The following is a 114,279-nucleotide window of genomic DNA, read 5'->3' as shown; positions in this document are numbered from 1 at the left end:
GAAGTCGTGGCACTGGGGGCGGCAGGTCTGAAGGTATTCATGACTTATGACGCGTTTCATCTCGCAGATGATCAGGTTCTGCAGGTGCTCTCTGCCGCACTTCCGCACGATATGATCGTCTCCCTTCACTGCGAAAATTATGAGGCGATACGGTTTCTGGTGTCCCGGCATCTGGCTGAGGGTAAGATCCACGCGCACAGCCACGTAACATCACGGCCAGTGAGTGTCGAACGCGAGGCCACATCCCGAGCCATCGCCCTAAGCGAAGTTACCGGCCAGCCTATACAGATATTCCATGTCTCGAGCCCGGAGGTGGCGGCCGAGATTGCCCGTGCACGCGATCGCGGCGTGCAGGTAACTGCAGAGACATGCACGCATTATTTGACCTTGACCGAAGATGAACTCAAGCGCGAAGGCTTCGAGGGGGCGAAATTCATATGCAGCCCTCCCTTGCGGAGCGTCGCGGAGCGCGAGGGCATGTGGCGGGCCTTGCTTGACGGCACGATCTCGGTCGTCTCTTCTGATCACTGCGGCTACACTTATGAAGCTCGTCAGGCAAGGCGCGCTACGGGCGGGATGCCGATTTTTCGAAGATACCGAACGGCATGCCGGGGCTGGGGACGCGCCTGCCTGTTCTGTTCGATGCGGCCATAACCAGAGATCGGATCGATCTGACAGATTTCATCCGCGTTACTGCCACAAATCCTGCGAAACGCTACGGATTATACCCTAGAAAAGGAACGATCGCGCCGGGCTCAGACGCGGACCTGGTTTTATGGGATCCTGCCATTCGCAAAATGATCTCACCGGAGCTGTTTGAGAGTGCCATCGATTACACGCCCTATGACGGCAGAGAGGTGACAGGGTGGCCGGTCGCCACCTATCTCCGCGGACGCTGGCCATGGGGAATGGTGTGCTCCATTCCATTCCAGGAGACGGACTGTATCTAGCGCGTGCTGGAAGATCACATGCGTGATCGAGACAGGCACGAGCGAGGTGTGATACCCCATCCCGATAAAGGCAATCTTGGGGACGCCCTCACCTACGTCCATTGCTCGGCTTCTTTGAATGCTGCCCGAGCAACAAGCTCGGAAGCCGGAGCGAGCGATATCACGCTCTCCAATGAGCCGGGGGTGGTCAAATTTGAAATCTCTCTCAGCCTGCTCGAGAGCGAATTGAAACGTCTCGGTCTCGACATTCAGTCACGGATCCACGTCATGGTCGAGATTGTAAGTTCGGACGAGGGATGCGCCACGAAGCTTCGTAAGCGGTCTCGTCTAGCTTGGCTGGCAGAAGAGCAGGAGACTTATATCGACCCTTATGTCACCACACGATGAGAACGACCTCATGTCGTCTTCACTTGTCTGCCGGCACTTTCCTTCTGCGGGATTTTCTATGAGATTTTTTTTGCAACGGTTCGAACCCATCTGGGCCATGCGCCGAACCTGTGCAATTTTATCAAGCGCCGTGCAGAGGGTCATTATATGTGATCATCAATGATTTTGCCTCCCTCCCGACTTTCGATCTCAGAGAGAACGTCTCAGCATTTCCACCGGCGACGTCGCATCAATCGTGGCGTGGTGGGTGCGAGCGATGAGAACGCCCCCTGATCAGTTACAAACGGCACCTATTTTCTTACGAGCAGATCACCTTCGATAGCCGAGCTCTGGATCGTTTCTTGCGACAGCAGTTGCACGACAAGCTGCTGAGTGGCGTTGGCGTCCAGATGTTGCATAGAGCCAATGAAGACAACCGAGCCCTTTAAGGGTCACTTTTCAGCGTCTTACAAACGAGCCCTATCGAATTGGAAACATGTCCAGTCCTGAAGTCGCCAGTTCCAACGCATGATCGATATCCCTACCGCTTATCGATCACCGTAAGCGTATTTTGTGATTTATAGAGGAGCCATCAATCGCTCATGCAACTCGAGATCACATGTGAGATCGGTACAATGATTCACCCGACCATCACGACCACATTACAAGCCACGAGCACCTTCGAAATCAGCTCTTGCCTTCCCGGATTGTTTGTCCAAGAATGGGAATAGAAAGAAACAGGAAGAAGCGCGTAGACAGCGAGACATCGAAAATCATTGGAAATACTGATGTGAACTACCCAGAGTATTTAGGCTCGAGTACCATAGTCCACATCATATAACACATTGAAATGATTGTGTTTTTTAGGCCACCGCAACCTGAGATCGGTGTTTTTCTACATTCAGGCGCCCCATCATAGCCTTGCAATGCTGGTTCGACGCCCTGCCGAATATGCCTTCAGACCAATCGTGAAACACTCCCCGGCATTCGACGTGCAGGAGAAGATGTCTGCCATCCTCGGCCACTTCAGCAATATCGAAACCTGGACCAAGCCGAAGGAACCAGACAAAAGCCCTCTGTTCTCCGAGGCCAGCGAAGCCTTCATTCTCGCCTCCTCACAGAAATGGAAGGACGCCGACTTCAGAGGTTATCGCAATGTCGTCAGGCGCTTTCTGGAAGTCTGCGGAGACAAGGAAATACGCCTGTATACCGGCGCCGATGCCGGACGGTTCAAGGAGGTCATGGAGAAGCTCCCGGAATACCACGGCAGAAAAAAGAACGACAAAAGGACCGCACTCGAACTCGCAGAGGAATCGACCCGGCTCAAACTCCGAACAGTCTCGGGCAAGGCTGTCAAAAACAACTTCTCCCGCCTGTCTGCCATCTGGCGCTATTATCTCCTGCGTGACCTCGTGGACAGAAACCTGTTCACAGGCTGGTCATTCGACACAAAGAAAAAACTCCAGCGCATCCGCTGGAGCGACGAGCATCTTGCCCGACTGGCAGAAGCCCCTTTCGAGATTGCCACATCCATTTCAAAGGAGACGTTTGGCTTCATCGTGGGTGTCGGCGCCTATACGGGTATGCGGGTGGAGGAAATCTGTCGCCTCCGAAATCAGGACATCATGACCCTCAGGGGCATCCCCTGCATCGTCATTCAGGAGCATGAAGCTACAGAGGGAGAACCTTGCACTTTCCTTTCCCAAATTTCATGGTCCGGATAAGGTCCTCCTGCCAAGATATTCATTATGAGGCGCGAGGGTTGGTGACCAGTCTCAGGTGGAGATAGAGCACTGCATATCCGCTTGTCCATCTTCTGCCTTTTGACTCTCGTGGATGCCAGCCGCCAAGCCCGTCTTTCGACAAATGAGCGTCCAGAAAGAAAGCTCGCGTATTAACATCGAGCATCATCGTGCCCACTAACACGCCCAACTGACGTCGGTCGTCGACATAAGGGCCAATACTTTCACAGGGACGGCTATGGCGGGACACGATATATAGTCTGCTTTGTCGCTCCGGAATTTGAAAGGTGACGATCGCCCCCCTTGTCGTGACAGGCCAAATTTTCGTTCCATCTTCAGTTTCGAGATGGAGAGCAGCGTCACCCGTGATTGATGGAACGCTCGCTGAGCTTGAAAAGCCGAGCTTCTGCGACCGGTTGTTCAACTCCGTAAAGATTGGTTCCACGAACTCTCGGTCAACGCAAAGAGGCACTGCTGAATTTTCGTTCCAGCATTTTTGAGGGGCAGCACGTTGGTTGGATCTCGCTGCATTCTTCCCAAACCGTTCCTTGTTTCCTGTATCTAGATAGCTTTCGCTCCATACTCGATCCGCTAGAATGACGGCATAGTTGGCCGTCTCAATATGATAATAGTCATAAGAGTGGAACGACTTATCATAAGAAATAGATCCACCATTCACGAGCATACGAACAGGAATGAATTTTCCATCAAAAAATAGACTATGTTCTGACGTAATCAGCATATCCTTGCTCGGCACGCCCGGGCCGATTGCGTCTGCCCGTATTCTGACGGGATACCCAGAGAGATCATCCGGGAGAAGAGGATCAACGACATGCGTCGCCTTGCCAACCCAGACGACCTGAGTCGTCACGATTTTTCCATTCTCCAAGGAAAGGATCTCATCTCCCGGACGGATATCCTGAACAAGGCGATAACCTGTTCCCGTGCCTATTTGCCTATTCGAAAGATAGCAAACGGGCACACCCGGCTGGAAGTTAGAAGAACTAGTAGATTTGCTATAGAGGTCGTAAAAGCCAACTCCCCATGAGCTGTCATCGTTATATCCGCTTCCATCCCCGAACGTTACAAACTTTTCCGAGTAACTGGATGGCGTTTTCGTGGATATATACCAGAAATTTCCATTCGTATCTTTCATGATGAATGAATTGCCACTCGTACTGCATCCATATATTGTCGTGTATGTTATTTTTCTGGCTGGATATGGTTTTCTAGCAGGAACAACCACGAATCCTGCTCCGAACTGCACTGAACCAGTGCCATTATTCGAAGTATAGTCCAGATTCGTCCATGCTTGCTTCGACCCGGTCGGAAAGCCTGCCCCCCCGATGGCAAAACCTGGAATCGCACTAAATTAGAGATTATAGTTTCCTGACGTAGGGATCGCCATTTTCTATTTTTCCATCAATCCGTCATTTGACACCAATAATAGTTTTATTATTTGAAGGGGGGGGGACATAACCCCGAGCCTTTATATCGGCTTCAGTGAAGTCCCCCACCAATCACGAGGATTTCTCCACTAATCCAGCTCGCTGCTTCCGAAGCCAAAAACGCGATTGCCGGCGCTATATCCTGCGGGATGCCAGTCCGTCCAAGGGGCGTAACAGTCTCGATAGAGGCGCGAAACTTATCATCCGAAAAACCCGTCGCCGACAGCCTTCAGTCAATATGAGACCTGGATTGACCGAGTTGACCCTGATTTTACGACCACCAAGCTCCTTCGAAAGGGTCCTGGTTATTGCATCGACAGCACCTTTAGAGGCCGTGTAAACAACGGAGTTCGGCGGCGTAAACGAGGTAACAGAAGACCCAATATTGATGATCGAGCCACCCTTATCGTCAAAAAGCCCTAAAGCCTCGCGACAGCAAAAAAGAGTTCCAAATACGTTCAGATCAAAATGCCAGTTGAAGGTACTTTTCTGCAAATCGGACAACGCCCCGGTGCCATAGACCCCTGCATTATTGACCAAAACATCCAGACGCCCGTATTTTCGCCGTATCTCAGCGAAAATAGCTGTCACACTTCGTTCGTCAGAGACATCGCCTTTGACAATTACGGCCTCACCTCCGGCCTTCTCAATCTCGCCAACAACACACTGCGCAGAAATCAGATCCCGAGAATAATTGACAAAGACGACAAATCCTTTTTTCGCGAGTTCCTTCGCAATTTCAGCACCAATGCCTTTGGAAGAGCCTGTTACAAGCGCAATTTTCTTATCGGACATCCGAGAACCCCAGTTTTCGACCACAACTCAATAAACAGGTGACATCTATCAAAAGGGAGGAAGGCGGATATTCGTGAGAGCACTGATAAGATGATCGATAATCCAGTTATGCTTTCAAAGCATGACAACGGCGTTGCACAACTCTGATAGGATAGGACAGGATAGATACGCGCCTCGCCTCGACTTTAACGGTGAGTTTGCAATTCTCAACAAGACAACAGGTGCAAAGTTACCGACACCGCCCGACCTGACTTCGCCCCGCAATATGACGATCATTCGATGTGACTCATCTATGAAACGCCAGCACTGGATGCCAAGGTCGGCAAGCCTTTCGGAGAGGGGCGCCTTCCGTTCATCCGCCGATTAGAGGCGGCGTGCTGCCCACGACTACCTGGCCCGACGCTCACGATATGACCGGGGAGAGATACCCAAGTTTCTTCTGAACGCGGTACTGAACGCGCTTTCTGACGCATAACCGTATCGATAGGCGATCTCAGAAATAGCCTCGGCAGTAGTTGTCAGCGATGAACATGCCAGCGCCATGCGCCACTGCGTCAGATATTCGATCGGACCGATCCCGACCAGGAGGCGAAACCGCGCAGCGAAGTTTGAACGTGACATGCCAGCCGCAAGAGCAAGATTTTCGACTGTCCAGGCTTTACCGGGTAAGTCATGAATTGCGTGAACTGCTTTTCCGATACGCCTATCACTTAGACCCGATAGTATATTTCCTGCGTGATTACCCCCTTTTTCGAGCTGGAAACGTATAATCTCCAGCACCATCATTCTGGCGAGGTTATGTATTGCGGCGGTGCGTCCGGGCCGCGCATTGCGAACCTCCAGAACAAACCGATCAATGAGCGGCTTTAGAAGCGATGCACCCGTTTCTTCTGCACGCAAGCATATGAATCTCGGAAGAAGATCGCGTAGTATTGCGTCATGTATATCGGAAAAAAAGAAGCGCCCCCCCTGCAAATGCACGTCGCTCCCCCCGTTCGTGTAAAATGCCTCCGTTTCGGACAGGTCTTGTTTAAGGATGGATGGGTTCGCACATGCGGCCTTGGCCGAACTTAACGTTGAAAATGGCGATCCCTGGGTCATCAAGATGCAGTCACCGGGGTTGAGGTAAATCGTCTCACCCGTATCTCCCAATTTCATGCAACAGTGCCCTTTTGAAAGCACAGTGAATTTGATCCCTCCTATTTCGTCAAATTTCAGCCCCCAAGTTCCGGAAAAATCGAGCGTAGCCAGATAGAACCTGTCTATCACCGCGGCAGAAATTATATCCGAAACAGGATCCTGCTCCATATTCATCACAGTTCGTTCCTCACTGCCAGATGCCGTAATAGCGACGCTCAATCATGAAAACTCGCCTGAACTACAAGAACACTTTCATGACGACCAGATGTGGCTCCCCGTACCTCGCCATCAGAATATGGGGTCGATGATCCGTGACCTGCATTTTGCAAAAATACGAATAAGACAACACCGAGCATGCGTTCGTGACAGCAGCCCCTTGCGGTTCGCCGACAAGACTACAAATGCCTTATTTCAACGCCTGTCTGACAAGACCTTTATCGGAAACAGCTTGATCGCCGCACGAAGTAACATGTGGTGTACGTACTTAAGGCCTCGCTATCGGTCAATCCATCACCCGCGGCAGCATGATTGAGCAATCATTTGTCTATATTAGCCGACGCTAGCCAAAATATGTCTTGAAAACCGGATCATGACGAAGAAGTTTCGGACTTGAAAACATAACCGATAATACGCTCAACTATATCTTCGATATAAAGATCATATCGAGAGTATTATAAATGAAAAAAATCACACTCACTTCAACCATACAATGGATGAACTGTGCCGTTGCAGTTGGAGACGAGGTCAGAGTCCTTGCGACCGGAACCTCCGGCTATCTTTCAAACACCGACTATCCCGCATCGCCGCGAGGGAACCTTCAAATAGATGGCTCATTGATCGCCGACAAAACTGTTCCGGGAACGGTACTGATTGTTGGTGGTCTTTATGTTTCGACAACCATATCAAAACAAGGATCACTCACGATAGACGGGAATGGAACTTACGACCAACGGAATTACGTCGGTTTTGCGAATACCACAACGAATAACGGCACAATAAATATATCAAACAGCACTGTATGGGGAAGGAACAACGGCACATTAACAGGGACGGGGGTACTAAATCTCAAAAACGTTAAACTCCCGACGACCGTAAACTCTGTGAAAAGTCAGTCATCTTTCGCATACATAACCGGCGGTCAGACTGTTAATATGGAAAATTCAGTGCTATCCGTTTCTACATCGATGTCCGACGTAACCATCAATATGATTGGTGGCAATAACCTCTTCGCATTTACGACAACGAATACATTATCGAACGTCAACATAAGAGGGTTTGGCGCAGGAGATACAATCGATTATCAGCTCGGGTCAGGGGTTGAAACCTTTACCTATGATGCGCGGACGGGCGATCTCGTTTTCAACTCAGGCGCTTACCGAAAAGTCGTCAATATCGGCCTGGGGTATGACCCGAGCCTTCTGGCTTTGGTTCCAAATCCGAAATCTCCTGGTCTGAAAGTCTTGTCCTACGCAGGGCCCACTCCCTGCTTTCTGGCGGGAACTAAAATTCTCACCAGCGCTGGCTGGACCCTTATCGAAAATCTGAAAATTGGGGATAAGATCGCCACCTTTACGAACGGAGAAAATGCCTTTTCGTCAGCCGAATGGGTCGGAAAAGGAGAAACACATTGTAATTCGTGGCTCCCGGACGACCTTTCCGGCTTTCCTGTCGTCATCATGAAAGATGCACTCGGGGATAATGTCCCTCACGAAGATATACGGCTAACGCCAGAGCATTGCATTTTTATGGACGGAGTATTGATTCCGTGCCGAATGTTGGTGAATGGAATGAGCATATACTACGATAAATCGTATCTTCATTATTCATACTATCATATAAAACTGCAAAACCACTCGATCATCAATGCCAATGGCATGTTGACGGAAAGCCTTGCCGATACGAATCATTTCTCTCGTAATTCAGATAATGAAAGCTCTCAAGACGCTGCCGATCTCGCCGCGCCTCTGGGCGTCGATCCGGACATTGCCGAAGCATTGCATTACAGAATCTCGAGACGCGCTACAATAAGCGGCGTTACCCCAAAATCCATACCCAGTCTCGCCGCGCATAAACCGGAAGTTCATCTATATGCCGATGATAAGATCGTCCATCCCATCCGGATTTCAGGAAACAGGCACGTTTTCATGCTTCCCAGGAACATAGGCGGCGTTTCCATTATCTCTTCAACTACGCGCCCATGTGATAGCGTCGGCCCTTTTATCAACGATCGCCGCGCATTGGGCGTTCTGATAGGGAAAATAGATATTTTTGACAGTTTTGGTCATAAAAATTTGGATATTCACACGCACACAAAGTATTTGAGCGGCTGGCACTGCCTCGAAAACGAACAATCTCGCTGGACAAACGGAAATGCCTACCTCCCCCTCGGTGAACGAAGCACCGACAATTCCATTTCCATACTTTCCCTGGAAGTCTTGACTACGTTTCAAACGCCGCGACAGTTTGAACACTGCTCGGGTCCAGTGGCGGAAGAAGTTGTGTCTTACTCACAGGTCGCGCCAAAATAATCTTGCAGCGTTCAACTTTATTCCCACGCGTATCCCAACAGCCAAGAGCGTTGTCGGAATGTATCGAAATAGTAAATCACCTTTGAATAAGCGGTTCGTCATCATCGTTTTTTTTCACGCCATCGTTATTTCGACTGAAGGTGCAGCTCGGACGTATCAAAGTCCATGCCCTCTTTTGGTCGGAATATCTTCATGCCTCGAGTCCGCCTCAGCAATGCGGTTGTGCTGCCTGGATCGAGAAATCTCGCCTGAGTCTATTGCACTATTGTCTGCGGTTGTTTCCACAAACAATTGACGGTGTCCGTGGTTATGATAAATCACAAACGGTTCACCTTCATTCTTGATTCGGAACAACACCATGAGCCGCCGATCGTCCAAAGGTACTGCCCGTTACGCGTTGTTTCTACAGAGGAAAGGGTGGATAGCCGCGTTAGCCGTCCTCGTTGCTGGCGGTATCGTCATGGCGCCCACCCCGTCAGCGAGGGCGGAGTCTCAGCGCCTCCTCAACGTCTCCTACGATCCCACCCGCGAGCCTATGATCTGCACTGCCCCGGAGAGGTCTCTTTTCTACAGCAGCGCAACAGAACGCTTCAGATCACAGGCACCATACCGTGCTTGCGCGCCACCATCAGCGCAGCCCCCTATACCGTCGATAAATTACGACGACGCTTGCTGCAGAATTATCGACTTACCTTCATCGACAAGAGACTGAACGGTGCCCGTATGGTCGATTTTCCATGGTTGAACTGGGCCAGGCGGTCGAGTTGGGCCACCGGAAGCCAGAGCCTGCCTTCTGCTGTAAGGGTGGGCGCGTCAGCCCAATGCAGACGGGGATCGGAAAGAAGCGCCACGATCCGTCCATCCGGCTCGCGCCGATAAACGGTATTATCCTTCAGCGCGGTAAAATAGAGCCTGCCTGCATGATCCATCGTGCTGCCCCCGATCGGTGGCAGATCGGCCCAGGGAGTCACTCGTGCAGCCAATGCTTCTGAGGGTAGCGACGCATCATCGAGTGCCTCTGTCGGCACCTGCGACCACGGCCCTTCCAGCGGACCGAAATACAGGGTCTTCCCGTCCGGGCTGACTTCGAGCGGATCGACATTGATCCGAAGTGCCGTGCCCCTGTCATCACGCAAAGTTTTGCCGTCCATGATGATAGGACGGTCTGCCCGCGCCATGACCGCAGGGTGGCCCACCAGAACACGACGCAGTCTCCGCTCGCGACATCGAGCACCAGTAACGCACCGGTACCGGCATCGGTCAGATAGGCATGCGCGCCATTGAAGCGGATGTCGTCGATATAACTCCCTGCAGGCGCCAGCCCGGAGCCTAAAGGATAGACCCGAAGTAACGCTCCCGTTCGCGCATCGAAACGGATCAGCTTCGCGCCACCCTTAACGGGAGGGCCACCGAATTGCGGTGTCCCTGTATCTACCACCCATAATTTGCCTTCACCATCGACATGCAGGGCATTGACGTTGACGAATTTCCGTCGTGCATCGAGACCCGGTCTCCAGTCATTCCACGCTCGATCGGGGAAAGCGCGAAGTCTGTTTCCCGGCTCCAGCAAAGCTACCGACGGACCGGGAAATCCGGTCCAGCGAGGCCCGCTCACAAAGATCCGTCCCGCTGCCTGAGCCACCGCGTTCCAGTCGAGTGTCGTGCTCGTTGCTTCCACGCGAAGCGGGGCCGCTTCTGCGCCCTCTGCAGACCCGATTGAAGAGCCGAAGCTCAGCAGAATGCCAAAGACGAGCGACGCAAGAGGAACGCGGCGGCCCCGCGAGTGGAGGGAAAGAGGCTCGATTGCGTTCATTCGATCAGATCCTTTTGCGGGATTACATTTCAGCCACCCGGACCATGGCAACAGCAAGACCAGGCGCCTAACGGTCGGACAGACGCTCCGGTTGACCGGCATCCGACATGAATGCGCATTTGTCACGCCTGGCCGAGCCCGATCACGCCTATGACGCAACGCCGCACCATCTGCATCTCCACCAGATGTGCAGAGGTCATCTGGCTCCAGCCCTTACTCAGACTTTGGCGCAGGAGCGAACCCTTCGAGAACCAGCTTGCCACGCGCCTTGCCGCTTTCGATCAAGGCGTGGGCACGATGAAGATTCGCGGCCGTAATCGGCCCGAAATGCGCGCCCAGCGTCGTGCGCAACCGCCCGTTATCGATGAGAGCGGCTACCTCGCTCAGAATACGGCCCTGCCGGCCCATGTCAGATGTCGCAAATGTCGAACGGGTAAACATGGACTCCCAATGCAGCGAGAGGCTCTTGCGCTTCAACGGCGCGGCATCGAGCGTCGCCGGGTCGTCGATCAGGCCGAAATGCCCCTGTGGAGCGAGCAGTGCTACAATATCGGCCATATGCTCGGCTGTCTGGGTCGTGGCGAACACGAAACCCGGGGCACCTGACGGCAGCGCGGCCACTTGCGGCGCCAGATTCTGACGGTGATCGATCACGTGATGCGCGCCAAGTTCTTTCACCCATTCCTGCGTTTCAGGACGCGAAGCGGTTGCGATAACGGTCATCTCCGTCAGCGCGCGTGCAAGCTGGATGGCGATGGACCCGACACCGCCTGCCCCGCCAATGATGAGCAGCGTCCCTTGCGTTCCCGGCACCGCGCGTGATATCGAGCCGATCGAACAACATCTCCCACGCTGTCAGGGCGGTCAGCGGCAGAGCTGCCGCCTGCGCCCAGTCGAGCGTTTCGGGCTTGCGACCGACGAGCCGCTCATCCACCAGATGAAATTCGGCGTTGGTGCCGGAGCGCTGCAATGCTCCGGCGTAGAAAACGGCGTCACCGACGGCAAAATCCTGCACATCCGGGCCGACCGCCGTGACGGTTCCGGCGGCATCCCAGCCGAGCACACGCCACTGACCCGGCTCGGGAGGCGTGCTGGCACGAATTTTCGTATCTACAGGATTAACCGACACGGCACGTATTTCAACGAGAAGGTCACGTCCCGTCGGAACCGGAGTTGGGAGTTCCAGATCGCTCAGTCCGTTCACGTCGTCGATCGCGTGAGGAATTTTATAGCCGATGGCACGCATGTTGTTTGCTCCATGGTTGAATGAAGCAGAGATGGAACCTTATGATCGTTCTGCGCAAGAACGCACATATTCTGTCCATAGTATCGGAAATGATACCGTCATGCCTCGTATCCGGCACAAAAGTCTCGATTGCAGCCCAGGCTGCGCAGTGGAAGCCACGCTTGAACTGATCGATGGAAAATGGAAGGGCGTCATCCTGTTCCATCTTTTTCACGGCACGTTGCGCTTCAACGCCTTGCGCAAGATCCTGCCGAACGTGACGCAGCGTATGCTGACAATGCAGCTTCGTGAACTGGAGGAAGACGGTTTCATTCATCGCGAAGTGTATCCGCAAATTCCTCCCAAGGTGGAATACAGCCTGACCGATTTCGGCCGCACCCTTGAGCCGGTCGTGATGGCGCTCAAAAGCTGGGGAGATGAGCATACGAAATTCGGGGCAAAAAAAGTGCGTAATCAGCAGGGATGACGCAAGCTGGTACGTCTTTCAGATGTCTCCATCGGAGGGACGTTTCAGAACACCATCAGGCAAGACCTGAAAAGACAAGCATCTGTCCCGCTCCCTCCATCTACCCGGAGCGAGCCCGGCCGGATCGGGCTTCAGGGCTGCCTTGCCGGGCCTGGACTGCCGTCAAAGCCCAAGACGGTCCTTGATCCGGCCTCTCATGATTCCGGCGACGACCCCTGCTTTCCAGGCGAAATGGAGCGGGATGGGCTTGATCGGTGTGTCTGGAAAAAGAGCAGCGCCGCCCTGCGCCATTTCAGCAAAATTTTGCCCCATCAGAGTCGCCATCGCGACACCGCGTCCATTATAGCCCAGACATGCCGTCAACCCCGGTTCGGGTCGGTGCAGATGGGGATAATGATCGAGCGTCAAAGCGAGCTGACCATTCCACCCGGCTTCCCATTCCAGTGTCTCAAGCTCGGGCCAAAGACTGCGCGCGCGGGCGATCAGATAGGGAAAAGCCTCAGCCCCTTCCAGATCGCGCGATGCCGAGCGCCCTCCCATAAGCAGGCGCCCTTCGGCATCGACGCGATAATACGTGGTGATTTCACCAAGTTCGTAGAGCGACTCCCGCTGTGGGAGAATTTTCGCGCGCAGATGCGGCGGCAGCGGCGCACTGGCAACGATGGCACTATAGACGGGCACGATCGACCGGCGGAGCTCATCAAGCAGCGGGCCGGAATAGGCGTTGGTCGCGAGAATGATCTGCTGCGCCCGCACCGTTCCGCCCGGCGTGAGAACACGCCACCCCTCACCACTCCGCCTGATAGAAGACACGACCGAGCGATCATGCAGCCGCGCCCCGACGCTCATGGCGGCTCGCGCCAGACCACGCGTATAAGCCAGCGGATCGAGCTGGCCGCCACGACGATCGATCATGCCCCCATGATAGAGGCTTGTGCCACTGCGTTGCGCGATCTCCTCTTTCGTCAGGCATTCAGCCTGATTGCCGAGCGCCACACATTGTCGCGCAAGCGCCTCGAGCGGCGCCATGTGCCCCGATGCTGTGGCCGCCCTGATCGTTCCGCCGCGCACCGCATCGCAGGCAATCGCGTGACGGGCAACCAGATCGAAAACGAGGTCGGGTGCTGCCCAGGCGCGCTGCGCCAACACCGCCCCACGCTCGGGACCGAAATCCTGCATGACCTGCTCGGGTGTGGTCTTGAGGCCAGGGTTGATCTGCCCGCCATTACGCCCAGAAGCTCCCCAGCCCGGCTCATGCGCGTCAAGCACGACCACGTCATGCCCGGCCTCCGACAAATGGAGCGCAGCAGAAAGTCCGGTCAGACCGCGCCGATAACGACAATCTGGGCCCGTGCTTCCCCGGACAGGGAAGTGAGCCCGAGAGACGCCTTTCTACGTGCGTAAAGACTGGGATTCATGCAGCCCTCCCCTGCGCGAAACGCCTCAGCCGCCGTAACCGATCAGGGCGCGTATTTCGAGAAAATCATGCAAACCCCATTTGGAGCATTCACGGCCATTGCCTGACTGGCCGAACCCGCCAAAGGGCGCGGCCACGGTCCAGTCTGCCCCGTTGATATTCACATTGCCCGCTCGCAGACGCCGTGCCACCGCACGCGCATGAACCAGATCGCCCGACTGCACATAGGCGGCAAGGCCATAAGGCGTATCATTGGCGATACGGATCGCCTCTTCTTCGTCATCATAAGCGATGATCGAGAGCACAGGGCCAAAGATCTCTTCGCGCGCAATGGTCATGTCGGTGGTGACATGACCGAAAATCGTCGGCTGGACGTAATAGCCGGTCTCCAGCCCCCTGGGCTTGCCAGTTCCTCCCGTGACCAGCGTTGCCCCCTCTTTGATCCCTTTGAGAATGAGCGTCTGAATGCGGCCATATTGTACGTCACTCACCACCGGGCCGAGCTGGGTTTCCTCATCTGCGGGGTTGCCTAGGCGCAAGGTGGCGACGGTCTGGCCCGCGAGTGCCATGGCCTCTTCCATGCGCGCGCGCGGCACGAGCATGCGGGTCGGTGCGTCACAGGACTGCCCGGAATTGCTCAGGCAGCCCCGCACGCCACGTTGCACGGCCTCGGCAAAATCAGCATCGGGCAGGATGATATTGGCCGATTTTCCACCCAGCTCCTGATGCACACGCTTGACCGTATCGGCAGCAAGCTTCGCAACGGCCGCACCGGCTCTGGTCGATCCGGTAATGGAAATCATCGCGATATCGGGGTGTGACGCCAAAGTGGCACCCACGCCAAATCCGTCGCCATTGACCAGATTGAACACGCCAGCCGGTACGCCTGCCTCATGCAGGATCTCGGCAAAAACCAGCGCACTGAGGGGGGCCACCTCACTCGGCTTGAGAACCATGGTGCAGCCTGCCGCCAGAGCCGGGGCGATCTTGCACATGATCTGGTTCATCGGCCAGTTCCACGGCGTAATCAGCCACAGACGCCGACAGCCTCGCGGGTGATGTAGACATCGCCCTCAGGCCCCTCGAAAGAAAAACCGCGCAGAACCGCGATCATCTCTTCCAGATGCGCGAGACCTGCCCAGCTCTGACTGTCGCGCGCGCGGGCTATGGGAGAACCCATTTCGAGCGAGATAGCCTGCGCCATATCCTCGCTGCGACGTTTGTAGACGGCGAGCATACGCTCCAGCACGGCAAGACGCTCTTCACGCGTCGAAACGGACCAGGCGGGAAAAGCAGCTTTCGCGGCGGCGACGGCGCGCTCGACATCGACCGCGTCACCAAGGGCGATCTGCGCGCAGGGCTGCTCGGTTGCCGGGTTGATCACGTCGATCTGCGTCGCGCCATGCGGCTTGACCCACTGACCGTTGATATAGAATTCGAGAGCATGGGACATGAGAAGGAGAGATCCTGAGAGCGGGAAAAGCCTGAGATCGAAAAGGAGAGATTACTGCCCCGGTCGGGGCAGCGAACAGACGCGTCTTGGCGCCTTGCCGATGAGCTGGCGCAGCAATGCCACGCCTCCCATCAGCATCATCGTAACCGTGCTGAGGGCGAGCTCGTGGCGCGTATGGGCGACGAGCGCCATCGCCACCAGCGCCCCCATCAGCAGAATAAGTGTGAGAACGGGGGTAAAACCCATGCCGCAAAGACGGATGCGCGTCAGCACGATCAGCGCATTGTGGAAAATGATCAGCGCGCCGGTTGCACTGAGCAGAAACGCAAAGACGGCATTGGGAGAAATGATCGCTACGGCCGAGATGGCGAGAGCGGCGGCGGCGCTGAACAGCACGGCGATGCGCGGCGCCTGTGTACGCGGGTCGAGACGCATAAAATGGCGCGGCGCGTCATCGACATCAGCCAGTTCGAACAGCACGCGTGACGTGGCGTAGAGCCCCGAATTGAGCGTCGAGAGCATGGCTAAAACGATCACGACTTCCATCGCCGCACTGGCAAACGGCACATGCAGCCGGTTCAGCACCATGAGAAAGGGCGACTCACCCGGCACGACCTGCGACCACGGCACCAGACAGAGTATGAGCGCGACCGAGCAGAGGTAAAAACCGACCACACGCAGCGCAACCGCGCGGGTGGCCCTGGCGATGTTCCGGTCGGGTGCGTCGGATTCGAGCGCTGCAATTGTCACGACCTCGCTGCCCGACATCGAGAAGATGATGGCCGGAATGACAGCCAGCAACGCCATCCAGCCATGCGGCACGAAACCACCGGTCAGAGCCTCCTGATGCAACACCCCGTTTCCATGCAGAAGGGCACCCAGACCGATCAGGATGAACACGGCGATCGCTGCGATCTTGAGCATGGCAAACCAGTATTCCAGCTCGCCGTAAGCCTGCACCGCCAACAGATTGGCCGCCGTCATGGTGCCTAGAATAAGCACCTCCACCAGACCGAAGGGCAGATGCGCAAGCGGCGCCAGCAGGGCTGCGGCGGCCATGATTTCGATGGCCAACGTCGTGACCCAGACGAGCCAGTAGGTCCAGCCGGTCATGAACCCGGCATGACCGCCGAGCGCGTGACGGATCTGATTGACGAAAGACCCGTGACCCGGCGCCCGCAAGGCAATATCGCGCAGCATCAGATTGACCAGAAAGGTCATGAGCCTGCCAAAGCATATGAGAGCAACGCACCCGGCCCCGCCACGGAAATCGGCGTGGAGGCTCCTATGAAGAACCCCGCCCCGACCACGCCACCGATTGAAATCATGGCGATATGGCGCGGGCGAAGACTGCGGGCGAGCGCGTTTTCTGTCATGCACGATCCTATGATCTGGCCTCTGAGGCGGCCTTGTGACTGGAACGTTCCGAAATCGATCAGGATTCCGCAGGCAAAGGTAGCTCGCCGGTCAGAAACTGGGCACGACCATGACCGAACGACCAATGGGCATCACCATTCTCGACGACGGAAATCATGACATCGGAAGGGAGAATGCCACAATCCCTTTCAAGATAATTCGTGAGCAATCGGTAAAACTCCGAAACGGAATCAGCGCCGCGCGGACGACTGAACATCTGCAGCAACACCATGGATTGCGTGCGCGGAATATCGAGCCCGGTATCCTCCATGATCATATGGCTGGGCTTATGCTCCGTTACAATTTGATAACGATCTCTGCACGGAACCTGAAAGGCTTCGAGCATGGCCTCATGGGCCGAATCCAGAATGCCCCTGATCTGCTCGGGGGTTCGACCTTCAAGGATGTGAAAATGCAGTAAAGGCATGAAATAAATCCTGATAGAAAAAAAGGAAAATCAGTGTGTGACGGTTTCGATAAGCCGCCCGAGCGTGCCCGCCATGTCGCGCAATTCCTGCGGTGTCGCGACAAAAGGCGGGGCAAGCGACACCGTATCGCCGGTGCAGCGCAACAACAGCCCATGCTTGAGACCAAGCTCGAACAGCGCCAGCCCCCGCGCACCGGGAGCTGCCGGATCGGGTTCGAGATCGATTGCCGCCGCAAGACCGATATTGCGGATGTCGCGTATGCCCGGCGCATGATCGAGATGGTGAACCGCTTCCTGCAGCACGGGTTCGAGAGCACGAACACGTTCGAAAACGCCTTCCTCCTCCATGATATCCAGAACGGCATTACCCACCGCTGCCGCCAGAGGATGGCCGGAATAGGTATAGCCATGCGCGAATTCGATGGCGTTCTCGGGGCCGGTCATGAACGTCTCATAGATATCGCGACGCACGAGCACACCGCCCATCGGGACCACGCCATTCGTGACCGCCTTGGCAAAGGTGATCATGTCGGGAACAACATCGAAACGCTGGGCGGCAAAAGGGACACCAAGACGGCCGAAGCCGGTGATGACCTCATCGAAAATCAGCAAAATGCCATGTTTCGTGCAGAGGTCGCGCAAACGGCGCAGATAGCCGATCGGGGGCACGATCACCCCCGTCGAGCCCTGAACGGGCTCGACGATCACGGCCGCGATCGTGCCAGCATCATGAAGGTCGACCAGCCGCTCCAGATCATCTGCCAGTTCAGCGCCGACTGCGGGCTGACCATGCGAGAATGCCGTCTTTGCCGGCTCATGGGTGTGACGCAGATGATCAACACCGTTGAGCATGCCCGCAGCAAACATCTTGCGGTTGGGTACAATACCCCCCACCGAGAGACCGCCAAAGCCGACACCATGATAGCCGCGCTCGCGTCCTATCATGCGGAACCGGCCGCCTTCGCCACGCAGTCCATGATAACCGAGCGCCATCTTCAGCGCCGTATCGGCCGCCTCCGAGCCCGAATTGGTAAAGAACACATGCTCGATCCCGTCAGGCGCCATGCCGACAATCCGATCGGCGAGCCGGATTGTAGCGGGGTTCGTCAACTGGAAGCCCGTGCAGTAATCGAGCGTTTCGGCCTGGGTCTTGAGCGCTTCGACGATGCGCGGGTGGCCATGACCGAGCGGCGTGCACCACAGGCCCGACAGCGTGTCGAACAGCGCGGCCCCACCCGGCGTTCGATAATAGCATCCCTTAGCCGAGGCGATCAGACGCGAAGCCGGGTCCTGCCTGACACGCCTGTTGGCCGTGAACGGCATCCAGTATGTGCCTGCGGCGAGGCTGCGAACAGGATCGAAATCGGAAGGCGACGATGCCATCGGGGCGGCTCTCTTGTTTCTCGGTCGAGGCATAGCTGAAGCCCGCCTCTCACGGACGACGCTCGCAACGGCGTCACTATTCCAATTTCGAAATGACCCTGTCTATATACAGTCAGACTGCCTCGCCCTGTATCTGTGTCGGTCTGTATAGCGGTACAGCCGCATACCGCTATGCGGGTAGAGGCTTTTTCGTCGTCAGACTTTCCTGTTTTTTATTGGAGCGCCCTCGATCATGATCAAACTCAACCATGGCGCCTCTACCCCTCTGGTTGCGCAGATCGTCGACGCCATACGCACGCGCATCGTCTCGGGCACCTGGCTGGATGGCATGAAGCTTGCCTCCATCAGGAAACTCGCCGAAGAATGCGGCGTCAGCCCCCTTACGGTTTCGAATGCCTATAATCGGCTGGTGGCAGAAGGCTTTCTTCAGGCCAGACGAGCGAGCGGCTATTTCGTCACCCATGAGTCAAAACCTGTTTCCGGACAGATCGAGACGGTCGGTCTCCAGCCTCGGTCGACTCTTTGTGGCTGCTGCAACGCGCCTATGAAGGCGATTCCCGGCTGATTCAGGCCGGGTGCGGCTGGCTTCCCGAAAACTGCCTCTATGGCAGCGGAATCCGCCAGGCGCTCAACAGCCTCGGGCGTCGGCCTGACATGCAGGGTCTCGGCTATGGCAACCCTTACGGGCATGACGGCCTGCGCGAGCAGATCGCACTCAGTCTGGCGCGTCAGGGCATTGCCTGTCAGCGCAGCGGGATCATTCTTACTCATGGCGCCAGTCAGGCTCTGGAATTATCCATACGCTGCCTCACGCGACCGGGTGACACGATTCTGGTGGAAGACCCAGGCTACTGCAATCTTTTCCCCGCGCTGCATGCACTCGGGCTCAGCCTGTGCGGCGTGCCCCGGCTCAAGGAGGGGCCCTGCCCCGAGATTTTCGCAAAACTGGCGCGCGAGAAGCGCCCCAAGGCCTTCATCGTCAATACACGCCTGCACAACCCTACCGGCACCTCCTGCTCTGCGCCCGTTCTGCACAAGCTGCTGCGCATTGCCGAAGCGCATGACATCATGCTGATCGAAGATGATATTTTCGGCGATCTCGCCCCTGAAGCGAGCCCAACTCTGGCCTATCTGGGTCAGCTGGATCAGGTGATCCGCATCAGCAGCTTTTCCAAAACCATCTCGCCGGGATTGCGCGTGGGGTATGTTGCCTCCAACACGACCCTGGCACGGGCAATTCTCAAGCTGAAAATGGCAAGCAGCCTGACCAGCACCTCGATTTCGGAAGCCATCGTGTATCACTGCCTCGCCGATGGGCGCTATCGCCTTCATCTGGCTAGATTGCGCGAAAAACTGGTCCATCTTCAGGAAAAAGCGCTCAGACGCTTTGCCAAAACCGGGCTCGTCCCTTTCTGCAAACCTGAGGGCGGCATGTTTCTCTGGATGCGATTCGCGCAGGAGCTTGATGTGCTGCAACTCACTCACGACGCCGCCCGGGCCAATTTTCTGCTGGCACCGGGCGGCTATTTCTCACCCGATGGCGCAGTGTCGCCCTGGCTGCGCTTCAATATCACCCAATGCGACAGACCGGAGATTTTCTCCTTTCTCAGCCAATGGAGGGCCGCAAACCGGGACGCGCATCGCATTGAAACGGGTCGCTCCACGCCCTGTTGAAACAGCCCGCTATTATTTCCACAAAAACGTTGCGCGTTCGATTTTATGCACATAGAGTTTGACAAAGGATGACGGCACGGCCCGACCCATGCATCCGGCATGGAATCAGGGGGTGCACGCATCTTCAAGAAAATCGTGCTCTGACAGTGCACAGCCCTCCGACTTACCCGTTCGGGGACTGAGACGAGCGGCTTCGCTCAAATTGTTACGAACGCCAAACGAGATGGAACGGATATGATCAAATTCACCCGCCCCACCCGGTTTGACCCACGATGTCGCGTCCAGCCCCTCTCTTTTCGCGCCCTGCTCTGCGCTTCGGCACTTTTCATCGTTCTTCCTCACCCCGGTCAGGCTGCCCCCAAAGCCGAAAACTATCGCAAATCGGGCGCCCCGTCTTCCCGCATGGCGACCGCAGCGGCACACGCCCCTCAGAAAAAACGCTCCACGGCACATGTTGCCCGTACGGGTGGCAACGAGACGATGACGATCAGTGCCAGTCGCGTCGCATCGCGCGGCGCCGATAACGTCGTCTCCAAAGCCGTCATGGCGCAGTTTACGCCCGGCACAAGCGTGCTGAAAGCCGTCGATCGCCTGCCGGGTGTAAGCTTCAGCTCCACCGACCCGCTCGGCATCGATACCTGGGGGTCGAGCATCTATGTGCGCGGCTTTTTCATGGATCAGCTCGGCGTTACACTCGATGGTATTCCGCTGAACGACCAGACCTATGAAAGCAATAACGGCCTCAACGTCATTCAGGCCTCGATTTCAGACGATATCGAGCGCTCGGTGCTTTCCGAAGGCCCAGGCGGTGTGGGTGTGCCTTCGACCTCCACCCTCGGGGGCACGCTGGAATTCGAAACCAGCGACCCGAAGGACAAGACGGGAGGCAAGATCTCTCAGGGTTTTGGCACATACAGCTCATACCGCACCTATCTGCGCGGTGATTCAGGTATTCTGAACCCGAGCGGTACCAAGGCCTTCGTCGCCTATTCGCGCAGCGAGGAAGGGATGTGGATGGGAGCTGGCAAGCAGTTCCAGCAGCAGGTCGATGCGAAAATCGTGCAGCCCGTCGGCCATGACAGTGTGATCAAGGCCTTCTTCAACTGGAGCGATCTTCAGGAATGGGGCTATCAGGACACGTCTCTGGCCATGATCGATGCCCTTGGCTGGCGCGTGCCGCATCTCTACCCCAATTATGCTCTCGCCACGGCCTATGCCTCGGGTGCCGTATCCCTGCCGACATCGGCGGCCATCCAGGCCAATGGCGATGAGCCCTACCTCTACGATGGCGGTCAGGCGGAAGTGGATTATACCGGTGGCCTGAACATGGATCTGGCGCTGACGGATCGTCTGCGCTGGAAGTCCACTCTCTACGGCACCAGCCAGACTGGCTATTATACCTATACCGACTACGGCACGCCTTCAGCCGGTACCGGAGCACCTTTCTCCGAAGAGGTCTGGCAGACGCGGCAGGAACGTTACGGCTTCACCTCGGCGCTGAATTACCATATCGCGCATCACACTATCGATACGGGTGTCTGGTTTGAAAACAACAATCAACAGGCCGATCTGTTCTGGTATAATGAGCCGCTTCTTGGCACCGGCGCCCCACTCAAGACCGTCGGACCCTATGACACCTACGGCCCCGCGTTCCTGCAGGGCTACGGTTTTGTCTGGCACACCAATACCTTCACCTATCATCTTGAGGATAACTGGCGCCCGCTGGATAATCTCCGCCTGACGGCAGGATTCAAATCCATGCTCTCCACAACAGCGGGCGGCGCCAATTACAACAATCCCGATTACACCGGCGCCGACGCCCTGCCCAATGGCAGCATGACCGCCTCATCGGCCTTTCTGCCTCATGTCGGCGGAAGCTGGCATTTTCTGCCGCATCATGAAGTCTATTTCGATCTGGCCGAAAACATGCGCAGCTATCAGGTGCTGCCCAATGGCGTAGGCAATGCGCTCTGGTCGGTGCAGGATCAGGCGACGTTCAACCAGCTGCGCCAGACGGTCAAACCTGAGCGCGACTGGGTTTATGCGGTCGGTTATCGCTATACAGACAAATATCTGCAGGCGAGCCTCGCTGGCTATCATGCTGACGCCAATCACAGGTTACAGGCTGCAACAGAAGGCACCATTACCAACCCCGTTTCGAGCGTGACGCAGACCAGTGTTCACACCAATGGCGTCGATGCTGCCCTCACCCTGACACCGATCAAGGGTCTCTCACTGTATAACAGTGTAAGCTATAATCACTCGACCTATGGTGGTAATATCACGACGGCTGACGGCGTGTACTACACCAAGGGAAAGAAAGTCGTGAACTACCCTCAGTTCATGTACAAGGCCAATCTCTCTTATCGATGGAAGGGACTCGAAACGCATTTCGACGTCCATTACTATTCGAAACGCTTTTTCAGCTATACCAACGACACTTCCGTTCCGGGTTACTGGCTGACGAGCGCAGGTGCACGATACAACGTCGGCAATTACGGATTCGCCAAGAACATTACCATCGACTTCAACGTCTATAATCTGCTCAATTCGAAATATATCTCGATGATGGGCGAGAACGGCAACCCCATGTCGGGCGACTACCAATCCCTCGAACGTGGTTCTCCCCGACAGTTTTTCGGCACGGTCAGCACCGAATTCTGACCTGAAAATCCGCTATCAAGGCTTCACCCGTTTCACGTCGCCTTCCTGCACCGCCGCTCTTTCCGTTCTTGTCACAAGATCACCGCAACTCCTCACCGCTCCCTCCGCAAGGACCTGACCCCAATGCGTTTCCTCCCCCGAAAACTGGCTGGCATGACAGCGCTTCTGCTCGCTGGTGCGGCCCTGACACCCTGCGGCATGGCTCTTGCGGATGAACCCGTTCTGCAGACTGAAGAGAGCGATATCATCAAGCTCTCGCCTGTCACACCGCATCGCATTCTCGTTCAGGACCCCGTAGGGCATCACGCCAAGGACGGGCGCGTCTATGTGGTCGACGCCGATCAGGGCAAGCTGCTCGGCATGGTGCAGGCAGCCTATAACGGCAATGTCGTACAAGACCCCAGGGGAGGCGCCTTTTATGTAGGCGAGACTGTCTGGTCACGCGGCAATCGTGGCGACCGCGCCGATCTGCTTGCCACCTACGACCCGCAAACGCTTGAAATAACGAATGATGAGGTTCTGCCAGGCCGTGCGCTGGTCACGCCCAAGAAGAACGACCTGACCATCAGCCATGATGGCAGCCGCGTCTATGTTTACGACATGGTGCCGACAAACGCCGTGCATGTGGTCGATACGGCCACTCACAAGATCGCCATGAATGTTGGACTTCCCGGCTGTGCCCTGACCTATCCTTGGGGCAATGCGGGTTTCACCTCGATCTGCGCCGATGGCAGCCTGGCCAATGTGAGCATCGGCGCCGAGAAAGCCGAGATCACCCATACCAAGCCGTTTTTCGACCCGGAAAAAAGACGCTGTCTTCGAGCACAGCCCGTCGCATAGCGCCGATGGCAAGACGTTCTTCATTTCCTATAGCGGTCTCGTCTATCCTGCGACCCTCTCGGCAAAGACGACCATCGACAGGCCCTGGTCGATTCAGGAAGCGGCTGGCATGAAGGCCGCGACCAATGCCGACAGCCCCTTCACGGTCACCTGGCGCCCCGGAGGCTGGCAACTCGCGGCCCTGCATTATGCGACCGGCCATCTTTATGTGGCGATGCACCAGGGCACGTTCTGGACGCATAAGGTGGCGGGCACGGAAATCTGGGAACTCGATACAGCCACGCACAAGCTGCTACGCCGCATCAAACTGCCCAAGCCAAGCTCGATGGTCGGCGTGACGCAGGATGCCAACCGCTGCTTTTCACCGATGACGAGGCCGGGGATTTCTTCATCTGGGATCTGAAATCGGGCAAGATCGTGCATACGATGAAGCATCTCGGCGATGATCTCTATTTCACGGTCGCTCTGGGGGAATGATGGGCGCGCTCGCTCTGCAACTGGCCAGTGCGATCAGTGCCGATGCAATCGGGGCGCTGTTTCTCGGTACAGGCATAACGAAAATGCTCGATCAGCCCGGCTTTGCCTCGGTCATCGCGTCCTATCGTCTCCTGCCTCTCGATGCGGCTTTTCCCGCAGCACGGTTTCTGACAGGTGCCCAGATCGCGATCGGCTGCTGGCTCTGCTCGGGGTTCCTCCCGGGTGCGGCATGCTTTGCCGCCATGTTGCTGCTCGCCCTCTTCGCATTCGCTATGGGGCTCAATGTCGCTCGTGGCCGCACAGGACTCTCCTGCGGGTGTCTGCCCGGTCATGACACGGTGCTCTCGGGTCGATCGGTCCTGCGCACGCTGCTGCTCGCCCTGCTCATGCTTGGCGCTGCCATAATCGGACGCCCTCCTGGTGCGGTGCTCGGCACGGTCGCCTGATGGGCGGGGTGTCGCTTATGTTGCTGGCACTGGCCTCCCTTCAGCTCAGCACCGCAGGAGACGCGGCATGATTGTTTTTCTGCTCGCCTCCACCCTGCTTCTGGCAGCTCTGTGCTGCTTCCTCACCCTCGCTGTGCTGGTTCTGGCCCGACAGATCGGCGTGCTGCATGAGCGCATTGCCCCTATTGGCCAGCAACCAGTCCTGTCGGGGCTTCAGGCCGGTCAGGCCCTGCCACGCCTTACGGCAAAGCGGCTTGATGACTCACTCTTCATCATGGGCGGTCAGCATGAGACCGGGCGTTCGAGCCTGATCCTGTTCGTCTCGCCCGATTGCCCGGTCTGCAAACGCGTTCTGCCGATCGTGCAGGCACAGGCCAGCATCCATGATCTCGATCTCGTCCTCGCAGGCGAGGGCGATGTCGTGGCACTGCGCGCCATGGCTTCCGGCATCAGGCTTGGTGCGACGCCCTTCGTGACCAGCCAGGAACTGCTGCTTCTGCTCCAGATCGGCAGACTGCCCACGCTCGTGACCCTCGACCCACGCGGCGTGATCACAGCGCGTGACGTCGCCAATACCAGACAACAGGTTGAGGCGCTGATCGCGACCCTGCCTGCTTCCTCTTCCCCCTCGCTTGAGACCAAGGAGTTCCTCCATGACGCAGTCTGAACTGATTTCGGGCCGCGCGATCCAGGACGGTACCTCGTCCAGCCCGCTCGACCGGATAACGGAACGCCTGATCCGGCGCGTTGCCGGCCATAGCTCGCGACGCAGCGTGCTCGGTCGCCTCGGCGCCTGGGCCACATTCGGCGCCATCGTACCGCTTCTGCCGGTTGAACGCGCTTCTGCTGCCACCCCGGCAAAAAAAGACGAGAAGGCGGTCGCAAAAGCGCCCTCTCCATTTGCCGCCAAGGCGCAGACCACCGATCCGACGGCCTGCGATTACTGGCGCTATTGCGCGATTGACGGGTTTCTCTGCGCCTCCTGCGGCGGCGGCGTACATAGCTGCCCGCCCGGCACACGCCCCTCGCCCACCTCATGGATCGGCACCTGCTTCAATCCGCGCGACGGCCAGTCCTATCTCGTGGCTTATCGCGATTGCTGCGGACAGGATGCGTGCAGCCAGCCGCCCTGCCTCGGTACGGATGGCGATCAGCCCAGCTATCGCCCCCAGGCCAATAACGACATCATCTGGTGCTTTGGCACCGGTGCGCTTGTCTATAACTGCTCAACATCCGTCATCGTCGGAAACGCTTCATGACCAGACGTCTCCTTCCTCTCGCAAGCCTGCTTGCCCTGCCGCTTTTCACGGGGGGCATCGCCCATGCCGAAGACGGCCTGGCCGTCTACAACGCCAATTGCAGCGTCTGCCATCAGGCAGGAGGGGCGGGGTCGCCGGGTCAGTTTCCCCCTCTGGCCGGACGTATCGGCAAGATCGCCGCAACCGCCGGAGGCAAGGCCTATATTGCTGACGTTCTGCTCAACGGTGTTCACGGCACGATCGAGGCAGGCGGAGCCAGCTATATGGGCTTCATGCCCTCTTTCAAGGCCCTGACCGACGACCAGCTTGCTGTAGTGCTGACCTATATCAGCTCTCTCGACACACCAGGCGCCCCAATTTTCACCGCCGACGAGGTCAAAGCCCTGCGCGCCGCACCCAAAAAGGCCAAGGAAATTCTCGCCGAAAGAAAGGCTCTGAATGACGCGCATCCGCTTCCCTGATTTTCTGATTGTTTGCAGCATCGTCCTGCTCGGCCTCGCAGGCACGAGCGGGGCGAGGGCCGCGATCCAGACCCATACGGTGACGAATTATCTGACCCATTGCGGCGGATGCCACGGCATCGAGGGCATTTCAGGCAAGACCTTCGTACCCACCTGCGCGATCAGGTCGGATGGTTTGCCTGCTCGCCAGAAGGTCGGGATTACCTGGTGCGCGTTCCGGGAATCTCGATGTCGCTGATACGCGACGACGGGGAGCTGGCCGATGTGCTCAACTTCGTGCTCTTCCGTCTTGGCGGCGCCAGCACCCCGACAGGCACCCGGCCGTTTACCGCCGCGGAAGTGCACAAGCTGCGCGCTCAACCCTTGCAGACAGACGACCTCATGGCCCTGCGTGCGGAAGTACTTAGCCGGGCACGCGCCGCCTGCCCGCATTAGCATCGCTCTTTATCGAAGAGCGCTTCAGCACTCTGGGTCATGCCCGGAAGCTGAGTCGTGCGACGGTCGAGACTAAAGCGTAGGCTCGATAGAGATCGACAGCGCCGTGAGATCAAAACGGGACAGACCGGGGCCATGACGGCTTGCCCTCGTGTCCCGATGAAATCAACGCTTCACTGACCAAAAGAGCGCGGGGACGCCGCTATGTCAGAGTGTCTCGGCAAGGCCCGAGACAAATGGGGCGCCTAAAAAAGACCTTCCCGAAATCGTTCGGAAAACAAGGCGTTGGGATAGCCCACCGCCCGTTTTCACACATCCTGCCTTTCCCTTTATCGGCACCGCATCGCTTGCGAAGGCTCGACAAATACGCACCGCGCCCTCACTCGACTAACCGACCGACCGGGGCATCAGACAGACAGCGCAGATCCGCAGCAGAAAAATCGCTTATTCAGCCTGTCAGCGCCTGCGGGTTTGCCGTCATGAAGCCCTGCAAAGAGCGATATCCTGTTTCCTGCACGCCGAGCAGGCTTTCCAGATGCTCCAGATTATTCACCAGCGCGTGCCTGAACTGCGCCCATGGGGTCGAGCAGCACGGCAAAAGGCACACGATCCACGCCGAGCAGACGACCGATCGCAGAATCATTGACGAAAATGTTGTCGGAAAGACCAAGCGTGGCGATTGTACGTCTCTGCGCCTCATCGCTTTCATCACCGCAATACAGCAGCGACAGGCCCTCACGCCGAGCGAAATCATTGATGATCGGTACCATCTTGCGCGAAACGGGGCAGGAGCCGGAAACGAAAACCAGAAGCTGCGGCCGCCCGTCTTCCCGACTCCCCCCTGCCGTCACCTCACCGCCCGAAAGGCTGCGCAAGTGTGTCGTCGGCAGATGCTCAATGGTCGCCACTGTTGGCGCCAGAGCCCCAAGGGGCGCGATACGGCGATAAAAGCCTCTCACGCGTCTGAACATCAGCGCGATCACCGCACAAAGGCCGAAAATGACCAACCAGATGACGGATTGCGCGTAAAGCAGCGTTGTCGTGTCGCTCATTGACGGGTCTCCTTGACGCGCTTCCAGACGCGACGCTTGAGCAGGGCCAGAAGAGTGGTAAGCCCCGCCAGATAGATCAGAACAGCCAGGCCGGTATGCGTGCGCGCTACGCGATGCGGATGCGCCACCCAATCGAGAAACGTCCCTACATCCTGCGCCATCTGAGGGATCGTGGCTTTCGTTCCATCGGCATAGATCAGCTGCCCGTCATGAAGCGGTGGCGGCATGCCGATATGGTTCTGGGCGAAAGCGGTATTGTAATAGGAGCCCGGCCCGAGAACGACGTCGGCAGGCTTGGCGCGTAGGAGCGCAGGATCGTCTCGATCCGTTTGGCGCCCCCTTCTTCGGTCATGGCCAGGCGCGAGAAATCGGGCGGCACGTCGCCATGATTGGCCAGACGCGCCATGGCCTCGTTCGGATAGGGTGAGCCGATGGGGTCTGAAAGATGCGCCGCGCGCGTCTTGGGGTCGCCATCGTCATCCAGACCATCGGGCACCTGACGAGACGCCGCATAGGCCTTGATATCGGGAACGGCGAGGCCGATGCCGGAAAGATCGGCAAAACGCACCTGGTTGAGGCTGTGGCAGGTGGCACAGACCTGACGATAGACCTGAAAGCCACGTTGCTCGGGCGTTGAAGCCTGCGCCGTCAAAGGCAGCACCATGAGCGCGACAAGAAGATACCGCTTCATACGCTCTCTCCCCGCAAGGAAGCAGGCAAGGGCCGTGTGACCTCTATTCTGGGCAGAAACGGGAGCAGGACCAGGAAATACGCGTAGTAATACGTCACGCTGACGCGGCTGATGGCGAGCCAGAGCCCGGTCGGCTTGTGCATTCCCGCGACACCGAGCGCGATGAAGGCCAGAAACAGACCCAGAAGCGCCCAGCGGAGCACCGGGCGATAACGCGCCGATTTTACGGGAGAGCGATCGAGCCAGGGAACGGCAAACAGCACGGCCAGACTGCCCGCAGACAGAACGAGCCCGCCCAGCTTGGACGGAACAGCACGCAAAATGGCGTAGAAAGGGGCGAAATACCATTCCGGCGTGATGTCACCCGGTGTCACCAGCGGATTGGCCATGGCGTAGTTATTGGCGAGCGTCAGGAGATCAGGCGCGAAGAAAATCAACGCTGCATAGACCATCAGAAACAGGCACAGACCGAGACCGTCCTTGGTGGTGTAGTAAGGATGAAAAGGCACCACATCGTCAGATACTTTCGCTCAACGCCGGTCGGGTTGTTGGACCCCACCACGTGCAGCGCGGCCACATGCAGCACAATGACCCCAACAATCGAAAAACCTGTCACGAAATGCAGGACATAGATCCGATGCAAGGCAACAGAGCCCAGCCCTTCACCCCCCAGCAGCCATGAGGCCAGAGCAGCCGATCAGAGGCACGGCGTTCATGGCATTGATGACGACCGTCGCGCCCCAATAGGACATCTGACCCCAGGGCAGGATATACCCCGCAAAAGCCGCGATCATGACCAGAATGAACAGACCGAGCCCCGTGAGCCAGAGCAATTCGCGTGGCGCCTTGTAGGAGCCGTAATAAAGGCTGCGCGCCATATGCACATAAAGCGCCACAAAAAGCATCGACACACCACCCATATGAATGGCGCGCACGAGCCAGCCCGATGACACGTGACGATCGATCATCTCGATGCTGTTAAAGCTTCGGCGACGCTCGGCGTGTAATTGAGCGCGAGAAAAATCCCGCTCACGATCAGAAGGGCGAGCGCAATTGTCGCGAATGCCCCGAAATTCCAGAGATAGGTCAGATTGCGCGGCATGGCGAAATCGACATATTCGCGCCGGAAGGCCGAGACGATGGCAGGCGCGTTTCGAGCCAGCCGCTTGGCGTGATGTCAGGTTTACTCATGGTCGCCGCTCAGATCTGCTGGATGGAGGCGATTGAAAATGCCGGATCGCCCTTGCTCTGCCCGATACGCACTTGCGTGGCAGAAAGCATGGTGACAGGCGGCACGGGAAGATTATAGGGCGCGGGGGCCTCTTTATACACACGACCCGCCGCATCGAATTGCGAGCCATGGCACGGGCAGGAATATTTTGCCGCTTTATCGTTGGCAGAAGGTGTGGCGTAGGAGGGCACACAACCCAGATGGGTGCAGATACCTATCAGCACGCCGATTTCCGGCACGACAGAGCGATGCCAGTTCGTGGCATCTTTCGGCTGTTGCAGAATTTTCGAGTCGGGGTCGCGCAAATGCTGCACGATCTCAGTCGCTTTCAACGACGCCAGCATCTCCGGCGTGCGCCTCTGTATAAATACAGGCCAGCCGCGCCATGTCACGACAAGCTGCTGGCCAGGACGAAGCGCGGCAATATCGATATCGATCGAATCATCTTCGCCAAGAGTCGTATTTTTCGTGCCGTTCAGACTGTCTAGAAAAGGATAGGCCAAAGCGCAGGCGCCAACACAGCCAGCCCCGACAATCACGGTCGACAGCACATCGCGGCGCCTCGTCCCTCCCCCGGGTAGCGGACAGGAGGAAGAGGAAGTGGGGCGGTCTGCGTCCTGAGTCATGAAGTCCTGCTTAAATAGGATGAAATGATCATCCGGGGGCCACAAAAACGTGTCAACATCAAAACAACTTCCGGAGCCCAAATAGAAGAGCAGACTTGCAATCCGTCGCGACACTGGCGATCCTCCGTAAAGGACGGCGCCAGAAAAAACTGAAGGATCACAACGACATGAGAACGATTCTTATTAACGGGGAGTCGCATGACGTGGATGTTCCGGATGACATGCCCCTTTTATGGGTGCTGCGTGACATTCTGGGACTGACCGGCACGAAATATGGCTGCGGCATCGCGCAATGCGGCGCCTGTACCGTGCATGTGGCAGGGCAACCTGCGCGCGCCTGTCAGCTGCCGGTTTCTCTCATCGGCGACCGGCCTGTCACCACCATTGAGGCCATAGGGCAGACCGCGCTCGGACAGCGCGTGCAGGAAGCCTGGCTGCACGAGCAGGTCATCCAGTGCGGCTATTGCCAATCGGGCCAGATCATGGCGGCGACCGCCCTGCTTCAGACCACGCCCGCACCGAACGATGACGATATTGACGACGCCATGTCGGGCAATATCTGCCGGTGCGGCACCTATGTGCGCATACGCGCCGCCATTCATAAGGCCGCCAGTAATGCGTAAACCCCACCAGATCGGCCCTGTGCTCAACAGACGTGCCATTTTGCGCGCGGCCCTCGCTACGGGTGGCGGGCTGATGCTGTCAGGCCTTATCCCCGGCCTGCCCGCGCGCGTGCGGAGGCCAGTGGTGTCTTTACGCCGAACGCGTTCATCCGCATCGATCGCGAAGGCGCCATTACCTTCATCATGCGCCACGCCGAAATGGGTCAGGGCATTTATACCGGCATCGCCATGCTGATCGCCGAAGAGCTTGAAGTCCCGCTCGACAAGATCGCCCTGAAGGCGGCACCCGCCGATGCGCGGTTTATCGACAAGGCTGCCGGTGAAGAGGTGACGGGCGGCTCGGCTTCAACCCGCGATAGCTGGATTCCGCTGCGTCAGGCGGGTGCCGCGGCACGGATCATGCTTCTGCGCGCCGCAGCCGCGCGCTGGTCGGTGCCAGCCGAAAGCTGTGTCGCAAAAGATGGCATGGTGTCTCACGCCGCATCGGGACGCAGCCTGTCTTACGGCGCCCTTGCCGAAGACGCCGCCCGACAGCCCGTCCCTGATCCCATCCCGTTGAAAGACCCTGCCCAGTTCCGTCTGATCGGCACCAGCCCGCAACGCATGGACACCCATGCCAAAAGCAATGGCAGTGCTGTCTTCGGCATGGATGTGCTTCTCGACGGCATGAAAATCGGGCGGATCATGGCCTGCCCGGTCAAGGGGGGCAAGCTGAAAGGCTTCGACCGTAAGGCTGCGCTGAAAATTCCTGGTGTGATCGATATCGTCACCCTGCCCGATGCGCTGGCCGTTATCGGCGCGCATAGCTGGGCCGCCATCTCGGGAATGAAGGCAGCCAACCCGCAATGGGATCTCGGCCCCCATGCCGGAATGTCGAGCGCTTCACTACTTGAGGCGCTGAAAAAGGCTTCGGAAACGACCGGACTCGTGGCGAAGAAGACCGGCGATGTCGATTCTGCTCTCGTCAGCGCCTCTAGCCGCATTGAGGCGGTGTACGAATTGCCGTTTCTGGCCCATGCCGCGCTGGAGCCCATCAACACCACGCTGCATATCCGCCCTGACTCCGCCGATGTCTGGGTTGGCACGCAAGTGCCCTGCGTGCCCGTCAGGAAGTGGCCGACGCCACCGGCCTGCCGCCAGAACGTATCACCGTGCATAACCACCTGATCGGCGGAGGCTTTGGGCGCAGGCTTGATTCGAACTCCATCGGTCAGGCCGCCCGTCTGGCGAAGCAGGTGCCCTATCCGGTCAAACTGTTCTGGACGCGTGAGGAAGATATCCGTCAGGACCAGTTCCGCCCCTTCTATTACGATCGCATCACAGCCGGGCTCGACGACAAGGGCATGATCAAAGCCTGGCATCATCGCACGACCGGGTCGTTCGTTCTGGCACGCTGGGCGCCCGAAGGACTGCAGAACGGCCTCGATTCGGACGCTGTCGAAGGCGCTACCGAAACACCCTATGCCATTCCCGCACAACGCAACGAGGCGGTACAATGCGAGCCCGAGGGGCTGGTAACCTTGTGGTGGCGTGGCGTCGGCCCGACCCATAATGTTTTTGTCGTCGAAGGCATGATCGACGAACTTGCCCATGCCGCCGGAGCCGATCCGCTCGCTTTCCGTCGCAAGCATCTGGGGGCCTCACCAAGAGGGCTCAAGGTTCTCGATGAAGCCGCCAAACAGGCCGGCTGGGGGCGTCAGCTTCCCAAGGGGCACGGGCTCGGTATCGCCCTGCATTATTCCTTCCAGAGCTGGGCCGCGACCGTGCTGGAAGTCAGGGTGGAAGAAAACGGCCAGATCCATCTCGTGCGGGCCGATACCGCCGTGGATTGCGGGCCTGTCGTGTTTCCCGACGCGGTGCGTGCGCAGATCCAGGGCGGGCTGATTTTCGGCCTGACCATGGCGCTTTATAATGAAATCACCTTCCTCGACGGTCAGGCAGAGCAGAGCAATTTTCATGATTATCGCATGATGCGCCTCAATGAAGCGCCCGATATCCGTGTGCATCTCGTCTGCGACCCGACAGCAGAAATAGGGGGTATCGGCGAGGTCGGCACCGTGGCAGCCGCCCCTGCCCTGGCCAATGCCATTTTCGCGGCAAGTGGAAAGCGCCTGAGACGCATTCCCTTCGTGCCGCAGATGAGCGCCGCAGCAAACGGGGAGAAACGCGCATGAAACGCGCCCTCGCCTTCTCCGCCACGGCCCTCATGACGCTGGCCTGTGCGTTTTACGGTAATTCGGCATCCGCTCAGGAAGCCCCGATGCAACAGACAGCACTCCCCAACGGTGAAGCCACTCAGGTCACACGCGGCCGGGCCCTTTTCGTCGCGGCAGATTGCGCGGCCTGCCATCTCTCTCAGGACGGTCGCGCCCTGACAGGTGGACGCGTATTCACCCTGCCTTTCGGCACGATCCATGCGGTCAATATCACGCCCGACCGCGAAACGGGCATCGGTGCCTATACCGACGCGGCCTGGTTGAAAATGCTGCGCAAAGGCGTCGGTCTGGGGGGCAAGCACCTCTATCCGGTCATGCCATACACCTCCTACACCCTGCTCAGCGATGACGATGCGCTGGCCATCAAGGCCTATCTGTTCACCCTGCCCGCCATTCGCGCCGAAGCCCCGAAGAACGGCCTCTCTTTTCCGTTCAACCAGCGCTGGACCATGATTTTCTGGAACTGGTTCAACAATCCCAACCGACGCATGGCCCCTGATACGGCACGTTCTGCGGAGTGGAATCGCGGCGCCTATCTCACCGAGGCGCTGGGCCATTGCGGCCAGTGCCATACGCCACGCAACTTCATGTTCGGCCTCAGCAGCCGCGCCTACGCAGGCGCGGTGCAGGTGGGGTGGACCGCCTATAATCTGACCCCGGACAAGGCGCACGGTCTGGGCGCCTGGAGCGATGCGGACCTCTTCAGCTATCTCGCGACAGGTCACGCCAAAGGCCACGGCCCGGCCTCCGGCCCCATGGCAGAAGCCATAGAGCACAGTCTGAGCCAGCTACCAGCCAATGATATCCGCGCGATGGTCGTCTATCTGCGCAGCGTTCCGGCGCAGCCCGATGGCCCGCCGCGCAATTCTGGACTGATTGCAAAAAATGACGGTCCTTCTGCGGGCAGACATGTGTTTCAACAGGCCTGTGCCGGGTGTCATCTGGAAGACGGATCGGGCCGTCAATTGGACTGGGCCGCTCTGGGCGGCAGCCATTCACTGAACGACCCGTCGGCCACCAATCTGGTCGCCGTGCTCAGGGAGGGTACCTCCTTGCAGACAGTCCACGGCACGATGACGATGCAGAAATTCACCTCAGCCTATACGTCGGAAGAACTCGCGGCGCTCTCTTCGTGGATGCTGCATCATTTCGGTGGGGTAAATGCATCGGTCGATCCGAAGAAATTCAAACCCTGAGCTTCCGCGTCTGAGCCTGGGCTTCGGGAAATTCCGCGAGCCGCGCTCAGGCCCGATCGTTTACGACAGCAATCCTTTGCACCGCTCGCCAGAGAGGTAGAGGCGCAAAGGATGCGCATAGAGCGATAACGCTCTTTTCTACACGCGTCCCTTGAGCCTTGCCTGCATGACCGCCGCCCTGAAGCAGGCACTCAAACCACTCAGGGCGTATCGACATTCGCCCAGACGACGCGCGTAACCTGCTGCGAGCCATTGCTATAGCGATGCGGTGTCTCGCTCGGGAAAGAGAAGGAATCTCCCTCGCGTAAAATGCAGTCCTGACCGCCCACCTGCAAATGCAGGCAGCCCTGCAGGACGAGACCAGACTCAAAACCGCTATGGGTCAGGATTTTGGAACCCGAATGGCCGTTCGGCTCAATGATCATGAGATAGGTACGCAGCAGATCGGGGCTCTGCGAATTGAGCATCACCTTGGTGATCCCCTCGCCGAAGCTGAGGAGACCATGATCTTCGATGCGCGTGTAAAAGGCTGGATTATCGAGGGACTGACCTCTTATCGAGCCGAAGAAAGTCGACATATCGAGTTCGAGAACATCCGAAATCTTCATCAGATCGCGGATGCTCGGCGATGACGCGCCGCGCTCGATCTGGCTCAGATGACTGAGCGAGATTCCGACGCGCGAGGCCACATCCTTGAGCAGATACCCGTTCTGCTTTCTTCTCTCGCGTATGGTGTTGCCCAGGGTACGATCGATGTTCGACGTCATAACGACAGATTCGTTCAAGGACATTTCGCGTAAACCAGATCCCGGAGAAAGTATCAGTTAAGTCGGAGCACCTGAATCAACCGGTCGTTCTGATGAGGGCCTTTGGCGAGCTCCATCCCTTTGGGAACGGGATAGACCAGAGTGGCAACAAAAATGCTTTTATTCAACCAGTCATATTTACCCTTGGGCGCGATGAACTCCGGGCTCAGGCGATATTTGTAATCCTTGCCCCCATCGACAGGGTAAGCGAGGCCCTTGTTGTGAATGACTATAATCTGACCGTCATCGGTCTTGAGGCGGTAGAACGCATCAACCACCTCAACGCCATCGGGGCGCGAAACGGGCAGATCGGCACCGCCAGCCTCTACCGTGCCATGGATGCCCGGCCCGTCGAAGCGCCCGCCGATAATCGGCCAGATTTCGGTGCGTTCGCCATCCTTGCTGGCACCTTCAGGGCCAGGTCTTACTGGGTCAGTGCAGGTCACGACGAGATTGAGAACCAGCTCGGTCTTGACCGGATCATAAACCTTGCCGTTGAAGGGCGCCTCCGTTGCGGCATGGGCCGCGCCCGATGCCACGAGGCAGGAAAGCGCAAAAAGAGTGTTTTTCAGGGTCTTCATGTCAGATCACCTTGAAGGAAAAAACGATGGTCACTGCAACGGATCGCGCCGACAGGGCTGCATGAGCACGTCATTGCACGGCGCAAGTGTTTTGGGGATGGCAGAGACCGCCAGACCGTCGCGGCCCTTTTCTGGCACGGTGCGAGAATCAGACGGGACACATGGCCTGCATCATGCCAGAGACGATTTGTGGCGGGCAGAAGCCAGGGCGAAAACCCGTAGCCACCGAAATTACCCGGTGCATCGATCCACAGGCGCAGACGCGAACCCGCGCGAAAGACATGCCCCATCTTGCTCAGCTCAACACGCGCCAGAACGGGCTCGTCAGGGGCAAGGCTCTGCGTGGTCTCGATATGATCGAGCGGAAACGGCCGCAGTGCAGTCGATCTCGCAGGGTCCTGTGCCCGGTCGGAAAGACGAAGCCAGCCACGCTCGACGAACATCTCCTGATTGTCCGGGCGCAACTCCGTCAGTGTCACCTCGACATCCGTATCCGGCATGTCGGATGACAGCCAGAGATCGACGCTGGCGGGCCCATAGGCCACCAGGGTTGTGCCGAGCGGCGCCGAGGTATAGGCGAGACTGCCCTCGCGCCAATGCTCCGGCAGCGCACCCCAGCCGTAATGATCGGCATCGACATCCACATCCGGCCCGCGCACCGGATAAGCATAGCTGTCCGATCCGGTCGAGGAAGTCATACCGTCCTCAAGCACGCCCTTACTGGCGAGCGTGAACACATGGGGGGTAGCGGCAATCGGATAGGTCGCCCCGCTCAGGGTCACACGCGGCGCCATCTGCTCGACCTTTTCATGCCCCTCGCCATGAGATCCGCTTTCCAGCCAGACGCGCACATGAGGCGGATCGCTGAAAGCGGCTCGATGGCCCTTGAGGAAACGATCGAAAAACCCGAGCAGCAGCGCGCGGTATTTCAGGGATTCATAGGCGTCGTGCTGGCCATTGGTCTGGACCAGCCAGGTTTTTTCCGGCGCCAGCGTATCCTGATAATAGCCCTCACGCGAGGTCACGGCCTCGTCCTGAAACGCTTCCATGGATAGAACCGGCACGGCGATCTGACTGGTTCTGGCCGCCAGATTACGCTTCTCGATTTCAGCATCGCGCAGCGGATGGCGCAAAATGAGATCGCGCAGATTATCCCTGCGATTTGCCTCCGTATTGATCGCGAGCCTGTCCAGACAGCGCTGGTCATGCTCTGTCTGTGCGCCTTCTTTTAAAGCGTCCCAGCGCGACTGCAGATAAAGCAGCCAACCGGACGGAAACTGCATATTCGGCACACCGCCGGGTGCCCAGCTATCGAGACGTGCATCGCCCAGCACCATGCCCGGCGCGATGGCCTTCAGGTGCGGCGGACGTGTCGAGGCCGTGGCGATTTGCGACATACCCGCCCAGGACCAGTTGGCCATGCCGACATGTCCGTCGGACCAGGGCTGTGAGGCGGCAAACTCGACAATATCGTAGCCATCCTGGCCATAGCTGGGCGTCAGAAAGGTGAATTGCCCCTCCGAACACCCGGTTCCACGGGCATTGACCCCGAACACCGCATAGCCATGTGCAACCAGATCGCGGTCGAGGCTGACCGACATAGCCGTGTCACCCTTGAGATAGGCCGAGCTGCCTACGCCGCCGGGATCGTAGCCGCTATAATTGATCACGACGGGAAACGACCCCTTGCCCCTCGGCAGAAGCACGCTGTAGCGCAGCGGCGTATGGTCGCGTGTCGGCAGATAGCCCACGAGACGCCGCCCCCAGAAGGGCGCCGTCTTGACCAGTTCGGGATTATAACCCGACACGGCGGCAATCACGCTGCCCCCCGATCGCGCTTCCTGCGCCCTCCCCGAACCGGGAAAGGCCATAAACGAAACACCGAGGCAGAGAACTGCCATGGAGGAGCGTGCTGCCGTCATGAGGGCGGTCAGTGGCGCTGGCAGGTATTGGAGGGCACATTGCCCGCCAGAACCGATTTCAGCCACGCAATCTGCGTATCCATCGACTCAACCATGGCGGCGCCATGCTCGGCATTGGGCACGACCATGTATTTCACATCCGATCCCGCATGGCAGGCATCCTTGGCGTAGGATTCCAGCGTATGAATGGGAATGGTCGTGTCACCTCCCCCTGCGATTAGCAGGATCGGGCCCTTGGCCTTTTCATAACCGACTGTCTGCTCGGCGAAGAACTTCTTGACGTATTTGTTCTTGTCCCAATCCGGACGCACCAGCTCCTTCGCCGAATAAGGGTAATAGAGCGCATTGCCCGTCAGCCAGCAGGCCTTGCCGGTGGCTTCCGGATATTGCGAGAGACCGGTCTTGGAGAGCAGGTCCTCGGGCTTGAATTCCGGGTATTGCGCGTGAATGGCATAGGCGAGCCACGACATGTAAGGGCCACCAGCCTTTTTCACGGCAGAGATATTGGCGTTGATCATGCCGACGCGTGCAGCCGGGGCGATCGAAATGGCACCGAGATAGCCGGGATCGTTATCCTTGGCTTCTGCTTCGGCGGTAGCGAGTGCAGCATAGGCGCCCTGCGAATGACCGACCACGAACCATTTCCGAGAAAGATCGGGCATCAGCGCGTGGGCCGCAGGCACTGCGTTGCGGATATCGGCTACCTGGGCGAATTTATTCATATATTGATGCGGGCTGTCGGTCCCGAGACCGTGATAATCGGTCATGACCAGAACGAATCCGGCAGAGGCCAGATCGAACACGCGCAGGCCGCCATAATAGACGTCTTTCATGAGCGACGGCGCGCAGGACTGAGCGGTGCCGCTGGTGCCGTGCGCCCAGACGATCACCGGCCAGCCGCCTTCGGGCGCCTTGCCCGGCGGCACGACGACCACGCCCGACGTCGCAACCGGCTTGCCGTGAGAGTCAGTCGAACGATAGAGAATACGCGTGGCTGTAAAGCCCTTGGGCAGGCTGTATTCAGGTGCTTTTTCCTGACGCAGCAGCGCACCCGGCGCCGAAGCAGCGATATCGGCCGGGGTGCTGTAGAAAGCCGTGCGCGGCAGGGCGTCCTGCGCTTCGAGCGAACGGGTGACGGCCGGATCGGTCGGCAAGGGTGGCTCTCCGGCATGAGCAAGCCCGCTCAGCCCGGTGGAGAGCACGAGCATGGCAAGCAGATTGGCTTTGAGAGACAGTTTCTTGGTCATATTCCACCTGAAAAGAGAGAAAAACCTGTTCTGAAACCGGGTGCGGTCAGAAATCATACCCGATCTGGAAGCGATAACTGGCGGGCATTCCATAGATCTGCTGGAAATCGCTCACGCCATCTGTCTGGCCCACCGTGCGATAATGCACGTTCGTCACGTTGAACCCCATAAGCGCCAGATTCCAGTGCTGCTTGTGGGAGAGCAGATCGAGACGCACATCCAGCAGGCCGTAACCCGGAATATTATTGATCCAGGCTCCGACGCCGCGTGTGGCATTGAGCGTGGTGCGGAAGCTGTAATTCATCTGCACCCCGGCGGTGTAAGCCCCGTTGAACATCTCGTGCTCATAACGGGCCGACGGCGTCAGGCTCCAGCGCGGGGCGTACGGCAGACGCTGCCCCTGCCAGGCGATCAGATTACCCGCGTAGTCGAGCTGATATTGCGAGGATTTGACGATTTTTGCATCATTATACGCCGCACCGAGATTGAACGTGAGAGTCGGCACCGGCTTCCAGACAATGTTGCCCTCGAGGCCCTGATTCACCGCCGTACCGATATTCGTAAGCGTCGACGTAATGGTCTTGCTGACCGCTGAATATTCGGTGGTGAAATTCTGATAATTATACGTGCGATAATAGAAGGCCGCGCCATCGACGATCAGCTTGCGATCGCGTGTCTGGGCCTTGAACCCGGCTTCGACCGCCCAGACCTGCTCTTCACGATAAGGATCGATCTGCGCCGTACTGGCGATGGGGAAGCCGCCATAAAAGCCGCCCGATTTATACCCGCGCGCCACAGAGGCATAGACCATGTTCAGCGGGTCGAACTGATACCGCAGCACGGCTTTACCGGTCACATGATCTTTCAGCTGATACTGACGCGTAACGTCAGATGAGACATAATAACCGGGCGATTGCTGGAAGGCACCGTTATAGGTCTTGTATTCCCAGGTGCTGCGCGCGCCGAAATCGAGCGAGAGCTTGGGCAGGATATGATAGGTGATCTGCCCGTAACCGCTATAGGATTGCGTCTTTTGCGTATAGCTCAGAATGCCTTCATTCGCGGCACCCGAAAGGCCGGTATAAAGCGTCTGAAGCGCGTTATCGAAAAGCTGGAACTGCTTGTTTTCTTCCAGATCCTCATAAGACACATCGACACCCAGCAGCCAGTCCAGACGCTTGGGCTTGCCTGAGCTGAGGCGCAGATTTTCCTGTGCCATGCGCATGGGCGTATGCTCGAGCTGGGTGGCATAGACCGGACCGGTGGCGGCGTAGTTGTAGTTGAGCCCATAATCGAAATAATCGAGCGAGGTGATGGAGGTTAGCTCCATTCCACCCAGATCGCCGACGGCGCTGAACTGGGCGCCACCCGCTTTATTGTCGAGCTGGTTGGTCGGCGCAGAAAGCACTTTCGTGCCATCCTGCGTCTGGCGCGAGGCGGCCTGGCTCGCATCGCCGAAAGCCTGCGGCAATGTGAGACAGTTCTGCTGATCGGCATAGCCTGCGATCATGGCAGAGCAGAAACCGCCTGTCGTGTTATAAACACCCAACGCCGTTGCCAGAGCGAGCTGTGACTTGTCACGGCTGCCATGCAGATCGAAATTCAGCGTCCAGTTATCGAGCTTTGCCGCGACTTCCAGGCGCACCGCGTCACGGTTCTTGCGGCCCCATTTTGCGCCATTCTGAAGCGAGGTCTGCCAGCCGCTCCAGCCATGATCAGAGGTTTCGGCAATACGAAATGCCAGATTACGCGTAATCGGCGCGCCATAGGCGGCATTGACGTGCCCGTCGCCCCAACGCCCATAGGAGACGGCAACCGACCCGCTCGCCTTGTCGAAATTGGGCTTGTTGGTCAGCACGCGCACCGCGCCACCAATCGTGTTGCGTCCATAGAGACCGCTTTGTGGTCCCTTGAGCACCTCGACACGAGAGATATCGAAAAGACTGCCCGTACCCATGACCGTGCTCGGCTGATACGCATCATTCAGAAATATCGGCGCAGCAGGCGTTGAATTGGGATTGAAATCGGCCAGGCTAACGCCGCGAATGACCCAGGTCGGCATGGCGCCGCCATAAAAATCGAGATTTTGGGCATTGGTCGTGTATTTGATCAGATCAGGCAGTGCCTGCACGCCCAGACGATTGAGCTCCTTTCCCGTAAAGATTTGCACGGTTTCAGGGATCTGCTGCGCCGTCTCCTTGCGCCGACGGGACGTGACCATCACCTCTTCGACGCCGCTGCTTTGAGCCACAGATGGCCTGACAGGCTTTTTATTAGTTGCGATACCGGAACGTTTATGATGCGTCTCTGTTTTTGTTACGCTCTGGGCGTTTGCCGCGACAGGCAGAATGCAGAGCGAGCAGGAAAGCCAGAAACGCAGCGACAGCGCACCGCGTTTTCTGAAGGGGCTAAACGCCCCTGCCGCCGCAAAGGGGCCAGAAGAGTCTGGTTCGGTATCGAAACGACTAGACGTGCGATATCGGCTCTGCTCATGGCGACACATTGACGGCCTCAAATTGTTCGGGTGCGTGTTTGCGAAGGGAGTTTTCAAATCGATCCGAATACGAAACATCAGATCATGAGCGGAAAATCCGGTCAACAATTTTCTTGAAGAAATAATGACAGTTACAATTCTCTATGGAAAAATCTCCACATCACCGCGGGACAATGCCCGCACTGAAGGCTAGTCTGGCCTCTAAAGCCATCTCGGAACGGGAAACCATGCAAGACCGGACCAGTGTGACGACCGCCCAAGTCAGGGCCGTCTGCGCCCTACCCAGCGACCATCCGGACGATGTTGTGCGCTTTCTTGTCTCAAGTCACCAGGCAGGCCATGGCTGCGTTCTGGCAATTCTGACCGATATTGTTGAGGGCGCCTCACGTCCCCTGGGCACCCTGATGGCCATACGCGATGACGGTTACTATGTCGGCATGGTGTCGGGTGGCTGCATCGAGGCCAGTGTTGTCAGTGAAGCCTGCCATGCCATGGCACAGGGGCGTGACCGCTTTTGTCGTTACGGAAAGGGATCTCCCTGGTTCGATATCGTCCTGCCATGCCGTGGCGGCATTGGGCTGCACCTGCATGTCATCCGTGACCCCAGCGTTTTGACCGGGTTTCTGGAACTGCGTGCGTCGAGAAGAACTGTCCTGCTGCATTACGACAGTGCAAGCGAGACCCTGAACACTGAAAAGGGCAATACCCCCGTTGGATGGCAGGGTTCTCGTTTCACCGCCAGATTTTTCCCCGACCCTCAAATACTGCTTTTTGGCGAGGGTCTTGAGAGGCATTTTCTTACGTCGCTTGCCGCCGCTGCCGGGCTGACCCTGATAAGGGGCGACCTGGCTCTCGTGACAGAACATGCACAAGACAGTGAGACTGCGCTCGTATTGCTGCACCACGATCTCGACAGGGAATTGCCGATACTGCAAGCCGCGCTGCAAACCAGCGCCTTCTTCATCGGCTGTCTGGGAAGCCGCAAGACACAGGCGCGTCGCCTCGCCGTCCTGCGTCAGGCTGGCCACGACAAAGCGGCTCTGGAGCGGATCCGTGGACCGATCGGACTGTTCGGCCCATCGCGCGAAGCCCGCTCCCTGGCTGTTTCGGTTCTGGCAGAGTTGTTTGCCTCATCGAGGCCCGCAGAGCAGAACAAACGCCATGAGCACGCAATCCTGCGTTCTGCTTGTTCTTGGCGCCGGTCTGAGCCGCCGCTTCGGCGAGGATGACAAGCTCGCCGCATTACTGGACGACCGTCACCTCGCTCAGCACGTTTTACATATTGTGAAGACTCTCCCGTGGCAGCAGAAGCGCGTTGTCTCCCGCCTCAAGCGCCTGGCATGAGGCATACGATCAAGCGGGATTTCAGCGCTTAATCAACCCAAGCCCGGAACGTGGATTAGGCTCGTCACTCGCGTTAGGAATCACGGGGCTCCCACCGCAAGCCCGGGTCCTTATCTGCCTCGCCGATATGCCTTTCATCACGCCCGCCCATCTGATGGGGCTATGCGCCGCAAGCGAAGCGGAACCGCATCTGGTTTTCGCAACATCTGCCCCCTCATATCGGGGACCGCCTGCCGTGTTTCCCGTGGATAGCCTTCTAAAGCTCTCACCCGAGGGAGAGATGGGCGCTCGCTCCCTGATCCGCACGGCACAGCTTTTATCCTGCCCTACCCACGAAACCATTGATATCGATGACGCCGCCAACCTTAAAGCCGCCATACAAGCCATACGAAAGTAGCCCGATCCTTCGCCACTGTTCAAGAATGCCTCAGCTTGCAGCATAGCACCCTATTCGGCGGACGAGCTTGACGTTTGCATCGAAATCGAAACGACCATAACGTTGCAGATCCTCGCCCATGGCGCTGCTCTTCCGAAAGCCGGAATGCGCCTCATCACGTAGCGAAAGCGGCTTTTCATGCACCCTTCCGAGCCGTCACGGCAGAAAGCCCATCCGGCCGGACTCTATTTCATCGCGGCTGCGCAAGGTGCGTGGTATTTTTCCCGCTACAGTACCCAGGCTATCCTGGTGCTCTATCTCGCGCATGTGGTCTACGCGGCGCCGCACAACACCGCCTTTCCTGGTGTCGCCCCCCTGCGTCACCTCCTTTCCTGGGAAGCACAGACCAGTAATCCACAAGCCCTGGCTTCCACCACGATCGGCCTGCTCGCCCTGTGCATGATCCCGACCCAGATTATTGGTGGCTTTCTGTCTGACCGGTTTCTGGGGCGACGACGCGGCGCCCTGCTCGGACTAGTCTTTCTGACACTGGCGCCCCTGTTCTGGGCCTTCGATACCAGCTTCATTCTGGCACTGCCGTGCTTCGTGATCGGCCTCTCTCTGGCGGTCAATCTGTTTGCTCAGGTGGGTGACCTCTACAGCGATACAGACCCGCGCCGTGCGGATGCCTATCAGCTTATGTCGCTGGTGCAGGAAGCTGCTGTCATTATCGGCCCGACCTTCTGCGGCTGGCTGGCCGCGCGCTATGGCTGGCATGAAGGTTTTGCAGCCGCAGGGATCGTCATGCTGGCGGGCACGCTCGCCTATTTTCTGGCTGGCGCCATCTTCCCGCCCCAGCCGTCCACGGCCGGCCCCGTGATGCAGGCGCTACACCGGCGCTGTTGGTGAAGACAGGAGGGCGTATCGCGCTTCTGATACCGATACTCGCCATGATCTTCCTCTGCAACGAGCAGATTTATGACACCTATCTGATATGGGGCGAGCAGCATTATGATCGCCACCTGTCAGGCTGGGTGTTCCCCGCAAGCTGGCTCATGTCGCTCGATGCCGGGGTCAGCTTTGTGACCCAGATCATGGCCATCGCGTTCTGGCGCTATTACACGCGCCATCGTGGCGCCCCCAGCGAATGGGGGCAGATCACGAGCTTCGGTGTTCTGGGCGCTCTGGCGCCCCTCGTTCTGGTCTATGCGTCAGCCTGTAGCGCCGACCCGAGCCAGATCAACATGATCTGGGGTCTGATTTTCCATTTCATCAACGATCTCGCCATGGCGACCATCATGCCCATCAGCCTTGCCCTGTTCATCAGACTGGCCCCCGACAATGCCAAGAGCATGGCAGCCGCCGCCTATGCTCTGGTAGGCCGCCTGGCCGATATCATGGCGGGTCAGATAGGGCAGAACCTGCCATTCTGGGGCTCGATCCGTTTCTGGTTGCTGCACACCGGTATAATCTGTATCGGCGTCGCTCTGCTTCTGGCTTCAAAGCGGCTCTGCACACAGCGAAGCACTGATCCTTACCAGTCGTAGCGCGACAAGAGGGCATGAAAAGCGCCTGACCATGCCGGGCGTGCCAGCCCCCCAGACGAGGGCCTTCGGGGCAAAAATGTGCGCAACATACGCGACCTTAAACTTTCCCAATCTCGGCACTTATTCATGTTTATGATAATCATTTGCATGTAGTGACACCGCAAATTGACGCATCGGCCTTCCCACAACCCTGCGCGCATGACGCGTGGAAGCCGCTACGCGTCGCATGCGGAGTGTCATGAGAAAATACTGTTTCCCCCTGTTGTGCCTGGGTGCAACGCCGTTTGCGGCGGTCGCTGCACCGCTCTCGCAAGAGTCTTCCGACGCGATAAAAGCCAGAACTGCGCATGCAGCTGCGGCTGTCCCTGCGGTTTCTGCTCCGCCAGTTGTTGCTCAGTCAAAACAGAAACCGAGTGAGTTGATCACTGTTACCGGGCGCGCGACACCGCCGCCTGAAATTACCGATACGCGCTATCAGCCGACGCCCGACGCCTCGACCCTGCGCACGACCACGTCGGTTCTGAATATCCCACAAGTGGTCAATATCGTGTCGCAGCAGGTCATCCGCGATCAGGAGCCGCGCAATCTGGACGATGCGCTGATCAATGTCAGCGGCATCACCCAGGGCAATACGCTGGCCGGGACGCAGGACACGATCATGAAGCGTGGCTTTGGCGGCAATCGCGACGGCTCGATCATGCATAACGGCATGCCGCTGGTTCAGGGGCGCGGCTTCAATGCAGCGGCGAACAGTGTCGAAGTGCTCAAGGGCCCGTCCTCCCTGCTTTACGGCATTATGGATCCGGGCGGGGTCATCAATATCGTCAGCAAGAAGCCGCGCCTTCAGGCCAGGACCATCGCCTCCGTCATGGGCTCGACCTATGGACGGGGCAAGAACGGTTTCGAAGGAATGCTCGATTCAACCGGGCCGATCGGCAAGGGCAAGCTTGCCTATCGTCTGGTGCTTGACCGCATCGCCGAAGATTACTGGCGCAATTTCGGCATGCATCAGGAGACGCTCATCGCGCCATCGATCGCCTGGCTCGGCAAAAAAACGCAGATTACCGCCTGGTATGAGTTCCGCGATTTCCTCTACCCCTTTGATCGCGGCACCGCGCTTGATCCGCGCACCGGGCGTCCGCTTGCTATTCCGGCAACGCGCCGTCTGGACGAGAACTTCAATCGCATGACCGGGCAGAGCCATCTGGGCCAGGTGTCGCTCGATCATCGCTTCGGCGCCGGTTGGTCGGCCCATGTCAATTTCAGCTATAATCAGGAAACCTATGACGCCAATCAGCTGCGCGTTACAGGCATCAATGTCACCAAAGGCACGTTGAGCCGCAGCAACGACGCCACCCATGGCGCGTTCAGCTCGGATACGTATGGCACGGCCTATCTCGATGGCCCGATCAGGATAGGCAATTTCAAACAGGCAATCCAGATCGGCATGGATGGCGAATACAGACTGATCTACCGCAAGGATCTGCTGCGTCAGTCCAGCAAATATACATTCAGTTATCTCAACCCGGTTTACGGACTCGAAAACCCCTCCTCTACCGTTTCGGCAAGCGATAGCGACCAGACCGATAATCTGCACGATTATTCCGGCTTCTTGCGCGACACGTTCAAACTTGGCGACCGCTGGGTCGTGGTCGGCGGTGTGCGCTATCTCAGCTATCGTCAGATTGCCGGGCGCGGGCGCCCTTCAAGGCCAATACCGATATCGGCGACGGTGCCTTTCTGCCTCAGGCAGGGCTGGTCTATCGCCTTGCGCCTGCGTGGTCGCTCTATGCCAGCTATACGCAGTCGCTCAAACCGGCCTCGACCATCGCACCGCTTTCGAGCGGGCTCGTATTGAGTTCCGGCTTTCAGCCGGAGAAGGGCCGTTCTTACGAGTTCGGCGCCAAAATGGCGCTGCATGATCGCCTGACCGGTACACTTGCCTTCTACGACATCCACAAACGCAACGTGCTCGTTTCCCAATACAACACAACGACCAACCAGACAGATTACCGCACTGCGGGTGCTGCGCGCTCGCGCGGCATAGAACTCGATCTTGCGGGCAGGGTCACGAAGCGCCTGAGCATGATCGGCAGCTATGCCTATCTCGACGGCGCCACAACCAAGGACCCGCTTTATGCGGGCAAGCAGCTCTGGAATGCCGCTCGTCATACCGCCTCTCTCGGTCTGGCTTATGATCTCGGCTCGGTGTTTGGTGACGACAAGCTGCGCTTTGGCGGCGATGCGCACTACGTCGGGCGCCGTGCAGGCGACTCAGCCAACAGCTTTTTCCTGCCCGATTATGTCACTGGCGATCTGTTCGCTACCTATGACAGGGTGATTGCGCGGCACACTGTGAATTTCCAGTTCAACATCAAGAATATCTCAAATGCCGTCTATTATCCGTCAGGCGTGAACAGCTATTTCGTCTCTCTCGGTGAAGCGCGCCGCTTCTCCCTGCGCACCATGGTGGCCTTCTGATGAAAAACCGGGCTCTTTTCCCCCTCGCCAGCTGCCTTTTCCTGCTTGCAGCGCTCCCGGCAGCGCCCGCCTGTGCCGAAGCGACACACAGTATTGCCTATCTGTGCAAGACCGAGGGGCCCAACCGTGCCATCGACGATGCGGCCATGACCCATATCGCGAGCCTTGGCTTTACGGTCCATGCCGTGGACGAAGCAACGAACCCCGATGAGGTGAAAGACGATCTGGTCATTCTGTCTTCTACCGTTTCTGGCAAGAATGTCAGTCCCGCATGGCGGCAATCCGGCAAGCCTCTCCTGACATGGGAGAATGACAGCCTCGACGATCTCGCCATGACGGGCAAGCGCCACGACACCGATTTCGGCGAAGCCGAAAAGGAACGCTATCTCTGGCTGGTCAATGCCCCCCACCCCATGAGTGGCGGCCTGAAAGCAGGGCTAGTGAATGTCTATACGCGGCAAAGCCCCATGAGCTGGGGCAAGCCCGGCCTCGGTGCGACCCTGATTGCCACGATTTATGGCCAGCCGGAAAAGGCGGCCATTTTCGGCTATGAAAAAGGGGCGACGATGGATTATGAAACGCTCGCTCCGGCAAGACGCGTCATGCTTTTTCTGAATAATGCGACCTTTACCCTTCTCTCGCCGCAGGGGCTGTGCCTGTTCGACTCAGCTTTTCTGGACGAGTGGCCGACAGGGTCCCGCTTCGTCATGCCTCTCATCGACGCCGCACACGAATGCCCATCCCTAGGCATTCTCCTGTCGTAGCTGCCCGGTCTCCGGGACATGTCGACCGGGATCTGACACCGTAGCGTTCTGCGTTGCCTACCGGGAACGTCTGCGGCATGAAAACCATCTCTCGTGAGACGAAAGCCCTGAACCGGGGCGTTATATCGCCCGAAGAGAAAAATGGCCCTACCGTCAGAGCACTACATGATCCCGGATGGTCGGCAGAAATTCTGTCCTGCGGGACAGTTTAAATTAAGCTTTCCCAATCTTCCCCCTATTCGTTTGCCCTGCAAGAAAAAGACACATAGCAACTGCGACGCGTTCTCATTTCGAAGGTTGCCATGTCGTCTCTTCCTCACTCTTTCTCCCTCACGGCACGCTCTTTTGGCGCGCTTTGCCTGATCGGTACGGCGCTCTCTACGCCTGTTCGCGCGGCTACGGCTGAGATCGACGCAAAAACGAAACAGACGGCTACGCAACCGGCGAAGCAACCCCAAGGAACAGAACAAAAAGCGCGGGCAGCCAATTATGCCGCGGGCAAGGAAAAGGCTGGTCGTGAAGATCTGACGGTTATCGGTAAATCGCATCCCCTTCTCACCGGCTCTCACCCAATCGCAAATTCACCGCTTCTCTTCTCGACACGCCCCGCTCAGTTTCGGTGGTGACGAAAGAACAGATGAAGCTGGTCAATGCGACGTCTTTTGAAGACGCCATGCGTACCGTGCCAGGGGTCAGCTTTCGCGGCGGTGATGCCTATGCCATTCCGGGCGGGAATTATCCCGTCATTCGCGGCTTCGGCTCTTACAGCAACATGTTCATCGACGGGCTGCGCGACAGCGGAGTGAGCCAGCGCGAAGTTTTCGATGTTGAAGAAATGGAAGTGCTCAAAGGGCCGGGCTCGGTCTATGGCGGCCGCGGCGGTCTTGGCGGGCAGATCAACATCACCAGCAAGAAAGCCCAGCTCGGCAATCTGACATCCGGGCAGATTGGCTTCGGCACTGCCGCCTACAAGCGCGGCACGATCGATATCAACCGCCAGATCGGCTCGTCGACAGCGTTTCGTCTCAACGCCATGGGTGCCGATGGCGACACAGCGGGCCGCGCTCCGATTGGCGGTCACAAATGGGGGGTCTCCCCCTCGCTCGCCTTCGGTCTGGGCACCAAGACGCGCCTGACGCTTGGCTATTACCATCTCTATTCTTTCGATATGCCCGATTATTCGGCGCCTTACAGCAAGGTCACGCATGAGCCGCTGAAAATTCCCCGTAGCACGGTGCTCGGCCTGGAAGATCGCGATTTCGAGCGCAGCACAACCGATCTCGGTCAGATCATCCTTGAGCGCGACCTGTTCAAGGACTTCATGTTCAGGAACACGTTGCAATGGACCAGCACGCAATACGACTATATTGCTACCAATCCCCAATGGCAGAGTACGGCCGTCAATAATCAGACCATCCTGCTCGAAGCCAAATCGGGCAAGTTCCATACGGATAATTTCCAGGAACAGGCGATGGCCTCAGGCACCTTCGACACGGGGCTGATTCATCACGCGATCAATACAGGCATCGAAGTCTCGCGCGAGCGCCTGACGCGCAACGAATATTACGTGGTCGATTCAGGCGGCCATAATCTGCGTAATGGCGGCCCATGCACCATCGCCTATAACTGCATCTCGGCCACCAATCTAGGCAGCTGGAGCGCCCATAATTCCTGGCTTGGCTCCTATACGCTGGGCGAACCGGGTATTGCGCCGCTCAATACCAATGTCACCACAGGCTCGGCCTATGCGTTCGACACTATGAGCATGTTGCGCGATCATCTGCTGATCAATGGCGGCGTGCGTTTCGACCGCTTCATGACCTCTGCAGTTCAGGCAATGTCGGGCTCAGCAACAACCAGAGTTTCATCAACTATCAGGCGGGCGCGGTCTATAAGCCGATCAAACCCGTCAGCCTCTATTTCTCCTACGCCACCGCGTCCAATCCGGTCGGTGTCGATGCCGGCGCGGATGGACAGATCGCGCTCTCGACCGCGAATACAAAACTCAACCCTCAGAACGGCAAGAATATTGAAGTCGGTGCCAAGGCCGATCTGTTCAACGGGCGCTTTTCCATCACAGGCTCGCTTTTCGACGGCAAAATGACCAAGGCCCAGGTTTCGGACGGCTATGGCAACCAGATCAATGCTGGAACGCAGCGCGTCCGCGGGGCGGAGATCAACGTTGCAGGCAGCATCACGCCGAAATGGGAGATGTTTGGCGGCTGGACCTATCTCGACAGTACCGTCATCAATGGTGGACCGACCAAGGCCAATGTCGGCAAGCGCTTTCCTTATACGCCGGGCAATTCGATTGCTCTCTGGAGCACCTACAAGATCCTGCCGCGCGTCAAGGCAGGGGGCGGCCTGACCTATATGAGCAAGCGCTATACCAATGTGAACAACCAGACCTGGGTGCCTGGTTATGTCCGGCTCGATATGGTGGCGGATTATCAGATCACACGCACGCTCGATTTGCAGGCCAATCTGCAGAACCTGACCAACAAACGCTATTACGACCGTGTCTATGTGAATTATTCGCGTATCGCAGCCGGTCGCGCCGTTACCTTCCAACTGACCCTCAAGATGTAACGCTCAAGGGCAAATGAAGCGCGCAACGCAGGCCGGGAGCATTATCATCCAGTTCTATCCTGCCGCCATGGAGCTGGGCCACGGCACGCACAAGACTCAGGCCGATCCCGGTGCCGGGCACATGCCGACTGCTATCGAGGCGCAGCATCTTTTCGAAGACGCGCTCACGATCGTCCGGCGCAATGCCCGACCCCGTGTCATCGACGAAAATCACAGCCTCACCGCCTTCATGCACAGATGAAAGCGTAATGCTCGCACCCTCAGGGGCGTGAAGCATGGCGTTTTCCAGCAGGTTGGAGACCATCTGCGTCAGTAGCACCCTGTTACCCTGCACGACCAATGGTCGACCGGCGGCCACATGGCGCCAGATCTGACCGTTCTGCTCTATCGTCGGGCCATAGAGCGCGGCGAGCATGTACAGAACCTGCTCCAGATCGACCGGCTGAACATCCGGGATCTGCCGGTAGGCTTCAAGCTGCGCCAGTTTGAGCAGCGAGGCGAAAATCTCCAGAGCCTCATTGAGGCTGGCGCGAGCCTGATCGAGTGCTCCCGCGGCTTCCGGCGCTGTTACCGCTGCCTGCGCCACGTCGAGATGGCGCCCCAGATGCGCCAGAGGGCGGCGCATGTCATGAGCGATATCGTCCGTCACCTGCCTAACGCGTGCCAGAAGCACCTCGTTGCGGTCAAGCATCGCATTGAGGCTTGAGGACAGGTGATTGAATTCGTCATCCATCTCAGTCAGCGGAAGCCGACGCGAAAGATCGCCCTGCATGATCTCGCGGGCGGTATGGCTGATCAGGTCGATCCGTCGCAGCAATAGCCGGCTCATCGCGAAACCGCCCGCCACGCCGATGATGAGAAACCCGGTGGCACACCAGAGCAGCGTCATGAAAAAACCGTGGCGCAGGGTCTGGAGCGGTGTCCCGCCCATACCAACGAACAGATAGCCGCCATCATCAAGCACGGTGCCGTAGCCAAGCACAGGGCGGTAATCGGGAGGCGAAGTGCGATGGGTCCAGGAGAGCATACGCCACCCCGGGCGTGGCCGCAGATGGAACATGTTGCCCACCACCACAGCCTGTTTCGCATCCTGCAAAAGGTAATAGAACCCGGGCTCGCTCTGCACGAATTCGCGCATCACTGGCGCCAGATGCGGCACATCCTGATGTTTGGCGTCGGCCAGCGCCTCATTGCGCTCGTTCATGACCGTCTCACGCATCTGCCGCTCGAGCTGGCTGATACCGCGCGTCCCCGACCAGATGACTCCGGCCAGCCCACAAATCACGAGGCACCCGGCGAAGGATGCGATGATACGAAAGGATGAGCTTTTAAGAACCGAAAGCGGCCTTTGCGCCGGTTCGGCCTGTCGGGGTTCAGCCATGATCGCGCAGAACATAGCCCTGCCCCTTGACCGTATGGAGCAGCGCAGGCGCGTCGCGCCCCAAACGTTCACGCAGTCGACTGATATGAGTCTCGACGAGATTGGTGTGTACCGGAAAATCGATTCCCCACACCTGCTGCAACAGCATGGCACGGGAAATGACGATCAGCGGATACCGCATGAAGTACTCCAGAAGCCGCAATTCCTGTGACTGGATGTAGAGCTTCACACCGCGACGGAAGACCTCGCGCCCGACAAGATCCAGCTCAAGATCGGCAAAAACGAGCCTGGCCGTATTGAGCGGCTGTTCCGCCCGACGCAGCAGGGTCTCGATGCGCGCTTTGAGTTCGGGCAAGGCGAAGGGCTTGACGAGATAGTCATCGGCACCGCTGCGCAACCCCTCGACCCTGTCCCTCACACCATCCATGGTGGTGAGAAACAGAACCGGACAATCAATCCCCGAGAGCCTGATCTCTTTCAGAATGGAAAGACCGTCAATTCCGGGTAGGCGTCGATCGAGAACGATACAATCCCACCCGCCCTCAAGCGCCAGCGCCTTGCCTGCAAGCCCCTCTTCAGCACAGGTTACCTGCAACCCCCAGCCTGCCATCGCCTCGCTCGCATAAGCACAGAGTGCCCAGTCGTCCTCTGCAAAGAGGACACGCCTCGCAGAAAGGGCGCTTTCGGCGGTCGGTGCAGAGGGGGGCTGTGACAATGCTTCACTCTCTCGATAGCGACACGCCACCAGTCTGAAACACAACTCCATGAAGGCGGCGGCGCTATCCTAACGCCTATTCGAGCCCCACACCTAGCGGTCATGACGGGCAGCGATGAAGTGTTACCTCGCCGTTACCCTCCTTCACCTCGGGATCAGCCGGGAGATGGCAGCTTGCCCGCGCGCATCGCAGCGATGACCCCGCCATCGATCAGGAGGTCGCTGCCAGTAATGAACCCCGCATCCGGCCCCAGAAGAAAGCTGGCTGCTACGGCGATTTCATCCGGTGGCGCCATGCGCCCCGAGGGAGACGCGGCGACCATCGCATGATAGATATCACCCGTAGGAGATTCGAGTTCATGCGCCGCCAACGGTGTCACAACAATTCCCGGACTGATGGCATTCACGCGGGCACCGCGCGCCCCCCAGTGAACCGCCTCGGCCTGTACACGTAGGATATTGGCGCGCTTGGAAACCATATAGGCCACCAACGGGTTGGCAATAACGGCTTTTTGCAGACAGGGCAGCGCGAGAAGCGCATCTGCCGGTAACATGGCCAATTGACGCTCATCCTCTTCAGGCAGGGGGCGCATCATATGACCGGCCATGCTGGACACGATCAGACCGGAACCACCTCGCGCGATGACATGACGAAACACCTCGAACACGACCGCAGAACCGTACAGATCGATTTCAAGAATTGTCTCGACCGGAGCCATGTTGGGTGACACGCCAGCCGTATTGACCAGTTGCATGACCGGCCCCAAAGCAAGAGCCGCCTCGGCCAGAACATGAACCGACGAACGCGAGCCGACATCGACATGGCGCGTCTCGACCAAATAACTGGCAGCTCGCATGCTTTCCGCCGCCGCATTCAGCGTCTTCTCGTTATAATCGGCCAGAAGAACGGTCTTGCCGATCCCCTGACGTCGCGCGATCGCGTGGCCGATCCCTCCGGCGCCGATCACGACGATTACCTCTCTGGTCATGACAATATTCTCTCTGCGTTTTCAGATCGCGGGCTCAAAATGCCCGTGCGACTAGTTTACGAGAGGTCATTCAGTTGCATTAGAGAGATAATCGAGAATGAGCTCATATCTCATTATCATGAATCGGCTATGGCTCGGGACGGCACGCGCGCTTTCAGCTCGTTGCGCGGTCAAAGCACTTAGAGCCACCAGGATGGGACATGCCTCAGGCAACAATCCTGCGAAAACGGATAAGGCTGCGGGTCAATTTCTCAGGCGCCCAGTTGGGCATATGACGCCAGGGGGTTGTGACATTGGCGATATTGTCGGTGAGAGAAACGAAACGCTTCTGCTCTGATCCTACCCATTCTGGCACCCAGGCCGTTTCAATCTGGGTAATCCAGGCATTTCCCTCGATACGAAAGCGCCCGATATAGGAAACAAGTGTCTGGAGCAGAGCCGCGCGATCAGCATCATTGCGGGCAGGCGTTCTGCCCTCGCCCTCGAGGTTGAAAGCCACCCAGCCATCCGCAGTGAAGATGACGCGGCCACGTGGGGCCTCACCCATCGCCGGGACAAGACAGGCCGTATCACGTTCCTCAACGCTGTAGGCGATAAGCTCCCATGTGCCGATGAGAGCCTGACGCAGCGAGTCCCCCGTCACCTCTTTGATCGACGGTTTTGTCGCCATTGTCTCACCTGTCATCCGATATGCCCCGCTCAATGATCGCCATTACTTGTCATGCCATGTGTTCTAACCCTGTTTTCATAAAATTCGACGTCTATCCTGTTCAACACAAGATCACGCGAATTCCTGAATCGGGGGGCAGAACAAAGCAGAAGACGGCGCGGGGCGCCAGTGTCGGAGAGGCAGATCTGCCATGTTGGTGAAGCTTACGCCGATATCAGCCGATTTCACCAGCCTTAGAAGGGATGGTTCAGAAAGGGGCTGATAAGGCAGACATCGTCCGGGCAGGTGGAGCGATCAAGGGTTGGCGCTACACGCGCAAACTGGGTCGGAATGGTTCCCGACCCGGCTCAGCCCCAAGCCTTCCCATCGCGCGGTGGAGAGCAAGGAAAGGACAGAGGAGGCCGGGTCACTGGCTAGAGAAACGGTCCGATGAAACCCTGGACGATTACAGCCTGCCCATCAGGATCAAAATTACCAGGACCAGCACGATCAGCCCTACACCGCCGCCAGCGCCATAGCCGGTCCAGGCTGTTCCATACCACCCACCGTACCCACCAAAAGTGCCGAGCAGCAGGAGTACGATGATAATGAGAACGATGATATTCATGGTGGGCTTCCCCCAGCGGCAGTCATGATTGTCCCGCCGTGAGCCCTACACGTTTCAGAAGGGCTCAGGTTCGCCGTCATGGCGACCCGGAGCTCATATTTTAGGTTACTATGCATTTTATGCCACAGCCGTTACAATATGCCGAGCGCGAGCGCCGCCCAAACAGAGCATTCTTCAAAAACGCAGTCATGCGCATCCGCAACGCCGCTGAAATCGCGCCGTGTTTCTGGAGCAAGCGTGTCGCCAGTCGTCATATAATACGAACGTCGTGCTGCTTTCACCTTCGTTGCAGCATGCTCTCGTCGCGCTTTTCAAGCCGGGAAATTTCCATTCCCCACCCGCCAAGCGCGCATTCAGGCGGATAACGCGTCCTCCTGCGGCCGAACGATTTCGCCAAATAAATAAATCAAAAACGATATATTTATTTAGAGACAACAGGAAACTTATCGATGCAGAGACAAAATATCAAAAGACACATGTAGAATTTCTCAGATATATATGAATTTTCATTTATTATTTATAAAAAATCCTACATAAATATACCATATTTATACAAAAATAATTTTTATAGCTGTACTATATTTAATAAGTAACGAATTTCCCGAATTACGCTTTTTATCATCTAAAATGGTCAGCTTTCTGCCATTAAACTGTCGTTAAACTGAGATTGACTCTCATAACAGATTCGTGATCAAGTCCTCGAGCGATGAACGGCCGGGACCATTGGTCATCGATAAAAAATCTCCCTTCCCTCATTGCGACTTCGCAGAACGCCTGCGCCGGACAATCTCACATTTCGAGGGCGATATGACGAACAAATCCAGAATGAGATCACTGCTCACCCTGTTGCTCGCCGGTTCCACGGTCGCAACATTCGCGGGCCAGGCGGCCCACGCGCAGATCAGCGGATGCCTTGCGTGAGGCATTTCGCGTGGCACCGCACCCCGGCATGATGCCTCATGGTGGTCGTCTTTTCCCCGGCAGCTCGCTCAACGGCGTGCCCGGCTTTCCGCTTCCGACCGTTCATACGCAAAAAGCCTATGGCCCGCAGGACAACTTCACGGCCAAATGGACGCGTGCAGACGCGATGCAGATCAAGGCACATTCCGACACTTCAGTCGCCGCAGGCAAGAATTCCCTGCCGCAGCAGCTCGTCATGCCCGATGTCCCTGCCGATTTTCCGGCAACCAACCTGATGTGTGGGTCTGGGATACCTGGACGCTTATTGACAAGAAAGCCAACCAGTTCAGCTATAACGGCTGGGAAGTCATTTTCTGCCTGACCGCCGACAAGAATGCCGGTTATGGCTTTGATGATCGTCACACTCATGCCCGCATTGGCTATTTCTATCGGCGTGCAGGCGTTCCGGCGAACCGCCGCCCGACCAACGGCGGGTGGATCTATGGTGGCCATCTTATCCCCGAAGGCGCGCAGGAACAGGTTTTTGCGGGCACCGATTACACCATCACCGCCGAGTGGTCGGGCTCGATGCGCCTTCTCGACCCCACGAGCAACAAGGTCTCTCTGTTCTATACCGACATGGCCTTCAACCGGAATTCTGCCGGTCAGGACATCTCGCCGTCGCAGGCAGTGATCACCCAGAGCCTCGGCCAGATCCATGCCGATTTCAACCATGTCTGGTTCACCGGCTTCACGAAACATACACCGCTGCTACGTCCGGACGGCGTATTGTATCAAAACGGCGCGCAGAACCCGTATTACAACTTCCGCGACCCGTTCACCTTCGAAGACCCGAAGCATCCGGGCACGAACTACATGGTGTTCGAAGGCAATACGGCTGGCCAGCGCGGCACTGCGGATTGCTCCGCAGAAGATCTCGGATACCGCGCCAACGATCCTCATGCAGAAACAGTGCAGCAGGTACTCGCAACCGGCGCCTATTACCAGAAGGCCAATATCGGTCTCGCGATCGCCGAGGATTCCTCGCTGTCGAAATGGAAGTTCCTGCCACCGCTGGTTTCGGCCAACTGCGTGAACGACCAGACCGAGCGCCCACAGATGTATATCAAGGACGGCAAATACTACATCTTTACCATCAGCCATCGCACGACTTATGCGGCTGGCGTCGATGGGCCTGACGGCGTCTATGGTTTTGTCGGTAACGGCATCCGCAGCGATTTCCAGCCCATGAATTACGGCTCGGGCCTCATGCTCGGCAACCCGACCGACCTCAATGAGGCGGCTGGCACCGATTATGATGCCAATCCGAACCAGAACCCGCGTGCTTTCCAATCCTACTCGCATTACGTGATGCCGGACGGGCTTGTGGAATCCTTCATCGATACGGTTGAAGGGCGCCGCGGCGGGGCGCTGTCACCGACGGTAAAGGTGCGCCTGCGTGGCGATGCCTCGGCAGTGGATACGCGTTATGGCGATAACGGTCTTGGTGGCTATGGCGACATCTCGGCCAATCGCGCCGCGATCAATGTCGTCGGGTTCATTCAGGATATCCTCAGCCAGAAGGGGCAGCTCGGTCCGGATACGAACACACGTATGCGCTCCTTCCTCAACACGAGCCAGTAACCTCATACCCGGTCTGCGCGTTACGATGCGCAGACCACACTTCCCTCGACATGGCAGGTGATGATGCTACGGCTCGCTTCCGTTTTCCCCGGTCAAACACATCAGCCGACAAAGCCGTTCAAAAGATTGCTCTGCGGTTTTGTCACGATGCTGGTCCTTCTCGTCCCGAGCCTCGCTCCGGGACACGCCGCGGCTGCCACAGACACCCCGCCCGACACGGCTTTCTGGCGACCCGCCCTGCATTACTCGCCCCCTGCCCATTGGATGAACGACCCGAACGGTCCCTTCTTCCTCAACGGCACATGGCATCTTTATTATCAGTACAACCCTGACAGCATGGTTTGGGGACATACTTCTTGGGGTCACGCAACCAGTACCGACCTGTTGCATTGGCAGGAGCAGCCCGTCGCGCTGCCCGCTACACCCGGCCACGACATTTTTTCAGGTTCCGTCGTTTACGATAGCGACAATCGCTCAGGTCTTGGCTCGGCGGCTTCCCCACCCCTGCTCGCACTCTATACCACGGTATTCAGCGGCGATCCGGCCCATCCCGATGGCACACAGGCCCAGTCCGTCGCTCTGAGCCTCAATCAGGGGCGCTCCTTCACGCCGCACAAGGGCAACCCTGTTCTGACGCTTCACCCTGATTCGCGACAGTTTCGAGACCCATCTATCATCTGGTACGCACCCGGAAAATACTGGGTCATGACGACTGTGGTAGCCGACGCTCAAATCGTGAAGCTCTATCGCTCGACCGACCTCCTGCACTGGGATTTTCTGAGCGATTTCCAGCCTTCGGGCTATCGCAAGCCCGGCATGTTATGGGAAATGCCCTGCCTCATCCCCCTGCCTGTTGACGGTACTCAACACGATATGCGCTGGGTCATGATCGTCAGCGTAAACCCGTGGAGCATCGCTGGCGGGTCAGGTGTGCAGTATTTCACCGGTCATTTTGACGGGATTAACTTCATCGCGGACACGCTGCCAAAAGAGGGCTCTGACCCCGCAGATTATCACTGGCTCGACCATGGCGCGGATAATTACGCCGCCATACGCTTTGCCAACACGCCCGGCCAGCCTCCGCGCCTGATCAGCTGGATGAGCAACTGGGCCTATGGTGAGCATCTTCCTACTGCACCCTGCGCGGCCAGATGACGCTGCCAGTCATTCTTTCGCTACACAGCGATCACGGCCAAATCGCCCTGCATCAGAACCCGACGCCCGAATACGAGCATTTCGCGCAGGCGCATCCGGGCAGGCATTTCACGGCGCGGCGTCTCGCCGCCGGATCGAGCTGGCATCTGGGCATGAAAAGCAGCGTGCAGGATATCACCGTGACCCTGAGCAGCGCGGGCAAAGGCAAGGCGAGTCTGGTGCTGCGTCAATCAGCAGACAGGAAGGAGGGCACGCGTATCAGTTATGATTTCAGCACCCATCTTCTGACGCTGGATCGCAGCAATTCAGGAAAAACCGATTTTTCGCCTGATTTCAGCCTCGTTCATATTGCCCAACTGACGCCACGGAACGATACGATAACGCTTCATATCGTGGTCGATCGCAGCTCGGTCGAGCTTTTCGCCAATGAAGGAGAATTGCGCATGACAGATCTGATCTTCCCACAGGAGAATAGCAACGACATCACCCTTTTCGCCAGTGACGCTCCGGCCCTTGTCAATGCTCTTCACGTTGCGGATCTGGCCCCCTGAAGGAGCGCTCAGGGATGCAGAGGCTGGAAGAGACGTCGCGCCGAGCCCAGTACGCGCTGCTGATAGGCCAGATTGAGGGTGAGCGTATGGGAATGATAATTCCCGATCGCCCGCATCAGGTCGCCATGGGTTTCGTTCAAGTAAAGACGCATGATCGCACCTGCCGCGTTGATATTATAGCAGGGCTGGGTCAGGAGATTGCGGTAAACAAGGGCGGGTGCAGCATGGGTGAAGCGCGCAATAGGCCCCACCCAGCGCGTATTAACCTGCATCAACCCCAGATCGTCTGTTCCGTTGCTGTTATGATGCACAGAACCGCTCTGACCGTTCTCGACCGCCAGGATGGAAGGCAGGATCCGAGGCGGCAGGTGGTACAGAGACGCCACGAAAATCATGCAGCTGGCATAGGCGACAGCCATGGCCCTTCCTTCTTATATCGGGATCGATTCTGATGCGCTTTTTCATCACGCTAGCACAATCATGCAAGGCACAGGCACCAAAAACCCGCCGCGCTCCCGGGACGGAAGAGGGCGGCTTCACTCTGCTCGAATTGCTGGTGGTCATCGCCATTCTCGGCCTGCTGATCGGGCTTGTCGCCCCGGCGGCCCTGCGCCAGCTCGGTGGTGCACGTAATTCTGTCGCGCATCAATCCATCCAGCGTCTGGGCGAGGTTCTCGATCTCTATCGGCTCGACATGGGCAACTATCCGAGCACGGAAGAGGGGCTGCATGCCCTGATCGAACGTCCACAAGGTGCTGAAAACTGGAATGGCCCCTACCTCAAGGATAGCGCGGAGCCCCAGGACCCGTGGCACCACACCTATCTCTACGCTGCCCCGTCCGAACGCCCCGGCCATGACTACGATCTGTGCTCGGGAGGCGCCAAGAACAGCACAAATGACCGCGCCGCCATGATCTGCAACCCGTGAGGTGCGCCATAATGGCCTTTACGTCCACCACGACCGCGCTCGTTATTGCTTCTCCCTTTATCGGGTCGTTTCTCGGCGTGCTGGCATGGCGCCTGCCCGAAGGACGATCGCCATTTTTCAACCGATCGCGGTGTCCGTTTTGCAACGGCGTGCTGAGAGCATGCGAGCTTATTCCGCTGGTCAGCTATGCGGTGCAGAAAGGCAAATGCCGCCAGTGTCAGGCGCCGATCGACAAATTTCATCCGCTTATGGAAGTGGCTGCCCTGCTCGTGGCCGGCAGCGCCAATCTGGCAACGTATTTTGATCCGTTGGCAGACAGCCCGACCCAGATCATGGCTCAGGGCTGTCTGTTTGGTTGGGTACTACTGTTGCTGGCGGCCATTGATCTGCGCAGCCATACCCTGCCCGATTATCTGACCCAGCCCCTTCTCGGTGTCGGCCTTCTTTTTGCTGCCCTCCAAGGCAGGGCAAATTTTCACATCCACACACTTACTGCCCTTCTCTCCTGGCTTGTCCTCGAAGGGCTGGCGACGCTTTATCGTACGCTCCGTCATCGTGAAGGGCTTGGCGGCGGCGATGCGAAACTGGTGGCAGCGGGCGGCGGCTGGCTGGGGCCGCTTCTTCTGCCCGAAATCGTCTGTTCAGCCGCCATCATCACGCTCATTGCCACAGCTATCGGCACGAAAGGCAGGCTGAGAGGCGCCATGAAAATTCCTCTCGGCCCCGGTCTCTCTCTGGCGCTCTGGGGCGGGTGGCTGATCGAAACCTCGGGCCTTGCCTATGCCTGATCAGGCGCTCGATGCCCTTTCAGCCCTGCTTGTCGCGACCGGACGCTGCGACCGCCGTGCCATAGACCGCGCCGAGCGTGCCGCCGAGCAGAATGGGGGGCGGCTCGACCAGATCCTGCTTCAGCTCGGGCTCGTCTCCGAAGCCCTTATGGCGGCGAGCTACGCCGAGTTGCTGACCCTGCCTCAGGCCTCTGCCGCGCATTACCCGTCAGAGCCGGTATTGCCCGAGGCCCTTTCGGCACGGTTTCTGCGCGATGCGCATGTCGTGCCGCTTAGTATCGAAGGCGGAACGCTGCATCTTGCCATGCGCGATCCGCTCGACAGCTTCACCCCTGAGGCACTCGGGGCTGCAACAGGCCTGACCATCGCGCCCCAGGTCGCCCTGCCCCTCGAACTCGAAGCTGCACTCGAGCGCCTCTACCCACGAGACAATCCGGAAACCGCCAGCGACACGACAGATGATGCCCCCCTCGAAGACGATGCGGAGCGGCTGAAAGACCTCGCCTCCGAAGCGCCGGTCATACGCCTCGTCAACCAGATCATCAGCCGCGCCGTCGAGACACGCGCGTCCGATATTCATATCGAGCCCTTCGAAGACAGGCTGCGCGTGCGCTATCGTTATGACGGCGTGCTCCATGAGGTCGAGACGCTCGCGGCGCAGCTCATTCCGGCCATTCTTTCACGCGTCAAGATCATGGCGCGGCTCGATATCGCCGAGCGGCGCCTGCCTCAGGACGGACGTATAAAGCTCGCGGTGCGCGGCCATGAAATTGATTTTCGTGTCTCGACCATTCCCTCGCTTCACGGCGAAACGCTCGTGCTGCGTGTGCTCGACCGCTCCAGCGTGCGCTTCGACTATGCGACGCTCGGTCTCGCCGACAAACTCGTTGCCAGACTGCGTGACCTGCTGGCCCTGCCCGATGGGATAGTGCTGGTTACCGGCCCCACCGGCTCAGGCAAGACGACCACCCTCTATACCGGGCTCACCGATCTCAACGCCGTCACCCGCAAGCTGGTCACGATTGAAGATCCGATCGAATATCAGCTTGCCGGCATCAATCAGGTTCAGGTCAAACCCCAGATCGGGCTCAGCTTTGCGGCCCTGCTCCGCTCCATCCTGCGTCAGGACCCCGATGTGATCATGGTGGGCGAGATTCGCGATGGAGAGACGGCCCAGATCGCGGTGCAGGCTGCCCTGACCGGTCATCTGGTTCTGTCCACACTCCACACCAATTCCGCCTCTGCTGCCGTGATCCGCCTGCGCGATATGGGAGTAGAAGATTACCTCATGACCGCCGTGCTGCGTGGTGTCCTGGCGCAGCGTCTGGTCAGAAGGCTCTGCCCGCATTGCAAGACGGGTTATACGCCGCCTGAAGCGTTGATCGACCGTCTAGGCCTGAACGACCTCACGAATGGCGCACCCGTTACGCTATATCAGGCGACAGGCTGCCCGCATTGCCTACAAACGGGCTATCTGGGGCGACTCGCCATCGCTGAGCTGCTCGAACCTGATGAGGCCATCGAAAAGCTGATTTTCGAACGCGCCGATCATCTGGCCATCGAGCGCGCCGCCGTCGCCGCCGGGATGGAGCCCCTTTTCACGGCGGGGCTCAGGGCCGCTCTGGCAGGGGAAACCACCATAGAAGACGTGACGCGCAGCGTCCGCGCCACGGTCTGAGCGCGTGGCAAACTACGCCTATAAAGCCATAGATGCCCAGGGTACGATGCTGAGCGGATCGCTCGACGCCCAGAACGAAGCCGAGGCGATCGCCGCGCTGCGTCGGCTCGGGTATATCCCCGTCACGCTGGGCGCGTCGCGTCCAGAAGGGCTGCTACAGACGCTCCCGGGCTTTTCATTTTCGCTCTCACGACGCGATCTGACGCGCGGCGAGCTGGCCATATTCACCCGCGAACTCGCCGTGATGCTTGGCGCCGGGCAGGATATCGATCGTGCCCTGCGTTTTCTGATCGAAACCGCGCAAAGTGTCCGCCCCAGGGCAGTTCTGAACGCGGTTCGCGACCAGCTGCGCGACGGACGCGCCCTGCATCTCGCGATGGGCGCTGCGCCCGGAAGTTTCCCGAAGCTCTATCTCGGCATGGTGCGCGCAGCCGAGGCCACGGGCGATCTGGCGCCCACCATGGAGCGCCTCGCCACGCTGCTCGAACGCGAACGTGCTCTGGCAAGTACCGTTCAATCGGCCATGATTTATCCGGCGATTCTTACTTTGGCCGCCATCGGTTCGGTCACGCTGCTGCTCACGAAGGTCTTGCCCCAATTCACACCGCTCTTTGCACAGAACGGCGTTGCCCTGCCTGCCTCAACGCAATTCCTGACCGAGACAGGCGCATTGATCGGCCATTATGGCGTATTCGGCCTGATCGGGATCGGCCTTCTGGTGCTCGTTGCGCGCCTTCTGCTGGCCCGGCCCGATATCAGGCGCGTGGTCGACCGCCTGTTTTTACGCCTGCCGGGCCTCGGGGCATTGAGCCGTGAAATTCTGGCGGCCCGTCTGGCGCGCATTCTGGGCACACTTCTGGTCAATGGCGTGCCGCTTCTGGCCGCGCTGGGTATCGTGCGCGAGGCTCTGGGCAATCAGGCAGCGATTGCGGCTATCGAGGCCGCGACAGACAGCGCCAGACAGGGGGCGGGACTATCGAGCACGCTCGACCGGGCCGGGATCTTTCCACGCCGGCTGATCCATCTGCTTCAGCTTGGCGAGGAGACCGCGCAGCTCGGCCCCATGGCGTTGCGTGCTGCCGATATCCATGAGGAACAGGCCCGCATTGCCATACAGCGTCTTGTGGCCATTCTCGTTCCAGCCATCACCATCGTGATGGGGCTGATGGTTGCTGGCATCGTCTCTTCGCTGCTTCTTGCCATGCTGAGCCTGAACGACCTTGCGCAGTAAAGGCCGCGCCGAGAGCGGCTTCACCCTTCTGGAAATGCTGGTCGTGCTCGCCATCATGGCAGCACTCGGGGCGATGCTGGTCGCACGCGGTCCCTCCCATTCCGCCCGTCTCGAACTGCGCGGCGCGGCGCGCGAACTTGCGGCCGGTCTGCGCGAAGCGCATATGCGCGCCCTTTATTCGGACAAGACGCAAATCTTCAGTATCGATCCGGCTCTTCAGAACTATGGTGTTGTCGGCACCGTACCTCACGCCTTGCCGAAAATTGGCTTTCTGCCGGTCACACCCAGCCGCTTCGTCTTTTATCCCGATGGCAGCGCCGCCGGTCCGGTCTTGACACTTGTCAGCGGACCGAACCGGATCACCCTTGGGGTCAACTGGCTTACCGGCGCCGTGGAGGCCCATGGCGGATGAAAGAACAAACAAGGCAGGAACCGGACGACGAGGCAGGATTCACGCTGATCGAGGTGCTGATCGCCTTTATCATCGTCATGCTGTCTCTCGGTGTGCTCTATCGCGGGATGCTCGGCGGGGTGGGGGCAACCCATCTGGCCAATGCCACTCATGAAGCCCTGTCGCGCGCGCAATCGCATATGGCGGCCATCGGTCATGGCATGCGTCTGGGCACCTATGAGCAAAGCGGCGAAGATGGGAGCGGCTTTCGCTGGCGGGTCGTGATGACACCGCAGCAAAATGCTGCCGGCATGGTGCTCTATCATGTTGCTGTGACGGAATCCTGGCCCGACCCGGTGACGGCATCAGGACGTCGTGCGCTCACCCTCACCACGCTTCGTCTCGGCGCCCCCGAGACAGCGCCATGAGAGGCGCCGCCACAGTGAAGCAGGCTTTACCCTGCTCGAAATGCTGCTCGCTCTGGTCGTGTTCTCGATCGTCATGCTGGTGCTGCGTCAGGGATTCGATGCGGCCACACGCGTTTTCGAGAAACAACGCACGTCTGTCTCTGCGCAGGGCGATCTGGGTGCGGTCGATCGCTTTCTGCGCCAGATGATCGCCACTGCCGATCCGGGTGCCGGGCAGGACGGGCCGCTTTTCGTTGGCAGGCCGCATGGGCTGGTTCTGCGCGGCCCGACACCACGCGCTCTCGATGACAGACCCGATGCACACGCCGATATGCGACTCTCTGTTGATGAAGCGCACCGGCTTGTGCTGATCTGGACACCTCACCGCCACGTGATCGAGCCTGCCCCGCCACCCCGAACCCGCCTTCTGCTCGAAGGCCTCACCGGCCTCGACTGCAGTTACTACTCAGACGGACACTGGAACACGACATGGTACGGCAACAAACTGCCCCGGCTTGTGCGGCTGCGCCTGCATTTTGCAGCAGGCGATCCGCGTCATTGGCCCGATATCGTCGCGGCTCCCCTGCTGGACCCCATGCCATGACGGCGGAGACAGGCGCTTCATGACACTGCGTTTGCTTCTGTTCTGGTGGGGGCGGCAGCTTTTTTCCCTGATCCCGCAACGGCTCAGGGAAGCACGCTTCATACCTGCCCGACCGATTCTGTTTGCCGTGCCACAAGAGACCCATCTCGACCTGACGCTGTCGTTTCGCGATGGAACCACGGCTCTGGGCAGGCTGGGCCTTTCAGACACAGAAGACGGTGAGACACGCTTACGGTGTCAGAGCGCGCTGAAAAAAGCCTCACGACCGGATCGGCTGATCGTGATTCTCTCCGATACGCAGATCATGCAGCGCAGCGTGACCCTGCCTCTGGCTGCGGAGAACGATCTGAAAACCGTGCTGGGTTTCGAAATGGACCGTCTCACCCCTTTCCCTGCCGAGACACTTTTCTGGAGCCACGCCGTCACGCGTCGCGATCTCACCCAGAAAACCGTCACCCTCAGCCTCTCCCTTGCAAGACGGGCTGCCGTCGAGCCGCTTCTGGCGCCGCTCGCAAAGCTGGGCCGCAGCCCCGACACGCTCGAAAATGCCAGCGGCACCAGACGCATCGCGCTCTCGCCGCAGCAAGGCGCGCATCGTTTCGGCCTGTCAGACCCGCGCCGTCTGGCCGGAGCGGGCGCCGCGCTCATATTGCTCGCGCTGATCGCCCTGGCTTTCTGGCAACAATCGCTGCGCCTCGGCAGGCTCGACGCCGAAATCGCCATGCTGCGCCCAGCCGCCTTGCAGGCGAGCGCCCTGCGTCACCAGATCGAAGACCATAGGGCTGAAGCCGGATCATGGGGAGGGCGCGTCAGCGCTGGGGAGATCCGCTCGATATTCTGGCGGCGCTGACCGACTCCCTTTCCGACCGCTCGTATCTTTCCGATCTGAGCCTGAGACAGGGTCAATTGCTGATCAGCGGTCAATCCACCGAGCCAACAACCCTCATCCAGACCCTGAGCCGCACACCGCTTTTTCGTAATCCAGCCTTCATCGCCCCGGTAACGCATCTTGCAGGGCAGAGCGCCAGCCTGTTTTCGATCCGCGCCGATATCGGCACGGTGAAGGACGGCAAGTCCAGGGACGGCACTCCATGAGGCATTGTCTTCCTCACTCCCCGAAGGGCGTCGCGGGCAGGTACTTGCCTGCGCTATGCTTGTGGGTGCGCTTTTTCTTGTCTGGAACATCGCGCTCGGCCCGGTCTTCGAGATTTATGCCGCACGCGCGCATCGCCTCGCTGTTGAAGAGGAAACGCTGGACCGGATGCGCCATCTGCAGGAGATCCTGCCTCATCTGCGCCTCTCCGCAGCACGTCTCCCACAAGGCGGGTCACGCCTGATAGAGGGCAGCAGCGATGCCATTGCCGGCGCCAATCTGCAGGATCTGGTGCAGAAGATCGCCACCGATCAGGGGGCCGATCTGGGTAGCAGCGAAACCCTTCCCCCGATCAAGGACGGGCGCTATCGGCGCGTCGGGCTGCATATCACGCTTACAGCGCCCTATGCGGTGCTAGTGCGTGTTCTGACTTCATTCGAAACCAATGCCCCGACCATGGTGAGCGACGCGCTGCATCTGCATGAAGCCGAAAGCGAGGGGGCCGTGCCCGACAGCATGAGCTGCGACATGAGCGTCTTCGCCTATCGTCGCGAAACGAGCGCCCCGGCAGAAAAAGGCAGCACCCCATGATGCGCGTTCTGCGCCAGTTCTGGCTGCTCTCTCCTCTCCTGAATTGCCTGACAGAACCGGCGCTTGCCGCGTCGCAAAACCCGATCGAGCAGCCTCTGGCCCGGCAGACGCAGATACTGGCCCGCCCTCTTTTTACCCCGACCAGGCGACCGCCTCCGAGCACTGCCCTGATGACGGGCACGCCAAGGCTTTCTGCAATTATCGACGGCACCGGCCAGCAACGCGCCATTTTCATGCTGCCCGGTCACGATCGCGGCGTGATCGTGCCGGTGAACGGGGTCATTGGCGCGTGGCAGGTGATCGGCATCGACAACGGTGCCGTGCGCATCAGGGACGGGCGCGGCGAGCGCCTGCTCCATCCCGACCGTGAGCGCACCGACCCTGCCACACCCGATCAGCTTCCCTTCGCTGCTTCACCGCAACCCGCTCAACGTCCCGAGCCCGATTTTGCACCGCCCGCCTCTTCTCTCGACAACGCTCCACCAGGTATGCCGCAATGATTTCTCAGCCTCGCGCTTTCTCCCTCTTTCGCCTGCCCCGCGCGCGCGCTGTTACCTTCGCCTCAAGCTCAGCACTCTGCGCCGCGATGCTTCTGGGTCTCTCGGGCTGCGACAAGGGGCCGCCCAAGGTCAAGCCGCTCGGCGGGCCACTCCTCCTCGCGGGCATGTCGCAGGATCTGTCTGAAGGGCGCCTTACAAACGGCACGACTCCGGGGCAGGCCCAGACCAGTCTCGGTCGGGCTGTACTCCCCAGCCTGCCAATTTCGGGAAGCACGACGGGTATCGGTCAGATCTCGCTCAATTTTGCCGATACCGATATTCGTGATGCGGTCGCGCAGATCCTCAACGATATCCTGCACGTCAATTACGCCATCGACCCGTCGGTGAAGGGGCAGGTCACGCTGCGTACCAGCGAGCCTCTGACCAACGCGCAGATCCTGCCTGCCCTGCAGGTTCTGCTTTCTCAGGTTCATGCGGTTCTGATCCATTCCGACGGGCTTTACCGCGTGGTACCGAGCCAGTCAGCGCCGGGCGCGGCACAAGGCGCGGTTGCGGGCATGGCTGACAGCCTGTCGATGGGCGGCGAAGTGATGGTGGCCCTGCGTTACGCACAAGCCAGCAACCTGGCTCATGCGCTGCAACCCTTCGTGCAGAATGGCGCGCGCGTCACTCCGGTCGAGAGCGGCAATGCGCTGCTGGTAAGCGGCGACCCTTCGGCACGCAATGCGCTGATCGAAGTCATCCGGGCGTTCGATGTCGACTGGCTGAGCGCACAATCCTACGCCCTGTTGCCCGTCGATTCCGGCAATGCCAAGGATATGGCGACGGCGTTGCAGAGTGCCCTGCACGGCACGAACAACTCCCTCTCGCAACTCGTGCAGGTTCTGCCGCTGAGTCGCGTCAACGCCGTGCTCGTGGTTTCGCGCACTCCGCGCTATATCGAGGATGCCAGACGCCTCTCCGCACTAATCGAACGTCACAGACGCGCAACGGTGCGAAGCTGGCACATTTTCTATGTGCAGAACTCCAGCGTCAACGATGTCACCTACACGCTGCAACAGGCCTTCACCCCCGAGAACGTCACGGCCCTTCCCCCCGGCGGCACGGGCCAGAACACGCAGACAGGATTCACAGGGGCCATGTCCAGCGCCATGGCTGGCGGCGCGGGCGGCGGCACGGGAGGAGTTGGTGGCACGACCGGGCTCGCAGGCGGGCTGACAGGCAATCAGGGCACGACCGGACCTGGCGGAAACGGCACAGCGGGGCTCGGGCAGAATCCGGGCCAGAATGCTCAGGGCACCCAGCAGGCAGCCATGAATAACCCCCTGCTAGGGGGGCTTGACAGCAGCGGAACCGGCGGCGAGAAAAACACCGATACACTGCGCATTCTCTCTAACGCGCAGCATAATGCCATTCTCGTTTTCGCCACCGATCAAGAGAGCGACGAGGTTGATCAGATGCTGCGGCGCATCGATGTCATGCCGCTTCAGGTGCGTATCGATGCTGTCGTGGCCGAGGTACAGCTCAATGACGCCCTGCAATACGGCACCCAGTTCTTTTTCAAATCGGGCGGCATAAACGGGGTTCTGAGCGGCAACAGCCAGAGCATCACGGCAGGCACACTGGCAACCGCAGCTTTCAGCCATACGCTGCCCGGCTTCATTATCGGCGGGGCGAGCGGCGGCGGGGCACCGTTTGCGATCGATGCGCTCCAGAACGTCACCACCGTGCATGTGCTGTCTTCGCCACAGCTCATGGTGCTGGATAACCGGGCCGCGCGGCTTCAGGTCGGCCAGCTCGTACCCGTGCAGATCGGCTCACAATCGAGCACAATCGGCACGTCTGTCTATAACCAGTTCACCTATCAGCCGACCGGGGTGATCATGGAAGTGACCCCCCATGTCAGCCAGAGCGGTCTGGTAACGCTCGATGTCTCGCAGGAAGTCAGTTCCGTCAGCTCCAATGCAGCGAGCAATACCAGCAGCGCGGCAAACCCCACTTTCAACGACCGTTCGGTCAATTCGCGTGTCGTGGTGCAGGATGGCCAGACAGTCGGGCTTGCCGGGCTGATCACCGAAAACTCGAGCCGCGCCAATAGCGGCATTCCCTGGCTCAAGAACATTCCCGTGCTCGGCTTTCTGGCGGGTAGCCAGAATAACAGCCGCCAACGCACCGAATTGCTGATCCTGATCACGCCGCATGTCATGCATGATCAGCGCGAGGCCGTCGATCTGATGGAAGATCTGCGCGATACCCACCCCAACGCCGCCGATGTGCCCAATGAGCTGACGCCCATGCATGGAACGGGCAGCGCGGACCCGCAGAAGCGTATTCGCGAAAGCCTCAGGCTGGATCATTGAGCGCAGCGCGAAAGAAGCACGAGGGCGGTTTCGCTCTGCTGATCACGCTCTGGACACTGGCCGGGCTGTCTTTTCTCGTGGCGATGATCTTGGCCGGAGCAGGGTCTGAGCTACGCGAAACGCGGCTCCTGCGCCGCACCGCCCAGATGGACAGTCTTGCAGAAGGCGGTATCTGGATCGGTGTGTTGCATGAACTCGGCCCCGAAAAAACCCGTTGGCGCGCCGATGGCACCCCGCACAGGCTGGTACAGGATGGCATGAAGCTGACGATATGGGTGCAGTCGCAAGCCAGCCGCGTCAACCCGAACACGGCTCCGCGCCCGCTTCTGGCGGCGCTCCTGCAACAGAGCGGTGCTGCGCCTTCTCAGGCCGACGCTCTTGCGGGCGATCTCGTCGCATGGCGCAACCGAAGTCAGGGCAACGACCCCAATGAGCAAAAGCGCTATCTTGGCGCCGGTCTGCCCTATCAGCGCCTCATGCACCGTTTCAGTCTCTTCAGGAGCTGGCTCTCATACCGGGCATGACCCCGCCGTTGATGGGTAATTTGCGCCCGCATCTCTCCCTGACACAGACGGAAGATCTCCGCCTGCCCATCACCGATCCCGTCACCCGCGCCGCTCTCGCCCGCTCCGGTATGGCGCCCCTGCCCCCTCTCAAACCGGGTCAATCGCATGCCACGAGCGTCGATATTGTTGTCAGGGTCGAAGACGGTCAGGCAGGTTCTGTCGAACGCCGGGCCGCTTTCCTGCTCACGAACGACACCGGGCGCAGCGCCCCGACAATCCTCAGGTTGGCACAAGAGACGCGTTGAGGGGTTTGCCTGGATGATGTCACGCAAGAACTGATCGGTATATAGGACGACTTTAGGCAATACTGTCTACGTCGCCCGCTTCTACCTGACGGTCAAGTGAGATCGCATACGCGTCCATTGTGGGCAACGACACACTTATAAACAGCGCCTCATATATCAGCAGGAAATATTGGCGACATCCCGAGATATTCGTTAATATGTCGCAAAGTGCGACCTGTACTGCAGCCAAATTACGCTAAACCGTGATGATTATACAACATGGTCAGGCATTTCATCGAACAAGGTAAGAGACTGGTTTTGCTGCACCAGCAATAGGCCATAGGTAACGAACTCCAAATCACAGAGCGAGCGATAAGGCCAAATCGATGACCCTTCCCGGACCAATGGCAATTCTGGGTATTCATCGCAGAAAAACCTTCACGCTGGCTGTCGCTGCTCTGATCAGCAGCACGTCGCTTTGTTCGGTCGCTTTAGCCAATACCAAACTGAAACAACGCCCGGTCGCGGCCAAAAGAAACGGTTCCAATACCGCGAAACCCGGAACTGCCTCGACGCAGCGAAACATCAAAGCCAATACTCTTGCGAAGGCCGTCACCGCTCCTGCCCCCACAACCGAAACGCTCTATGTCACCGGCACGAGACTCAGCCAGTCGCGTCTGACAAATGTCATGGCAGGCACCACATTGAGCGGCGAACAGCTGCAACGACGTGGCTATCTCGATCTGGGTCTGGCGCTTCTGCGTGAAAATCCGGCGGTCAGTGTCGGCGATAATTCCCCGATTGGCACACAGAGCAGTTTCGGTGCCGGACAGTCTTTCGTCAGCCTGCTCAATCTCGGCTCGCAACGCACCCTGACCCTGGTGGATGGCATGCGCATGGGCGGCGGCGCCACGGCCTCGATCTATGGAGTCGGGCCAGGTTCCGAAGTCGATATCAGCGCTCTGCCGACTTCATTGATCAAGACCATCGACACACGTCTCGGTGGGGCTGGCGCCGCTTATGGCGCCGACGCCGTAGCGGGCGTGATCAATTACGAACTCGATGATCGTTACAAGGGCGTCTCGCTTGACGCACAGGGCGACTGGTCTCAGAAACTCGATAATGCCGCCGAGAAAATTGCCTTCAAGGCGGGTACCGGCTTCGATCACGATCGCGGCGGCCTAGTGTTCGACGTCGAATATCGCAATCAGGCGGGGATGCTCGCCAGCGACCGACCCAGCAGTTTCGGCGAGAACGCCGTTATCTATCATCGTGCCGCTCTCGGGCAGAACGCGCCCTATGATTTTGTATTGGGTTCGGGCACGCGTTACATTCAGAGTTCCCTGACCGGCATGCCGACACTGACCGGCGTTTACGGCGACCTCCCGGTTTATGGAGGTGTCTATGGTTCAGCCTATGCCGGGTTAGCCAATGCTGGCATCGCCGATGCCAATGGCGTCCCCCTCGTCTTCAGCCAGAACGGCCAGGCGCTTGTGCCCTTCAACAGCGGCACTCTGCTCAAGGGCGATAACGCTCTGGGTATCGGCGGAGACGGGTTAGCCCTGCGCAATTACATCCAGATGCGCACGCCAACGGACAAGCTCAATCTCACCCTGCTCGGCCATTACGATTTCACCGAGCATCTCCACGCCACCTGGCAGGGCTGGTACGCCAGAGGCAGCTCTGAAAATCAGGTCAATAACGGGACCTTCAGCAGCGCCGTCTTCAATGACGCGCTTACCCCCAATACAGACGGTTCACGTAGCAGCAGCTATTTTACTGAAGGCGTCACAAACGGCCCGCTCGCACTCAGCACCGACAATCCCTATCTCACCAGCGCCGAAAGCAGCACGATCAAGAGCGCGCTTGCAGCCAATGGCCTGCCGACCGATCAGTTCTATCTGAACCGCCTCAATCAGGATCTCGATACCGGCTATTTCCGCACCACCTTGCAGATGTTCCGCTTTCAGGGCGGCCTGCACGGCGATTTCAAGGCAGCGAACCGCCAGTTCAACTGGAAGATCCGTGGCGAATATACGCGCTATACCAATGTCACGACACAGCCCTCTCTGGTCGTGCCCAATCTGGTCAATGCGCTGAACGCCGTGCGTGCAGCCGATGGAACGATCGAATGCGCCCCCGGCTACGAAAATGCCCCCATAGCCACGCGCAGCGCTGTCTGTGCACCGCTGGACCCTTTCGGCTATAACCAGATGACACAGGCCGCACGCGACTATGTGACAGCTATCGAACGCACGACAAATCGTAATACGCAGCGCGATCTGCTGGCAGAGATCAGCTCCACCGTTTTCCGGCTACCCGCAGGGGATATACGCTGGGATCTTGGCTACGAACACCGCCGTGAAGCCTATCATTTCAACCCCGGCGCCTATCTGAGCGGGTGGGAGCAGCCGGATGGCACCGTGCTTCAATACGGCAATGACGCCGTCATTCCCTCGACGGGCGGCGCCTATCACACCCACGAAGCGTTTGGTGAACTCGATATCCCGCTGGTCTCGCCCGGCATGCAGGTACCCGGCGCCTATCATTTGTCTCTGACAGCAAACGGTCGCCTTACCTATAACAGCATTACCGGCGCTTACTGGACGTATATGGTCGGTGCCTCATGGTGGCCCATGCGCGATTTCGGACTGAGCGGCAATTACGCCGTTTCGGTTCGCAACCCTTCTGTCGGCGAACTCTATTCGCCACGCGCGACCGACTATGAAAGCGGCGTCGATCCCTGCTCGGATGTCGGTCTTACTTCCGGCCCTAATCCGGCTTTGCGCATGGCAAACTGCGCCAAGGCGGGACTGGCACAACCTTTCACCTCCAATTTCAATTCCTATTCCGTGCCCGGCACAGCAGGCGGCAATGCGCATCTGCGTAATGAACGGTCGAAGAGCTACACAGGCAGTCTCGAATTCAGACCCCATTTTTCAGGGGTTTCGATATGAAGGCGTCTTTCGTCGATGTAAAAATCGCCGATGCCATCACCTATCTGAGCGCCAGCAACCTGCTTGATGCCTGCTATGACTCAGCGAGCTATCCCAATAACGCGTTTTGTTCGACCTTTACCCGCGACAGCTCGGGACAGATCAGTTCGTTCGAGGCGGGCTATTATAATATTGCCAGCTATGAAACGCAGGCCTTGCAGACAACTCTCGCCTATGTCCTGCCGCTAAAAAGGCTCGGCCTGCCGGAGGAAGCTGGTATAATCGATCTGCAAGGCAATTACGTTCATTATCTGAAAAGCCAGCAGAATTATCTCGGCAGCACCTATGCTCTGGTCGGCAATACCAGTTCGCCCAAAGATAATTTCACGCTCAACACCAACTGGCAGCGTGGCGCGTTCAGCGCGCAGTGGCAGACAATGTGGTACGGGCCGAGCCTCTTCATGCTACAGGTGCCCTCAACGCGTTATGAGGCCAACAGGCGTCCCGCTTTCGCGCAGTTCAATCTTTCGCTTGGCTACGCGGTCACGAAAAATCTTTCCACGAGCTTCGTGATCAATAATATCACCGACGCCCTGCCGAAAGACGCCGGAATCTATAACCTCACCCGTTATTACGAGGCCCTGATCGGTCGCAGCTTCCAAATGCGCATCGGCGCCAGCTTCTGAAGCCCAGCAACACGCTCACTCAGGATTGGGGGCGACACCCGGAGTTCACCCCCGGCGGCGTCTGTCGACGCGGTAGAAAACAAGCGACAGCATCCAGGCCAGAACGAAGAGGCCGATCACGATGAAACCGATCTGGTTGAAGCTGTCACTCACCAGCGAAACGAGCTGCCAGAACCGGCCCTCGAAACCGATCTTGTCACCCAGCAACTTCAATGTCTCGATACTGCCGATCCCGATTGCCACAATGACCGAAATCAGGGTGATGATGATATTATAGCGCAGCTTGCGTAATGGATCGACGAAGGCCCAGCGATAAGCACCCAGCATCAGCACGCCATCGGCCGTATCGATCAAGGCCATACCGGCAGCGAAGAGTGCCGGAAAGATCATGATTGTCGCGATCGACACCCCATGGCTGGCCTGAGAGGCAGACAGCCCGAGCAACGACACCTCTGTCGCCGTATCGAAGCCCAGCCCGAACAGAAACCCGAGCAGCACCATATGCCAGCTTTTCGACACCAGTCTGAAAAGTGGCGTGAGCAACCGAGCCAGTACACCCCCTTTGGCCAGCAGCGCGTCGATATCGATCTCCTCGACCGCGCCTCCGGCCTTCACATGGCGCCAGGCACGCCAGGCCCCGCGCAGGACGATAAAATTCGTGATCGCCAGCGCAAATAAGAAGCCTGCCGAAATCAGCGTGCCGGTCACACTGCCGATATCACGCCAGGCGCCAAAGCGGTCCTGCATGGCCTGAGACAGCAGCGCCGTACCCAACGCCGCCAACACAACGATAAGAGAATGGCCTATCGCAAACCAGAACCCCGTCAGAAGCGGCTGAGACCCATCTGGATAAATTTGCGCGTCACGTTATCGATCGAGGCGATATGATCGGCATCGACCGCATGACGCAGCCCGAAGCCATAAGCCAGCAGCGCATTGCCAAGCAGAAGCGGCCTGTCGCGCAGCAGGACAAAGCTCCAGACCCAGAGCGCAAGATTGGCCAGTATCAGACACAAACCAAGCATGGAAATACGCAGACGAAGGCTTTTCTCCGGGGTGCCCGCATCAATCGGTGCCTTTGTCATGACCGGGCCTCTCTTCGGCGGAATTGTGATGGACGGCTGACTGTCTGATCGATCAAAACCCTGTCTCCGGCTGCCGGATCGACCCGCCCGGCGGCCATGGCATAAAGACGAAGGCAGGTCTCCTGGCTCGCGGGTCATCATGTCCTGCGCCTTCCCGGAGGCATGCCTCCAGTGGCTCAAGCAGGCACTCACCGCTCACAGTTGCGGGGACAGCTGCCGCCTCGAACCCGACCGATTGCCGATCTGCCAGCCCGCTCGGCATTCCCTTTTCACTCGCTCGCGCGAGACCTTCGACAAGCACGGACGTAACCACCCGAAAGCCCGAATGCCAAGCGCATTTCGCCCCACGATGTCGTAATTTTCAGGGCGCCAAAGGATGCGACGACCAGTCTGACGCGCTTTGTAGCGTTACGCGAAACGCAACCATCCTGCTGCTCGCCCTTTTCTAGATCATGCAGATCACCCGACCGAGAGGAAAGGGATCCCCCAAAAAGGAGCCATCACGATGAGCCTTTATCGGACAATCAACCCGTCAACCGGCAAGATCGAGCGCGAATTCGAGCTTCACACCAAGGCTCAGGCCTTCGAGAAACTCGAAACCGCGCATGCGCTCTACAACAGCGACTGGCGCCATCGCAGCTTCGCCGATCGTAAGGCCATTGTGCTCAAGGCGGCGCAGATCCTTGAGCAGAACAAGGAAAAATACGCGCGCCTCATCGCCATCGAAATGGGCAAGGTGCTGCCGGAATCCATCGCGGAAACCGAGCTTTCAGCGAAAATCCTGCGCTACTACGCCGAAAATGCCGAGAAATTTCTCGCCCCACGCGAGATCGCGGTGGAGAAGGGCCGCGCGACGGTTCTGAGCCAGTCTCTCGGTGTCATCTACTGCGTCGAGCCCTGGAATTTCCCGTACTATCAGCTCGCGCGTGTCGCCGGCCCCAATCTCATGGCGGGGAATGTCGTCCTTGCCAAGCACGCCCCTGGCGTGCCGCAATGCGCGCTCGCTTTCGAGGCGCTCTTCCTCGAAGCCGGGGCGCCCAAGGGTGTCTGGACCAATCTCTTCATCGATAACGACGTCTCCGAAGAGCTGATCGCCCGCCCCGAAGTGCGCGGCGTTGCCCTGACCGGCAGTGAACGCGCAGGCAGCGCGGTGGCCGCCCAGGCAGGCAAGGCGCTCAAGAAGACCACGCTCGAACTCGGTGGCTCCGATCCGTTCATCGTGCTCGAAGATGCCAATCTCGACGAGGTCATCCCCAACGCCGTTGCGGGCCGCATGTCCAATAACGGTCAGGTCTGCACCGCAGCCAAACGCATGATCGTGCACGAATCCCTTGCCGATGAGTTCGTGCGTCGCCTTTCCGACGCCATCAGTGAATTCCGCTATGGCGACCCGCTGGAACAGGGCGTGACCCACGGCCCGATGAGCAGCGAAAACGCATGAAGCTCGCTTTGAGCCAGGTCGCAAAAGCGGTCTCCAACGGCGCGAAGCTCGTCGCGGGTGGCAAGCAGCTTGATCGCGAGGGCTTCTTTATGCAAGCCGCTCTTCTGACCGGGGTGACCAAGGACAACCCGATTTTTTACGAAGAGATCTTTGGCCCCGCTGCCATCGTCTACCCCGTCGCTGATGACGACGCAGCGATCGCGCTCGCGAATGACTCGCCTTACGGTCTCGGCGGTTCGATCCACACCAGCAATGTCGAGCGCGGGCGCAAGCTTGCCGAGCGTATCGAGACCGGCATGGTGTTCATCAACGAGCCGACAGGCACCGCTCCCGAGCTGCCTTTTGGTGGCGTCAAGAACTCCGGCTATGGCCGTGAGCTTTCCTCGAACGGCATTGAGGAATTCGTCAATCACAAACTGATCCGTTCGGCCTGATCGACGCGTCGGATATCGGGGGTTCTTACCCCTGATATCCTTTGCCATGAAACTTCACCTCACGGTTTCGCGATGAACACAGGCAGGCCACGCGCCGCGTCTTTTCCTTCCCCCGCATGAAGGCATTCATCATGACGAATTTTCCCCGACCTCCTTTCGATACCCCCCTCCAGGACCGCATCCCCGGCCAGACCGAGGCCATGACGCCTCTGCCCGATCATGGTGAAAGCAGCTATGAGGCTCCGGCAGGCTTGAAGGCAAGATCGCCTCATCACGGGCGCCGATTCAGGCATTGGCCGTGCCGTAGCCATCGGTTTCGCCCGCGAAGGTGCGGATATCGCTCTCTCCTTTCTCGCCGAGGAAGAGAAGGATGCCCGGGAAACGGCAAACTGGATTGAAAAGGCCGGTCGCAAGGCGCTCCTGCTCCCCGGCGATCTTAAATCGCGCGCGATCTGCAAATCCGTCGTCGACGACACCGTGGCCGCTTTCGGACGCATCGACGTGCTCGTCAACAACGCGGCGTTTCAGGTCGAGCGTCTCGCTCTGGAAGATATTTCCGAGGATGAGTGGGACGATACCTTCGCCACGAATATTGGGGCAACGTTCCGCCTGACACGCCACGCCGTCGCCCATATGAAGAGCGGCGCCTCGATCATCCATACCATTTCGGTCAATGCTGACAGCCCCAAACCGCGCCTTCTGGCCTATTCCGCCACCAAGGCTGCCATCCAGAATTTCAGCGGTGGTCTGGCCCAGCTTCTCGGCGAGAGGGGTATTCGCTCCAACACCGTGGCACCCGGCCCGATCTGGACCCCACTTATCCCCGCCACCATGCATGGCAATCATGTTCACGTTTTCGGTGCCGACACTCCGCTCGGCCGCCCCGGCCAGCCGGTCGAGCTGATCGCGCCCTATGTGATGCTCGCCAGCGACGAAGCCAGCTATATCTCAGGCGCCACCATCGCCGTAACAGGCGGCACGCCGGTTATCTGAGTGTTTGGGGCTCCGCCCCAAACACCGCCAAAGGGCCGTCGCCCTTTGGAAACCCTACATCGGGATGAAAGGGGCTCGCCCCTTTCCGGGGCGGGCGGGGCAGCACCCCGCAGAGAGCACGTTCAGCGATGACCGTTGATCAGCTCACCTGCCAGACCGTCTTCGTGATAGACGACCCTGAGTGCCGCGATGATAGCGCTCGTATCGGTCGCGACCGCACGGTTATTGCTGATGTCGTAATAAAGATCGCCAGCAAGGCTAGGTAGATTACCATCGAAAATCAGACCGACAGCCTTGCCTTCACGGTTGATGACCGGCGAGCCGGAATTGCCACCCACGATATCATTGGTCGAAACGAAATCGAGATGCGTTGACGGATTGACCGCGGCCTTGGCATCGAGCCAGCGCTTGGGCAGAGCGAAAGGCTCGCTGCCGGTGGCGTGACGATACATCCCGGCAAAATCAGTGAAGGGCGCTACATCGACGCCGTTCTTGCGCCAACCTTTGACCGTGCCATACGAAAGACGCGGCGAGAACGTGGCATCGGGATAAAGCGTATCGAGACGCCCTTCAGCCTTGGCTTGCGCGAAGCGGGCACGGGCGATATCGCCTTCAGCCTTGTGCAACGGCGCACCGACTTCATCACGCATACGATCGCGCAATGCAGCATAGCTGGGATAAAGCTTGCGCGTGAACACCACCAGCGGGTCGGTAGACGCATCGACCGCCTTGAGGCCGCCTTTCCACAGCGCCAGACGTGCCGCCGGGTCGCCCATTGTCGTGCTCTTGATCAGGCGGGCGGCGAGATCATCAGGGGCATCATTGCCGAGCGCCAGATGCACAAGCGCATCGTCCGCCCCGATGGTCTGACGCAGGCTCGTCAGGCGAAGCGCGAAAAGAGCCGTTTCGAGTTCCGGATAAAATGGCTCTTTCGCGCCAAGAGCGGTTTCGATTTCACCAAGCTGGGCGTCGTGAAAGCCAGCATGACGCTTGGCATCGGGCAAACCACGCTCATGGGCGCCCTCGACCAGCGCCATGACATTATCGAGCGCTCCACCGAACACCATGCCCAGAGCCAGGTTACGCGCGAAAAGATCCTTCTCGAGCGCGATGGCCTTGTCGACGGCCTTGAAGGGTTCGCCATACCTCGTCCTGCGAGCCGGATCGGCGTCAATCCATGCCTGAAGCGCGGCATCTTCTTTGGCACGGCGTGCAACGATATCGCTCGATTGCAGAGCAGACTGCGTGCCCGAAAATGACTTCAAGGCGTTCTGCACACCAAAGAGCGTGTTTTCGGCCTGCTTGGCATGCTCGGCACTTTCACGCCCGTATTGCCACAACATGCCTTCGCGCACCGAATACAGGGCGATTACGGTCGGATTGATTACGTCGCGCTGGAAAGCAAGAGCAGCGGCAGGGAGGCCGCGCTGGGTGCGTCCCGGATTGCCGGAGGTGAAAACGAGATCATCCGCCTTGGGGCCTGCGGGGTCGAATTGCAGGAAAGGTGTATGAACGGGCTTGCCGTCCTCATAAACACGCAGCATCGACAGATCGATATCATAGCGCGGATAGTCGAAATTATCGGGGTCGCCGCCGAAAAACGCGATGCCCTGCTCGGGCGCCATAACGACGCGCACATCCTTGTAGCGGCGATAGCGATAAAGCGCCGTCTGCCCACCGTGATAAAGCGAGACCATGTCGCAGCGCCAATGAGCGTCATCACCACCAACGCAGTCTTTGGTGAGTTTGCTTTCGACTTCCTGAAGGGCCGCTGCATAAGCCGCGCCCTGCTTGCCCTTGGTGGCATCGGCAACGGGGCTGGAAACATCTTTCATCGTGTCGAGACGATCGAGCTCCATGCCGGGGCACTGACGCTCATCTGCGAGGTCCTTGGTCGTGAAACCGTCGCGGAAATAATCGTGATCCTTGTCCGACAGGGCGGCCAGGCAGGAATTCGCGCAATGATGGTTGGTCATCACCAACCCGTCACCCGAGACGAAAGAAGCCGAGCAGCCTTCAGCCAGTCGTGCCGAAGACTGAACAACATGTTGAATCCAGTTGGCATCGGGGGTGAAACCATAGGATTTCTGCAAGGCCGCCTTGGGCAGATGGTCGAAGGTCCACATGCCTTCATCCGCATGGGCAGTGCTTGCAAAAGCGAAAGCACCGATAAGCGCGGAGGAAAGCAGAAGCGGGGATCGTTTGAGAGACATGGATCGGAAGCTCGCGACTGAAGGATGATATAATGTATCAATCCATATCGCGCTCAGATTTGCAACCGGGCGAAAACGCAGCAGATCGATGCCGGACCACGCTGACCGTAACGCTGAAGGCCGGGACAGAATCCGCTTCTGTGATCGGCGCAGTTTATATCGGGGACGCAACATTGCGTTTTCGCCTGTCACGACAGCGCCGGATCTCCATGACAAATTCATGACACCCTTTGGATCGGGCATGACGAGAACCTTCGTGCCCTCATCTCTGCGCGCAGGATTTCGGAAGAGTGAAGTCGTTTTTACGAAGTAGTTACATGTCGTTTCAAACATCAGGCAGATATGTAATGACAGCCGAAAATGGTTTCGAGAGAAAAATAGCCTCTCGCAAGAGAGACAAAGATTATCTTCCCACTCTTTAATCGTGAAACATGAGAGACGATTTCATTCAATTTTGGAATAACGAGAGATAAATAACGGGATTTTATCACCTCTACTCTTCGACTAATCGAGGTCGACATTCGGCTATTTTGTTGGTCCATCAACATTGGAAATATTCTATCAAAAACTAGAAATAATACGACATATTGCCATAAAAGCTTAACTTTACTCGCGCCACCCCGGTAACAATTTTGCGACCCGTTACATCCAGAGACGTGTCGGAGAGACCGGTGAAAAGACTTGCCCTGTTCCTCGTTGCAACGACTGCCTGCACGCCATTCGTGAGCCGGGGCGCCGAAGCAGCCGCCTCGCCCGAGGCGCAGGAAGTCACCCAGAAGAAAGCCGACAAGGCGACCGCACTGACGAAGAAGAACAAATTCGTCAAACCCTCTGACGACGCCGAACAGGTCGTCGTGACCGGCACGCGTGAGAGCCATGTCAAGGCGCGCCAGAGCATCAGCCCGTGGTCGTGATTTCGTCGAAGACGCTGGAGCGCTCGGGCGAGCTGAACATCGCCAATGCGCTGACACGCACCTATCCGTCCATCACCATGAGCGCACGCGGGTCGAACACGAACTCGCTGGTGTCGTCCATCCAGATGCGCGGTCTCGGCCCTAACGAAACGCTGGTTCTGGTCGATGGCAAGCGTCGCCATTCGACGGCCAATATCGTGCAGAAGCCTGGCCCTCAATTCGCGTCCTCGGGCGTCGATCTGAACATGCTCGCGGGCAATATGATCGACCATATCGAAGTGCTCGAAGATGGCGCGGCAGCCATGTATGGCTCTGACGCCATTGCAGGCGTGGTGAACATCATCACCAAGAAAAAGGACCATGGCCTGACCCTGAGCGGTCAGGGCGGCGCTAATGCCTATCTTGCAGCGGCGAGCAATATCAGCTCGATGCCGATGGCGGCTTCAAGCTGGGCAAGGATGGCTATGTCCATCTCGGCGCGCAGTTCTATCAGACACAGCATGCCATCGCCTGGGGCCCCGATCACGCCCTGCTCGGCTACTGGCCCGCAGGTGCCGATACCAAGAACTACTTTGTGGGCGTCAAGCCCGGCTCTGAAAGCTGGCGCGGCCGCAAGACCGATTATCTGAGCACGCCGAAGGAAACCCGCGAAACCTTCGCGCTCAATTTCGGCAAGCCTCTGGCGGCTGGCATCGAACTTTATGGTCAGGCAACACTCGCTATCGCCATGCCGAAATGATGGCCTATAAATATCCCTATGTCGTGCCTGCTGCCGGCATTTCGGAACTTCGCCCGATCACCGGAGATGACGAACTCGATTACGCTGCCGAACTCGGCATCAAGGGCGAAAACCTTTTCGGGTTCGACTGGAATCTTTCGACCGTCTATGGCGGCGATAATTCACGCATCAGCATTCGCGACGTGGTCAATCTGGGCGAACTCGCCCGTACCGGCTACTCACCCAGCAAGTTCTGGGACTACACCCAGAAGAACACGCAATGGACGAACAATCTCGATCTGCGTCGCGGTTTCAAGGTCTGGTCCATGCCCGTCAGCCTTGCCTTTGGTGGCGAGCATCGTCTGGACTCCTATCAGATCATCTCCGGCAATCCTGAATCCTATCTCGATGGCGGCCCGGTCGAGCATGCGGGTATTCCGCCGCAATCGGCAGGCACCTGGTATCGCAACATCTATTCGGCCTATGTCGATGCGACCATCCGCCCCACCAGCAAGCTCTCGATCGACCTGGCCGGGAGGTACGAATATTATACCGACACCGACAACACACAGAACGGCAAGATTTCGGCCCGTTACGATTTCACCAATCGTTTTGCCCTGCGCGGTACCATCGCCAACGGGTTTCGTGCTCCGACGCTGCAGGAATCGCATTTCAGCCGTCTGAACATCTTTGCCGGCACGGGCAGTGTCGGCGGCCAGTTGCCGGTTGAATCCGCTGCTGCCCGCTCTCTGGGGGCCTCGGGCCTGAAGCCGGAACGTTCGGTCAATGCCAGCGCAGGCTTCACCATGGAGCCGGTGCGCGGCCTGCATGTCGAGACCGATGTCTATCAGATCAATCTGCGCGACCGCATCGTTCAGGGCGGCACGGTCCGTGGGGCCCAGGCGCTCGACGCGATCCGCTCTTTCGGCTTCGATGTCTCGCCCACCGCGACCAATGCGGCGGCCTCTTCGGCCTACTTCCTGTCAAACGGGGCCAGCACCCGCACACAGGGTCTGGATATCAAGGCCGATTACCTCGTGCATCTGCATGAATACGGCAATGTCGCACTCATGGCGGCATTCAACCTCAACCGCACCCGCCTGCATCACAACGGTATCTCGTCCATCGGCAAGCCACTGCTGAACGACCAGACGATCGGCTACATCACCACGGCGACACCGCGCAGCAAGATCATTCTCGATGCGCTGTGGACAATCGGCAAGTGGGATGTGAACATTCGCCAGAGCCGTTATGGCGAGACGACAAACATGATGACCTATCAGGACTGGACACCTGCATCGGCCACCTGCGCCAGCGGCGGCGCCCTGCGCTACTCCACCTCATGCTTCGGCCAGTTCAAGAACACACCGCGCTGGCTGACCGATCTTGAAATCGGCTACAAGATCACCTCGCGCGTTCATGCGACGATCGGCGTCAACAACGTGTTCAACGTGCGCCCCCGTCGCCTACCCGGCAATCTCGTCCCGGCTGGCGGCTCGATGTATGATCAGTTCTCCAATCAGGTGCCATTTACCGGCGGCTATTATTTCGGTCGCATCAGCGCCAGCCTGTAAACTGGTCGATCGCGTGATTTGATGAAGCCGGGAGCGGAAACGCTGCCGGCTTCATGCGTTCTTGAACCTGAGTCCATTGCGCTGTAGCGGCACAGTGGCACGTCAGCATTCCTGACACGATCCTTTGCGCCGCAAAGCGGTCTGCCCAGCTTGACAAGGAGAACTTCATGTTCAGTCACATCGTGACCGGTAGCAACGATCTGGAAGCGTCGAAGGCGTTTTACGACGCGGTTCTCGGCGTTCTGGGGTGTCCCCCCGCGAAGGTCGACCCGAAGACGGGCCGACTTCTCTATGTGCATAACGGTAGCCGCTTCGTCGTGACCAAACCCATCGATGGCGAACCTGCTGCTTGCGGCAATGGTGGCACAATCGGTTTTTCGGCCAATTCGCCAGAAGAAATCGAGGCTTGGCACAAGGCCGGTCTGACCCATGGCGGTGTCGCCATCGAAAACCCGCCCGGTCCACGCGAGACCGCTATCGGTACGCTCTATCTGGCCTATCTGCGTGACCCGTCAGGCAACAAGCTCTGCGCCATGCATCACATGGGCTGAGCAGCCTGCCCTGTTTCTGACGCCTGTGTAGGCCCGTCGTTAAAAAACCGGGCGTAGAGCAGCGGCAGAACGAGCAGCGTCAGGAGGGTTGAGGTGATCAGCCCTCCGATTACCACAGTCGCCAGAGGCCGCTCGACTTCAGCCCCGGCACTTGCCGAAAACGCCATCGGGAAAAACCCGAAACTCGCCACAGATGCCGTCGCCAGAACCGGACGGAAACGAGCCTTTGCTGCGGCAAAGGCTGCCTCGGCTGCGGCCATGCCCGCCAGTCGGAAATCGCGTATCTGGCTGACCAGCACCACGCCATTGAGAATGGCCACGCCGAACAGGGCGATAAAACCGATCCCCGCTGCAATACTGAAAGGCAGCCCCCGTATCGCAAGCATATATGCCACCAGTGGCCGCAATCGGCAGGTTGATGAATACCAGAAGGGCGGCGCGCGGCGTACCCAGAGCCAAAATCAGGAACACGAAAATCAACACGAGCGCGATGGGCACCACCATGCTCAGACGCTTCACAGCTGAATCGAGATTGCGGAACTGCCCGGACCAGCTCAGGCGGTACCCGGCTGGCATAACCAGTGCCCTAGCGACTTTTGCCTGAGCCTCACTGACGAACGATTTGACGTCGCGACCGCGCACATTGGCCTGCACAACAACGCGTCTGTGCAGCCAGTCCCGGTCGATACGGGCGTTACCCTGCTCTATCGCCATCCGGGTGACGTCCTTGAGCAGCACCCAGCCGCGCCCGTCTTCACGCCGCACCTGCAAACCGCCGATACGCTCGGGAGAGGCCGTCGCGCCCTCACGATAGCGAATCTGGGTCGGAACCAGCGCATTATCCAGAATCACCGGGCGGCCGATATGCCCACCGATGGCTTCGATCGTCGCCAGAATTTCCGGTATCGCGACGCCCAGACGGGCCGCAGCATCGCGATTGACGTCGATATGCAGATAAGGCACCGAGCCCTCGCCCTGCTGTGCCACGTCCGCCGCACCGGGGATTGAGGCGACCGTCGCAACGAGCCTGCCTGCCAGTCGGTTGAGCATCGTGAGGTCGTCGCCGTATATCGAGATCGCAATCTGGCTGCGCACGCCCGACAGCATGTCGTCCATCCGCATTTCGATCGGCTGCGTCCAGGAATAGGACGCGTCAGGCAGATCATGAGACAACTTCGCGCTCATGGCCCCGATCAGTTTCGCCTGTGTCATTCCGGCGCGCCACGCACTGCGCGGTTTGAGAAAAATGAAACTGTCGGTTTCGTTCGTCCCCATCGGATCGGTTGGAATGGCAGAGGTGCCGGTATTGCTGACCACCGTTTCGACCTCGGGGAAGCCACTCAGGATCTGCTCTTGCTGCGTCACCGAATGAAGCACGGTGGGCAGGGACGCACTCGGCAGTCGCATGGAGGTGACAACCAGCGCACCCTCTTCGAGCTGCGGCACGAATTCGCCGCCCAGGCGCGATGCAAGCAGCAGCGCCAGAACGAAGACCGTGCCTGTGGTGAGAAACACGATTTTCGCATGAGTGGCACACCATGAGAGTGCAGGCTCGTAAACCCCGCGCAGCCTCACGACGAGACGCGTCTCGCGGTCCTGTCGGGCGCGGCGCAACGCAAGAGACGAGAGAACCGGTACCACAACGAAGCAATAGACGAGTGACGTCAGCAGCCCCATGATGATGGTCTGGGCCATCGGACGAAACATCCGCCCCTCGACACCCTGAAGGGTGAGAATGGGCAGATAGACCATGATGATCACGAAAATTGCAAAGCTGACGGGGCGCAGCACGACGCGCAGCTATGCACGGCGAGGCTTTCGAGCGTCTCACCCTTATCGTTCCGGCCGCGCTCGACCATCAGATGTTCAACAACGACCAGTGATCCATCGACGATCATGCCGAAATCGATGGCCCCAAGGCTGAGCAGATTGGCCGAAATGCCGAAGAGACGCATGCCGACAAACGCCGCCACAAGCGAAACCGGAATCACCGAAATGATGACCAGAGCCGCCTGCCAGTTTCCCAGCACGAAAAACAGCGTGAGAAAAACCAGTAGCGCGCCAAGCAGCAGATTCTCCTTGATCGTATGCACGGTCTCGCCGGTCAGGGTCGCGCGACTGTAGAAGGGTTCGAGTGTCACACCCGGCGGCAGGGAGTGGCGGATATCGGGCAGCGCCCGGTTGATGGCATCGAGCGTGGCATTCGAGCTGGCACCTTTCTGCATCAGCACCACACCATTGACGATCTCGCCCTTGCCATCACGCGTCACCGCGCCGAGACGCAATCTGGCGCCGAGAGAGACATGTCCCAGATCCCGCAAGCGCAGCACGACACCATTGGCCCCCATCGTGACCGGAATGGCCCCGAAATCGGCCAATGAGCCGACAAGCGCACGCCCGACCACGATCTGCTGTTCAGCCTGCTGCGCAATCCACCCGCCCCCTGAAGAGGCGTTATTACTCTCTATCGCTGCGTAGATACGCCCCATGGGAATGTCATGAGCGCGCATACGGGCTGGATCGAGAGTAAGCGTATAGGTCTCTTCGGCACCACCATTGACGTTGACCTCTGCCACACCCGGTACAAGGCGCAGTTGCGGGGCGACCGACCAGGTCATGAGCCGGTTCAGCGCCAGCGGGGAGAAACGCTTATCTCCCTTGATCTGGATCTGCATGATCTCGCCCATGCCGGTGGCGAGCGGCCCCATGGAAAGGCTGACGGGCACGGCAATGCTCTCACGCGCCTTTTGCAGCCGCTCATTCACCCGTGCCCGATCCAGATCGAGATCGGAATGCTCGTCGAATTGCAGATAGACGACAGAAACCCCGGTACGCGATACAGAGCGCAGATCGACAAGAGCGGGCAATCCGGTCAGGCTGGCCTCAAGCGGAAAGGTGATCTGCTTTTCGACCTCTTCAGTGGCGAGCCCAGGCGCCGTGACCGAAACCAGAACCTGTTGCGGTGAAATATCGGGTACAGGCTCGACCGGCAGACCGGGCACGACGAAAAGCCCCGCCAGAACGAGCAGCGCGCACAGCGCCAGAACCGCCAGTTTATTGGCTTGCAGGAAATGCCACATGGCCCGGTCAGTCATCCGCCATGGAAGAGAGCAGCGCCATGGATTTCAGCGTGAAGCTGCCCTCGCCCACAATCTGTTCGCCCTCATGCACGGACCCGGTAATCAGGGCGCTTTCTTCATTCTGCTCGACGATCTGCACCTCGACCGGCATGAAATGCGTTGCGTCGCGACGCAGAAAAACCACATCACGCCCGTCGATCTCCTGCAACGCCGCTTTGGGCACGATCAGACCCTTGCTGCCTGCCCCACTCTGGAAGAGCGCATCGAGCATCATGCCCGGTCTGATAAAACCGGGCGGATGGTCAAGGGCACAGACCACGCGCACAAGGCCGGTCGACGGATCGGCCAGACCGGCAATCGTCTCTATTTCAGCCTTGAAAGGGAGGGATTTCTCCTGCCCGGCAAGATGAAACACTGCCCCGCCTCCGATGGCGAGCTGGGCCGCATCTTCAGGTGAGATATCCGCCACCAGCCACAGGCGGGAAAGGTCGGCCACCGTGACCAGACTATCGCCCGCCGTGATATCGGCTGCCACGGCCGTGCGAACAGCCTGAACGACGCCGTTAACCGGGCTGATCAGGTCGGAGGCTTCGTCCTGAACGATCCGCTCCGTGACTGAAGTGAACTCTTCGGTCTGACGGTGCTCCAGCGTCGCAAGATCGGCCTGACGGGCCGTCACCAGACCGCGCTGCTGTTGCAGCACCATACGCCGCCTCTCAAGCTCGCCCGTGGAGACCGCACTTCCGGCCAGCGCCAGACCGCGCTTGTAGAGCAGACTAGCCTCGGCCTCTCCCGCACGTGCGGAGTCGAGTGCTGCAACGACCTGTTCGCGTTGCAACTGCAATTCGTGCAGTGAATGATCGGTATAGGAAATCAGCGCCTCGCCCAGCGTGACGCGCTGTCCCGGCGTCACATGCACGGCCGTGACCTTGCCGCTGCCTGCGGAATGGATATCGACCACCCGACTGGTATCGGCATCGACGCGCGCCATCGCGGCGATCTGATGAAACAGCGTTCCCTGGGTCAGGGGAACGAGCGCAACACGCTCGTTGCGCTGGGCCTCTGGCGAAAGTTCGAAGACATGATGCCACGCCTCTTCTGCCTGCGCGCACGGCATGACGAAGGCGCCCGCCAGAGACAGAGCGCCCGCCACGAGGAACAGGGAGACGGAAAGCCGCATCGCTCGCCCCCTTGTCAAAGATATTTCACGAGACGGGCGAATTCCTGCACGGCATCGTCGCGGGTGATACCGCCATCCGCCATCGCCTCGACGATGCAGTGTTCGACATGGTCGCGGATCAGGCTGCGCTTGGCATTGCGCAGCGTGTTCTCGACGGCCTGTATCTGCTGCGCGAGATCGGCGCAGCTGCGATCGGCCTCGATCATCTCGAGAATGCTTTCGAGATGACCCCGGGCCTGTTTCAGACGAAGAGAAATCTGCTTGTGCTTATGCGCGCTCATATACTCCCTATACCCTAGGGGGGAGGGTATAGGGAAGCATAATTCGCGCCCGCCATCAGCCAGCCGTCTCGACCACGACGATTTCCGACTCCTCTTCAGCCGTGATCGTCAGCGGCCCCTCATCACGAATGGCCACGCCGTCACGCGGCTTCAACGCCAGATCGCCGAGCCTAACCGCGCCCGAGGCCAGAACCGCATAGCCCGACCATCCCGGTTCGAGCGCCCAGGAGAGCGTCTCGCCGCGCCTGATCGTCGCCGCCTTGACCCGTGCCTCGGCATTGATCCTGAGCGCGTCTTCATCACCTGCCACGCCTGAGGCAAGAGTCACGAGGCGGTTGTCTCGTGCCTCGACCGGAAAGGGTCGGGTGCCCCATGAGGGTGCATGACCGCGACGGTCTGGCATGATCCAGATCTGGAACAGCGTCGTGGTCTCACTCTCCAGATTGGCCTCGCTATGCACGATGCCCGTGCCCGCGGACATGACCTGGACCTGCCCTGCCTCAGTGCGCCCTTCATTACCGAGCGAGTCCCGGTGCGAAATAGCGCCACTACGCACATAGGTGATGATCTCCATGTCGCGATGGGGATGAGAGGGAAAGCCGCTGGCGGGGGCAATCTCATCGTCGTTCCAGACCCTCAGCGCGCCCCAACCCATACGGTTGGGGTCGTGATAGCTAGAGAACGAGAAATGATGGGCTGCCTTGAGCCAGCCGTGATCGGCATGGCCGAGAGAGGCGAAGGGGCGATAATCGATCATGAGGATAATCCTTCGTTCCTTGATGCGCTCACCATAGAAAAGCAGGGCAGAGTCAAGATATAGAAATAATGGAAACAGATCGGTTCCATTTTATGACATCACGCCTGCCCGATTTCGAGGCTCTCGCCATTTTTGCCCGCATCGTCGAGCTGGGGTCGTTCAGCGCCACCGCACATGCGTTGGGCCTTTCACGCCCGACTGTTTCGAAGGCGATCACACGCCTCGAACAGGCGACGGGCACGTTCGTCTTCAACCGGACCTCACGCAAGCTGGCCCTGACCGAGACGGGGCATCGTGTTCTGGCTCATGCCATGCGCCTTCTCGGAGAGGGTGAGGCTGCAGAAGCCGAGCTGCGACGCGCTGTGCACCATCCTCATGGATTATTGCGGGTCACTGCCCCTATTTCTTTCGGACTCAGCCATGTCGCACCGCTCCTTCCGGATTTTCTGGCGCAGTTTCCCGATATTACCCTCTCGATCACCTATACGGATGAGCAGCTCGACCTGATTGAGGGCGGGTTCGATATTGCAATCAGAATTGCCTCCCACGCCCCTTCCTCTTTGCGCGGGCTTCGTCTGTGCCGCATCCCTCTGCTTCTGGTCGCCTCACCCCGATATCTGACGCAGCATGGTCGCCCGTCTCATCCGAAAGATCTCAGGCAACATGACGGGTTTTTCTATACCAGCACACAGACCGGCAGTTTTCTGCGCATGAGCTGCGAGAGCGAGGCACTTCAGGTCGAACCACCCAAGCCACGCTACAGCGCCAATAATGCCGAAGCGTTTCTTCCCGCTCTCCTGGCAGGGATCGGTATGGGCGTGTTTCCCGAGTTCATGATTGCGGCCGCCCTGAGTGACGGCAGGCTGGAACATGTACTGCCTGAATGGCGCTTTCCCGAGACCGAACTTTGCCTGCTGACGCCGCCGGGGCGCTCTCACCCGGCGCGGGTCGCGTCATTTCTTGACCTCATAGGCGGTATTTTACGCCGCAAACCCTGGAAACAATCCACCTAATTTTACCGAAAGGGGGCTGATTTTGGCCTTCAGCAAGTGCTAACCGTGTTGCTGTAAAATTTCTGAAGAATAGAGAGCAAGAAAACATGTCGGTAAATCGAAAGGGCGAAATCTCACCCAGCTTTGCTCTCACACGGCGCATCGCAATGCTTCGGAAGAGCCAAGGCCTTAGTCAGCAGCAACTTGCCGACGCTCTGGGGGTATCGCGATCGGCTGTTGCTTTTTGGGAAACAGGCCGTGTCGGTAGTTTGCGCAAATATATTCCCAAGCTCGCTGTTCTTTTCGATGTTTCGACTGAAGCCTTTCTTACAGGCATGGTCGAAGAGGATATTCCTGCCGTTCTCACCCCGGATGAAGACGATCTGCTGCGCCTGTACCGTTTTCTCGATCCCGAACTGAAACTGACTGCTCAGAAATGGATGGAGCGTCAGGTTCACAAGCAATCGACAGCCCGTCGGAGAGAAGAAGACGACAACACGGCCTGAGCTCGCGATCCATGACTGCGTATGGCGCGGCAAGCCCAGGCGTGCCGCCCTGACCAGACAGTCGGCACGCTTTCACTACGGGCTCACGTCATGACACGCGCCACGTCCGGCTAGATGATCTCGCGCGGTGGGGTCTCATCGCGCCCGCGAAACCGCCTCTGATAATGCGCGTCATAGAGCGCGCTCTCTCTCGTCATTGCCGGGTCAAGCGCATGGCCCACCAGAATGAGGGCCGTACGTGTCTCGGGCTCGGCGGCCATGACCCCGGCAATCTCCCCGAGCGTCGCCTCAACGCAACGCTCATCCGGCCAGCTCGCACGGGCGACGATCGCAACGGGACAGGCTGAGCCGTAGAACGGCAGCAGACGCGTCACCACCTCCTCAAGCCTGTGTATGGCAAGATGGATTGCAAGAGTCGCTCGAGTCGCTGCAAAGGCCTCCAGCGTTTCGGCCTCCGGCATTGCGGAAGCCCGCCCAGAGATGCGCGTCAGCACAAGGCTTTGCACCAGCCCCGGCACCGTCAGTTCCCGCCCCAGAAGCGCAGCGGAAGCCGCATAGGCCGGCACACCCGGTGTCAGTGTGTAAGGAATGCCCTGCTTGTTCAGGCGGGCAACCTGCTCGGCGACGGCGCTGTAAACAGACAGATCGCCCGAATGCAGGCGGGCGACATCCAGACCGTCACGATGGGCCTGAACGAAAATGGCCTCGATCTCGTCCAGACAAAGCGGCGCCGTATCGATCAGTCGGGTCTGCGGCCCGCAAAAGCCCAGGACATCGGGGGGAATGATCGATCCCGCATAAAGACAGACTGGCAGACGGGCCAGAAGATCGCGCCCGCGTATGGTGATGAGATCGGCAGCACCCGGCCCGGCGCCGATGAAATGCACTGTCATGGAGAGAGCATATCGGGGGCGATCGAGGCGAAAGCGCAAGTGACCCCTTCACCGGCGATACGCGCGCCGAGAAGCTGCGCCTGCGGGCCCAGCGCGGCCAGCGCGCACCCCTCGGCGATCGATCCAAAGCCCATCGTGATGCGCGCACGTTCGGAATGGGTAAGGCAGCGCGGCTGCGCCGAGGCCAGAGCCAGAAGATCGACAATGGCAATCGGCAGGCTGAAAAGCTGGGCGACGGCCTGAACCGCCGCGTGATTCTGCCTGAATGGCGGCACCGCAAAGCTATGGGGCAGCCCCCAACGCTCGACAGCCTGCTTTACTACCGCGATCATAGCCTCTGGAGAGGCATCGAGCTTGCAGCCCAATCCCCCGATGATCATGTCTTGACAGCCTGAAACTGGGTTACTGTCATCGCGGGCCTGAATCCAAACACATTGCCTATCGGTCCTAGACGCTCTACGCCGATGCGCGATAGCGCACCCCCCCACGCTTGAAAAGCCTGGAAAAGCCTCTGCTCGCCTTCAAGCGTCACCGCATTGGCTACCAGACGCCCGCCCGGCCTTAACGCGGACCAGCCCATTTCGAGCAGCCCCGGCACGCCGACACCCCCACCGACAAACACGGCATCAGGCACCGAAAAACCGGGCAGAGCGCAGGGCAAAGCGTGCTGCTCCACGTGAAGCTCGGGCACACCCAGCGCCTCGGCGTTACGCATGATACGGGCCACACGCGTCGCATCGCGCTCGACCGCAAAAGCGCGATTGGCGGGGTGACGCAGCATCCATTCGATGCCTATCGACCCTGATCCTGCCCCCAGATCCCACAGGATCTGCCCCGGATGCGGCGCCAGCGCCGAAAGCGTCACCGCACGGATTTCCTGCTTGGTGATCTGCCCGTCATGCTCGAAAAAATCATCCGGCAGACCACTGGAGAGCGGCATCAATCGCGCCCCTGCGCCAGCCACGATCTCGACCGCCACCATATTGAGCCGGGCAACAGGCTCCGGCACTGCCTCGCAGGCGCGCAGAGCGCGCTGGCTCTCATCGGGGCCATCGAGGGCCTCAAGCAGATGGAGCCAACTCTGGCCGCACCCATGTTCGGTCAGGAAAGCCCCCACTCTGGCTGGGGTCGTCTCGTCGGCAGAAAGCAGCAACAGCCGTGCACCGGCTGAAGATGCGGCACGAGCCGCGAAAGCGGACGCCCGCATAGAGAAACGACCGTGATATCCTGTACCGACCAGCCAAGACGGGAGCAGGCGGCGGTCAGACAGGAGCGCCCCGGCAGGACACACAGCGCCTCACGACCAAAATGCGCGACAAGCTGCGTGCCTGCACCGAAAAAGAACGGATCGCCTGAGGCCAGAACCACCACCTTCCTGCCTTCATGCTTTTCAAGTGCGCGCATGGCCTGAGCATAGGGCGATGGCCATGGCTGCTGTTCGGCACGGCTTCGTCTTTCGATCAGGCCAGATGGCGCCTGCCTCCCATAATCACCTCGGCGTCAGCGATTGCCCGTTGCGCCTGTCGTGAAAGCGCCTCAAACCCGTCTTCACCTAGCCCGACGACGGTGAGCCAGGGTGTGGCGCCTGAGTGAAAAGCAAGAGAAGGCAAACGATGCAGATCCTGATCCTTGGGGGAACGAGCGAGGCACGCCAGCTTTGCCGCGCGCTGGAGTCTCGACGCAGTCATCATATCATTTTTTCACTGGCAGGGGTCACAAACTCGGCACTCCCCGTGCCCGCCGAAACGCGCATTGGCGGGTTCGGCGGCGTTGCGGGGCTGGCAGATTATCTCAGGGCCAACCGGATCGATGCGGTCATCGACGCAACCCATCCTTTCGCCGCGCAAATGAGCCGCCATGCCGTCGAAGCCACGCAGCTTTGCGCCATAAAGCTGCTGCGTCTGGCGCGACCGGCCTGGCAGGCGCCGCCGGGGGCACGATGGCACCATGTGAGCACGATCGCCCAGGTGCCAGCGGCTCTGGGAGAAATGCCGCGCCATGTTTTCCTCACAACCGGGCGCAAGGACCTCGCCCCGTTCATGATGACGCCGCACCGCTATCTCCTGCGCAGCATCGAGACACCGCATCTGCCTCTTCCTCCTCACACGACCCTGATTCTGGCGCGTGGCCCCTTCTCACTCGATGACGAGATCACTCTCATGAAGCAGCACAGGATCGATTGTCTCGTGACAAAAAATGCAGGGTCCGATGCGACAATCGCCAAGCTGGAAGCCGCACGGCTTCTCGGTCTTGAGGTGATCATGGTCGATCGCCCTGCCTTGCCGCCTGCACAGGAATGCGCAAGCGTCGAGGCCGCGCTGGACTGGGTTGAGCAGAACCCGACTCAGGGAATACGGCGCAACGTATAGAGCCACGGCGTCTGGCCCGGTCGCTCTATCTGACGCGTATGGGCACAGCCGATCAGCACCAGCGTGCTCATATCCGCGCTTTCCCCCCTCGCCTGGGCCAGTGTCGTGCTCAGCACATGCTCGGCAGGACGCCCGATCGCACGCGCAAAAACGACCGGAATATCTCCCGGCAGCACCTCGCGCAGTGCCGCAAACCCCAGATCGAGCTGCCCCGGCCGCGCAAGAGAGCGCGGGTTGTAGAGTGCGATCACAAGCCCGGCCTCTGCGGCAAGGCGCAGACGTCTGACGACAATTTCCCAGGGCTTGAGGTTGTCGGAAAGAGAAACAACGCAGAAATCGCCGCCCAGAGGCGCACCCAGACGCGCGGCGGCTGCCAGCACGGCGGTAACACCGGGAATGATTCTGATATCGATCGCACGCCAGGCTTCGGGCCCGTCAGCCAGAGCCTCGAACACGGCACTCGCCATCCCAAACACCCCGGCATCGCCACCAGACACCACGACCGGCACATGCCCCTGCATGGCAAGTTCGAGCGCATGGCGCGCCCGGCCAAGCTCTTCGCGGTTATCGGTCACATGCGCCACGGCATTACCAGCCGCTCCAAGCACGACGGCGCGTGTAACATAGAGACCATAACCAAGCAGGTCGGTCGCCTGTGCCAGCGCGTCACGCGCCTCTTGCGTGATCTGCTCTGCGGCACCTGGGCCGAGCCCCACGACGTAAAGACGCAGACTCATCGGGCGCGCTTGCGGCCAGGTACCAGCACCATCGAAAAATACGGTGCTTTTTCCGGCGCCTGATCGAGAGGTAGACAGATCTGACCGCTCTGCGTACCACGCTCGACATAGACGGCGTTTTCATGCCGTCCGCTACGTTGCAAAGCCCCGCGCACCTTGGCGAAATTACGCCCGAGCTTCATGATCACATGCGCATCGCCACGACTCAGCCAGGCCGCGAGGCTCTCTTCATCGAGCGTGGCCGGAAGCACGCTCAGCACGTCATCGCCATGCACCATGCAGATGCGCTGCCGACCAGCACCCGCTCATGCCGGAAATACCGGGCACGATCTCGCAACGATGGGCGGGACTCAAACGATCAAACAAATACATGGCCGAGCCGTAGAGAAACGGATCACCTTCGCAAAGCAGCGCGACATGACGCCCCTGCGCGAGTTCTTCTGCCAGACGCTGCGCGCAGGAATCGTAGAACGCGGCCATCTCGATGAGATAGCGCGGGTCTTCAACCGAGACGCCTGTGGTGAAGGGATAGTCAAAGCGCAGTTCCTGCGCTGTTACGGGAATATGCCCGTCTGCAATCACCCGCGCATGGCCCGCCCGACCGCAGGCAGCAAACCAGGCGACCACATCGGCCTCGCCCAGAAGCCGCACCGCCTTGAGCGTCAGGAGTTCAGGATCACCCGGCCCCATACCGAGGATTCGACAGACACCGCTCATTCCGTCTCGCTTGCCAGTGCGTTCACGCAGGCCGCCGCCATGGCGCTGCCACCAAGCCTGCCACGTACGATGACCCACGGGATCTCGCCGAACAGGGCCAACGCCTCTTTCGACTCCGCCGCGCCCACAAACCCGACCGGCATGCCGATAATGGCCGCAGGGCGCTCACCGCCATGCTGGATGAGTTCGAGGAGCCGAAAAAGAGCGGTCGGCGCATTACCGATAGCCACCAGAGCCCCATCAAGATCGTCGCCCCAGAGATCGACTGCCGCCGCCGAGCGTGTATTGCCGATAAAAGCCGCAACTTCGGGCGTACGCTTGTCGCGCAAGGTGCAGATCACCTGGTTTTCAGCAGGCAGGCGGGCCCGGGTCACACCATGGGCCACCATTTCTGAATCGCAAAGGATCGGCTTGCCTGCAAGAAGAGCCGCCCGCGCCGCAGAAACGAAATCGGGAGAAAAAGACAGAGAGCGCGTTATCTCGACCATTCCGCAGGCATGAATCACCCGCACAGCAACACGCGACTGGTCGGGCGTAAAGCCGGAGAGATCGGCCTCTGCCCTGATCGTCGCGAAGGATTGCGCGTAGATTGCAGCCCCGTCGTGAATGTAGTCGTAGCGCCCCTCGGTCATGGGTGGCTTTCTTCCTTCCTGTCTTCCCGGTTCAGTAAATCCGGGCCTGTCTATCTCGTCGCGTCACGGACGATGCAGACGCCTTCGCACGTCCGCGATGCCAAGGCCAGTCTCGACCGGCCTGTCGGCGACCGTTCCATTCCAGATGAGATCATAACCTGCCTCACGCGCAACGAGGGTCACATCACTCAGACCACGAGAAGCACAACCCTTGGCGCAGCCCGAAACATGCAGACTGCGACCTGAAAGCGCGGATGCAAGAGACAAGGCATCCTGCCGGGTCGGGCTGAGTGCATGGGCACAGCCGCCCTTGCCGGGGCAGGCGATCAGGTCCTTCCGGCTATCCTTCGGGTCGGTCATGAGATCGGGCGCCTCTACAGTTCGATCCAGCACAATGCCTCGCCAGGGCGTCACGCGAACCCTTGCCGCCGTTTCTGCCAGCATGAAGCAGGTCGCAGCACTGATCTCTCCCAGAAGGGCGAGCGCCCCGAAACATTCCGGCAGAAACGCGCCCATGAGCGAGGGTCTCTGCCCCGTGAACGATGGGGCGCGGTGTAGCGCCCGTTCTGCCCTCGGTTGCGCCGATGAAGCCGCTATCAGATCGAGCAGAAGCGGGACAATGACGGCTCTGCCACCCCTATGCCGGGTCGGGCCGTGATGAAGAACCCAGTCGCCCTGCTCGTGGCGCAGCATCAGATCGGCCCGCAACGCCCCGCTCGGCACGTGTCCCCCGCCATCGACAGCCACCCCGAATTTTTCGGGGGGGGCGCCAGCCCAGATCGGGCGCGATGAGGGCGGCCTCTACCTCGCGCGCAAGCGCCAGCGTGTCGGACGCGCAATCCGGGTCGAGGCCGGCAAGAGGCGACATGAACAGCAGGCGGCGGCGGGACTCGCGTTCAGGATTGGCAAGACCCAGCCCCCTTTCCGCCGCCTCTGCCGAGAACCGGCGGGCAGCGACTTCGTCGAAGCCACGCAATTGCAGATTGCCGCGCATGGTGAGCGTGATGCGCCCATTGCCCCACCCGGCTGCTTTTGCTGCAAGAAAAGAGAGATGCGCGGGCGTCAGCCCTTCGAGGTCGGGGGTGACACGCACGAGCCAGCCATCATGCGTCTGCATGGGAGCATGGAGCTCGGACACCAACCTTTACGGAGAGGAGAACGCGTCATCAGGCGGTGATAGCGCTACTTGGCGTGCCTGCCTCATAAAAAAAGCTGCATGCCTCGCGACATGCAGCTTTCTGACCTTCCGGCACAAGGCCCTGCTAACAATCAGGGTAACCTTGCAGGCGCGGCCGGTAGCGGCGGAGCAACGACCAGACCCTGGCTGCGCTGCACCAGCGTGCTGGGGCAGATACCCAGCAGGATGGTGGCGCAGGCCAGAACTGCGATCAGTGCAGCGTTGACCGGGGTCGGCGCCGTCACCTCGGCATGGGTCTCACGACCGGCCGGAGCGGGCGTCAGCATGATGAGAATCAGACGCAGATAGTAGAACAGGCCGATCGTGCTGCTCAAAATCAGGACGAAAAGCAGCAGGGTCTGATGCGCGGAGACACCGGCCGCCACGATGTAGAACTTCGCAAAAAAGCCGACTGCAGGCGGAATGCCAGCCAGCGAGATCAGCATGACCGACATTGCCAGAGCCGCCGCAGGTTTGCGACGGAACAGGCCGTGCCATTCACGGATATCGGTACCCTGCGGCAGCACGCCATTCATGATGGCAAACACGCCAATGGTCGAAATCGCGTAGGCCGCCAGATAGAAGGCTGCCGAGGCCACACCGAACGGACCCGGCGACAGAAAGGCCACCAGAAGATAACCGACATGCGCGATAGACGAGCCTGCCAGCAGGCGACGCAGATCGGTCTGCACCACCGCCATCAGGTTACCACCAAGCATGCTGAGCACGGCCACGATCAGGATCTCGTTCACCTGCGCGCTTGGCAGATAGAGATTGACCGAGGAGAAATAGCGCAGCATCGCGGCAAACAGCGCGATCTTTGATGTCACCGCCACAAGCGCCGCTACCGGCACCGACGTGCCTCAAGAACATCAGCCAGCCAGAGATGGAACGGCACGGCAGACAGCTTGAAGAACATGCCGGTCAGCACGAGGATCACGCCCATCGTGCCGATGATCGGCTCAGGAGCCTGAGACAGGTCTGGAGCACCAAAGCGCAGCGATCCGGTCTCGGCATAGATCAGCGCAAAGCCGAATACCATGGTGGCCGAGGCCACACCGGAGAGCAGCAGATATTTCATTGCTGCTTCACCGGCATCCAGACGCTTGTTCTGGAAGGCGATCAGACCGAGCAATGAGAGGCTGAGCGTTTCGAGACCGAGGAAGAACGAGATGAAATGCACGGCGCCGGTCATGGCGACCCCGCCCAACGTCGCCAGCGTCAGCAGCAGGAAATACTCGCTATTGACAGTCGGGTCGGCGCTGATCGCGCATGGCGCGACATCAGGACAATGGCCAGAACGGAAAGAATGATCAGCGCACCCGCAAACGACGCCCAGGTATCGGGCGCAAAAAGCGGCAGCGCACCGTTCATGATCAAGGCCGTAGGCAGCATGATCGAGGCGAGAGCCGCCACGAGCACGATGACGCACAAAATGGCGTCACGCGCCACATGACGCCGCCACGAAATGGCGGCGAGCTGCACCAGGCTCCCGAGGCAGAGCACCAGCACAGCATTGGGAAGGAACGAGAAAGACATTACTGGGCCTGCTCCTGAGCGATGCTCACGACATGGGGGCTTGCAGGTACTGAGAGGTTCAGAACCGGCTGAGGATAGACACCAAGCGCAAGGAGAAGAAGGGCTGCCACACCGAGAACGGCGATATGCGGCACGGAAGGCGCACCGAGCGGAGCGAGGCTTTCGGTCTTTTTCGGGCCATAGAACACGCGAAGCATCATCGTGAGCGAATAGACCGAAGAGAGAACCAGGCCAGCAGCCGCAAAGAACGTCATCACATGGCTGACCTGCCATGTGCCCATCAGCACCAGGAACTCACCAACGAAATTTCCCAGACCCGGAAGGCCGAGAGAGGCGGCGGCAAAGAACATGGCCAGGGCCGAGAATTGCGGCATGGCGGGCCAGAGACCGCCCATTTTGGACATGTCGCGTGTGCCCAGACGTTCTTCCAGCAGACCGGCAATCACAAAGAGCGCCCCGGTGCTCAGACCATGCGCCACCATCTGGGCAATGGCGCCCTCCATACCGATGCGCGTGCCCGAAAACACACCCAGCAGGATGAAACCAAGATGGCTGATGGAAGAGTAGGCGATCAGGCGTTTGATATCGTCCTGCGCAACGGCAAGCCACGCGCAGTAGAGAATACCGACAACACCAAGCGTCATGGCGATAGGCGCGAGATGCGCGGCCGGCCCCGGGAAGAGCATGACCACGAAGCGGATCAGACCGTAGCCGCCCGTCTTGGCCAGCACGCCCGAAAGCAGGATGCTCACCGCAGCCGGCGACGCTGCATAGGTGTCAGGTAGCCAGGCGTGGAACGGCACCATCGGCAGCTTCACCGCAAAGGCGATGAAGAAGCCCAGCATCAGCACCGGCGCGATCGGCGCGATCATGGCGGTCTGCGACAGGGCGAAATAGTCGAAGGTGATCACGCCGGTGCGCTGGGCATTGACGATGACCAGACCCAGAATGGCCAGAAGCATCAACAGGCCGCTGCCCTGCGTGAACAGGAAGAATTTCAGCACGGCGCGCTGACGACCGGCATCGCCCCAGATCAGGATGAGCCCGAAAAGCGGCAGCAGCATCAGTTCCCAGAAGAAGAAGAACAGGAACAGATCGGTCGCCATGAACACGCCGTTGATTCCGGCCACAGTGGCCAGAAGCAGGCAGTGAAACAGTCCAGCGCGATCGGCTACGTTACGGGCGCTGAGCAGCGCGCAAGGCAGCGCGATCAGCGCGTTCAGCCAAAGCATGACGAGACTCAGCCCGTCGAGATCGAACCGCACATTGATACCGAGCATCGGCACCCAGGCCATGGAGAAATGGGCGAACCATCCCCCTGCCCCGGCGCCAGCGGCAAAGCTGCTGATCGTGATCTGCGCGAGCAGCACCACCATGAGAACAAGGGTGATCAGAGACGACACCCAGGCGGCACGTGAAGCGCCCCGCAGCCCGACAAGCCAGGCTGCGAGACCCCCGATGAAGGGGATAAGTACGAGAGCGGGAAGTGCAAACATCATCATACCGCCAGACAAAGAGCTGCAACCGTTCCTGCTGCGATCCAGCCGGCATAGCGACGCACCTGGCCGCTCTGCAGCTTCGCAACAGCATGTCCGCTGCCCTGTGTGAGGGCTGCAACAAGATCATAGAAACGATCGATGAAATCACGACGGTTCAGATGGGCAAGCACCATGAACGGCCGCACGAAGAGCCAGTCATACAGCGTGTCGAAACCCCAATCGGCGCGCAGCGTCGCAATAGCGGGGCTTTCGGCAGCAACCGGTGCTTCGCCCTTGGGGCGCCACAGCGTCCAGGCGATGGTCACACCGGCAATCGGCACAAGCGAGCCGAGAATGAGCAGGCTGGTATTATGCTCTTCAGGCAAGGCGCCCAGCACGGGTGCCAGCAGGTTCGAGAAGATATGCACGTTTGCAATCGCATCCGGCATTTCCATCCAGCCACCGCCGATGGCGAGCACCGACAGGATGGCCATCGGCAGCGCCATGGCCAGACCGGACTTACCGTGAGCATGGGTGCGATGACCGCCCCAGAACACGATGAACACGCAGCGGAAGATGTAGATCGAAGTCAGGAAGGCACCGAACAGCGCACCGGCCCAGAAGATCGGGCTCAGATCATAGGCGCTGCCAAGGATGAGTTCCTTTGAGAAATAACCCGCCGTGATCAGCGGCAGACCGGCAAGTGCTGCCGAGCCCGCGAGGAACGCGGCAAACACCCAAGGCATGTCCTTGCGCAGACCACCCATCTTGAAGATGTCCTGCTCGTGATGAACGCGCAGGATGATCGAACCGGCCGCCATGAAGAGCAGCGCCTTGAAGAAGGCATGAGTCACGAGATGGAACATGGCCGCATGCCAGGCGCCGCAACCGAGCGCCAGATACATGTAGCCGAGCTGGCTCATGGTCGAATAAGCGAGAATACGCTTGATATCGGTCTGAACCAGCGCACTACCGGCAGCGAGCAGGATGGTTACGAAGCCGACAATGGCGCAGGCCAGCATGGCCAGCGGCGTCATGACGAACAGCCCATGCAGTCGAGCAAGAAGATAGACGCCCGCCGTGACCATGGTCGCGGCATGGATCAGGGCCGAAACAGGCGTCGGACCAGCCATGGCATCAGGAAGCCAGGTCTGGAGCGGCACCTGTGCCGATTTGGCCATGGCGCCGCCGAGCAGCAGGAACATGCCAAGCGTCAGCGTGCGCGGCGCGGCATGGGGGCCGACAGCCAGAAGTGTCGGAATGTCCAGCGAGCCGACGGCCGTTGCCATCAGCAGCATACCGAGCAGGAACAGCGCGTCACCGACACGCGTGACCACGAAGGCCTTGCGCGCGGCGATGGCATTGGCCTGTTCGCCATACCAGAAGCCGATGAGCAGATAGGAGCACAACCCCACGCCTTCCCAGCCGATGAAGACGCCAAGCAGATCTGACGCCAGAACCAGCAGCAGCATGGAGGCGACGAACAACGTCATATAGGTGAAGAAGCGCGCGATATCCTCGTCGTCATACATATACGCGCAGGCATAGACGAGAATGAGGAAGCCGACGCAGGACACGACCAGCATCATGACCAGCGAGAGCCGGTCGAGCGTGAGCGCGATCTGGGCGTTGAAGGAGCCGACATTCATCCAGTTCCACAGCACGACGTGCAGCGATCCAAGCGAATTCGGGCCAGAGAGAAAGCTGTAGGCCGAGACCACGGCGAACAGGGCGCAAAGCCCCATCCCCGCGCCGACGAGCAGCGTCGTGGCCTTGCGGGCAACTTGCCCCCGGTCAGCATCAGGATGATGGAGACCGCAAGGGGGCAGAGAATGACGAGCGGAAGCAGCGAAGCCACGAGACTAACCCCCCAGACGGTTGCCGGTATCGGCATCAAGCGTGGAGCGTCCAGCAGCATGCATGCGCAGGATGATGGCCAGGCCGACAGCGGATTCCGCTGCGGCAAAAGCCACGACCATCATGAACATGACCTGGCCATCCGCCATATGCCAGCGATTGCCCGCCGCGATAAAGGCGAGGCATGCGGCATTGAGCATGATCTCGGTCGACATCAGCATGAAGAGCAGGTTGCGGCGTACGAGAACGCCCAACGCTCCGAGTGAAAAGAGAATGACGGCGACAATGAGCGCGCCATTGGGATCGGCAGCAGTCATATCAGGAATTCCCCCCAATGCGGCGGCCGATGTGATAGGCGCTCACCAGCCCTGCGAGCAGCAGGAAAGATGAAAGCTCAACGGTCAGGATATACGGACCATACAGCGTCAGGCCGACTGCTTTCGGGCCGATAGCAGCACCGACCGTGCCCACTGCCATGGTGTTATGGTGCAGCCCGTAGACAAGGAGCCCCATCAGCAGGATCGAGATCACGCTGGGGCCGATCCAGGCACCACCGGCGAACCAGCCTTTTTCACGAAGCTGATCGGGCTGGCCGAGATTGATCATCATGACCACAAACACGAACAGCACCATGATCGCGCCGGCATAGACGATGATTTCGAGCATGGCGGCAAAAGGCGCACCAAGCTGTTCGAACATGCAGGCCAGGGCCAGAAGGGACACGACAAGATAAAGCAGGCCATGCACCGGGATTGTGCGGGTAATCGCCAACGCGGTCGCGCCGATGGCAATCAGCCCATAGAGTTCAAGCATGATATTCATGATCAGGGCATCAGCGCATGAATGTCGATGGGCTTGGCTTCATTTTCGGCTTCACCTTTATTCTTGCCCGGGATCTTGAGCCCCGAAACATTATAGAAGCTGTAATCATGTACCTTGCCGGGACCGCTGATCAGGAGGTCTTCCTTTTCGTAAACCAGGTTCTGGCGCACATATTCGCTCATCTCGAAATCGGGCGTGAGCTGGATGGCATAGGTCGGGCAGGCTTCCTCACAAAAACCGCAGAAAATGCAGCGTGAGAAATTGATCTGGAAGAATTCCGGATACCAGCGCCCTTCCTTCTCGCCTTTCTGCAGGCTGATGCAATCGACCGGGCAGGCTGCCGCGCAAAGATTGCAGGCCACGCAGCGTTCTTCGCCGCTGGGGTCGCGGGTCAGAACGATACGGCCGCGATAGCGGGGGGACAGGTACGGTTTGACGTCCGGATACTGAACCGTTTCATTGCGATGAAACATGTGCAGGAACGTCAACCATATAGTGCGGAGAATACCGAGCATGGCGCGCTCCCTCTCAGACGCCCGCGCGCAGCAGAATGACCGCGCCGGTGACCAGAATGTTAAGCAGGGATAGCGGCAGCAGCACCTTCCAGCCGAAAGACATCAGCTGGTCGTAACGCGGACGGGGCAGTGCTGCACGCAGGAGGATATAGAAGCAGATCAGCAGGAAGACCTTGATCGCAAACCACAGGAAGGGCGGCAGGAACGGGCCATGCCAGCCACCCAGGTAAAGCGTGGTGATCAGGGCCGAGCTAAGCGCGACACCGGCATATTCAGCCAGATAGAACAGACCGAATTTCATGCCGGAATATTCGGTATGGAACCCGGCGCCGATCTCGTTCTCGCCCTCAGGAAAGTCGAAAGGCAGACGATGCGTCTCGGCAATACCGGCGAGCAGGAAAATGACGGCACCAACGCATTGCGGAATAATGAACCAGCAATTCGTCTGGGCTTCGACGATGTCGCGAATGCTGAACGAACCAGCCGCCATCACCACGCCCATGACCGAAAGGCCCATGAAGACCTCATAGGAGATCATCTGGGCGGCGGCACGCATGCCACCGAGCAGGGCGTATTTGTTGTTGGACGACCAACCGGCGAGAACCACGGAATAAACGCCAAGTCCGAGCATACCGAAAACGAAGAGCAGGCCGACATTGAGGTCACCCGCAACACTCCAGATCGGCGTGATCGGCACAACGCCGAAGCAGAGCAGAACCGCCATGAACCCGATGATCGGGGCCACGAGGAACACCCATTTATCGGCGAAAGGCGGGATCCAGTCTTGCTTGAACAGCATCTTCATCGCATCGGCGATGATCTGGAAGAGACCGAAAGGTCCGACACGGTTAGGGCCGGGACGATCCTGGAACACGCCGAGAAGGCGCCGCTCCAGTGTCGTCGAGAGCGCTGCGACGCCGAGAACGCCAAAGACGGTCACGACGATCACAAGAATTGGCCACACGATGGGCATCATACCGCGCTCTCCGTTCCAATACGCTCGGCAGGCGCCGTGATTTCAAGCGAGACCCAGCCCGGTGTGGACCAGGAGCGCGACACCATATGGGGCGGGCAGGTCGCCACACCTTCGGGCAGGGTCGGGTCAGACACGGCATCGACCGTGTAGATCTCGCCATTCAGCGACAGGCGAACCTGTGCGCCCTCAGCCACCGTACCACCGACACGGATGAAGGCCGGGGCAGCACGATCGGCGATCGGCTGAGCCATCATGCTCATTTCGTCGGTGCCGAACACACGCGCCTCGGGGAGGAGCATGACCTGACCAGCACGAGCGACGAAGGCATTCGGCACGTCCATGGCATAGCCATGAGCGGCCCCTTCAGCCCCCTCGACCAGACGCACACCACTATCACCACCGCGCATCTTGCCACCGATTTCCTGTTGGAATCGGTTGAGCGCCTGCTCGGAATTCCAGCCGGGCACCTGATAGAACGGCACGAGCGTGCCGGGCATATCGGTCCCGTAGGAGCCTTCCATGGTGGAATGCAGCGGCGTGTCGGGCGAACTCGGCGGCGGAATGTCGCGCACACTGATATTGGCGCGAATGGCCGTGCGACCGCTGACGCGATGCGTCTGGCTGCGCAGCGATGTGCCTTCGAGCGTGTAATCCGAACCCGGTGCTGCCTCTGGGATGCGGGCAAAAACCGGCATGACAGTGGCGATCTCGGCGATCAGATCGTCCAGCCTGGCCCAGGGCTGCACATGGCTGAGGCCAGCGGCCTGCGCCATATCGACAATCCAGCGCCACCCCGCCTGGAGCGGAGCATCAGGATAGACCACCTGGAAGAAGCGCTGGGCACGACCTTCGGCGCTGACCAGCGTGCCGTCCGTTTCGGAATAGGCTGCCGAGGGAAAGGTGACGTGCGAGCGTATGGCCGTCGGCGTGACCGAGTGATCGAGCACGACCAGATTGGCAGCACCACCGACCAGCGCGTCGAACTGAGCGCCATCCAGACGGCGGCTCAGATCGTTTTCGAGCACGATGAGCGTGGCGTCGGCTGCGCGTGACGCGACTGTGTCGAGAGACAGCCCATCCATCAGGGCAAGCCCCATGGAATTCGCTTCCGGCAGGACGAAGCTCATCAGCGGCGTCTTGCCCCTAGCAGCAAGGGCCGAAGCAATATTGGCCGTCGCCTGAAGCAGGGCAGGAGACGCATATTGCAGGCCAGACACCAGAAGCGGCTTTTCTGCCGCAAGCAAGGTCTCGGCAATACGCGTCGCCGCTGCCGTTTCAGCGTCGGTCAGACCCGTCACATCGGGTGCAGAGGCATCGATGCGATGGGCGATGGCAAAACCAAGGCGGGCCGCGTCGTCAGGCATGGCGCGAACGGCCTCCTGAGCGAAGCCGTCCAGATCGGTCGATGTCGGTGACACCACGAAGAGCGGCGAAATCGTGTCCTGACCCAGCGTACGCACAGAGGCGTCCATCCAGTGCGGCACGCGGGCCTGATCGGCAGCCTTGTTGAAGGCCGTGCGCTTGATCTGGCGCAGCGCCAGGCTCATGCGCGGCGAGGTTGCCGAAACATCCTCACCCAGAATCAGCGCGCCGTCAGCCGTTTCCATCTCCTGCATCGTGGCGATGCGGGCGGGGGTGGACGTCAGCAGCGAGACGGCCAGTTTGACCAGACCATGCTCAGGCTCGGCCATGCCGGTCGAGAAATTCTCGGCACCGACCAGCTTGCGCAGGGCATAGTTGGATTCCAGCGAGGCGCGCGGCGAGCCGATGCCCACCAGCTTGCCGGAAGCTGCGATCTTGCCGAAATGATCGAGTGCGGCCTGTGCCGGAACCGGCGTCATGTCACCATTGATCACATAACCCGCCGAACGCAGACGCGTGGGGGCATTGACCCAGCCGTGACCGAAGCGACCGCGATCGCACAGGAAGTAGCGGTTCACCTCATCATTATAACGGTTGAGCGTACGGCGAACCTTGCCGGCGCGCTCATTGATGATGGTGTTGCAGCCTGTCGCGCAGTTGGAGCAGACGGAGGGTGCGCCGCGCATATCCCATTTACGGCTGTACATCTTCGAGAACGGCTTGTCGGTAAACACGCCGGTCGGGCAGACCTCGATCAGATTGCCTGAAAAGGGGCTCTCAAGCGTGCCGCTCTCATGGCGTCCGAAATAGACGTTGTTATGCGAGGCAAAAACGCCCAGATCCTCGCCGCCCGCATAATCGCGATAGAAGCGCACGCAACGATAGCAGGAGATGCAGCGGTTCATTTCGTGCTTCACGAAAGGACCGAGTTCCTGATTGTTGTGGGTGCGCTTGTCGAAGCGATAACGACGCTCGCGATGACCGGTCATGACGGTCATGTCCTGAAGATGGCACTCGCCGCCTTCTTCGCAGACAGGGCAGTCATGAGGGTGGTTGGTCATCAGCCACTCGACCACCTCGCCACGGAATTCCTTGGCTTCGGGATCTTCCACCGAGATGATCGCGCCTTCGGTCACCGGCGTCATGCAGGCCATAACGATACGACCGCGCGTATCATCGGCATTGGCATATTGCTTGACGGCACATTGGCGGCAGGCGCCAACAGACCCGAGTTCGGGATGCCAGCAGAAATAGGGCAGGTCTTCCCCTGCCTCGAGACAGGCCTGCAGAAGGTTCACGTCAGTGCGTGCTTCAACCTCGCGGCCGTCGATTACGATTTTTGCCATCGGGCCGTTCCTCCTACGCCGCCTGCCCTGCGGCGCCGCTCTCTGCGGTGCCGGGGGTGGCCTTGCTGACAAGTCGCTGGAAATCTTCGGCGAACAGCTTCAGACCGCTGGCCAGAGGCGCGATGGCGCCGGGGGCGTGAGCACAGAAGGTGCGTCCCATCGGGCCGATCAGGCGGGCAGCATCATGCAGCCGCTCGATATCGTCCGGCGTGCCGCGCCCTTCTTCAATGGCGATCAGAAGGCGCTCGACCCAGGGCAGGCCATCACGACAGGGCGTGCACCAGCCACAGGATTCCTGCGCAAAGAAATGCTCGAGATTGCGGATCATCCCGATCGGCTGGTCTTGTCATCGAGCAGAATGGCCAGACCCGTACCGAGGCGGCTGCCCGCCTTCTCCGGCGTCGGGTAGTCCATGATAATATCGGCGTGCTCTGCCCCGAGAAATGCTGTCGAGGCGCCGCCGGGCAGGAAGGCGCGCAGCTTGTAGCCGTCCTGCATGCCACCGGCGCATTCGTTCAGGATCACGCCAAGCGATGTGCCCAGAGGCAGCTCGAACACGCCCGGACGCTTGGCACGACCGCTGACACCGTAAAGCTTGGTGCCGCCATCGATGCAGGCGCTCAGCCCCAGATACCACTCCGTGCCATTGGCCAGGATGTGCGGGATATTGCTGAAGGTCTCAATATTGTTGACGACCGTCGGCGCGCCCCACAGACCACCGATCTGAGGGAAAGGCGGCTTGGCGCGCGGGTTGGCGCGACGGCCTTCAAGCGCCGTGATCAGAGCCGTTTCCTCACCGCAGATATAGCGCCCGGCGGAGGGATGGACGTGCAGATCGAAGTCGAAGCCCGAGCGAGGATGTTCTCACCGAGGAAACCGGCTTCACGCGCCTGAATGACCGCCTGCTGAAGACGCTCAAGACCAAGATGATACTCGCCACGCAGGAAGATGATGCCGTGCCGTGCCTGAATGGCATAGGCCGAGATGATCATGCCTTCGATGAGCTGAAGCGGGTTACCCTCGACAAGGATGCGATCCTTGAAAGTGCCCGGCTCCATCTCGTCACCATTGGCGACGATATATTTGAGACGGTCCTTTGAGGATTCCTTGGGGACAAAGCTCCACTTCATGCCGGTGCTGAAACCAGCGCCGCCACGACCGCGCAGCTTGGAATCCGTCACTTCGGTGATGATCTCGGCGGGGCTCATGCCCAGGGCGCGACGCAGGCCGCGCCAGCCGCCCTTCTTGTCATAACCGGCCGGGTCGAGCGGCGTCTCGCGATTGACGAGCGCCAGAAGCGGCTGCTTTTCGGGGTTGAGACCTGTCATCACTTCTTCCTCGCCCGAATGTCGTCGATGATGCCGTCAATGTCTTCCGGGCGGACAGGACCGAAAAGATCCTTTCCGACCAGCATGGCCGGGGCGTGGTCGCAATGACCGAGCAGACGATCGGCAGAACGGTGAATTCACCGTCAGGCGTCGTCTCGCCCATTTTCACGCCCAGCTTCTTGCACAGGCGTTCGCGCGTCTGTTCGGCACCCATGATGTAGCAGGAGACGGAGTCACAGAGCATGACCACGTTCTTGCCGACCGGCTTGCGGAACAGGAGATTGAAATAGGTGGCAATCCCGTCCAGATCGGCCTGGGACATGCCCAGAATACGTGCCGTATGGGCAAGATGGGCGTCGTTGATCCATCCGAAGCGTTCCTGCACCAGACGCAGCGCTTCGATGGCGGCGCCACGAGGATGATGCTCGTGGGCGGCCATGTCGATGAACGTATCGACGAGATCCTGTGGGAGTTCGGCGTCCTGCGCCGTAAGTTCAGCGGTCGACATCGGCCATCACAAAATCGATGCTTCCGATAATCGCAATCAGATCGGCAATCATGGTGCCGCGTGACAGCATCGGAAGCTGTTGCAGATGAATGAACGACGGTGTGCGGATACGTGTCCGGTAGGACATCGTGCCGCCGTCGCTCACGAGGTAATACTGATTGAGCCCCTTGGTGGCCTCGATGCAGGAGCGGACTTCGCCCTGCGGAATGACCGGCCCCCAGCTGACGCCCACGAAGTGATGGATGAGCGTCTCGATGTCATGCATCGTGCGCGGCTTCGGCGGCGGCATGGCCAGCGGATGCTCGGCCTTGTAGTCGCCACCCGGCATGTTATCGAGGCAGTAGCGGATGATACGCAGGCTCTGGCGGATCTCTTCGATATGCACCGCAGCGCGGTCATAGCAGTCGCCATTGACAGCGGTCGGAATATCGAAATCGATCTGGTCATACCCCGAATAGCGCCTTGCGGCGGTAATCCCACTCCAGACCCGTCGCGCGCAGCCCCGGACCCGTCACACCCCAGTCGATCGCCTCTTCGGTATTATAGACGCCAACGCCCTTCGTACGGGCCTTGAAGATGGGGTTCTTCATGACGAGTTCGTTGTACTCGTCCAGGCGCTTGGCAGGTAGTCAAGGAACGCGCGAACCTCGCCATCCCAGCCCTGCGGCAGATCCATGGCCACGCCGCCAATGCGGAAGAAGGCCGGATGCATACGGAAGCCGCAGATCTTCTCGATGATCTCGAAAACGCGCTCGCGATCGGTGAAGATATAGAAAACCGGCGAAAGCTGACCCAGATCCTGCACCATGGTTCCGTAGAACACGAGATGGCTGGAGATACGGAAGAACTCGGCCAGCATCACGCGAATAAGCTGCGCACGGGGCGGCACGGTGATGCCTGCGAGCTTCTCGACACCCATCACATAGGGGAAATTGTTCATCACCCCGCCGACATAGTCGATACGGTCGGTATAGGGGATGTAGCTGTGCCAGGTCTGGCGCTCGGCCATTTTCTCGGCACCGCGATGATGGAACCGATATCGGGCACCGCATCGACGATGAACTCGCCTTCGAGCTGCAGCACGACACGAAACACACCATGGACCGAAGGATGGTTCGGGCCGAGGTTCAGGAACATGAAGTCGCTGTTGTCGGAATGACGCTTCATCCCCCAGGATTCGGGGTCGAATTTCAGCGCTTCCTGCTCATCGAAAACCTGGTCTTCTGAGAGCGTATAAGGCGGGCGCTCGGTGGCGCGGGCATAATGGTCCTTGCGCAGCGGATGACCGACCCATGTGGGCGGGGTCAGGATGCGCGAGAGATGGGGATGCCCCTCGAACACGACGCCGAACAGATCCCAGACCTCACGCTCCAGCCAGTTCGCGTTCGGCCAGATATCAGAAATGGTGCCGATATTCGCATCATCGACCGAAAGCGGCACCTTGAAGCGCACCTCGTCGATCGGGCCGTTGAAAGACTGAATGTGATAGACAACCGTGAAATCGGAAGCCGGCAGACCATCGCGATGGATACGCTGGCGTTCGTCCACGCAGGTCAGATCGAGCAGCATGCGCAATGTGCCGCCAGACTTGACCGCCTGTAATACGGCGCGGATCTGGCCGCGCGACACCCAGAAGGTCGGCACGCCATCGCGCGTCGATTCTTCGAGCATGATCATGTGCGGGGGGAAAGCGGCAACTGCCGCACCCATGACGCCCGAACGGGTTTTTTCGAAAACTTCGCTCATTGCTGTCCGCTCCTCAGATCGTATCCGGGGTGCGCAGCTTGGTAACCGCCATGCGCTCCTCGCGCTTGAGGTCGCGCATGCTGGCCGGGGTCACCTTGGTCACACCCTGATCGCCCACCATCCAGCTGAGCGGGCGACGCTGCTTGCCGATGGAATCCTGAAGAAGCATCAGCCCTTCGAGCAGCGCGTCGGGGCGCGGCGGGCAGCCTGGCACATACACATCGACCGGAAGGAAGCTGTCGACACCCTGCACGACGCTGTAAATGTCATACATGCCGCCCGAATTGGCACAGGAGCCCATGGAAATGACCCAACGCGGCTCGAGCATCTGGTCGTAGAGATACTTCACGATGGGCGCCATCTTGCGGAACACCGTACCCGCAATCACGATCAGGTCGGCCTCACGCGGCGTGGCGCGCAGCACTTCGGAACCGAAGCGGGCGATGTCGTAACGGCTGGTAAAGGCCGTCGCCATTTCAACGTAACAGCAGGACAGGCCGAAATTGAACGGCCAGACCGAATTCTTCTGCCCCCACGAAATGAAATCCTGCAGCTTGCCCACAACGAGATTGCTACGCACATCATCATGCATCAGCAGTTCTTCGGGAGATTGCAGGCGGGGTTCGCCAACGGCGGAGGTAAGAGTCCAAGTCATCGTTATACGACCTCGCGCGCGGGAATTTTGACAAGTTCAACGGGGGAATTCGGTGGCACCTTGACCGGCATGCGGCGGTGCTTGGGGCCATTCGAGGGCACCACTGCGCCAGAGGTAAACCAGGGCGAGCGTGAGAAAGACGACAAAGGTCGCTACCGAGATGAAGGCGGCCCAGCCAGCCTCGACCACCACGGAAGCCCATGAATAGATGAAGACGCTTTCAACATCGAAAATCACGAAGAACACGGCCAGCAGATAATACTGAACCGGCAGACGGATACGCGCCGACCCTGTGGAAAGGATACCTGACTCGTAGGGCAGGCTCATCGACCGACCGCGTGCGGCACCGACGCGACGAGGCCCTAAAGCAGCAGAAAGCGCCACCACGATACAAAGGAAGATGACCGTAAAGGCCACGTAGATCGCTAAAGCATGATCTGCAAGAAACTGAGACACTGGCGCAACCACCTATTCCCGACGGGACCAGTAGCCTGAGTTCCATCAAGGCGTGTAACACCGGTCTGGAACTAAAAAGCTAGTGGTCGTGAGGTTTTTTTCTGCGCCATTGCCTAGCATCACATCAAGTGCCTGCCTATCACCTGACCGAGAACACACGAAGCCGTGATCAATTAGGTATTGGTATAGTCCTCTTTTTGTTGATACTGATTATCAACTTCCGTGCCGATTTCAGAAAATCGTCGACACTTAGTTGATACCAATTCTCAACTAGTGCCTTTATCGCGATATATTACCTGATCGAGATACTGCCCGGCCCTGATCAGGCGAGATGAGTGAAAGCCTGCGGGAAATTGCCCAGATGCTCACCTGCCGGACCGATTTCCTCTGAAAACAGCCCAACATGGTTGGCGTAAGAGAGCGTCTTGTCGAACAGGAAACGCGCCATCAGCAGATCGCCGGATCGGGCCAGGCACTCGATGTACCAAAAGGAACACATAGTGAAGGTGCCCTCACGCCCTTCCAGCCCGTCCTCATTATCGCCTTCAGCCACATGATAGCGAAAGACATGGCTGTCATCGAGCAGCTGCTCGCCTACAGCCCGCAGGGTCGAGGCCCATCGCGGGTCATGATCGCCGATAAATCCCATGAGAGGCATCAGCAGGCAGGACGCATCGATAGCCGTACCCCCCTTGTACTGCACAAAATACTGGAGTTCCTCATTCCAGAAATTGTTCTGCACATCCATATAAATGGCATTGCGCTCACGCACCCAAACAGCGATCCGCGCAGGAAACCCGCGTTCTTCTGACAGACGAATTGCGCGATCAAGCGCAACCCAGCACATAATACGAGAAAATAGGAAGTGCTTTTTCCCCCCACGTACTTCCCATATACTTTCGTCTGGCTGATTCCAGTTCAGGCAGAGCCAGTCTATGCCTTCGGCAACGGACTCCCATGCTTTCCAGCTCAGTCGTTCGCAATGACGATCGGCGTGATAGACGGCATCCATCATCTCGCCAATGATATCGAGCTGTAACTGATCTTCCGCCCCATTCCCGATGCGCACGGGGCGCGAATCACGAAAACCTCTGAAATGGGTCAGGTCGGTCTCGGGCACAAAAGCCTTGCCATCAATAGCATACATGACTTTCAGACGCGCATCGCCCGGCTGCGCCTCGAGGCGACGCTTATGCAGCCAGCGAATGAAAGCAGTCGCCTCGTCCTTATGCCCCGTCTTCATGAAGGCATAGACCATGAATGACGAGTCGCGGATCCAGCAATAACGATAATCCCAATTGCGCACACCGCCGGGATCTTCAGGCAACCCGAAAGTCGCGGCCGCCACCATCGAACCATGCTCTGCCGAGGTCAGTAATTTGAGCGCGAGCGTCGATCGGGTGATCTGGTCGTGCCAGCGTCCGTGATAGCTCGCGCGCGCCACCCAATCGATCCAGTAATTGGCCGTCGCCTTGAACGCGGTCGACGTCCAGTGATCTTCGAGACAGAGATTCTCTTCGGTCGTAAGGCTGTCGAGCATGAACGTCGCCGTCTCGTTGAGTTGCAGTACGAACTCAGCGCAGGCGTCATCCTTTATCAGCGTCATGGGAATGGTCGAACTGATACGCAGCGGCGGCAGATCATCGCGCAGCGGTTCGAACAGGATCACCCTCTCATTCAGAAGACGGGCCTTATGGCCAACACGGGCGTAGTCGAAACGTGGCGCACAATGCAGCCGGAACTTCAACGTGCCCCGAACGGCCTTCACACGTCTGATGACGCGCTGCTCCGGGTAATCCGGAGCAAGGGTCATGAAGTCTGAAATTTCGCTCACCCCCTCAGGTGAGAGCACACGCGTCAAAAGGACATTGGTGTCGGGCACATAGAACTGACGAAATCTGCCCCCCTCGAGCACCGGCGCCAGCTCAAAAAACCCGGCGCTCGGCTCGAGCAGCGACGCGAAAACACTCGGAGAGTCAAAACGGGGCCAGCACATGAAATCGATCGAACCGTTGAGCGCGACCAGGGCGGTCGTGCGCAGATCGCCGATCACAGCGTGGTTTTCGATTGCCATACTCATCATCAGTTCTTTCGACCCAGCCCTTTTACAGGAACCTTGTTTTGGAAAGCCGGCTTACCGACCCGAAACGTGCGCATATCGGACAAGACAACCGGCAGGTTCATCTGACAGGAAGCCAGCTACGCCCGTCACGCGCAAGC

107 protein-coding genes, 14 pseudogenes and 1 riboswitch (2 of these 122 cut by a window edge) are annotated in these 114,279 nt (G+C 59.0%); of the genes and pseudogenes, 59 read left to right on the top strand and 62 right to left on the bottom strand.

What is annotated here, in order from left to right; all coding sequences use genetic code 11:
* The 3 genes in view from JCM25414_RS15585 to JCM25414_RS00775 are tightly spaced (at most 18 nt apart) and all read left to right on the top strand, a layout consistent with a single transcriptional unit that may run on beyond the window.
* Positions 1-654, top strand: partial view of an amidohydrolase family protein gene (locus tag JCM25414_RS15585; protein WP_277910903.1) — the 3' portion only. It extends 420 nt beyond the left edge of the window; 654 of the gene's 1,074 nt are visible here — the last part of the coding sequence; the start codon falls outside the window, past its left edge; it ends in the stop codon at positions 652-654.
* Positions 606-950, top strand: coding sequence for an amidohydrolase family protein (locus tag JCM25414_RS25595; RefSeq protein WP_277910902.1), 345 nt, complete (start codon positions 606-608; stop codon positions 948-950). The genes JCM25414_RS15585 and JCM25414_RS25595 overlap by 49 nt, the downstream gene beginning before the upstream one ends.
* Positions 951-968: 18 nt before the next feature.
* Positions 969-1,337: a hypothetical protein gene (locus tag JCM25414_RS00775; protein ID WP_025840411.1), complete on the top strand. Its 369-nt coding sequence runs from the start codon at positions 969-971 to the stop codon at positions 1,335-1,337.
* A 290-nt stretch (positions 1,338-1,627) separates the two neighbouring features.
* Here the strand turns inward: JCM25414_RS00775 and JCM25414_RS23970 are convergent, their stop codons facing one another.
* Positions 1,628-1,735 (bottom strand): DUF4172 domain-containing protein, encoded by a 108-nt coding sequence (locus tag JCM25414_RS23970; RefSeq protein ID WP_242403202.1) that lies wholly within the window; start codon positions 1,733-1,735, stop codon positions 1,628-1,630.
* Between the two features lie 507 nt (positions 1,736-2,242).
* On the opposite strand from JCM25414_RS23970, the gene JCM25414_RS15580 reads away from it, so the two are divergent.
* Entirely contained in the window at positions 2,243-3,040 is a 798-nt protein-coding gene (locus JCM25414_RS15580; protein WP_148300871.1) for a site-specific integrase, read from the top strand.
* A 22-nt stretch (positions 3,041-3,062) separates the two neighbouring features.
* Here JCM25414_RS15580 and JCM25414_RS15575 read toward each other — a convergent pair whose 3' ends face one another.
* From JCM25414_RS15575 to JCM25414_RS00755, 4 genes are all read right to left on the bottom strand, one after another.
* Positions 3,063-4,214 (bottom strand): Hint domain-containing protein, encoded by a 1,152-nt coding sequence (locus tag JCM25414_RS15575; protein WP_081775728.1) that lies wholly within the window; start codon positions 4,212-4,214, stop codon positions 3,063-3,065.
* A gap of 344 nt (positions 4,215-4,558) precedes the next feature.
* Positions 4,559-4,690, bottom strand: coding sequence for an SDR family oxidoreductase (locus JCM25414_RS25590; RefSeq protein WP_304488822.1), 132 nt, complete (start codon positions 4,688-4,690; stop codon positions 4,559-4,561).
* Complete coding sequence (locus JCM25414_RS15570) at positions 4,642-5,301, bottom strand: SDR family NAD(P)-dependent oxidoreductase (RefSeq protein WP_277910901.1); 660 nt, start codon at positions 5,299-5,301, stop codon at positions 4,642-4,644. Before JCM25414_RS15570 ends, JCM25414_RS25590 begins: the two co-directional genes overlap by 49 nt.
* 387 nt (positions 5,302-5,688) lie before the next feature.
* On the bottom strand, positions 5,689-6,615 hold the full coding sequence (locus tag JCM25414_RS00755) for an AraC family transcriptional regulator (RefSeq protein WP_025840409.1): 927 nt from the start codon (positions 6,613-6,615) through the stop codon (positions 5,689-5,691).
* 503 nt (positions 6,616-7,118) lie between these two features.
* On the opposite strand from JCM25414_RS00755, the gene JCM25414_RS15565 reads away from it, so the two are divergent.
* On the top strand, positions 7,119-8,969 hold the full coding sequence (locus tag JCM25414_RS15565; protein ID WP_081775727.1) for a Hint domain-containing protein: 1,851 nt from the start codon (positions 7,119-7,121) through the stop codon (positions 8,967-8,969).
* Between the two features lie 680 nt (positions 8,970-9,649).
* Here the strand turns inward: JCM25414_RS15565 and JCM25414_RS23965 are convergent.
* From JCM25414_RS23965 to JCM25414_RS15555, 3 genes and pseudogenes are all read right to left on the bottom strand, one after another.
* Positions 9,650-9,940: an SMP-30/gluconolactonase/LRE family protein gene (locus tag JCM25414_RS23965; RefSeq protein WP_242403201.1), complete on the bottom strand. Its 291-nt coding sequence runs from the start codon at positions 9,938-9,940 to the stop codon at positions 9,650-9,652.
* Positions 9,937-10,782, bottom strand: coding sequence for a major royal jelly family protein (locus tag JCM25414_RS15560; protein ID WP_242403200.1), 846 nt, complete (start codon positions 10,780-10,782; stop codon positions 9,937-9,939). The genes JCM25414_RS23965 and JCM25414_RS15560 overlap by 4 nt, the downstream gene beginning before the upstream one ends.
* Positions 10,783-10,995: 213 nt before the next feature.
* Positions 10,996-12,028: pseudogene (locus tag JCM25414_RS15555) on the bottom strand (zinc-binding alcohol dehydrogenase family protein).
* 100 nt (positions 12,029-12,128) lie between these two features.
* Here JCM25414_RS15555 and JCM25414_RS15550 point away from each other — a divergent pair.
* Positions 12,129-12,494: a winged helix-turn-helix transcriptional regulator gene (locus tag JCM25414_RS15550; RefSeq protein WP_025840407.1), complete on the top strand. Its 366-nt coding sequence runs from the start codon at positions 12,129-12,131 to the stop codon at positions 12,492-12,494.
* 162 nt (positions 12,495-12,656) lie between these two features.
* On the opposite strand, the gene JCM25414_RS15545 is transcribed toward JCM25414_RS15550, so the two are convergent.
* The 6 genes and pseudogenes from JCM25414_RS15545 to JCM25414_RS00710 all read right to left on the bottom strand — a co-directional run bounded on the left by JCM25414_RS15545 (position 12,657) and on the right by JCM25414_RS00710 (position 18,590).
* A complete protein-coding gene (locus JCM25414_RS15545) occupies positions 12,657-13,790 on the bottom strand; it encodes an NAD(P)/FAD-dependent oxidoreductase (protein WP_242403199.1) in 1,134 nt (377 codons plus the stop codon).
* Between the two features lie 147 nt (positions 13,791-13,937).
* Positions 13,938-15,364 (bottom strand): annotated as a pseudogene (locus JCM25414_RS15540) (aldehyde dehydrogenase family protein).
* Positions 15,365-15,415: 51 nt separating this feature from the next.
* Positions 15,416-16,585 (bottom strand): amino acid permease, encoded by a 1,170-nt coding sequence (locus JCM25414_RS15535; protein ID WP_051535584.1) that lies wholly within the window; start codon positions 16,583-16,585, stop codon positions 15,416-15,418.
* Positions 16,582-16,740, bottom strand: a complete 159-nt coding sequence (locus JCM25414_RS23960) for a hypothetical protein (RefSeq protein WP_242403198.1) — start codon at positions 16,738-16,740, stop codon at positions 16,582-16,584. Before JCM25414_RS23960 ends, JCM25414_RS15535 begins: the two co-directional genes overlap by 4 nt.
* A gap of 59 nt (positions 16,741-16,799) precedes the next feature.
* Positions 16,800-17,207, bottom strand: coding sequence for a tautomerase family protein (locus JCM25414_RS00715; protein ID WP_025840405.1), 408 nt, complete (start codon positions 17,205-17,207; stop codon positions 16,800-16,802).
* Between the two features lie 30 nt (positions 17,208-17,237).
* Positions 17,238-18,590 carry an aspartate aminotransferase family protein gene (locus JCM25414_RS00710; RefSeq protein ID WP_025840404.1) on the bottom strand — a complete coding sequence of 451 codons (1,353 nt, stop codon included), beginning with the start codon at positions 18,588-18,590 and terminating at the stop codon, positions 17,238-17,240.
* A 232-nt stretch (positions 18,591-18,822) separates the two neighbouring features.
* On the opposite strand from JCM25414_RS00710, the gene JCM25414_RS23520 reads away from it, so the two are divergent.
* From JCM25414_RS23520 to JCM25414_RS22720, 10 genes and pseudogenes are all read left to right on the top strand, one after another.
* Positions 18,823-19,155 carry a GntR family transcriptional regulator gene (locus tag JCM25414_RS23520; RefSeq protein WP_199897556.1) on the top strand — a complete coding sequence of 111 codons (333 nt, stop codon included), beginning with the start codon at positions 18,823-18,825 and terminating at the stop codon, positions 19,153-19,155.
* Positions 19,113-20,264 (top strand): aminotransferase-like domain-containing protein, encoded by a 1,152-nt coding sequence (locus JCM25414_RS15530; RefSeq protein WP_199897555.1) that lies wholly within the window; start codon positions 19,113-19,115, stop codon positions 20,262-20,264. Before JCM25414_RS23520 ends, JCM25414_RS15530 begins: the two co-directional genes overlap by 43 nt.
* 234 nt (positions 20,265-20,498) lie before the next feature.
* Positions 20,499-22,928, top strand: a complete 2,430-nt coding sequence (locus JCM25414_RS00700) for a TonB-dependent receptor (protein ID WP_025840402.1) — start codon at positions 20,499-20,501, stop codon at positions 22,926-22,928.
* Positions 22,929-23,081: 153 nt separating this feature from the next.
* Positions 23,082-24,245: pseudogene (locus tag JCM25414_RS26260) on the top strand (amine dehydrogenase large subunit).
* On the top strand, positions 24,242-24,691 hold the full coding sequence (locus JCM25414_RS15520; RefSeq protein WP_051535583.1) for a MauE/DoxX family redox-associated membrane protein: 450 nt from the start codon (positions 24,242-24,244) through the stop codon (positions 24,689-24,691). The pseudogene JCM25414_RS26260 and the gene JCM25414_RS15520 overlap by 4 nt, the downstream one beginning before the upstream one ends.
* Positions 24,692-24,758: 67 nt before the next feature.
* Complete coding sequence (locus JCM25414_RS00685) at positions 24,759-25,358, top strand: thioredoxin domain-containing protein (protein WP_025840401.1); 600 nt, start codon at positions 24,759-24,761, stop codon at positions 25,356-25,358.
* On the top strand, positions 25,345-25,950 hold the full coding sequence (gene mauA / locus JCM25414_RS00680; protein ID WP_025840400.1) for a methylamine dehydrogenase (amicyanin) small subunit: 606 nt from the start codon (positions 25,345-25,347) through the stop codon (positions 25,948-25,950). Before JCM25414_RS00685 ends, mauA begins: the two co-directional genes overlap by 14 nt.
* Entirely contained in the window at positions 25,947-26,411 is a 465-nt protein-coding gene (locus JCM25414_RS00675) for a c-type cytochrome (protein ID WP_025840399.1), read from the top strand. Before mauA ends, JCM25414_RS00675 begins: the two co-directional genes overlap by 4 nt.
* Positions 26,389-26,649 carry a hypothetical protein gene (locus JCM25414_RS22725; protein ID WP_148300870.1) on the top strand — a complete coding sequence of 87 codons (261 nt, stop codon included), beginning with the start codon at positions 26,389-26,391 and terminating at the stop codon, positions 26,647-26,649. Before JCM25414_RS00675 ends, JCM25414_RS22725 begins: the two co-directional genes overlap by 23 nt.
* Complete coding sequence (locus JCM25414_RS22720; protein WP_148300869.1) at positions 26,640-26,846, top strand: hypothetical protein; 207 nt, start codon at positions 26,640-26,642, stop codon at positions 26,844-26,846. Before JCM25414_RS22725 ends, JCM25414_RS22720 begins: the two co-directional genes overlap by 10 nt.
* A gap of 545 nt (positions 26,847-27,391) precedes the next feature.
* Here the strand turns inward: JCM25414_RS22720 and JCM25414_RS15510 are convergent.
* The 4 genes and pseudogenes from JCM25414_RS15510 to petA form a co-directional block, all read right to left on the bottom strand.
* Positions 27,392-27,898 carry a thioredoxin domain-containing protein gene (locus JCM25414_RS15510; RefSeq protein ID WP_242403197.1) on the bottom strand — a complete coding sequence of 169 codons (507 nt, stop codon included), beginning with the start codon at positions 27,896-27,898 and terminating at the stop codon, positions 27,392-27,394.
* Positions 27,895-28,562: pseudogene (locus tag JCM25414_RS15505) on the bottom strand (cytochrome c1). Before JCM25414_RS15505 ends, JCM25414_RS15510 begins: the two are co-directional and overlap by 4 nt.
* A gap of 23 nt (positions 28,563-28,585) precedes the next feature.
* A pseudogene (locus JCM25414_RS26895) lies at positions 28,586-29,780 on the bottom strand (cytochrome b).
* Between the two features lie 9 nt (positions 29,781-29,789).
* The gene (petA, locus tag JCM25414_RS00650; protein WP_025840398.1) at positions 29,790-30,446 is read right to left on the bottom strand and encodes a ubiquinol-cytochrome c reductase iron-sulfur subunit; all 657 of its coding nucleotides are present in this window, start codon (positions 30,444-30,446) and stop codon (positions 29,790-29,792) included.
* 167 nt (positions 30,447-30,613) lie between these two features.
* Between petA and JCM25414_RS00645 the strand changes: the two genes are divergently transcribed.
* The 4 genes from JCM25414_RS00645 to JCM25414_RS00635 all read left to right on the top strand — a co-directional run bounded on the left by JCM25414_RS00645 (position 30,614) and on the right by JCM25414_RS00635 (position 34,481).
* A complete protein-coding gene (locus JCM25414_RS00645) occupies positions 30,614-31,069 on the top strand; it encodes a (2Fe-2S)-binding protein (RefSeq protein ID WP_025840397.1) in 456 nt (151 codons plus the stop codon).
* Positions 31,070-31,252: 183 nt separating this feature from the next.
* Positions 31,253-32,236 (top strand): molybdopterin cofactor-binding domain-containing protein, encoded by a 984-nt coding sequence (locus tag JCM25414_RS23955; RefSeq protein ID WP_242403196.1) that lies wholly within the window; start codon positions 31,253-31,255, stop codon positions 32,234-32,236.
* Positions 32,182-33,243, top strand: coding sequence for a xanthine dehydrogenase family protein molybdopterin-binding subunit (locus JCM25414_RS23950; RefSeq protein WP_242403195.1), 1,062 nt, complete (start codon positions 32,182-32,184; stop codon positions 33,241-33,243). The genes JCM25414_RS23955 and JCM25414_RS23950 overlap by 55 nt, the downstream gene beginning before the upstream one ends.
* The gene (locus tag JCM25414_RS00635; protein ID WP_025840396.1) at positions 33,240-34,481 is read left to right on the top strand and encodes a cytochrome c; all 1,242 of its coding nucleotides are present in this window, start codon (positions 33,240-33,242) and stop codon (positions 34,479-34,481) included. The genes JCM25414_RS23950 and JCM25414_RS00635 overlap by 4 nt, the downstream gene beginning before the upstream one ends.
* 200 nt (positions 34,482-34,681) lie before the next feature.
* Here the strand turns inward: JCM25414_RS00635 and JCM25414_RS00630 are convergent, their stop codons facing one another.
* From JCM25414_RS00630 to JCM25414_RS00610, 5 genes are read right to left on the bottom strand one after another with little or no spacing between them, the layout of a single operon-like run.
* Positions 34,682-35,248 carry a cupin domain-containing protein gene (locus JCM25414_RS00630; protein ID WP_025840395.1) on the bottom strand — a complete coding sequence of 189 codons (567 nt, stop codon included), beginning with the start codon at positions 35,246-35,248 and terminating at the stop codon, positions 34,682-34,684.
* 53 nt (positions 35,249-35,301) lie between these two features.
* Positions 35,302-35,868, bottom strand: coding sequence for a DUF3237 domain-containing protein (locus tag JCM25414_RS21095; RefSeq protein WP_025840394.1), 567 nt, complete (start codon positions 35,866-35,868; stop codon positions 35,302-35,304).
* Positions 35,865-37,856 carry a CocE/NonD family hydrolase gene (locus JCM25414_RS15485; RefSeq protein ID WP_148300868.1) on the bottom strand — a complete coding sequence of 664 codons (1,992 nt, stop codon included), beginning with the start codon at positions 37,854-37,856 and terminating at the stop codon, positions 35,865-35,867. Before JCM25414_RS15485 ends, JCM25414_RS21095 begins: the two co-directional genes overlap by 4 nt.
* Positions 37,799-39,037, bottom strand: a complete 1,239-nt coding sequence (locus JCM25414_RS00615) for an alpha/beta hydrolase family protein (RefSeq protein WP_159101676.1) — start codon at positions 39,035-39,037, stop codon at positions 37,799-37,801. The genes JCM25414_RS15485 and JCM25414_RS00615 overlap by 58 nt, the downstream gene beginning before the upstream one ends.
* Positions 39,038-39,083: 46 nt before the next feature.
* Positions 39,084-41,288 carry a TonB-dependent receptor gene (locus JCM25414_RS00610; protein WP_206777940.1) on the bottom strand — a complete coding sequence of 735 codons (2,205 nt, stop codon included), beginning with the start codon at positions 41,286-41,288 and terminating at the stop codon, positions 39,084-39,086.
* A 488-nt stretch (positions 41,289-41,776) separates the two neighbouring features.
* Between JCM25414_RS00610 and JCM25414_RS00605 the strand changes: the two genes are divergently transcribed.
* From JCM25414_RS00605 to JCM25414_RS23935, 10 genes and pseudogenes are all read left to right on the top strand, one after another.
* Positions 41,777-42,760: an XdhC family protein gene (locus JCM25414_RS00605; protein ID WP_159101674.1), complete on the top strand. Its 984-nt coding sequence runs from the start codon at positions 41,777-41,779 to the stop codon at positions 42,758-42,760.
* A gap of 86 nt (positions 42,761-42,846) precedes the next feature.
* On the top strand, positions 42,847-43,272 hold the full coding sequence (locus JCM25414_RS26245) for a nucleotidyltransferase family protein (RefSeq protein WP_081775722.1): 426 nt from the start codon (positions 42,847-42,849) through the stop codon (positions 43,270-43,272).
* A 177-nt stretch (positions 43,273-43,449) separates the two neighbouring features.
* Entirely contained in the window at positions 43,450-44,160 is a 711-nt protein-coding gene (locus tag JCM25414_RS00595) for an MFS transporter (protein ID WP_025840389.1), read from the top strand.
* Positions 44,154-44,798: an MFS transporter gene (locus tag JCM25414_RS00590; protein WP_148300866.1), complete on the top strand. Its 645-nt coding sequence runs from the start codon at positions 44,154-44,156 to the stop codon at positions 44,796-44,798. Before JCM25414_RS00595 ends, JCM25414_RS00590 begins: the two co-directional genes overlap by 7 nt.
* 418 nt (positions 44,799-45,216) lie before the next feature.
* Positions 45,217-46,656, top strand: a complete 1,440-nt coding sequence (locus tag JCM25414_RS25575; RefSeq protein ID WP_199897554.1) for a TonB-dependent siderophore receptor — start codon at positions 45,217-45,219, stop codon at positions 46,654-46,656.
* Positions 46,539-47,279 carry a TonB-dependent receptor gene (locus JCM25414_RS25570; protein ID WP_369345960.1) on the top strand — a complete coding sequence of 247 codons (741 nt, stop codon included), beginning with the start codon at positions 46,539-46,541 and terminating at the stop codon, positions 47,277-47,279. The genes JCM25414_RS25575 and JCM25414_RS25570 overlap by 118 nt, the downstream gene beginning before the upstream one ends.
* Positions 47,279-48,043, top strand: coding sequence for a hypothetical protein (locus JCM25414_RS00580; RefSeq protein ID WP_025840387.1), 765 nt, complete (start codon positions 47,279-47,281; stop codon positions 48,041-48,043). Before JCM25414_RS25570 ends, JCM25414_RS00580 begins: the two co-directional genes overlap by 1 nt.
* 302 nt (positions 48,044-48,345) lie before the next feature.
* Positions 48,346-48,669, top strand: a complete 324-nt coding sequence (locus JCM25414_RS00575) for a hypothetical protein (protein ID WP_025840386.1) — start codon at positions 48,346-48,348, stop codon at positions 48,667-48,669.
* An 11-nt stretch (positions 48,670-48,680) separates the two neighbouring features.
* A pseudogene (locus tag JCM25414_RS23940) lies at positions 48,681-48,875 on the top strand (TonB-dependent receptor plug domain-containing protein); the annotation flags it as partial.
* A gap of 839 nt (positions 48,876-49,714) precedes the next feature.
* Entirely contained in the window at positions 49,715-50,632 is a 918-nt protein-coding gene (locus JCM25414_RS23935; protein ID WP_081775721.1) for a TonB-dependent receptor, read from the top strand.
* On the opposite strand, the gene JCM25414_RS00565 is transcribed toward JCM25414_RS23935, so the two are convergent.
* From JCM25414_RS00565 to JCM25414_RS22115, 5 genes are all read right to left on the bottom strand, one after another.
* Entirely contained in the window at positions 50,622-52,013 is a 1,392-nt protein-coding gene (locus JCM25414_RS00565; RefSeq protein ID WP_035442428.1) for a sensor histidine kinase, read from the bottom strand. The genes JCM25414_RS23935 and JCM25414_RS00565 overlap by 11 nt on opposite strands.
* Positions 52,006-52,728 carry a response regulator transcription factor gene (locus tag JCM25414_RS00560; RefSeq protein WP_025840384.1) on the bottom strand — a complete coding sequence of 241 codons (723 nt, stop codon included), beginning with the start codon at positions 52,726-52,728 and terminating at the stop codon, positions 52,006-52,008. The genes JCM25414_RS00565 and JCM25414_RS00560 overlap by 8 nt, the downstream gene beginning before the upstream one ends.
* 155 nt (positions 52,729-52,883) lie before the next feature.
* Positions 52,884-53,717 (bottom strand): SDR family oxidoreductase, encoded by an 834-nt coding sequence (locus JCM25414_RS00555; protein ID WP_025840383.1) that lies wholly within the window; start codon positions 53,715-53,717, stop codon positions 52,884-52,886.
* A gap of 205 nt (positions 53,718-53,922) precedes the next feature.
* Positions 53,923-54,387 (bottom strand): lipocalin-like domain-containing protein, encoded by a 465-nt coding sequence (locus JCM25414_RS00550; RefSeq protein ID WP_242403194.1) that lies wholly within the window; start codon positions 54,385-54,387, stop codon positions 53,923-53,925.
* 445 nt (positions 54,388-54,832) lie between these two features.
* On the bottom strand, positions 54,833-54,994 hold the full coding sequence (locus tag JCM25414_RS22115) for a DUF3309 family protein (RefSeq protein WP_081775719.1): 162 nt from the start codon (positions 54,992-54,994) through the stop codon (positions 54,833-54,835).
* Positions 54,995-55,801: 807 nt separating this feature from the next.
* On the opposite strand from JCM25414_RS22115, the pseudogene JCM25414_RS15465 reads away from it, so the two are divergent.
* The 3 genes and pseudogenes from JCM25414_RS15465 to JCM25414_RS22710 all read left to right on the top strand — a co-directional run bounded on the left by JCM25414_RS15465 (position 55,802) and on the right by JCM25414_RS22710 (position 59,244).
* Positions 55,802-57,538 (top strand): annotated as a pseudogene (locus JCM25414_RS15465) (glycoside hydrolase family 68 protein).
* Positions 57,539-57,685: 147 nt separating this feature from the next.
* Entirely contained in the window at positions 57,686-58,693 is a 1,008-nt protein-coding gene (locus JCM25414_RS22715) for a glycoside hydrolase family 32 protein (protein ID WP_159101672.1), read from the top strand.
* A complete protein-coding gene (locus JCM25414_RS22710; protein WP_148300863.1) occupies positions 58,690-59,244 on the top strand; it encodes a GH32 C-terminal domain-containing protein in 555 nt (184 codons plus the stop codon). The genes JCM25414_RS22715 and JCM25414_RS22710 overlap by 4 nt, the downstream gene beginning before the upstream one ends.
* Before the next feature lie 8 nt (positions 59,245-59,252).
* On the opposite strand, the gene JCM25414_RS00525 is transcribed toward JCM25414_RS22710, so the two are convergent.
* Complete coding sequence (locus tag JCM25414_RS00525) at positions 59,253-59,663, bottom strand: lytic transglycosylase domain-containing protein (protein ID WP_025840381.1); 411 nt, start codon at positions 59,661-59,663, stop codon at positions 59,253-59,255.
* A gap of 32 nt (positions 59,664-59,695) precedes the next feature.
* Here JCM25414_RS00525 and gspG point away from each other — a divergent pair, with 32 nt between their 5' ends.
* The 16 genes from gspG to JCM25414_RS23930 all read left to right on the top strand — a co-directional run bounded on the left by gspG (position 59,696) and on the right by JCM25414_RS23930 (position 74,227).
* The gene (gene gspG / locus JCM25414_RS00520) at positions 59,696-60,172 is read left to right on the top strand and encodes a type II secretion system major pseudopilin GspG (RefSeq protein ID WP_025840380.1); all 477 of its coding nucleotides are present in this window, start codon (positions 59,696-59,698) and stop codon (positions 60,170-60,172) included.
* Complete coding sequence (locus tag JCM25414_RS00515; RefSeq protein WP_242403193.1) at positions 60,169-60,960, top strand: prepilin peptidase; 792 nt, start codon at positions 60,169-60,171, stop codon at positions 60,958-60,960. The genes gspG and JCM25414_RS00515 overlap by 4 nt, the downstream gene beginning before the upstream one ends.
* Positions 60,953-62,638 carry a GspE/PulE family protein gene (locus JCM25414_RS00510; protein WP_025840378.1) on the top strand — a complete coding sequence of 562 codons (1,686 nt, stop codon included), beginning with the start codon at positions 60,953-60,955 and terminating at the stop codon, positions 62,636-62,638. The genes JCM25414_RS00515 and JCM25414_RS00510 overlap by 8 nt, the downstream gene beginning before the upstream one ends.
* A 4-nt stretch (positions 62,639-62,642) precedes the next feature.
* Positions 62,643-63,869 (top strand): type II secretion system F family protein, encoded by a 1,227-nt coding sequence (locus JCM25414_RS00505; protein ID WP_025840377.1) that lies wholly within the window; start codon positions 62,643-62,645, stop codon positions 63,867-63,869.
* Positions 63,859-64,281 carry a prepilin-type N-terminal cleavage/methylation domain-containing protein gene (locus JCM25414_RS00500; RefSeq protein ID WP_025840376.1) on the top strand — a complete coding sequence of 141 codons (423 nt, stop codon included), beginning with the start codon at positions 63,859-63,861 and terminating at the stop codon, positions 64,279-64,281. The genes JCM25414_RS00505 and JCM25414_RS00500 overlap by 11 nt, the downstream gene beginning before the upstream one ends.
* Positions 64,278-64,688, top strand: a complete 411-nt coding sequence (locus tag JCM25414_RS00495; RefSeq protein ID WP_025840375.1) for a type IV pilus modification PilV family protein — start codon at positions 64,278-64,280, stop codon at positions 64,686-64,688. The genes JCM25414_RS00500 and JCM25414_RS00495 overlap by 4 nt, the downstream gene beginning before the upstream one ends.
* A complete protein-coding gene (locus tag JCM25414_RS00490; RefSeq protein WP_025840374.1) occupies positions 64,636-65,271 on the top strand; it encodes a prepilin-type N-terminal cleavage/methylation domain-containing protein in 636 nt (211 codons plus the stop codon). The genes JCM25414_RS00495 and JCM25414_RS00490 overlap by 53 nt, the downstream gene beginning before the upstream one ends.
* A 19-nt stretch (positions 65,272-65,290) precedes the next feature.
* Positions 65,291-66,121, top strand: a complete 831-nt coding sequence (locus JCM25414_RS00485) for a hypothetical protein (protein ID WP_025840373.1) — start codon at positions 65,291-65,293, stop codon at positions 66,119-66,121.
* Positions 66,067-66,366 (top strand): PilN domain-containing protein, encoded by a 300-nt coding sequence (locus tag JCM25414_RS00480; protein ID WP_025840371.1) that lies wholly within the window; start codon positions 66,067-66,069, stop codon positions 66,364-66,366. The genes JCM25414_RS00485 and JCM25414_RS00480 overlap by 55 nt, the downstream gene beginning before the upstream one ends.
* Before the next feature lie 4 nt (positions 66,367-66,370).
* A complete protein-coding gene (gene gspM, locus JCM25414_RS00475) occupies positions 66,371-66,955 on the top strand; it encodes a type II secretion system protein GspM (protein ID WP_148300862.1) in 585 nt (194 codons plus the stop codon).
* Complete coding sequence (locus JCM25414_RS21085) at positions 66,952-67,455, top strand: hypothetical protein (RefSeq protein ID WP_025840369.1); 504 nt, start codon at positions 66,952-66,954, stop codon at positions 67,453-67,455. Before gspM ends, JCM25414_RS21085 begins: the two co-directional genes overlap by 4 nt.
* Positions 67,452-69,815, top strand: a complete 2,364-nt coding sequence (gene gspD / locus JCM25414_RS00465; RefSeq protein ID WP_025840368.1) for a type II secretion system secretin GspD — start codon at positions 67,452-67,454, stop codon at positions 69,813-69,815. The genes JCM25414_RS21085 and gspD overlap by 4 nt, the downstream gene beginning before the upstream one ends.
* A complete protein-coding gene (locus tag JCM25414_RS15450) occupies positions 69,812-70,339 on the top strand; it encodes a hypothetical protein (protein WP_025840367.1) in 528 nt (175 codons plus the stop codon). The genes gspD and JCM25414_RS15450 overlap by 4 nt, the downstream gene beginning before the upstream one ends.
* Positions 70,336-70,626, top strand: coding sequence for a hypothetical protein (locus JCM25414_RS21080; protein ID WP_025840366.1), 291 nt, complete (start codon positions 70,336-70,338; stop codon positions 70,624-70,626). Before JCM25414_RS15450 ends, JCM25414_RS21080 begins: the two co-directional genes overlap by 4 nt.
* A gap of 365 nt (positions 70,627-70,991) precedes the next feature.
* On the top strand, positions 70,992-73,562 hold the full coding sequence (locus JCM25414_RS15445; RefSeq protein WP_242403192.1) for a TonB-dependent receptor plug domain-containing protein: 2,571 nt from the start codon (positions 70,992-70,994) through the stop codon (positions 73,560-73,562).
* The gene (locus tag JCM25414_RS23930) at positions 73,559-74,227 is read left to right on the top strand and encodes a TonB-dependent receptor domain-containing protein (protein ID WP_051535578.1); all 669 of its coding nucleotides are present in this window, start codon (positions 73,559-73,561) and stop codon (positions 74,225-74,227) included. The genes JCM25414_RS15445 and JCM25414_RS23930 overlap by 4 nt, the downstream gene beginning before the upstream one ends.
* A 45-nt stretch (positions 74,228-74,272) precedes the next feature.
* Here the strand turns inward: JCM25414_RS23930 and JCM25414_RS15440 are convergent.
* A pseudogene (locus tag JCM25414_RS15440) lies at positions 74,273-75,252 on the bottom strand (HoxN/HupN/NixA family nickel/cobalt transporter).
* Positions 75,253-75,407: 155 nt separating this feature from the next.
* A riboswitch (cobalamin riboswitch) is annotated at positions 75,408-75,619 on the bottom strand.
* Positions 75,620-75,817: 198 nt separating this feature from the next.
* On the opposite strand from JCM25414_RS15440, the pseudogene JCM25414_RS15435 reads away from it, so the two are divergent.
* Both JCM25414_RS15435 and JCM25414_RS15430 read left to right on the top strand, forming a co-directional pair.
* Positions 75,818-77,187: pseudogene (locus JCM25414_RS15435) on the top strand (NAD-dependent succinate-semialdehyde dehydrogenase).
* A gap of 131 nt (positions 77,188-77,318) precedes the next feature.
* A pseudogene (locus tag JCM25414_RS15430) lies at positions 77,319-78,180 on the top strand (SDR family oxidoreductase).
* A 122-nt stretch (positions 78,181-78,302) separates the two neighbouring features.
* Here JCM25414_RS15430 and JCM25414_RS00430 read toward each other — a convergent pair.
* Positions 78,303-80,393 (bottom strand): S46 family peptidase, encoded by a 2,091-nt coding sequence (locus JCM25414_RS00430; protein ID WP_025840365.1) that lies wholly within the window; start codon positions 80,391-80,393, stop codon positions 78,303-78,305.
* A 671-nt stretch (positions 80,394-81,064) separates the two neighbouring features.
* Here JCM25414_RS00430 and JCM25414_RS27075 point away from each other — a divergent pair.
* From JCM25414_RS27075 to JCM25414_RS00420, 5 genes are all read left to right on the top strand, one after another.
* Positions 81,065-81,307, top strand: a complete 243-nt coding sequence (locus tag JCM25414_RS27075) for a hypothetical protein (protein WP_035442364.1) — start codon at positions 81,065-81,067, stop codon at positions 81,305-81,307.
* Complete coding sequence (locus JCM25414_RS27070; RefSeq protein ID WP_242403191.1) at positions 81,298-81,936, top strand: TonB-dependent receptor plug domain-containing protein; 639 nt, start codon at positions 81,298-81,300, stop codon at positions 81,934-81,936. Before JCM25414_RS27075 ends, JCM25414_RS27070 begins: the two co-directional genes overlap by 10 nt.
* The gene (locus JCM25414_RS27065) at positions 81,882-82,046 is read left to right on the top strand and encodes a hypothetical protein (protein WP_242403190.1); all 165 of its coding nucleotides are present in this window, start codon (positions 81,882-81,884) and stop codon (positions 82,044-82,046) included. Before JCM25414_RS27070 ends, JCM25414_RS27065 begins: the two co-directional genes overlap by 55 nt.
* Positions 82,043-83,599, top strand: coding sequence for a TonB-dependent receptor plug domain-containing protein (locus JCM25414_RS27060; protein WP_242403189.1), 1,557 nt, complete (start codon positions 82,043-82,045; stop codon positions 83,597-83,599). The genes JCM25414_RS27065 and JCM25414_RS27060 overlap by 4 nt, the downstream gene beginning before the upstream one ends.
* A gap of 167 nt (positions 83,600-83,766) precedes the next feature.
* Positions 83,767-84,150, top strand: coding sequence for a VOC family protein (locus tag JCM25414_RS00420; protein WP_025840364.1), 384 nt, complete (start codon positions 83,767-83,769; stop codon positions 84,148-84,150).
* Here the strand turns inward: JCM25414_RS00420 and JCM25414_RS15415 are convergent.
* The 4 genes and pseudogenes from JCM25414_RS15415 to JCM25414_RS00400 all read right to left on the bottom strand — a co-directional run bounded on the left by JCM25414_RS15415 (position 84,138) and on the right by JCM25414_RS00400 (position 89,448).
* Positions 84,138-87,245 (bottom strand): annotated as a pseudogene (locus JCM25414_RS15415) (efflux RND transporter permease subunit). The gene JCM25414_RS00420 and the pseudogene JCM25414_RS15415 sit on opposite strands and share 13 nt — an antisense overlap.
* Positions 87,238-88,410, bottom strand: coding sequence for an efflux RND transporter periplasmic adaptor subunit (locus JCM25414_RS00410; RefSeq protein WP_025840363.1), 1,173 nt, complete (start codon positions 88,408-88,410; stop codon positions 87,238-87,240). The pseudogene JCM25414_RS15415 and the gene JCM25414_RS00410 overlap by 8 nt, the downstream one beginning before the upstream one ends.
* Positions 88,411-88,424: 14 nt before the next feature.
* The gene (locus JCM25414_RS00405) at positions 88,425-88,691 is read right to left on the bottom strand and encodes a metal-sensing transcriptional repressor (protein ID WP_025840362.1); all 267 of its coding nucleotides are present in this window, start codon (positions 88,689-88,691) and stop codon (positions 88,425-88,427) included.
* A 55-nt stretch (positions 88,692-88,746) separates the two neighbouring features.
* Positions 88,747-89,448 (bottom strand): pirin family protein, encoded by a 702-nt coding sequence (locus JCM25414_RS00400; RefSeq protein WP_025840361.1) that lies wholly within the window; start codon positions 89,446-89,448, stop codon positions 88,747-88,749.
* 92 nt (positions 89,449-89,540) lie between these two features.
* On the opposite strand from JCM25414_RS00400, the gene JCM25414_RS00395 reads away from it, so the two are divergent.
* Together JCM25414_RS00395 and JCM25414_RS00390 are read left to right on the top strand one after the other, a co-directional pair.
* Entirely contained in the window at positions 89,541-90,461 is a 921-nt protein-coding gene (locus tag JCM25414_RS00395) for a LysR family transcriptional regulator (protein WP_035442417.1), read from the top strand.
* 86 nt (positions 90,462-90,547) lie between these two features.
* Positions 90,548-90,946, top strand: coding sequence for a helix-turn-helix domain-containing protein (locus JCM25414_RS00390; protein ID WP_025840359.1), 399 nt, complete (start codon positions 90,548-90,550; stop codon positions 90,944-90,946).
* Positions 90,947-91,056: 110 nt separating this feature from the next.
* Here JCM25414_RS00390 and cobM read toward each other — a convergent pair whose 3' ends face one another.
* The 5 genes from cobM to JCM25414_RS26230 are packed head-to-tail and all read right to left on the bottom strand — an operon-like array spanning position 91,057 to position 93,449.
* Positions 91,057-91,839 (bottom strand): precorrin-4 C(11)-methyltransferase, encoded by a 783-nt coding sequence (gene cobM, locus JCM25414_RS00385; protein ID WP_025840358.1) that lies wholly within the window; start codon positions 91,837-91,839, stop codon positions 91,057-91,059.
* Positions 91,836-92,219, bottom strand: a complete 384-nt coding sequence (locus tag JCM25414_RS00380; protein ID WP_025840357.1) for a cobalamin biosynthesis protein — start codon at positions 92,217-92,219, stop codon at positions 91,836-91,838. Before JCM25414_RS00380 ends, cobM begins: the two co-directional genes overlap by 4 nt.
* Positions 92,216-92,992, bottom strand: a complete 777-nt coding sequence (gene cbiT / locus JCM25414_RS26240; RefSeq protein WP_369345941.1) for a precorrin-6Y C5,15-methyltransferase (decarboxylating) subunit CbiT — start codon at positions 92,990-92,992, stop codon at positions 92,216-92,218. Before cbiT ends, JCM25414_RS00380 begins: the two co-directional genes overlap by 4 nt.
* Positions 92,941-93,243 (bottom strand): SAM-dependent methyltransferase, encoded by a 303-nt coding sequence (locus tag JCM25414_RS26235; protein WP_369345940.1) that lies wholly within the window; start codon positions 93,241-93,243, stop codon positions 92,941-92,943. The genes cbiT and JCM25414_RS26235 overlap by 52 nt, the downstream gene beginning before the upstream one ends.
* 56 nt (positions 93,244-93,299) lie before the next feature.
* On the bottom strand, positions 93,300-93,449 hold the full coding sequence (locus JCM25414_RS26230; RefSeq protein ID WP_369345938.1) for a hypothetical protein: 150 nt from the start codon (positions 93,447-93,449) through the stop codon (positions 93,300-93,302).
* A gap of 3 nt (positions 93,450-93,452) precedes the next feature.
* Between JCM25414_RS26230 and JCM25414_RS00370 the strand changes: the two genes are divergently transcribed.
* Positions 93,453-94,208 carry a cobalt-precorrin-6A reductase gene (locus JCM25414_RS00370; protein WP_025840356.1) on the top strand — a complete coding sequence of 252 codons (756 nt, stop codon included), beginning with the start codon at positions 93,453-93,455 and terminating at the stop codon, positions 94,206-94,208.
* Here JCM25414_RS00370 and cobJ read toward each other — a convergent pair.
* The 22 genes and pseudogenes from cobJ to zwf all read right to left on the bottom strand — a co-directional run.
* Positions 94,184-94,945, bottom strand: a complete 762-nt coding sequence (cobJ, locus tag JCM25414_RS00365; protein ID WP_025840355.1) for a precorrin-3B C(17)-methyltransferase — start codon at positions 94,943-94,945, stop codon at positions 94,184-94,186. The genes JCM25414_RS00370 and cobJ overlap by 25 nt on opposite strands.
* Positions 94,942-95,662: pseudogene (locus tag JCM25414_RS15405) on the bottom strand (precorrin-2 C(20)-methyltransferase). The gene cobJ and the pseudogene JCM25414_RS15405 overlap by 4 nt, the downstream one beginning before the upstream one ends.
* Complete coding sequence (locus JCM25414_RS00355; protein ID WP_025840354.1) at positions 95,659-96,294, bottom strand: precorrin-8X methylmutase; 636 nt, start codon at positions 96,292-96,294, stop codon at positions 95,659-95,661. The pseudogene JCM25414_RS15405 and the gene JCM25414_RS00355 overlap by 4 nt, the downstream one beginning before the upstream one ends.
* Before the next feature lie 63 nt (positions 96,295-96,357).
* Positions 96,358-97,017, bottom strand: coding sequence for a hypothetical protein (locus JCM25414_RS21070; RefSeq protein ID WP_148300861.1), 660 nt, complete (start codon positions 97,015-97,017; stop codon positions 96,358-96,360).
* Complete coding sequence (locus JCM25414_RS21065; protein ID WP_159101671.1) at positions 96,932-97,411, bottom strand: hypothetical protein; 480 nt, start codon at positions 97,409-97,411, stop codon at positions 96,932-96,934. Before JCM25414_RS21065 ends, JCM25414_RS21070 begins: the two co-directional genes overlap by 86 nt.
* A gap of 152 nt (positions 97,412-97,563) precedes the next feature.
* On the bottom strand, positions 97,564-98,325 hold the full coding sequence (locus tag JCM25414_RS21060; protein WP_051535577.1) for an NADH-quinone oxidoreductase subunit N: 762 nt from the start codon (positions 98,323-98,325) through the stop codon (positions 97,564-97,566).
* Positions 98,316-98,666 (bottom strand): proton-conducting transporter transmembrane domain-containing protein, encoded by a 351-nt coding sequence (locus JCM25414_RS25565; RefSeq protein ID WP_051535576.1) that lies wholly within the window; start codon positions 98,664-98,666, stop codon positions 98,316-98,318. Before JCM25414_RS25565 ends, JCM25414_RS21060 begins: the two co-directional genes overlap by 10 nt.
* Positions 98,667-98,692: 26 nt before the next feature.
* Positions 98,693-99,010, bottom strand: a complete 318-nt coding sequence (locus tag JCM25414_RS21050; protein WP_051535575.1) for a hypothetical protein — start codon at positions 99,008-99,010, stop codon at positions 98,693-98,695.
* Entirely contained in the window at positions 99,010-100,512 is a 1,503-nt protein-coding gene (locus JCM25414_RS00335; protein WP_025840350.1) for a complex I subunit 4 family protein, read from the bottom strand. The genes JCM25414_RS21050 and JCM25414_RS00335 overlap by 1 nt, the downstream gene beginning before the upstream one ends.
* Positions 100,509-102,233 (bottom strand): NADH-quinone oxidoreductase subunit L, encoded by a 1,725-nt coding sequence (gene nuoL / locus JCM25414_RS15390; RefSeq protein WP_242403187.1) that lies wholly within the window; start codon positions 102,231-102,233, stop codon positions 100,509-100,511. Before nuoL ends, JCM25414_RS00335 begins: the two co-directional genes overlap by 4 nt.
* Positions 102,234-102,350: 117 nt before the next feature.
* On the bottom strand, positions 102,351-102,662 hold the full coding sequence (nuoK, locus tag JCM25414_RS00325) for an NADH-quinone oxidoreductase subunit NuoK (RefSeq protein WP_025840349.1): 312 nt from the start codon (positions 102,660-102,662) through the stop codon (positions 102,351-102,353).
* 1 nt (position 102,663) lies between these two features.
* Positions 102,664-103,167, bottom strand: coding sequence for an NADH-quinone oxidoreductase subunit J (gene nuoJ / locus JCM25414_RS00320; RefSeq protein ID WP_025840348.1), 504 nt, complete (start codon positions 103,165-103,167; stop codon positions 102,664-102,666).
* 2 nt (positions 103,168-103,169) lie between these two features.
* Positions 103,170-103,682: an NADH-quinone oxidoreductase subunit NuoI gene (gene nuoI / locus JCM25414_RS00315; protein WP_025840347.1), complete on the bottom strand. Its 513-nt coding sequence runs from the start codon at positions 103,680-103,682 to the stop codon at positions 103,170-103,172.
* Positions 103,683-103,695: 13 nt separating this feature from the next.
* Positions 103,696-104,658 carry an NADH-quinone oxidoreductase subunit NuoH gene (gene nuoH, locus JCM25414_RS00310; RefSeq protein ID WP_035442362.1) on the bottom strand — a complete coding sequence of 321 codons (963 nt, stop codon included), beginning with the start codon at positions 104,656-104,658 and terminating at the stop codon, positions 103,696-103,698.
* Positions 104,655-107,366: an NADH-quinone oxidoreductase subunit NuoG gene (gene nuoG / locus JCM25414_RS00305; protein ID WP_025840345.1), complete on the bottom strand. Its 2,712-nt coding sequence runs from the start codon at positions 107,364-107,366 to the stop codon at positions 104,655-104,657. Before nuoG ends, nuoH begins: the two co-directional genes overlap by 4 nt.
* A gap of 13 nt (positions 107,367-107,379) precedes the next feature.
* Positions 107,380-108,694, bottom strand: a pseudogene (locus JCM25414_RS15385) (complex I 51 kDa subunit family protein).
* Positions 108,615-109,202 (bottom strand): NADH-quinone oxidoreductase subunit NuoE, encoded by a 588-nt coding sequence (gene nuoE, locus JCM25414_RS15380; protein WP_242403186.1) that lies wholly within the window; start codon positions 109,200-109,202, stop codon positions 108,615-108,617. Before nuoE ends, JCM25414_RS15385 begins: the two are co-directional and overlap by 80 nt.
* Positions 109,189-110,864: pseudogene (nuoC, locus tag JCM25414_RS15375) on the bottom strand (NADH-quinone oxidoreductase subunit C/D); the annotation flags it as partial. The gene nuoE and the pseudogene nuoC, both read right to left, overlap by 14 nt.
* Before the next feature lie 97 nt (positions 110,865-110,961).
* Entirely contained in the window at positions 110,962-111,603 is a 642-nt protein-coding gene (locus JCM25414_RS00285; protein WP_025840344.1) for an NADH-quinone oxidoreductase subunit B, read from the bottom strand.
* 36 nt (positions 111,604-111,639) lie between these two features.
* Positions 111,640-112,059 carry an NADH-quinone oxidoreductase subunit A gene (locus JCM25414_RS00280; protein ID WP_051535626.1) on the bottom strand — a complete coding sequence of 140 codons (420 nt, stop codon included), beginning with the start codon at positions 112,057-112,059 and terminating at the stop codon, positions 111,640-111,642.
* A gap of 322 nt (positions 112,060-112,381) precedes the next feature.
* A complete protein-coding gene (locus JCM25414_RS00275; RefSeq protein ID WP_206777939.1) occupies positions 112,382-114,139 on the bottom strand; it encodes a glycoside hydrolase family 15 protein in 1,758 nt (585 codons plus the stop codon).
* A 100-nt stretch (positions 114,140-114,239) separates the two neighbouring features.
* Positions 114,240-114,279, bottom strand: partial view of a glucose-6-phosphate dehydrogenase gene (gene zwf, locus JCM25414_RS00270; protein WP_025840341.1) — the 3' portion only. The gene runs 1,463 nt beyond the window's last position; the window shows 40 of its 1,503 coding nt (coding positions 1,464-1,503); its start codon lies beyond the right edge, outside the window; its stop codon occupies positions 114,240-114,242.

This window comes from Asaia platycodi JCM 25414 (assembly GCF_000614545.1).
GTDB classification, from domain to species: Bacteria; Pseudomonadota; Alphaproteobacteria; order Acetobacterales; family Acetobacteraceae; genus Asaia; species Asaia platycodi.
This window is presented reverse-complemented; position numbering and strand designations above follow the sequence as displayed.

What these genes read in the sequence shown, in the direction of transcription:
- JCM25414_RS25595 (WP_277910902.1), top strand. Translation starts at nt 606, where the DNA reads ATGCCGGGGCTGGGGACGCGCCTGCCTGTTCTGTTCGATGCGGCCATA.
- JCM25414_RS00775 (WP_025840411.1), top strand. Translation starts at nt 969, where the DNA reads ATGCGTGATCGAGACAGGCACGAGCGAGGTGTGATACCCCATCCCGAT.
- JCM25414_RS23970 (WP_242403202.1), bottom strand. Translation starts at nt 1,735, where the DNA reads ATGCAACATCTGGACGCCAACGCCACTCAGCAGCTTGTCGTGCAACTG.
- JCM25414_RS15580 (WP_148300871.1), top strand. Translation starts at nt 2,243, where the DNA reads ATGCTGGTTCGACGCCCTGCCGAATATGCCTTCAGACCAATCGTGAAA.
- JCM25414_RS15575 (WP_081775728.1), bottom strand. Translation starts at nt 4,214, where the DNA reads ATGAAAGATACGAATGGAAATTTCTGGTATATATCCACGAAAACGCCA.
- JCM25414_RS15570 (WP_277910901.1), bottom strand. Translation starts at nt 5,301, where the DNA reads ATGTCCGATAAGAAAATTGCGCTTGTAACAGGCTCTTCCAAAGGCATT.
- JCM25414_RS00755 (WP_025840409.1), bottom strand. Translation starts at nt 6,615, where the DNA reads ATGAATATGGAGCAGGATCCTGTTTCGGATATAATTTCTGCCGCGGTG.
- JCM25414_RS15565 (WP_081775727.1), top strand. Translation starts at nt 7,119, where the DNA reads ATGAAAAAAATCACACTCACTTCAACCATACAATGGATGAACTGTGCC.
- JCM25414_RS15560 (WP_242403200.1), bottom strand. Translation starts at nt 10,782, where the DNA reads ATGAACGCAATCGAGCCTCTTTCCCTCCACTCGCGGGGCCGCCGCGTT.
- JCM25414_RS15550 (WP_025840407.1), top strand. Translation starts at nt 12,129, where the DNA reads ATGCCTCGTATCCGGCACAAAAGTCTCGATTGCAGCCCAGGCTGCGCA.
- JCM25414_RS15535 (WP_051535584.1), bottom strand. Translation starts at nt 16,585, where the DNA reads ATGACCTTTCTGGTCAATCTGATGCTGCGCGATATTGCCTTGCGGGCG.
- JCM25414_RS23960 (WP_242403198.1), bottom strand. Translation starts at nt 16,740, where the DNA reads ATGACAGAAAACGCGCTCGCCCGCAGTCTTCGCCCGCGCCATATCGCC.
- JCM25414_RS00715 (WP_025840405.1), bottom strand. Translation starts at nt 17,207, where the DNA reads ATGCCTTTACTGCATTTTCACATCCTTGAAGGTCGAACCCCCGAGCAG.
- JCM25414_RS00710 (WP_025840404.1), bottom strand. Translation starts at nt 18,590, where the DNA reads ATGGCATCGTCGCCTTCCGATTTCGATCCTGTTCGCAGCCTCGCCGCA.
- JCM25414_RS23520 (WP_199897556.1), top strand. Translation starts at nt 18,823, where the DNA reads ATGATCAAACTCAACCATGGCGCCTCTACCCCTCTGGTTGCGCAGATC.
- JCM25414_RS00700 (WP_025840402.1), top strand. Translation starts at nt 20,499, where the DNA reads ATGATCAAATTCACCCGCCCCACCCGGTTTGACCCACGATGTCGCGTC.
- JCM25414_RS15520 (WP_051535583.1), top strand. Translation starts at nt 24,242, where the DNA reads ATGATGGGCGCGCTCGCTCTGCAACTGGCCAGTGCGATCAGTGCCGAT.
- JCM25414_RS00685 (WP_025840401.1), top strand. Translation starts at nt 24,759, where the DNA reads ATGATTGTTTTTCTGCTCGCCTCCACCCTGCTTCTGGCAGCTCTGTGC.
- mauA (WP_025840400.1), top strand. Translation starts at nt 25,345, where the DNA reads ATGACGCAGTCTGAACTGATTTCGGGCCGCGCGATCCAGGACGGTACC.
- JCM25414_RS00675 (WP_025840399.1), top strand. Translation starts at nt 25,947, where the DNA reads ATGACCAGACGTCTCCTTCCTCTCGCAAGCCTGCTTGCCCTGCCGCTT.
- JCM25414_RS22725 (WP_148300870.1), top strand. Translation starts at nt 26,389, where the DNA reads ATGACGCGCATCCGCTTCCCTGATTTTCTGATTGTTTGCAGCATCGTC.
- JCM25414_RS22720 (WP_148300869.1), top strand. Translation starts at nt 26,640, where the DNA reads ATGTCGCTGATACGCGACGACGGGGAGCTGGCCGATGTGCTCAACTTC.
- JCM25414_RS15510 (WP_242403197.1), bottom strand. Translation starts at nt 27,898, where the DNA reads ATGAGCGACACGACAACGCTGCTTTACGCGCAATCCGTCATCTGGTTG.
- petA (WP_025840398.1), bottom strand. Translation starts at nt 30,446, where the DNA reads ATGACTCAGGACGCAGACCGCCCCACTTCCTCTTCCTCCTGTCCGCTA.
- JCM25414_RS00645 (WP_025840397.1), top strand. Translation starts at nt 30,614, where the DNA reads ATGAGAACGATTCTTATTAACGGGGAGTCGCATGACGTGGATGTTCCG.
- JCM25414_RS23955 (WP_242403196.1), top strand. Translation starts at nt 31,253, where the DNA reads ATGCGCCACGCCGAAATGGGTCAGGGCATTTATACCGGCATCGCCATG.
- JCM25414_RS00635 (WP_025840396.1), top strand. Translation starts at nt 33,240, where the DNA reads ATGAAACGCGCCCTCGCCTTCTCCGCCACGGCCCTCATGACGCTGGCC.
- JCM25414_RS00630 (WP_025840395.1), bottom strand. Translation starts at nt 35,248, where the DNA reads ATGACGTCGAACATCGATCGTACCCTGGGCAACACCATACGCGAGAGA.
- JCM25414_RS21095 (WP_025840394.1), bottom strand. Translation starts at nt 35,868, where the DNA reads ATGAAGACCCTGAAAAACACTCTTTTTGCGCTTTCCTGCCTCGTGGCA.
- JCM25414_RS00615 (WP_159101676.1), bottom strand. Translation starts at nt 39,037, where the DNA reads ATGACCAAGAAACTGTCTCTCAAAGCCAATCTGCTTGCCATGCTCGTG.
- JCM25414_RS00595 (WP_025840389.1), top strand. Translation starts at nt 43,450, where the DNA reads ATGCACCCTTCCGAGCCGTCACGGCAGAAAGCCCATCCGGCCGGACTC.
- JCM25414_RS00580 (WP_025840387.1), top strand. Translation starts at nt 47,279, where the DNA reads ATGAAAAACCGGGCTCTTTTCCCCCTCGCCAGCTGCCTTTTCCTGCTT.
- JCM25414_RS00575 (WP_025840386.1), top strand. Translation starts at nt 48,346, where the DNA reads ATGTCGTCTCTTCCTCACTCTTTCTCCCTCACGGCACGCTCTTTTGGC.
- JCM25414_RS00565 (WP_035442428.1), bottom strand. Translation starts at nt 52,013, where the DNA reads ATGGCTGAACCCCGACAGGCCGAACCGGCGCAAAGGCCGCTTTCGGTT.
- JCM25414_RS00555 (WP_025840383.1), bottom strand. Translation starts at nt 53,717, where the DNA reads ATGACCAGAGAGGTAATCGTCGTGATCGGCGCCGGAGGGATCGGCCAC.
- JCM25414_RS00550 (WP_242403194.1), bottom strand. Translation starts at nt 54,387, where the DNA reads ATGGCGACAAAACCGTCGATCAAAGAGGTGACGGGGGACTCGCTGCGT.
- JCM25414_RS22115 (WP_081775719.1), bottom strand. Translation starts at nt 54,994, where the DNA reads ATGAATATCATCGTTCTCATTATCATCGTACTCCTGCTGCTCGGCACT.
- JCM25414_RS22715 (WP_159101672.1), top strand. Translation starts at nt 57,686, where the DNA reads ATGCTGGTCCTTCTCGTCCCGAGCCTCGCTCCGGGACACGCCGCGGCT.
- JCM25414_RS22710 (WP_148300863.1), top strand. Translation starts at nt 58,690, where the DNA reads ATGACGCTGCCAGTCATTCTTTCGCTACACAGCGATCACGGCCAAATC.
- JCM25414_RS00525 (WP_025840381.1), bottom strand. Translation starts at nt 59,663, where the DNA reads ATGGCTGTCGCCTATGCCAGCTGCATGATTTTCGTGGCGTCTCTGTAC.
- gspG (WP_025840380.1), top strand. Translation starts at nt 59,696, where the DNA reads ATGCGCTTTTTCATCACGCTAGCACAATCATGCAAGGCACAGGCACCA.
- JCM25414_RS00510 (WP_025840378.1), top strand. Translation starts at nt 60,953, where the DNA reads ATGCCTGATCAGGCGCTCGATGCCCTTTCAGCCCTGCTTGTCGCGACC.
- JCM25414_RS00495 (WP_025840375.1), top strand. Translation starts at nt 64,278, where the DNA reads ATGAAAGAACAAACAAGGCAGGAACCGGACGACGAGGCAGGATTCACG.
- JCM25414_RS00485 (WP_025840373.1), top strand. Translation starts at nt 65,291, where the DNA reads ATGACACTGCGTTTGCTTCTGTTCTGGTGGGGGCGGCAGCTTTTTTCC.
- JCM25414_RS00480 (WP_025840371.1), top strand. Translation starts at nt 66,067, where the DNA reads ATGGGGAGGGCGCGTCAGCGCTGGGGAGATCCGCTCGATATTCTGGCG.
- JCM25414_RS21085 (WP_025840369.1), top strand. Translation starts at nt 66,952, where the DNA reads ATGATGCGCGTTCTGCGCCAGTTCTGGCTGCTCTCTCCTCTCCTGAAT.
- gspD (WP_025840368.1), top strand. Translation starts at nt 67,452, where the DNA reads ATGATTTCTCAGCCTCGCGCTTTCTCCCTCTTTCGCCTGCCCCGCGCG.
- JCM25414_RS21080 (WP_025840366.1), top strand. Translation starts at nt 70,336, where the DNA reads ATGACCCCGCCGTTGATGGGTAATTTGCGCCCGCATCTCTCCCTGACA.
- JCM25414_RS15445 (WP_242403192.1), top strand. Translation starts at nt 70,992, where the DNA reads ATGACCCTTCCCGGACCAATGGCAATTCTGGGTATTCATCGCAGAAAA.
- JCM25414_RS23930 (WP_051535578.1), top strand. Translation starts at nt 73,559, where the DNA reads ATGAAGGCGTCTTTCGTCGATGTAAAAATCGCCGATGCCATCACCTAT.
- JCM25414_RS00430 (WP_025840365.1), bottom strand. Translation starts at nt 80,393, where the DNA reads ATGTCTCTCAAACGATCCCCGCTTCTGCTTTCCTCCGCGCTTATCGGT.
- JCM25414_RS27060 (WP_242403189.1), top strand. Translation starts at nt 82,043, where the DNA reads ATGATGGCCTATAAATATCCCTATGTCGTGCCTGCTGCCGGCATTTCG.
- JCM25414_RS00420 (WP_025840364.1), top strand. Translation starts at nt 83,767, where the DNA reads ATGTTCAGTCACATCGTGACCGGTAGCAACGATCTGGAAGCGTCGAAG.
- JCM25414_RS00410 (WP_025840363.1), bottom strand. Translation starts at nt 88,410, where the DNA reads ATGCGGCTTTCCGTCTCCCTGTTCCTCGTGGCGGGCGCTCTGTCTCTG.
- JCM25414_RS00405 (WP_025840362.1), bottom strand. Translation starts at nt 88,691, where the DNA reads ATGAGCGCGCATAAGCACAAGCAGATTTCTCTTCGTCTGAAACAGGCC.
- JCM25414_RS00400 (WP_025840361.1), bottom strand. Translation starts at nt 89,448, where the DNA reads ATGATCGATTATCGCCCCTTCGCCTCTCTCGGCCATGCCGATCACGGC.
- JCM25414_RS00395 (WP_035442417.1), top strand. Translation starts at nt 89,541, where the DNA reads ATGACATCACGCCTGCCCGATTTCGAGGCTCTCGCCATTTTTGCCCGC.
- JCM25414_RS00390 (WP_025840359.1), top strand. Translation starts at nt 90,548, where the DNA reads ATGTCGGTAAATCGAAAGGGCGAAATCTCACCCAGCTTTGCTCTCACA.
- cobM (WP_025840358.1), bottom strand. Translation starts at nt 91,839, where the DNA reads ATGACAGTGCATTTCATCGGCGCCGGGCCGGGTGCTGCCGATCTCATC.
- JCM25414_RS00380 (WP_025840357.1), bottom strand. Translation starts at nt 92,219, where the DNA reads ATGATCATCGGGGGATTGGGCTGCAAGCTCGATGCCTCTCCAGAGGCT.
- JCM25414_RS26235 (WP_369345940.1), bottom strand. Translation starts at nt 93,243, where the DNA reads ATGCGCGCACTTGAAAAGCATGAAGGCAGGAAGGTGGTGGTTCTGGCC.
- JCM25414_RS00370 (WP_025840356.1), top strand. Translation starts at nt 93,453, where the DNA reads ATGCAGATCCTGATCCTTGGGGGAACGAGCGAGGCACGCCAGCTTTGC.
- cobJ (WP_025840355.1), bottom strand. Translation starts at nt 94,945, where the DNA reads ATGAGTCTGCGTCTTTACGTCGTGGGGCTCGGCCCAGGTGCCGCAGAG.
- JCM25414_RS00355 (WP_025840354.1), bottom strand. Translation starts at nt 96,294, where the DNA reads ATGACCGAGGGGCGCTACGACTACATTCACGACGGGGCTGCAATCTAC.
- JCM25414_RS21065 (WP_159101671.1), bottom strand. Translation starts at nt 97,411, where the DNA reads ATGCAGACGCATGATGGCTGGCTCGTGCGTGTCACCCCCGACCTCGAA.
- JCM25414_RS25565 (WP_051535576.1), bottom strand. Translation starts at nt 98,666, where the DNA reads ATGACCGGCGCCGTGCATTTCATCTCGTTCTTCCTCGGTCTCGAAACG.
- JCM25414_RS21050 (WP_051535575.1), bottom strand. Translation starts at nt 99,010, where the DNA reads ATGTCTTTCTCGTTCCTTCCCAATGCTGTGCTGGTGCTCTGCCTCGGG.
- JCM25414_RS00335 (WP_025840350.1), bottom strand. Translation starts at nt 100,512, where the DNA reads ATGATGATGTTTGCACTTCCCGCTCTCGTACTTATCCCCTTCATCGGG.
- nuoL (WP_242403187.1), bottom strand. Translation starts at nt 102,233, where the DNA reads ATGGGGCTTTGCGCCCTGTTCGCCGTGGTCTCGGCCTACAGCTTTCTC.
- nuoK (WP_025840349.1), bottom strand. Translation starts at nt 102,662, where the DNA reads ATGACTGCTGCCGATCCCAATGGCGCGCTCATTGTCGCCGTCATTCTC.
- nuoJ (WP_025840348.1), bottom strand. Translation starts at nt 103,167, where the DNA reads ATGAATATCATGCTTGAACTCTATGGGCTGATTGCCATCGGCGCGACC.
- nuoI (WP_025840347.1), bottom strand. Translation starts at nt 103,682, where the DNA reads ATGCTCGGTATTCTCCGCACTATATGGTTGACGTTCCTGCACATGTTT.
- nuoH (WP_035442362.1), bottom strand. Translation starts at nt 104,658, where the DNA reads ATGATGCCCATCGTGTGGCCAATTCTTGTGATCGTCGTGACCGTCTTT.
- nuoG (WP_025840345.1), bottom strand. Translation starts at nt 107,366, where the DNA reads ATGGCAAAAATCGTAATCGACGGCCGCGAGGTTGAAGCACGCACTGAC.
- nuoE (WP_242403186.1), bottom strand. Translation starts at nt 109,202, where the DNA reads ATGTCGACCGCTGAACTTACGGCGCAGGACGCCGAACTCCCACAGGAT.
- JCM25414_RS00285 (WP_025840344.1), bottom strand. Translation starts at nt 111,603, where the DNA reads ATGACTTGGACTCTTACCTCCGCCGTTGGCGAACCCCGCCTGCAATCT.
- JCM25414_RS00275 (WP_206777939.1), bottom strand. Translation starts at nt 114,139, where the DNA reads ATGAGTATGGCAATCGAAAACCACGCTGTGATCGGCGATCTGCGCACG.